General features: G+C 60.7%; 109 protein-coding genes, 3 tRNA genes and 2 pseudogenes (1 of these 114 cut by a window edge). 68 read left to right on the top strand and 46 right to left on the bottom strand.

The window, feature by feature from the left end:
• Positions 1-292 carry the 5' portion of a hypothetical protein gene (locus DFR46_RS05780; RefSeq protein ID WP_245953698.1) on the bottom strand. It extends 542 nt beyond the left edge of the window, so the window shows 292 of its 834 coding nt (coding positions 1-292); the start codon lies at positions 290-292; the stop codon falls past the left edge of the window.
• Positions 293-504: 212 nt separating this feature from the next.
• On the opposite strand from DFR46_RS05780, the gene DFR46_RS05775 reads away from it, so the two are divergent.
• The 4 genes from DFR46_RS05775 to DFR46_RS05760 all read left to right on the top strand — a co-directional run bounded on the left by DFR46_RS05775 (position 505) and on the right by DFR46_RS05760 (position 3015).
• The gene (locus tag DFR46_RS05775) at positions 505-1143 is read left to right on the top strand and encodes an energy transducer TonB (protein ID WP_116235583.1); all 639 of its coding nucleotides are present in this window, start codon (positions 505-507) and stop codon (positions 1141-1143) included.
• Between the two features lie 68 nt (positions 1144-1211).
• Positions 1212-1958 carry a MotA/TolQ/ExbB proton channel family protein gene (locus DFR46_RS05770; protein ID WP_116235582.1) on the top strand — a complete coding sequence of 249 codons (747 nt, stop codon included), beginning with the start codon at positions 1212-1214 and terminating at the stop codon, positions 1956-1958.
• Between the two features lie 103 nt (positions 1959-2061).
• Positions 2062-2553 carry an ExbD/TolR family protein gene (locus DFR46_RS05765; protein WP_116235581.1) on the top strand — a complete coding sequence of 164 codons (492 nt, stop codon included), beginning with the start codon at positions 2062-2064 and terminating at the stop codon, positions 2551-2553.
• A 27-nt stretch (positions 2554-2580) separates the two neighbouring features.
• A complete protein-coding gene (locus tag DFR46_RS05760; protein WP_116235580.1) occupies positions 2581-3015 on the top strand; it encodes an ExbD/TolR family protein in 435 nt (144 codons plus the stop codon).
• A 228-nt stretch (positions 3016-3243) separates the two neighbouring features.
• On the opposite strand, the gene DFR46_RS05755 is transcribed toward DFR46_RS05760, so the two are convergent.
• Positions 3244-5019: an ABC transporter transmembrane domain-containing protein gene (locus tag DFR46_RS05755; protein ID WP_116235579.1), complete on the bottom strand. Its 1776-nt coding sequence runs from the start codon at positions 5017-5019 to the stop codon at positions 3244-3246.
• A gap of 130 nt (positions 5020-5149) precedes the next feature.
• On the opposite strand from DFR46_RS05755, the gene DFR46_RS05750 reads away from it, so the two are divergent.
• Positions 5150-6370 carry a polyhydroxyalkanoate depolymerase gene (locus DFR46_RS05750; protein WP_116235578.1) on the top strand — a complete coding sequence of 407 codons (1221 nt, stop codon included), beginning with the start codon at positions 5150-5152 and terminating at the stop codon, positions 6368-6370.
• Positions 6371-6437: 67 nt separating this feature from the next.
• Here DFR46_RS05750 and DFR46_RS05745 read toward each other — a convergent pair whose 3' ends face one another.
• The 3 genes from DFR46_RS05745 to DFR46_RS05735 are packed head-to-tail and all read right to left on the bottom strand — an operon-like array spanning position 6438 to position 8641.
• Complete coding sequence (locus tag DFR46_RS05745; RefSeq protein ID WP_116235577.1) at positions 6438-7616, bottom strand: acetyl-CoA C-acyltransferase; 1179 nt, start codon at positions 7614-7616, stop codon at positions 6438-6440.
• Positions 7617-7643: 27 nt separating this feature from the next.
• Entirely contained in the window at positions 7644-8186 is a 543-nt protein-coding gene (locus tag DFR46_RS05740; protein ID WP_116235576.1) for a carboxymuconolactone decarboxylase family protein, read from the bottom strand.
• Entirely contained in the window at positions 8183-8641 is a 459-nt protein-coding gene (locus DFR46_RS05735; RefSeq protein ID WP_116235575.1) for a MaoC family dehydratase, read from the bottom strand. Before DFR46_RS05735 ends, DFR46_RS05740 begins: the two co-directional genes overlap by 4 nt.
• Positions 8642-8783: 142 nt before the next feature.
• Here DFR46_RS05735 and DFR46_RS05730 point away from each other — a divergent pair, with 142 nt between their 5' ends.
• Both DFR46_RS05730 and DFR46_RS14935 read left to right on the top strand, forming a co-directional pair.
• A complete protein-coding gene (locus DFR46_RS05730) occupies positions 8784-11771 on the top strand; it encodes an L-glutamate gamma-semialdehyde dehydrogenase (protein ID WP_116237176.1) in 2988 nt (995 codons plus the stop codon).
• Positions 11752-12381: pseudogene (locus tag DFR46_RS14935) on the top strand (chloramphenicol phosphotransferase CPT family protein). The gene DFR46_RS05730 and the pseudogene DFR46_RS14935 overlap by 20 nt, the downstream one beginning before the upstream one ends.
• 9 nt (positions 12382-12390) lie before the next feature.
• Here DFR46_RS14935 and DFR46_RS05715 read toward each other — a convergent pair.
• From DFR46_RS05715 to DFR46_RS05700, 4 genes are read right to left on the bottom strand one after another with little or no spacing between them, the layout of a single operon-like run.
• Positions 12391-13560, bottom strand: coding sequence for a mechanosensitive ion channel family protein (locus DFR46_RS05715; RefSeq protein ID WP_245953696.1), 1170 nt, complete (start codon positions 13558-13560; stop codon positions 12391-12393).
• A 50-nt stretch (positions 13561-13610) separates the two neighbouring features.
• Positions 13611-14702, bottom strand: a complete 1092-nt coding sequence (locus tag DFR46_RS05710) for an acyltransferase family protein (protein ID WP_116235572.1) — start codon at positions 14700-14702, stop codon at positions 13611-13613.
• Positions 14699-16087, bottom strand: coding sequence for a putative O-glycosylation ligase, exosortase A system-associated (locus tag DFR46_RS05705; RefSeq protein ID WP_116235571.1), 1389 nt, complete (start codon positions 16085-16087; stop codon positions 14699-14701). The genes DFR46_RS05710 and DFR46_RS05705 overlap by 4 nt, the downstream gene beginning before the upstream one ends.
• Positions 16080-16265: a hypothetical protein gene (locus DFR46_RS05700; RefSeq protein WP_116235570.1), complete on the bottom strand. Its 186-nt coding sequence runs from the start codon at positions 16263-16265 to the stop codon at positions 16080-16082. Before DFR46_RS05700 ends, DFR46_RS05705 begins: the two co-directional genes overlap by 8 nt.
• A gap of 94 nt (positions 16266-16359) precedes the next feature.
• On the opposite strand from DFR46_RS05700, the gene DFR46_RS05695 reads away from it, so the two are divergent.
• Both DFR46_RS05695 and DFR46_RS05690 read left to right on the top strand, forming a co-directional pair.
• Positions 16360-17562 carry a TIGR04063 family PEP-CTERM/XrtA system glycosyltransferase gene (locus tag DFR46_RS05695; protein WP_116237174.1) on the top strand — a complete coding sequence of 401 codons (1203 nt, stop codon included), beginning with the start codon at positions 16360-16362 and terminating at the stop codon, positions 17560-17562.
• Between the two features lie 3 nt (positions 17563-17565).
• Positions 17566-18537, top strand: coding sequence for a hypothetical protein (locus DFR46_RS05690; RefSeq protein WP_116235569.1), 972 nt, complete (start codon positions 17566-17568; stop codon positions 18535-18537).
• Between the two features lie 5 nt (positions 18538-18542).
• Here DFR46_RS05690 and DFR46_RS05685 read toward each other — a convergent pair whose 3' ends face one another.
• Together DFR46_RS05685 and DFR46_RS05680 are read right to left on the bottom strand one after the other, a co-directional pair.
• Positions 18543-18863 carry a hypothetical protein gene (locus DFR46_RS05685; RefSeq protein WP_116235568.1) on the bottom strand — a complete coding sequence of 107 codons (321 nt, stop codon included), beginning with the start codon at positions 18861-18863 and terminating at the stop codon, positions 18543-18545.
• Positions 18860-19054, bottom strand: a complete 195-nt coding sequence (locus tag DFR46_RS05680; protein ID WP_116235567.1) for a hypothetical protein — start codon at positions 19052-19054, stop codon at positions 18860-18862. Before DFR46_RS05680 ends, DFR46_RS05685 begins: the two co-directional genes overlap by 4 nt.
• Positions 19055-19166: 112 nt before the next feature.
• Here DFR46_RS05680 and DFR46_RS05675 point away from each other — a divergent pair, with 112 nt between their 5' ends.
• Positions 19167-19844, top strand: coding sequence for a S24 family peptidase (locus DFR46_RS05675; protein ID WP_116235566.1), 678 nt, complete (start codon positions 19167-19169; stop codon positions 19842-19844).
• Here DFR46_RS05675 and DFR46_RS14785 read toward each other — a convergent pair.
• Positions 19841-20011, bottom strand: coding sequence for a hypothetical protein (locus DFR46_RS14785; protein ID WP_162843399.1), 171 nt, complete (start codon positions 20009-20011; stop codon positions 19841-19843). The genes DFR46_RS05675 and DFR46_RS14785 overlap by 4 nt on opposite strands.
• A gap of 157 nt (positions 20012-20168) precedes the next feature.
• Here DFR46_RS14785 and DFR46_RS05670 point away from each other — a divergent pair, with 157 nt between their 5' ends.
• From DFR46_RS05670 to DFR46_RS05660, 3 genes are read left to right on the top strand one after another with little or no spacing between them, the layout of a single operon-like run.
• Positions 20169-20381 carry a hypothetical protein gene (locus DFR46_RS05670; RefSeq protein WP_116235565.1) on the top strand — a complete coding sequence of 71 codons (213 nt, stop codon included), beginning with the start codon at positions 20169-20171 and terminating at the stop codon, positions 20379-20381.
• 39 nt (positions 20382-20420) lie between these two features.
• Positions 20421-22487 (top strand): autotransporter assembly complex protein TamA, encoded by a 2067-nt coding sequence (locus DFR46_RS05665; protein ID WP_116235564.1) that lies wholly within the window; start codon positions 20421-20423, stop codon positions 22485-22487.
• Positions 22487-26761: a translocation/assembly module TamB domain-containing protein gene (locus DFR46_RS05660; RefSeq protein ID WP_116235563.1), complete on the top strand. Its 4275-nt coding sequence runs from the start codon at positions 22487-22489 to the stop codon at positions 26759-26761. Before DFR46_RS05665 ends, DFR46_RS05660 begins: the two co-directional genes overlap by 1 nt.
• Before the next feature lie 18 nt (positions 26762-26779).
• Here the strand turns inward: DFR46_RS05660 and DFR46_RS05655 are convergent, their stop codons facing one another.
• The 6 genes from DFR46_RS05655 to map form a co-directional block, all read right to left on the bottom strand.
• A complete protein-coding gene (locus DFR46_RS05655) occupies positions 26780-28228 on the bottom strand; it encodes a serine hydrolase domain-containing protein (protein WP_162843398.1) in 1449 nt (482 codons plus the stop codon).
• Positions 28229-28419: 191 nt separating this feature from the next.
• Positions 28420-29844 carry an aldehyde dehydrogenase family protein gene (locus DFR46_RS05650; protein WP_116235561.1) on the bottom strand — a complete coding sequence of 475 codons (1425 nt, stop codon included), beginning with the start codon at positions 29842-29844 and terminating at the stop codon, positions 28420-28422.
• A 192-nt stretch (positions 29845-30036) separates the two neighbouring features.
• Entirely contained in the window at positions 30037-31449 is a 1413-nt protein-coding gene (gene glnA, locus DFR46_RS05645) for a type I glutamate--ammonia ligase (RefSeq protein WP_116235560.1), read from the bottom strand.
• 95 nt (positions 31450-31544) lie between these two features.
• Entirely contained in the window at positions 31545-31883 is a 339-nt protein-coding gene (locus tag DFR46_RS05640) for a P-II family nitrogen regulator (RefSeq protein WP_116235559.1), read from the bottom strand.
• A gap of 134 nt (positions 31884-32017) precedes the next feature.
• On the bottom strand, positions 32018-34201 hold the full coding sequence (locus DFR46_RS05635; protein ID WP_116235558.1) for a PQQ-dependent dehydrogenase, methanol/ethanol family: 2184 nt from the start codon (positions 34199-34201) through the stop codon (positions 32018-32020).
• A 103-nt stretch (positions 34202-34304) separates the two neighbouring features.
• Positions 34305-35132 carry a type I methionyl aminopeptidase gene (map, locus tag DFR46_RS05630; protein WP_116235557.1) on the bottom strand — a complete coding sequence of 276 codons (828 nt, stop codon included), beginning with the start codon at positions 35130-35132 and terminating at the stop codon, positions 34305-34307.
• Positions 35133-35203: 71 nt separating this feature from the next.
• Here map and DFR46_RS05625 point away from each other — a divergent pair, with 71 nt between their 5' ends.
• On the top strand, positions 35204-38245 hold the full coding sequence (locus tag DFR46_RS05625) for a CHAT domain-containing protein (protein WP_147297626.1): 3042 nt from the start codon (positions 35204-35206) through the stop codon (positions 38243-38245).
• A 108-nt stretch (positions 38246-38353) separates the two neighbouring features.
• Here DFR46_RS05625 and DFR46_RS05620 read toward each other — a convergent pair whose 3' ends face one another.
• Entirely contained in the window at positions 38354-41785 is a 3432-nt protein-coding gene (locus tag DFR46_RS05620; RefSeq protein WP_116235555.1) for a TonB-dependent receptor, read from the bottom strand.
• A 227-nt stretch (positions 41786-42012) separates the two neighbouring features.
• Between DFR46_RS05620 and DFR46_RS05615 the strand changes: the two genes are divergently transcribed.
• Positions 42013-42771: a competence/damage-inducible protein A gene (locus DFR46_RS05615; RefSeq protein WP_116235554.1), complete on the top strand. Its 759-nt coding sequence runs from the start codon at positions 42013-42015 to the stop codon at positions 42769-42771.
• On the opposite strand, the gene DFR46_RS05610 is transcribed toward DFR46_RS05615, so the two are convergent.
• Positions 42768-43997: a TCR/Tet family MFS transporter gene (locus tag DFR46_RS05610; RefSeq protein ID WP_116235553.1), complete on the bottom strand. Its 1230-nt coding sequence runs from the start codon at positions 43995-43997 to the stop codon at positions 42768-42770. The genes DFR46_RS05615 and DFR46_RS05610 overlap by 4 nt on opposite strands.
• A gap of 190 nt (positions 43998-44187) precedes the next feature.
• Positions 44188-44261: transfer RNA gene (locus DFR46_RS05605), tRNA-Gly, on the bottom strand.
• A gap of 113 nt (positions 44262-44374) precedes the next feature.
• On the opposite strand from DFR46_RS05605, the gene DFR46_RS05600 reads away from it, so the two are divergent.
• Positions 44375-45175 carry a DUF1499 domain-containing protein gene (locus DFR46_RS05600; protein ID WP_162843397.1) on the top strand — a complete coding sequence of 267 codons (801 nt, stop codon included), beginning with the start codon at positions 44375-44377 and terminating at the stop codon, positions 45173-45175.
• Positions 45176-45187: 12 nt separating this feature from the next.
• On the opposite strand, the gene DFR46_RS05595 is transcribed toward DFR46_RS05600, so the two are convergent.
• From DFR46_RS05595 to DFR46_RS05565, 7 genes are all read right to left on the bottom strand, one after another.
• On the bottom strand, positions 45188-46834 hold the full coding sequence (locus DFR46_RS05595) for a methyl-accepting chemotaxis protein (protein ID WP_116235551.1): 1647 nt from the start codon (positions 46832-46834) through the stop codon (positions 45188-45190).
• Positions 46835-46905: 71 nt separating this feature from the next.
• Positions 46906-48111, bottom strand: coding sequence for a threonine synthase (locus tag DFR46_RS05590; RefSeq protein WP_116235550.1), 1206 nt, complete (start codon positions 48109-48111; stop codon positions 46906-46908).
• A gap of 155 nt (positions 48112-48266) precedes the next feature.
• Entirely contained in the window at positions 48267-48851 is a 585-nt protein-coding gene (rpsI, locus tag DFR46_RS05585) for a 30S ribosomal protein S9 (protein ID WP_116235549.1), read from the bottom strand.
• Positions 48851-49330 (bottom strand): 50S ribosomal protein L13, encoded by a 480-nt coding sequence (gene rplM, locus DFR46_RS05580; RefSeq protein WP_116237173.1) that lies wholly within the window; start codon positions 49328-49330, stop codon positions 48851-48853. Before rplM ends, rpsI begins: the two co-directional genes overlap by 1 nt.
• A 191-nt stretch (positions 49331-49521) precedes the next feature.
• The gene (locus DFR46_RS05575; protein WP_116235548.1) at positions 49522-50442 is read right to left on the bottom strand and encodes a hypothetical protein; all 921 of its coding nucleotides are present in this window, start codon (positions 50440-50442) and stop codon (positions 49522-49524) included.
• Positions 50439-50765 (bottom strand): divalent-cation tolerance protein CutA, encoded by a 327-nt coding sequence (cutA, locus tag DFR46_RS05570; RefSeq protein WP_116235547.1) that lies wholly within the window; start codon positions 50763-50765, stop codon positions 50439-50441. Before cutA ends, DFR46_RS05575 begins: the two co-directional genes overlap by 4 nt.
• Positions 50762-51805 (bottom strand): COX15/CtaA family protein, encoded by a 1044-nt coding sequence (locus tag DFR46_RS05565; RefSeq protein ID WP_116235546.1) that lies wholly within the window; start codon positions 51803-51805, stop codon positions 50762-50764. Before DFR46_RS05565 ends, cutA begins: the two co-directional genes overlap by 4 nt.
• 143 nt (positions 51806-51948) lie before the next feature.
• Here DFR46_RS05565 and DFR46_RS05560 point away from each other — a divergent pair, with 143 nt between their 5' ends.
• The 3 genes from DFR46_RS05560 (at position 51949) to dxs (ending at position 54870) form a co-directional block, all read left to right on the top strand.
• Positions 51949-52317 carry a MerC domain-containing protein gene (locus tag DFR46_RS05560; RefSeq protein ID WP_116235545.1) on the top strand — a complete coding sequence of 123 codons (369 nt, stop codon included), beginning with the start codon at positions 51949-51951 and terminating at the stop codon, positions 52315-52317.
• A gap of 82 nt (positions 52318-52399) precedes the next feature.
• Positions 52400-52864: a Fur family transcriptional regulator gene (locus DFR46_RS05555; protein WP_116235544.1), complete on the top strand. Its 465-nt coding sequence runs from the start codon at positions 52400-52402 to the stop codon at positions 52862-52864.
• A 74-nt stretch (positions 52865-52938) separates the two neighbouring features.
• On the top strand, positions 52939-54870 hold the full coding sequence (dxs, locus tag DFR46_RS05550) for a 1-deoxy-D-xylulose-5-phosphate synthase (RefSeq protein WP_116235543.1): 1932 nt from the start codon (positions 52939-52941) through the stop codon (positions 54868-54870).
• 76 nt (positions 54871-54946) lie between these two features.
• On the opposite strand, the gene DFR46_RS05545 is transcribed toward dxs, so the two are convergent.
• A complete protein-coding gene (locus DFR46_RS05545; protein WP_147297625.1) occupies positions 54947-55831 on the bottom strand; it encodes a hypothetical protein in 885 nt (294 codons plus the stop codon).
• A 58-nt stretch (positions 55832-55889) separates the two neighbouring features.
• Between DFR46_RS05545 and DFR46_RS05540 the strand changes: the two genes are divergently transcribed.
• The 5 genes from DFR46_RS05540 to proC all read left to right on the top strand — a co-directional run bounded on the left by DFR46_RS05540 (position 55890) and on the right by proC (position 59003).
• A complete protein-coding gene (locus tag DFR46_RS05540; RefSeq protein ID WP_116237172.1) occupies positions 55890-56642 on the top strand; it encodes a TlyA family RNA methyltransferase in 753 nt (250 codons plus the stop codon).
• A 73-nt stretch (positions 56643-56715) separates the two neighbouring features.
• Positions 56716-57228, top strand: a complete 513-nt coding sequence (locus DFR46_RS05535) for a TspO/MBR family protein (protein WP_425453104.1) — start codon at positions 56716-56718, stop codon at positions 57226-57228.
• 35 nt (positions 57229-57263) lie between these two features.
• Positions 57264-57566: an accessory factor UbiK family protein gene (locus DFR46_RS05530; RefSeq protein WP_116235540.1), complete on the top strand. Its 303-nt coding sequence runs from the start codon at positions 57264-57266 to the stop codon at positions 57564-57566.
• Positions 57567-57682: 116 nt separating this feature from the next.
• The gene (locus DFR46_RS05525) at positions 57683-58192 is read left to right on the top strand and encodes a type III secretion system chaperone family protein (RefSeq protein ID WP_116235539.1); all 510 of its coding nucleotides are present in this window, start codon (positions 57683-57685) and stop codon (positions 58190-58192) included.
• A gap of 4 nt (positions 58193-58196) precedes the next feature.
• On the top strand, positions 58197-59003 hold the full coding sequence (gene proC / locus DFR46_RS05520) for a pyrroline-5-carboxylate reductase (RefSeq protein ID WP_116235538.1): 807 nt from the start codon (positions 58197-58199) through the stop codon (positions 59001-59003).
• Positions 59004-59007: 4 nt separating this feature from the next.
• Here proC and DFR46_RS05515 read toward each other — a convergent pair whose 3' ends face one another.
• A complete protein-coding gene (locus DFR46_RS05515) occupies positions 59008-59535 on the bottom strand; it encodes a MarR family winged helix-turn-helix transcriptional regulator (RefSeq protein ID WP_116235537.1) in 528 nt (175 codons plus the stop codon).
• Positions 59536-59652: 117 nt separating this feature from the next.
• Here DFR46_RS05515 and DFR46_RS05510 point away from each other — a divergent pair, with 117 nt between their 5' ends.
• Positions 59653-60564, top strand: coding sequence for a branched-chain amino acid aminotransferase (locus tag DFR46_RS05510; RefSeq protein ID WP_116235536.1), 912 nt, complete (start codon positions 59653-59655; stop codon positions 60562-60564).
• A gap of 10 nt (positions 60565-60574) precedes the next feature.
• Here the strand turns inward: DFR46_RS05510 and DFR46_RS05505 are convergent, their stop codons facing one another.
• Positions 60575-61573, bottom strand: a complete 999-nt coding sequence (locus tag DFR46_RS05505) for a GDP-mannose 4,6-dehydratase (protein WP_116237171.1) — start codon at positions 61571-61573, stop codon at positions 60575-60577.
• A gap of 107 nt (positions 61574-61680) precedes the next feature.
• Here DFR46_RS05505 and DFR46_RS05500 point away from each other — a divergent pair.
• Both DFR46_RS05500 and msrA read left to right on the top strand, forming a co-directional pair.
• Positions 61681-61755: transfer RNA gene (locus tag DFR46_RS05500), tRNA-Gln, on the top strand.
• A 76-nt stretch (positions 61756-61831) separates the two neighbouring features.
• On the top strand, positions 61832-62368 hold the full coding sequence (gene msrA, locus DFR46_RS05495) for a peptide-methionine (S)-S-oxide reductase MsrA (RefSeq protein WP_116235535.1): 537 nt from the start codon (positions 61832-61834) through the stop codon (positions 62366-62368).
• A gap of 57 nt (positions 62369-62425) precedes the next feature.
• On the opposite strand, the gene aqpZ is transcribed toward msrA, so the two are convergent.
• A complete protein-coding gene (gene aqpZ / locus DFR46_RS05490; RefSeq protein WP_116235534.1) occupies positions 62426-63142 on the bottom strand; it encodes an aquaporin Z in 717 nt (238 codons plus the stop codon).
• Positions 63143-63230: 88 nt separating this feature from the next.
• Entirely contained in the window at positions 63231-64190 is a 960-nt protein-coding gene (locus tag DFR46_RS05485) for an L-threonylcarbamoyladenylate synthase (protein ID WP_116235533.1), read from the bottom strand.
• Between the two features lie 50 nt (positions 64191-64240).
• Here DFR46_RS05485 and DFR46_RS05480 point away from each other — a divergent pair, with 50 nt between their 5' ends.
• Positions 64241-65986 carry an acyl-CoA dehydrogenase gene (locus DFR46_RS05480; protein ID WP_211306377.1) on the top strand — a complete coding sequence of 582 codons (1746 nt, stop codon included), beginning with the start codon at positions 64241-64243 and terminating at the stop codon, positions 65984-65986.
• Here DFR46_RS05480 and DFR46_RS05475 read toward each other — a convergent pair.
• Together DFR46_RS05475 and DFR46_RS05470 are read right to left on the bottom strand one after the other, a co-directional pair.
• On the bottom strand, positions 65983-66330 hold the full coding sequence (locus DFR46_RS05475; RefSeq protein WP_116235532.1) for a GntR family transcriptional regulator: 348 nt from the start codon (positions 66328-66330) through the stop codon (positions 65983-65985). The two genes, DFR46_RS05480 and DFR46_RS05475, sit on opposite strands and share 4 nt — an antisense overlap.
• Positions 66331-66396: 66 nt before the next feature.
• Positions 66397-66978: a nitroreductase family protein gene (locus DFR46_RS05470; protein ID WP_116235531.1), complete on the bottom strand. Its 582-nt coding sequence runs from the start codon at positions 66976-66978 to the stop codon at positions 66397-66399.
• Between the two features lie 130 nt (positions 66979-67108).
• On the opposite strand from DFR46_RS05470, the gene DFR46_RS05465 reads away from it, so the two are divergent.
• The 4 genes from DFR46_RS05465 to DFR46_RS05450 are packed head-to-tail and all read left to right on the top strand — an operon-like array spanning position 67109 to position 72120.
• Positions 67109-68710 (top strand): peptide MFS transporter, encoded by a 1602-nt coding sequence (locus DFR46_RS05465; RefSeq protein ID WP_116235530.1) that lies wholly within the window; start codon positions 67109-67111, stop codon positions 68708-68710.
• The gene (locus DFR46_RS05460) at positions 68707-70122 is read left to right on the top strand and encodes an amidohydrolase (protein ID WP_116235529.1); all 1416 of its coding nucleotides are present in this window, start codon (positions 68707-68709) and stop codon (positions 70120-70122) included. Before DFR46_RS05465 ends, DFR46_RS05460 begins: the two co-directional genes overlap by 4 nt.
• Positions 70119-71420, top strand: coding sequence for an amidohydrolase family protein (locus DFR46_RS05455; RefSeq protein WP_116235528.1), 1302 nt, complete (start codon positions 70119-70121; stop codon positions 71418-71420). Before DFR46_RS05460 ends, DFR46_RS05455 begins: the two co-directional genes overlap by 4 nt.
• Positions 71421-71427: 7 nt before the next feature.
• A complete protein-coding gene (locus DFR46_RS05450; protein ID WP_116235527.1) occupies positions 71428-72120 on the top strand; it encodes an NnrU family protein in 693 nt (230 codons plus the stop codon).
• Here the strand turns inward: DFR46_RS05450 and DFR46_RS05445 are convergent.
• Positions 72117-73109, bottom strand: coding sequence for an aldo/keto reductase (locus DFR46_RS05445; RefSeq protein WP_116235526.1), 993 nt, complete (start codon positions 73107-73109; stop codon positions 72117-72119). The two genes, DFR46_RS05450 and DFR46_RS05445, sit on opposite strands and share 4 nt — an antisense overlap.
• Positions 73106-74500, bottom strand: coding sequence for an alanine/glycine:cation symporter family protein (locus tag DFR46_RS05440; protein ID WP_116235525.1), 1395 nt, complete (start codon positions 74498-74500; stop codon positions 73106-73108). The genes DFR46_RS05445 and DFR46_RS05440 overlap by 4 nt, the downstream gene beginning before the upstream one ends.
• Positions 74501-74594: 94 nt before the next feature.
• Between DFR46_RS05440 and glmM the strand changes: the two genes are divergently transcribed.
• From glmM to folP, 6 genes are all read left to right on the top strand, one after another.
• The gene (glmM, locus tag DFR46_RS05435; RefSeq protein WP_116235524.1) at positions 74595-75932 is read left to right on the top strand and encodes a phosphoglucosamine mutase; all 1338 of its coding nucleotides are present in this window, start codon (positions 74595-74597) and stop codon (positions 75930-75932) included.
• Positions 75932-76165, top strand: a complete 234-nt coding sequence (locus DFR46_RS05430; RefSeq protein ID WP_116235523.1) for a DUF1272 domain-containing protein — start codon at positions 75932-75934, stop codon at positions 76163-76165. The genes glmM and DFR46_RS05430 overlap by 1 nt, the downstream gene beginning before the upstream one ends.
• Positions 76162-76962, top strand: a complete 801-nt coding sequence (gene thiD / locus DFR46_RS05425; RefSeq protein WP_116235522.1) for a bifunctional hydroxymethylpyrimidine kinase/phosphomethylpyrimidine kinase — start codon at positions 76162-76164, stop codon at positions 76960-76962. Before DFR46_RS05430 ends, thiD begins: the two co-directional genes overlap by 4 nt.
• Positions 76953-77525: a ribonuclease HII gene (locus DFR46_RS05420; protein ID WP_116235521.1), complete on the top strand. Its 573-nt coding sequence runs from the start codon at positions 76953-76955 to the stop codon at positions 77523-77525. The genes thiD and DFR46_RS05420 overlap by 10 nt, the downstream gene beginning before the upstream one ends.
• A 186-nt stretch (positions 77526-77711) precedes the next feature.
• Positions 77712-78851 (top strand): site-specific DNA-methyltransferase, encoded by a 1140-nt coding sequence (locus DFR46_RS05415; RefSeq protein WP_116235520.1) that lies wholly within the window; start codon positions 77712-77714, stop codon positions 78849-78851.
• Between the two features lie 62 nt (positions 78852-78913).
• The gene (folP, locus tag DFR46_RS05410; RefSeq protein WP_116235519.1) at positions 78914-80029 is read left to right on the top strand and encodes a dihydropteroate synthase; all 1116 of its coding nucleotides are present in this window, start codon (positions 78914-78916) and stop codon (positions 80027-80029) included.
• On the opposite strand, the gene DFR46_RS05405 is transcribed toward folP, so the two are convergent.
• On the bottom strand, positions 80026-81465 hold the full coding sequence (locus DFR46_RS05405; RefSeq protein WP_116235518.1) for a sigma-54-dependent transcriptional regulator: 1440 nt from the start codon (positions 81463-81465) through the stop codon (positions 80026-80028). The genes folP and DFR46_RS05405 overlap by 4 nt on opposite strands.
• A 188-nt stretch (positions 81466-81653) precedes the next feature.
• Between DFR46_RS05405 and DFR46_RS05400 the strand changes: the two genes are divergently transcribed.
• The 7 genes from DFR46_RS05400 (at position 81654) to DFR46_RS05365 (ending at position 86885) form a co-directional block, all read left to right on the top strand.
• Positions 81654-81791: an aa3-type cytochrome c oxidase subunit IV gene (locus tag DFR46_RS05400; RefSeq protein ID WP_116235517.1), complete on the top strand. Its 138-nt coding sequence runs from the start codon at positions 81654-81656 to the stop codon at positions 81789-81791.
• 16 nt (positions 81792-81807) lie between these two features.
• Entirely contained in the window at positions 81808-82938 is a 1131-nt protein-coding gene (locus DFR46_RS05395; RefSeq protein WP_116235516.1) for an NAD(P) transhydrogenase subunit alpha, read from the top strand.
• 9 nt (positions 82939-82947) lie between these two features.
• Positions 82948-83241 (top strand): NAD(P) transhydrogenase subunit alpha part 2, encoded by a 294-nt coding sequence (locus DFR46_RS05390; RefSeq protein WP_116235515.1) that lies wholly within the window; start codon positions 82948-82950, stop codon positions 83239-83241.
• An 86-nt stretch (positions 83242-83327) separates the two neighbouring features.
• Positions 83328-84743 carry an NAD(P)(+) transhydrogenase (Re/Si-specific) subunit beta gene (locus DFR46_RS05385; RefSeq protein ID WP_116237169.1) on the top strand — a complete coding sequence of 472 codons (1416 nt, stop codon included), beginning with the start codon at positions 83328-83330 and terminating at the stop codon, positions 84741-84743.
• 90 nt (positions 84744-84833) lie between these two features.
• Positions 84834-85529 (top strand): aspartate/glutamate racemase family protein, encoded by a 696-nt coding sequence (locus DFR46_RS05380; protein ID WP_116235514.1) that lies wholly within the window; start codon positions 84834-84836, stop codon positions 85527-85529.
• Between the two features lie 224 nt (positions 85530-85753).
• A complete protein-coding gene (locus DFR46_RS05370) occupies positions 85754-86701 on the top strand; it encodes a winged helix DNA-binding protein (protein ID WP_147297624.1) in 948 nt (315 codons plus the stop codon).
• A 108-nt stretch (positions 86702-86809) separates the two neighbouring features.
• Positions 86810-86885 (top strand) — tRNA-Val (locus tag DFR46_RS05365).
• Between the two features lie 222 nt (positions 86886-87107).
• Here the strand turns inward: DFR46_RS05365 and DFR46_RS05360 are convergent.
• On the bottom strand, positions 87108-87671 hold the full coding sequence (locus tag DFR46_RS05360; RefSeq protein ID WP_116235511.1) for a helix-turn-helix domain-containing protein: 564 nt from the start codon (positions 87669-87671) through the stop codon (positions 87108-87110).
• Between the two features lie 230 nt (positions 87672-87901).
• On the opposite strand from DFR46_RS05360, the gene DFR46_RS05355 reads away from it, so the two are divergent.
• From DFR46_RS05355 to DFR46_RS05345, 3 genes are all read left to right on the top strand, one after another.
• Positions 87902-88450, top strand: a complete 549-nt coding sequence (locus DFR46_RS05355) for a DUF6456 domain-containing protein (RefSeq protein WP_116235510.1) — start codon at positions 87902-87904, stop codon at positions 88448-88450.
• A gap of 66 nt (positions 88451-88516) precedes the next feature.
• Positions 88517-88888, top strand: a complete 372-nt coding sequence (locus tag DFR46_RS05350) for a hypothetical protein (RefSeq protein WP_116235509.1) — start codon at positions 88517-88519, stop codon at positions 88886-88888.
• Between the two features lie 106 nt (positions 88889-88994).
• Positions 88995-89642: a glutathione S-transferase family protein gene (locus DFR46_RS05345; protein ID WP_116235508.1), complete on the top strand. Its 648-nt coding sequence runs from the start codon at positions 88995-88997 to the stop codon at positions 89640-89642.
• On the opposite strand, the gene DFR46_RS05340 is transcribed toward DFR46_RS05345, so the two are convergent.
• Both DFR46_RS05340 and DFR46_RS05335 read right to left on the bottom strand, forming a co-directional pair.
• A complete protein-coding gene (locus DFR46_RS05340; protein WP_116235507.1) occupies positions 89639-90220 on the bottom strand; it encodes a YqaA family protein in 582 nt (193 codons plus the stop codon). The genes DFR46_RS05345 and DFR46_RS05340 overlap by 4 nt on opposite strands.
• A 112-nt stretch (positions 90221-90332) precedes the next feature.
• Entirely contained in the window at positions 90333-91895 is a 1563-nt protein-coding gene (locus DFR46_RS05335) for an alanine/glycine:cation symporter family protein (protein ID WP_116235506.1), read from the bottom strand.
• Between the two features lie 298 nt (positions 91896-92193).
• Here DFR46_RS05335 and DFR46_RS05330 point away from each other — a divergent pair, with 298 nt between their 5' ends.
• Entirely contained in the window at positions 92194-93981 is a 1788-nt protein-coding gene (locus DFR46_RS05330; RefSeq protein ID WP_116235505.1) for a cyclic nucleotide-binding and patatin-like phospholipase domain-containing protein, read from the top strand.
• A 15-nt stretch (positions 93982-93996) separates the two neighbouring features.
• Here DFR46_RS05330 and DFR46_RS05325 read toward each other — a convergent pair whose 3' ends face one another.
• The 3 genes from DFR46_RS05325 to DFR46_RS05315 all read right to left on the bottom strand — a co-directional run bounded on the left by DFR46_RS05325 (position 93997) and on the right by DFR46_RS05315 (position 95408).
• The gene (locus DFR46_RS05325; protein ID WP_116235504.1) at positions 93997-94524 is read right to left on the bottom strand and encodes a DUF421 domain-containing protein; all 528 of its coding nucleotides are present in this window, start codon (positions 94522-94524) and stop codon (positions 93997-93999) included.
• Between the two features lie 138 nt (positions 94525-94662).
• Complete coding sequence (locus tag DFR46_RS05320) at positions 94663-94881, bottom strand: helix-turn-helix domain-containing protein (RefSeq protein ID WP_116235503.1); 219 nt, start codon at positions 94879-94881, stop codon at positions 94663-94665.
• Positions 94881-95408, bottom strand: coding sequence for a DUF2975 domain-containing protein (locus tag DFR46_RS05315; protein WP_116235502.1), 528 nt, complete (start codon positions 95406-95408; stop codon positions 94881-94883). The genes DFR46_RS05320 and DFR46_RS05315 overlap by 1 nt, the downstream gene beginning before the upstream one ends.
• A gap of 122 nt (positions 95409-95530) precedes the next feature.
• Here DFR46_RS05315 and DFR46_RS05310 point away from each other — a divergent pair, with 122 nt between their 5' ends.
• The 6 genes and pseudogenes from DFR46_RS05310 (at position 95531) to DFR46_RS05285 (ending at position 99619) form a co-directional block, all read left to right on the top strand.
• Entirely contained in the window at positions 95531-96280 is a 750-nt protein-coding gene (locus DFR46_RS05310) for a CPBP family intramembrane glutamic endopeptidase (protein ID WP_245953693.1), read from the top strand.
• A 149-nt stretch (positions 96281-96429) separates the two neighbouring features.
• Positions 96430-96972, top strand: coding sequence for a hypothetical protein (locus DFR46_RS05305; RefSeq protein ID WP_116235501.1), 543 nt, complete (start codon positions 96430-96432; stop codon positions 96970-96972).
• Positions 96965-97750, top strand: a pseudogene (locus tag DFR46_RS05300) (terminase large subunit domain-containing protein); the annotation flags it as partial. The gene DFR46_RS05305 and the pseudogene DFR46_RS05300, both read left to right, overlap by 8 nt.
• A 41-nt stretch (positions 97751-97791) precedes the next feature.
• Positions 97792-98919, top strand: coding sequence for a phage portal protein (locus DFR46_RS05295; protein WP_116235499.1), 1128 nt, complete (start codon positions 97792-97794; stop codon positions 98917-98919).
• Complete coding sequence (locus DFR46_RS05290) at positions 98916-99230, top strand: DUF6127 family protein (RefSeq protein WP_116235498.1); 315 nt, start codon at positions 98916-98918, stop codon at positions 99228-99230. Before DFR46_RS05295 ends, DFR46_RS05290 begins: the two co-directional genes overlap by 4 nt.
• A complete protein-coding gene (locus tag DFR46_RS05285) occupies positions 99227-99619 on the top strand; it encodes an HK97 family phage prohead protease (RefSeq protein ID WP_116235497.1) in 393 nt (130 codons plus the stop codon). Before DFR46_RS05290 ends, DFR46_RS05285 begins: the two co-directional genes overlap by 4 nt.
• Here the strand turns inward: DFR46_RS05285 and DFR46_RS05280 are convergent.
• Entirely contained in the window at positions 99616-99888 is a 273-nt protein-coding gene (locus DFR46_RS05280) for a DUF3297 family protein (RefSeq protein WP_116235496.1), read from the bottom strand. The genes DFR46_RS05285 and DFR46_RS05280 overlap by 4 nt on opposite strands.
• 199 nt (positions 99889-100087) lie before the next feature.
• On the opposite strand from DFR46_RS05280, the gene DFR46_RS05275 reads away from it, so the two are divergent.
• From DFR46_RS05275 to DFR46_RS05235, 9 genes are all read left to right on the top strand, one after another.
• Positions 100088-101281 carry a phage major capsid protein gene (locus tag DFR46_RS05275; RefSeq protein ID WP_116235495.1) on the top strand — a complete coding sequence of 398 codons (1194 nt, stop codon included), beginning with the start codon at positions 100088-100090 and terminating at the stop codon, positions 101279-101281.
• Positions 101282-101551: 270 nt separating this feature from the next.
• On the top strand, positions 101552-101833 hold the full coding sequence (locus DFR46_RS05270; RefSeq protein ID WP_147297623.1) for a phage fiber-tail adaptor protein: 282 nt from the start codon (positions 101552-101554) through the stop codon (positions 101831-101833).
• Positions 101833-102375, top strand: a complete 543-nt coding sequence (locus DFR46_RS05265; protein ID WP_116235493.1) for a head-tail connector protein — start codon at positions 101833-101835, stop codon at positions 102373-102375. Before DFR46_RS05270 ends, DFR46_RS05265 begins: the two co-directional genes overlap by 1 nt.
• The gene (gp17, locus tag DFR46_RS05260; protein WP_116235492.1) at positions 102372-102764 is read left to right on the top strand and encodes a tail completion protein gp17; all 393 of its coding nucleotides are present in this window, start codon (positions 102372-102374) and stop codon (positions 102762-102764) included. The genes DFR46_RS05265 and gp17 overlap by 4 nt, the downstream gene beginning before the upstream one ends.
• Positions 102765-102783: 19 nt before the next feature.
• Entirely contained in the window at positions 102784-103191 is a 408-nt protein-coding gene (locus DFR46_RS05255) for a phage tail tube protein (protein WP_116235491.1), read from the top strand.
• 253 nt (positions 103192-103444) lie between these two features.
• Positions 103445-103753, top strand: a complete 309-nt coding sequence (locus DFR46_RS05250; protein ID WP_116235490.1) for a gene transfer agent family protein — start codon at positions 103445-103447, stop codon at positions 103751-103753.
• Complete coding sequence (locus DFR46_RS05245) at positions 103750-103950, top strand: phage tail assembly chaperone (protein ID WP_116235489.1); 201 nt, start codon at positions 103750-103752, stop codon at positions 103948-103950. Before DFR46_RS05250 ends, DFR46_RS05245 begins: the two co-directional genes overlap by 4 nt.
• Positions 103943-104524, top strand: coding sequence for a tail tape measure protein (locus DFR46_RS05240; RefSeq protein ID WP_116235488.1), 582 nt, complete (start codon positions 103943-103945; stop codon positions 104522-104524). Before DFR46_RS05245 ends, DFR46_RS05240 begins: the two co-directional genes overlap by 8 nt.
• Before the next feature lie 12 nt (positions 104525-104536).
• Positions 104537-106861 (top strand): DUF2460 domain-containing protein, encoded by a 2325-nt coding sequence (locus tag DFR46_RS05235; RefSeq protein WP_116235487.1) that lies wholly within the window; start codon positions 104537-104539, stop codon positions 106859-106861.
• Positions 106862-106868: 7 nt separating this feature from the next.
• Here DFR46_RS05235 and DFR46_RS05230 read toward each other — a convergent pair whose 3' ends face one another.
• Complete coding sequence (locus tag DFR46_RS05230) at positions 106869-107381, bottom strand: class I SAM-dependent methyltransferase (protein WP_116235486.1); 513 nt, start codon at positions 107379-107381, stop codon at positions 106869-106871.
• Positions 107382-107450: 69 nt separating this feature from the next.
• Between DFR46_RS05230 and DFR46_RS05225 the strand changes: the two genes are divergently transcribed.
• From DFR46_RS05225 to DFR46_RS05210, 4 genes are read left to right on the top strand one after another with little or no spacing between them, the layout of a single operon-like run.
• On the top strand, positions 107451-108272 hold the full coding sequence (locus DFR46_RS05225; RefSeq protein ID WP_116235485.1) for a DUF2163 domain-containing protein: 822 nt from the start codon (positions 107451-107453) through the stop codon (positions 108270-108272).
• The gene (locus DFR46_RS05220) at positions 108272-108709 is read left to right on the top strand and encodes a C40 family peptidase (protein ID WP_116235484.1); all 438 of its coding nucleotides are present in this window, start codon (positions 108272-108274) and stop codon (positions 108707-108709) included. Before DFR46_RS05225 ends, DFR46_RS05220 begins: the two co-directional genes overlap by 1 nt.
• A 3-nt stretch (positions 108710-108712) precedes the next feature.
• Positions 108713-110911, top strand: coding sequence for a phage tail protein (locus tag DFR46_RS05215; RefSeq protein WP_116235483.1), 2199 nt, complete (start codon positions 108713-108715; stop codon positions 110909-110911).
• A 15-nt stretch (positions 110912-110926) separates the two neighbouring features.
• Positions 110927-111427: a DUF2793 domain-containing protein gene (locus DFR46_RS05210; RefSeq protein ID WP_116235482.1), complete on the top strand. Its 501-nt coding sequence runs from the start codon at positions 110927-110929 to the stop codon at positions 111425-111427.
• The last annotated feature ends 394 nt before the right edge of the window (positions 111428-111821 follow it).

Raw genomic sequence — 111821 nt, 5'->3', positions numbered from 1 at the left:
CGACGAGATAACTGACACGGGCAGGGACTCCCTCGGCGCTGCGAATCAGGGTTGCCAATTCGGCCTCGACATAAAAACGGACATGGTTGGGAGCCACGCCTATGGCTCTTTCTTCGTCGAGCCGCCGCGCTCTGTCGATCCGCGCAATCGCTACCACGGGCGCACTCAACGCAAGGTCGGCAATATCGGCATAGGTGAGGTCCGTCTCTGCCGTAAACTCTTGAGATTCAGCGCTATCGACCGACAAAGCGAGCAGGCCAAAACTCATCAGAATATAGGCGAATCGGATCATGAATCTTCTCCATCGGGCCAGTGAACCAAGGCAATCACCTTGTATCGTATCTGGTCAAGCGGGTAACTGTTGCGTAACGTGATTGTCGACGGTAGGGAATCGACGACCAGACGGGTTGCCTTGCCTACGCGTTGGTTGACTGTCCTTTTTTATGAAGCCAGATGAACTGGCGCTTTATGGACGTTGGGCTTTGGAGGGAGTTTCTTTGTTTAATGGCTTATGCTGACCAGAAGATGAGCTCGCGTAAACTGTCGGCGATTGTCGCTGTTGCGATCCTTCATGTGCTTCTTGCTTATGCGCTAGTTTCGGGTTTGGCCGTCAGGGTTGCGCAAGCGGTGCAAGAAGATCTTACCGTGTTTGACGTTGAGGATGAACCGCCACCCCCCGAGGAAGAATTGCCGCCGCCGCCGCCGGATGTTCCGATTCCGCCGCCGCCGGTTGTTGTAACGCCGCCGCCTCCGGTTGTGATCGCGCGACCAACAGTTGCGCCGCGGCCACCGGCACCGCCTCCTCCTGCACCACCGCCACCGGCACCGCCACCTCCGCCGCCAAGCCAGGCTCAGGCTGCGCAGCCGCGCGGAAATCCGGGCCGCTGGGTGACGACGAACGATTATCCTTCTTCGTCCTTGCGTAACGAGGAGCAGGGTTCGGCGAGTTTCCGCCTGACTATCGGTACCAATGGTCGCGTAACGAATTGCACGATCACGTCTTCGACTGGCTATTCCCGGTTGGATAATGAAACCTGCCGTCAGCTGACACGCCGCGCACGCTTCCGGGCTGCTCTGGACGATGCCGGCAACCCGACGACGGGTACGTATTCGAGCACTATTCGTTGGGAAATTCCCAACTAACAATCTCACCTTTTACGAACTCCGGTTCGGTTTGATCGTAGCAAGTTTATTTGAGAGGAATATTAATCATGTCTACTGAAGCAGCTGAAGTCGTTGCGGAAAACCCATATGGCCTCCGTGCAGCCCTAGAGGAGGGCGGCATTGTGGCTCAGTCCACATTCGCCATTCTGGTGATCATGTCCGCCGCCTCCTGGTACATCCTGTTCACCAAATGGTTTGAGCAGCAGAAAGTTCTGAAACAGGGCAAACGCGCCCGTGAAAATTTCTGGCGGTCGAACAGCCTTCGCGAAGGCGCGGCCAAGCTCGAAAAGAACAGCGCCTATCGCCAGATCGTCGAAGACAGCCTGGTCGCTCGCGACAACCACTCCCAGCTTACCGACCCGATCGAAGCGCATGAGTGGACGGTTAACGCACTTCAGCGTTCTGTTGGTTCGATCAACTCGAAACTCACCGAAGGCCTCGCCGTTCTCGCAACGGTCGGTTCGACGGCTCCGTTCATCGGCCTGTTCGGTACGGTGGTCGGCATCTATCGGGCCCTGGTGAAGATCGGCGCTGCTGGTCAGGCATCGATTGACGCTGTCGCCGGCCCGGTTGGTGAGGCCCTGATTATGACGGCGCTCGGCCTTATCGTGGCTGTGCCTGCCGTTATGGCCTATAACTGGATGGTTCGTCGCAACAAGAAGGTGAGCGAAGAGCTCCAAGCCTTCTCGAACGAAATCCATGGCTACATCATGTCGGATGGCAAGGTTAAGCCGGCCGCTCCCGCTGCAGCGGCCAAAGCTGCTCCGGCAGCCCGGCCTGCTGCTAAGTCGTAAACGGGTAAGGGACGGGGACGGATTGCCGTTCCCGTCTCCGCCTGGAGAAAGGCACGACGTGGAAACGTCGGCTTTGGTTAGAGTTTAGGATAGGATTGATCCCATGGGAATGAGTGTTGGACCTTCGGAAGGTGAAGACGAATCCGCGATCTCCGAGATCAACGTCGTCCCGCTGACTGACGTTATGTTGGTGTTGCTCATCATCTTCCTGATTGCTGTCCCGGTTGTTATTCAGACGGTTGACGTTAATCTTCCCTCTGTTCGCTTGTTGCCGACGACGACCAAGCCGGAAAATGTCGCTCTGTCGATCAGGGCCGGAGATGATGGCTCATGCGAAGTGTTCTGGGGAATGACCCCAGTCAATTCGAATGAAATGCTCACACAAGCCATTCAGCATATCGAAGACACGGTTGAAGAATTTGGCGGTGCTGAAAACATGACCGAAGACGATCTGCCCGAAGTGCATATTCGCGGTGACGTGAATACGCCGTGGCGGTGCATCGGTGGTCCGATTTTCGTGATGCAACAGGCTGGTTTCACCCGCGTAGGCTTTATTTCGGAGCCTGAGCCGGGCCAGGGCATCACGCGCCTCTAGTTCAGATTGTTTTAGGAGTAGTATAGCATGGGTGGAAAAGTAGGGCCTGCCGCCGCCGAAGACGATCCGATGATCGACATCAATACGACGCCGTTGATCGACGTCCTGCTGGTGCTGCTGATCATGTTCATTATCACGATCCCGATCCAGACTCACGCGGTCAAGATCGACTTGCCAGTCGCCAATGATGATCCGCCACCCGACAATCCGATCGATCCGATCAAGAACGAGGTCTATATCTCACCGACCGATCAGATTCTGTGGAACGGTGAACCGGTTACGACACAGACGCTGCGTCAGTATCTGGATATCACGGTTACCATGACGCCAGTTCCGGAACTGCACATGTTTCCGGATGCTCAGGCACGGTACAACACTGTCGATAATGTGCTTGCCGTTACACGGCGCGCGCAGGTCACCAATATGGGCTTTATCGGCAACGACCAATATCGTCAGTTCTAAGCTGGCGCCTCTCAGATAAGGAAAGGGCGGTCCGCATGCGGGCTGCCCTTTTCTTATGGGAGTAGCTAACAAGCGAACCCGGTTGCGTAGAGACGGGCATGAATGGCAGTGAAAAGAGAGACGTCTCCGGCTTCAATCCGCTGGCATTAAGCGCGCCTCAGGGCCTCTTCAGATGCCTTCACCCCGCAGATATGAGCGCACTGCTATAGCAGCTGGCGCCGCGAGCCTTTACGCGGCGTTGCTCTCAAACTGCAACTGCGCGAGCCGGGCATAGAGGCCGTCCTGGCCCATTAGGGCCGCGTGATTGCCTTCCTCGACGATCCGTCCACCGTCCATAACGATGATGCGGTCTGCCGACCTTACGGTCGCTAACCGGTGGGCGATGACGATCGTTGTGCGGTCTTTCATGAGCCGCTCCAGAGCCTGCTGGACGAGCTGTTCGGACTCGGCATCGAGCGCTGAGGTCGCTTCATCCAGGAGCAGGAGAGGGGCGTCGCGCAACAGGGCGCGTGCAATCGCCACACGTTGCCGCTGGCCGCCTGAGAGGCGAGCTCCGCCTTCGCCCAGATAGGTGTCGAGGCCGTCAGGGAGCTCGCGCAGGAACTCGGCGGCATTGGCTGCTTCGGCAGCGTTCCACAGGGCGTCGTCGCTGGCCTCCCAGTTGCTGTAGCGAAGATTGTCGCGCGCGGAGGCGGCGAAGATTACTGTATCCTGCGGCACCATGGCGACCCGCCGGCGAATGGCGGCCGGATCGGCGTCGTGCAAATCCACTCCGTCCAGCAGCACTTGCCCCTGCTGGGGATCGTAAAAGCGCTGGATGAGCTGGAACAGCGTCGATTTGCCGGCGCCGGACGGTCCGACAACCGCAACCAGTTCACCCGGCTCGACCGCGAGCGAGAAATCCGCGAGCGCCGCGGTTTCCAGCCGGGTCGGATAGCGGAATGTGACATCGTCGAAACGGAGATGGCCACGTGCCGGTTCAGGGAGAGGTTTGGGATTAGCCGGTGCCCGGATCTCCGGCACCTCGCGAAGCAGTTCGTTCAAACGCCCGGCGGCGCCTGCGCTGCGCATCAGTTCTCCATATACTTCCGTCAGGGCGCCGAACGCCCCGGCGACTATCATTCCTGTAAGTACGAAGGCCGCTACCGCGCCGCCGGTGATCTGGCCATTGATGACATCCGATGCGGCCTGCCACATCACCATGGTGATCGCGCCGAAGATCAGGGTGATGACGATTGCGGTCATGACGGAGCGGATAATGATCCGCCTCCGGGCTGTAGCGAAAGCGCTCTGTACGGCAGCATCGAACCGGTCGGCTTCGCGGTTCTCCTGCCCGAAGGCTTGAACGATCTTCATGGCTCCCAGCGTTTCGGAAACCATGGCGCCGACATCGGCGATCCGGTCCTGGCTGAACCGCGAGACATTGCGCAACTTCCGGCCGAGTATCACGATCGGGCCGATCGCGAGCGGGATGCCGAGTAAGATCATCAGCGCGAGTTTGGGGGAGAGGGTGAACAGATAGATCGTTCCGCCTATCCCCATCACCAGATTGCGCAGCGCAATCGAGATCGTCGTGCCCACCACCATTTCGATTACCGATGTGTCAGACGTCATGCGCGACGCGATTTCCGATGGCCGGTTTTCTTCAAAATATTTGGGATCCAGGGCAAGCAAGTTGCGTTGCACCGCAACACGCAAATCGGCGACGACGCGTTCGCCAAGCCAGGATACGAAATAGAATCGCAGCGCCGTCGCCAGAGCGAGCACGACGACGATGAAAAAAAGATAATAGAAATATTGCGCGATATCGGTGTCGAGGCCGCTGAAACCGCGATCGATGACACGTCTGAAACCGTCCGGAATGGCCAATGTCGCCCCGGCTGCGACGAGCAGCGCAAGGCCGGCGCCGAGTATCCGGAACGGATAGCGGATCGCAAAGCGCCAGATTATCGCAAGGTTGCCGAGGTTCCGGGCTTTCCCCGTGTCGCTGTCATTATCTGCCATGGCGTTCGCCTAGCAGTGGGGCGCATCCTGCTCAACACAGGCTTTTTCAGATGCTGCATTGCAACATCGGTGTAAAGAGGCCTAGAGTAGGACCGACTGCGGCTGCACTGTCGCCCATTCGGGAACTTTTATGCTCTATAACATGTATGAAATGCAGCGTTCCATGCTTGCCAGCGCCAGCGCGATGGCCGAGTGGAGCGCCGAAATCCTGCAGAATCCCGCTAATCCCTTTTCCTATAGCGGCATGGGGCCGGTCGTCGCTTCCGCGCTCGATGTTTTCGCCCATGCCGCCGCGCCGCGCGGCAAACCGATTTTCGGTATCGAGTCGGTGAAGGTCGAAGGCGAAGCCGTTCCAGTTTCCGTGAAAATCGAAGCCCGCAAGCCGTTCGGGCAGCTCAAGCATTTTCAGAAAGAGGGCGTGTCCGGTCAGCCCAAATTGCTGATCGTTGCGCCGATGTCAGGCCATTTCGCCACGCTGCTGCGTGATACGGTAGACCGGATGCTTCCCGGCCATGATGTCTGGATCACCGACTGGCGCGACGCAAAAACGGTTCCTTTGTCGGACGGTGTTTTCGATCTCGATACCTATATCGATTATCTGGTCGAATTTCTTGAGCATATCGGGCCGGGCGCGCATATGCTGGCGGTGTGCCAGCCATCCGTGCCCTGCTATGCGGCGGCTGCGCTGATGTCGGCGGACAAGCATCCCGACCGGCCCCGCACCCTGACCATGATGGGCGGGCCGATCGATACACGCGAAGCCCCGACCACGGTCAACACGCTGGCCACCCAGCGACCGCATGCCTGGTTCGAACAGAATGTGATCGCAACCGTCCCGCTCTATTATCCGGGCGCCGGGCGCAAGGTGTATCCCGGCTTTCTCCAGCTCGCCGGCTTCATGTCGATGAATCTCGGCAATCACATGATCAGCCATTGGGAAATGTTCAAACATCTGGTCGAGGGCGATGGCGACAGCGCCGATGCGACGAAGGATTTCTACGACGAATATCGCTCAACCTGCGATATGACGGCGGAATTCTACCTGCAAACTGTCGATGTGGTGTTCCAGACCCATGCGCTTCCCCGCGGCGAATATCGCCATAAGGGCGAGCTTATCGATCCGGCCGCGATTACCGATATCGGCATGCTGGCGATCGAAGGCGAGCGCGACGATATTTCCGGGCTGGGGCAGACGAAGGCCGCACTGACGCTTTCGTCCGGTCTTCCGGCCAAGAAGAAGAAATATTATATGGCGGAGGAAGTCGGCCATTACGGCATCTTCCACGGCCGCAAATGGCGCGAGCGCATTGCGCCGGTGGTGGAAAACTGGATCGCTACGCACGACGATTAGAAGCCCAATGAAAAAAAAGGGGCGTCGGTCAATTCCGGCGCCCCTTTTTCTTCATTCTGGGATCGACTTAGAGGACCTCGAAAAGTCCCGCTGCGCCCATGCCGCCGCCGACGCACATGGTGACGACGACATATTTGGCGCCGCGGCGCTTGCCTTCGATCAGCGCGTGGCCGGTGCAGCGCGCGCCCGTCATGCCATAGGGATGGCCGATCGAGATCGAGCCGCCATTGACGTTGAGCAGCTCGTTCGGAATGCCGAGCGTGTCGCGGCAATAGAGAACCTGCACGGCGAACGCCTCATTCAGTTCCCAAAGCCCGATATCGTCCACCGAGAGGTCGAACCGTTCGAGAAGCTTCGGAATCGCGAAGACCGGGCCAATGCCCATCTCGTCGGGCTCGGTGCCCGCAACCGCCATGCCGACATAGCGGCCGAGCGGCGTCAGGCCCTTTTTTTCCGCAATCGAGGCTTCCATCACGACACTGGCCGATGAGCCGTCGGACAGCTGGGACGCGTTACCGGCGGTGATCGTCATATCGGGACCCATGACAGGCTGGAGGCTTTGTAGGCCTTCGAGCGTCGTCGAGGGGCGGTTGCCTTCGTCCTTGGTAAGCGTGACTTCTTCCTCGCTGGTGTCGCCGGTGGCTTTGTCGACCACGATTTTGGTTGTCGTGGTCGGGACGATTTCGTCGTCGAACTTGCCGGCTTCCTGCGCTGCGGCCGTCCGCTTCTGCGATTCCAGCGAATATTCGTCCATGGCTTCGCGGCTGATATTGTACCGCTTGGCGACGGTTTCTGCGGTGCCCAGCATCGGCATATAGACATCTTTGTGCATCGCGATCAGCGCGGGATCGGGTTGGACGCGCATTTCCTTGGTCTGCACCAGCGAGATCGATTCAAGGCCGCCGGCGACAACGCAGTCCATCCGGTCAACGATAACCTGCTTGGCAGCGGTTGCGATCGACATCAGGCCGGACGAGCACTGGCGGTCCATCGTCATGCCAGACACGGTGAATGGCAGCCCCGAGCGCAGCGCGATCTGGCGTCCGACATTCGAGCCGGTAGAGCCCTGCTGAAGGGCGGCACCCATGATGCAGTCGTCGACTTCGCCGCCTTCGATGCCAGCCCGCTCGACAGCGGCCTTGACGGCAAAGCTGCCCAGGGTCGGGCCCAGTGTGTTGTTGAAAGCGCCGCGATAGGCTTTGCCGATCGGTGTACGGGCGGTGGAAACGATGACTGCGTCACGCATGGTGAAACTCCTTAATATTTCAGATAACTAGGCCGGAATTGGCGAAGTGCCGGGTTCCTGGGGAATATCGAATGTACCGATGATAAGGGCGACGCCCTGGTAAAAGGCAACAAGCTGAACAATTTCGAATATCTGATCCGATGAAAAATGCTCGGAAATCCGGGCAAATTCTGCATCGTCAAGATGGCGGCGGTCGATGAGGATATCAACCGTGGCGATCAATGCCGCATCGCTCTCAGACCAGCCACCGGACTCGGCGTCCTTGTTGGCCAGCGCCTCAAGCTGATCGCGATCAATGGCGCAGCGCTCGGCAAAGAGCGTGGCATGCATGCCCCATTCATAGTCCGCGCCGATCCGGGCCGCCGTACGGAAGATCGCCAGTTCGCGCTCGCGCATGGGGAGGGGGCCCTTGTCGAGCAGCGATCCGCCGGTAAATTTTTCCCACGCGCGCTGGGACGTGCCGATGATGCGGAACAGCATCGGCGCATCGCCGCCTTCCGGCGTCAGCGCGTTAAGGGCCGGGGCGAGAGCCTCGGGATAGGGCCGGGTCAGAGGCGCGATACGGGTCATGTAAAGAACTGGCTAATCCATTCCGCTATCAGCGCCGGCTTGTCTTCACCTTCGATCTCGACGGAAAATTCGAGCGTTTGCTGATACTGGTTCGGGCGTTTTTCAATCAGTTCGAGCAGCTTGAAATGGCCGCGCACCCGCTTGCCGGATTTTACCGGAGCAAGGAAACGAACTTTGTTGCCGCCATAATTGACGCCCATTTTCACGCCTTCGGGGCGCGGACAATCAGATTCAGCCATCAATCGGGGGAAAAGGGAAAGCGTAAGAAAACCATGGGCAATCGTCGTGCCGAACGGCGTCATCTTCGCGGCTTCCTCGTTCACATGAATGAACTGGTGATCGCCCGTGGCATCGGCAAATTTGTTGATCATTTCCTGATCGACCAGAACCCATTCGGATGAGCCGAGAGGCTGTCCAACCATGTTCATCATTTCGTCAATGCTGACGGTGCTCATATGCGTTTCCTCTTTGCAAAAATCTGCTAAATAGCGCTCGCTTCCCGACCATAGTGGAAGCCAATTCCTCGAACCGCAAGGCCCGTTCATGCCCAGCCAGATGCACGATCCCGATTCCGCTACGTCAGCCGCATGGCTCCATATGGAAGAGGTACACAGAGCGCCCGAACCCGAAGTGCTGGCACCGCTTCTCGAGCGTGCGCGACTCGGAGCCGCCGAACGTGATCGTATCGTCGCGACTTCCCTCGAACTTCTGGCCGATCTGCGCGAGGGTCAGCGGACGGGCTGGGTGAACCAGTTTCTGCAGGAATACCGGCTCAATAGTTCCGAAGGGGTGGCGTTGCTCAGCCTCGCCGAAGCCTTTTTGCGCGTGCCCGATCCCGATACGGCGGACCGGTTGATCGCCGACAAGCTGGGTGACGGCGATTGGCGCAGCCATGCCGGTCATTCGCATTCGCAACTGGTCAATTCGGCCACCTGGGGACTGGTAATCGGCAGGGCACTGGTCGGCCAGAATCAACAGGCCAATGCCCTGAAACGGCTCATCGCGCGATCCGGCGAACCCTTTGTTCGCCAGGCTGTCGGCGCGGCGATGCGCATGATGGGCGAGATTTTCGTGATGGGCCGGACGATCGAGGAAGCGATCAAACGAATGAAAAAACCTGAGCATAGGGGCTTTACCGCAAGCTTCGATATGCTGGGCGAGGCGGCGCGCACTTTCCCGGACGCCGAGCGCTATTTCACGTCCTATCTCGGTGCCATTGAGGCCGTTGGCAAGGCCCGCAGCGGAGGTTCTACCGAAGCCAATCATTCGATTTCCGTCAAACTGTCCGCCCTGCATCCGCGATACGAGGTGGCTCAATGGGGCAGGTGCGTCCCCTATCTGACCGAAAGGCTGGAGACACTGGCTGAAGCGGCCGCCAAGGCGGGTATCGGGCTGACGGTGGACGCGGAGGAATCGGAGCGGCTCGAAATGAGCTTCGATATCATAGAGGCGGTTGCCGAGCTTCCCGCGCTCAAAGGATGGAACGGCTTCGGCATGGCAATCCAGGCTTATGGTAAGCGCGCGCAGCGCACGATCGGTTGGGCCGAGGCTCTGGCCAGCCGGACGGGGCGGATGATGCCGGTGCGGCTTGTCAAAGGTGCCTATTGGGACAGCGAGATCAAGCACAGCCAGGAGATGGGCCTGCCCGATTACCCGCTGTTCACCCGCAAGGCCGCAACCGATGTCTGCTATCTCGCCTGTGCGAAGGACATGCTCGAAGCCAAGGCGATCCGACCCGCCTTCGCGACGCATAACGCGCTGACGGCGGCCACGATCATCGAATGGGCGGGCCCGCGCGGTAAAGACGGTTCCGCCAGTTTCGAGTTTCAGCGGCTTCACGGCATGGGCGAGGGGCTGTTCGAGCGGCTGGTGCGCGAAAAAGGGCATCGTTGCCGGATTTACGCCCCGGTCGGCGGGCATCGCGATTTGCTGGCCTATCTCGTGCGCAGGCTGCTTGAGAATGGCGCGAATTCGAGCTTCGTCCATCAACTTGCCGATGAACATCTGACCGATGAACAGCTGCTGGCGGATCCGGTGGACAGGATCGTTGCGGTGGGCGGAACGCGCCATCCCAGCATTCCGCTGCCCGGCGATCTGTTCATGCCGCAGCGACCCAACAGCCAGGGTCTGGATCTGGAAGACTGGCGGGTGCTGAAACGGGTGAAGGAAGGCATTGCCGGGCGCTCCGGCATCGGCCCCGAACCGGAGCCCGTGACAGATGTCGCACCGCTCGTCGACCGCGCGGCCAGGGCCTTTCCTGGCTGGTCGGGATTGCCGATCGAGGACCGCGCAGCATGCATGATCCGCCTTGCCGACCTGTTAGAAGAGCGCCGCGGCGAGCTGATGGCGCTGGCGGTCCATGAAGCCAACAAGACCATCCCCGATGCGCTGGCGGAGGTGCGAGAGGCCATCGATTTCTGCCGCTATTACGCGGGCGAAGCTGTCGAAAAGCTGCAGCCGGTGGAACTTCCGGGGCCGACGGGCGAGAGCAATATCCTGCGGATGGAGGGGCGCGGCGTGTGGACCTGTATCGCGCCCTGGAATTTTCCGCTGGCTATATTTACGGGGCAGGTCGCCGCGGCGCTGGTCACCGGCAATACGGTAATTGCCAAGCCGGCACCGCAAACGCCGCGTATCGCCGCCGAGGCCGTGCGGCTCGCGCATCTGGCCGGAGTGCCGGAAGACGCACTGATCCTGGTACCGGGCGGCCCGACTGTGGGCGCGGCATTGACCGGCGACCCTCGCATCGCTGGCGTCGCCTTTACGGGCTCCACCCCGACAGCGAAGAAAATCGCGCAAAGCCTGCTGGAAGGGGACGACCGCCCGATTGTACCGCTGATCGCCGAAACTGGCGGCGTCAACGCAATGATCGTCGATTCAACCGCGCTGGCGGAGCAGGTGGTTGCCGATGTACTTCTTTCTGCATTCGGTTCGGCTGGCCAACGCTGTTCGGCGCTTCGGTTGCTGCTCGTGCAGGAAGAAGTCGCCGAGCATATGATCCAAATGCTGACCGGGGCCATGGATGCGCTGATCGTCGGCGACCCGGCAGATCCGGCAACGGATGTCGGCCCCGTGATAGACGATGCCGCTTATGACAAGCTGATGACGCATCGGGCGGCGATGAAGGATCGCTGGGTCAAGACGCTTGAAGTGCCCGAAAAAGGGCGCTTTGTGCCCCCGACATTGATCCGTCTGGATAGTATGGACGATCTCAAAACCGAGTGGTTCGGCCCGTTGCTGCATGTTGCTACCTGGAAATCGGGCAAGCTCGAAGAGACTGTCCAACGCGTCAACGCCAAGGGCTTCGGCCTGACAATGGGGCTGCACAGCCGCATTGCGCGGGGTAGCGAGCTGGTCGAGGCGCGGGCCCGTGTGGGCAATCTCTATGTCAACCGATCGATGATTGGCGCGATTGTGGGGTCGCAGCCCTTTGGCGGCGAAGGCCTGTCGGGAACCGGACCAAAGGCCGGCGGCCCGCATTATCTGCCGCGCTTCTGCGCCGAGCGTGTGACAAGCATCGATACGACGAGCGCGGGCGGAAACGCCTCGCTTCTCTCGCTCGACGATGTGGGGCTGGGGCTTTAGGCGGCGGTGCCGCCGGACGCTGATGATGATCCTAATCCTCAACGGATGCACGTCTGCGGGCAAATCGAGCATCGCGCGGGCACTGCAAGATGCGTTTGACGAACCGTATCTGACGACTGGCATCGACGATGCGTTGCGGATGATCCCAGCCGGGTTGCACAATGATCCGGACGGGGTGTCGTTCGTGAAGGAAGAGGGCGACGGAGGTGTTCGCCTTGCGCTTGGCAGTTTTGGCCGCGCGGTGCTCAACGCGCATCATCGCGCCATCGCGGCCATGGCCCGCGCCGGCGTGAATCTGATTCTCGACGAGGTCATTCTGGATGCCGATTTGCGCAAAGACTGACTGGTTGCGCTCGATGGCCTCGATGCGCTGTTCGTTGGCGTGCATTGCGGGTTGCGAGAACTGGAGCGTCGCGAGGTCGCGCGCGGTGACCGTATTGCAGGGCAGGCCCGCGGCCAGTTCGGCATCGTTCATCGGGACATGGTTTACGACATTGAAGTAGACACGACAGAGATCGGCGCGGCGGCCGCCGCGGCTGTTATCGTCGAGCGTATTCGTGACGGCACCGCGGGTGCAGCGCTGGAGCGGATGCGCGCCGGTCTGACCTGACCCAGGGAATCAGCTGTCGCCCGATGCCCCCCAGCCGCCTTCGGGATAGGGCATGATCATCTCGCCGTCGGGGGCCGCGGTAAAGGTCGTTTGCGTCGGATAGGCGAATTCCAGACCTTCTTCGGCAAAGCGCTGAAAGATCGCGATGCCGATGGCATGGCGGGCGTTGTAGACGACCTCGTAATTCGCGCTCTGCACGTCGAACTGCAGTTCATAGTCGAGGCTCGACGCGCCGAAGCCGGTGAAGCCGGAGCGGATGAAAGTGTGGCCTTCGGCGTTGATGATATCCCGCAATATGTCCGGCACGCGGCGGGCCTTTTCCGGCGGCGTCTGGTAGATTACGCCCACATTGAAGGTTACCCGGCGGCGATTGAGCCGGGTCAGGTTCATGATCTCCTTGTCGAGCAGGTTGGTATTGGAGATGATGACCTCTTCGCCGGTAACCGCGCGCAACCGGGTTGATTTCAATCCAATCTGCTCGACCGTTGCGAATGTGCCGTCATAATGGACGGCATCGCCAACCTTGAAAGGCTTGTCGAAAATGATCGAGAGCGCGGCGAACAGGTCTGAGAAGATGCCCTGCGCCGCAAGACCGATTGCGATCCCGCCGATCCCGAGGCCAGCAACGAGGCCGGTCACGTCGACGTTCAGATTGTCCAGCACCACGATACCGGCGATCGCCACGACGCCGAATGTAACCAGCACGCGGATCAGTTTCATCGCGCTGCCCAGCGCTTCGCTCGAGCTTTCGTCGGTTCTCGTCCGGTGTTCGACAAAGCCGAGAATGATGGAGCGGGCCCATATCGCGGATTGAACCACCATCGCGATCGAAAACAGGAAGCCGATTGATCGGGCGATAAGGCCAGGGGCGTCTGAGAAGACGGCGACGACTTCCAGCGCAAGCGCTATCATGAACCATGTGCGCGTCTTGGCCATCGTCCGGCCGACCACCGATTGCCATGTTTCCAGACTGGTATTGCGTTCGTACCAGCGGCGTCCGTAGCGCCGCAGCCCGACCATCACGAGCACGATAATCGCCGCGAAACCGAGGCCGATGAGAATCTCTGCCGTATGGGTATCAAGCCATGTGATGGCGTCCTGCCCGACTTTGTGAAGTCGTTCGGCGACATTCATTTCGGTGATGTCGGGGATAATTTCGATGGAGGTCGGTTCGGTCATGGTTGAGACGGCTCTTAATATGGTATCGGCCGCCTTGTCGAGCAAAGCCGTCAGCCAGCGGGCGCTTTCCTTGCGAACAACAGGTCGAATCGCGCATTGAGGAAGCGTTGAGCCGGGCGTTCTACGGCATGATACAGCCCGATCGAGACGATGAGCGTGAGCGCGAGGAAGCCGGTAAGCCCAGCCCAGCCCATCTGCCCGTTTTCGCCTACGAAGAGGATTTTGAAGAGCACGAACAACAGGAAATGGGAGAGATAGGTCGCATAGCTGACTTCGCCCAGATAGTGCAGCGGAGCTGCGGTGAGCGGGTTGCGCGGCATGGTGGCGGTCAAGGCCGCCGTCAACAACAGACCTGAAAAGGCGAGCGGTACGACAAGCGTTTCTGCGACCATGCCCGTCAATCCCAGCACACCGGCGAGAATGGTGCTCGCCATGGCAAGCAGCGCGGGTTTGGCCGGATGGTCTCGCCAGCGGAGCCAGAGCGCGCAAAGGATCGTCCCCATGGTAAATTGGAGCAGGCATCGGACCAATCCGGTTTGGGGGATATTGCTGTCGAGCAGCGGCGCGTCCATCGCGACGAAGAAATTGTGCAGGAGGAGTGTGAGCAGACCGATCAGCATGAGCAGCGTCAAAGTCGGCACCTGGCGCCAGTCGACTGCCAGGACGATGAGGGGGAATATCAGATAGGCGGCGGTTTCCGTGCTGATCGACCAGGCCGGGTCGTTCCAGTTCAAATCAGTCGTGAAGCCCCAGTTCTGGATCAGAAGCAGGTGCAGCGGCAACTCCCGTATCGGAAACTCCTGCGGGCTGGCTCTCCCCGTTGCGGCAAGCATGAGCGCAAAAACGATCGCGCCGCACAGGATCGCGAAATGGAGTGGATAGATGCGGGCGAATCTGCGGGCCAGAAAGGAAGGTATCGCCGCGATCCCGTTCTCGGATATCCGGTCGCGATAGCTAAGCCAGATCACGAACCCGGAGAGCAAGAAGAAAAAATCGACTGCGAGATATCCCTTGGAGAATATCGCCAGCGCTTCCGGCGAGAGGATGTCGGTAGTCGACATGCGGATATGGTAGAGAACCACATACCATGCAGCGATGCCGCGCAATGAGGTGAGCGCGGTGAGATCGGGCTTGCCGTTCATGATCGCGCGCGCATCGCGGTCGAAAACCCGGACGAGGCCTCCGACGTTTCCCTTAGCGGCTGAAAGCCGTCGCGCTTGCGAATGCGGGCTAGATAAGTGTCGAGTCCGATCTGGACGGACAGCAGCATGAGCACGAATGGCTGGAACGCAATGCCGACAAACAGGGCGCCGACCAGATAGATCAGCTGTGCATGTTGCAATGCTGTAGCCAGCGGAGACACCCATTTATAACCCGGTGGTGCCCGTTCGCCGCGATAGCGCCGGCGCAGCCACTCCATGCGCAGAATGCCGATGCCCTGAATGGCCAACCAGAGCCCAAGGCCGATCCAGCCCTGCTCGCCGAGCATTTCGAAATAGGCGGAGTGATAGGCCCGGCCGCGATCGTTGACGAAGCTGCGGCTGATCGTTGTGGTGCCGCCGGACTCCGCAGCCTCGCTGGTGAAATAGGAGAAGCTGTTGCCGCGATAGGCTTCAAACCCGCCGCCCAGAGGATGTTCCTGCACATAATCGAACGTCCAGCGCCACACGGCAATTCTGGTGCTGGCGGATTCGTCCGCCTGATAGGTTCGGATGGTGCCCATACGTTCGGCGAACGAGCTGGGGAGGAGGGGGATCGCAAGGAGCCCGCCTACTGCCGCTCCGGCAATCAGCAACCCTCGCCGTTTTGAATCGCGCAGCAAAAGGATCGCCAGCACGGCAATACAGATCAGGCCGGTGCGGGCCTGCGTTCCGATCGGTGTTAGCAGACAGGCGAAAATAAGCGCATAGCAAAAAGCGGAAACCCGCCAGTCCGGTGGGAAAACGGTGCCGTTTTTTACGAAATAGAGGATGATGGGGATGACCATGACGGCGACCATGGCCAGCGTCGAATCCTCATAAAGGCCGCTGTTGCTGTCCACCATCATGGCGAAACTGCCATAGCCGCTACCGCCCAGTGCGGTTTTCAATCCGGCGCCGATCACGATTGCCGCCAGCGACAGGATCATGAAGAGCAGGGCGGTTTCGATCCGTAATTTGGTGCGCAAGGCCAGCGGCAGGAAGATCGCGAAGACCATCGATTTCCAGACCCAATCCCATTTTTCGAAAGCCTCGGCCTGGAAGTCGGCGACATAATAGGTTGTGAGCCCGCAATAGATAAGGAGCAGCGCCATCAGGATCTGCCGGGGCGCGATCCGCACATCGTCTTTCTTGTCCGTAATCACCCAACCGACAATCGCGAGTGCGAACATCACCAGCGAAACCGGCAGGCTGCTGAGCAGGAAATAGGAGATATGCTGCGGCGAGACGATATCGATGTAGATATAGCCGAGAATGAACAGGAACGGCCGGCGGATGCCCAGCACAAGCAAGGCACCCAGAAAACCGGCCAGGCCGAGATCACGCATTGGAGACCGGCTCCGGGTCCCCGGCAGCACCGGATTTCTTTATCGGTCGGCCGATCAGGTCGGTTTTCCGCGGGCCGCCGTCGGCGCCGTCATCGTCGAGATCGGGCCGGGACATCAGGCGCCAAGCGACAAGGAGCAACAGCCCATGGCTCAGCGCTAACGAAAATATATCAATCATTGCGGTTTTCCGGTTCCCAGACACGATGCCTCACTGTCCCATCTACAGTGCAGCGGTTAGCGGGGCGTTAAGCAGTTTGTGCGAAGGCATGGGCATGCGTATTTTGCACATCCTTGATCATTCCATGCCGATGCACAGCGGTTACACCTTTCGGACGCGTGCGATCCTCAAGGCGCAGATAGCGCGCGGCTGGGAGGTTGCCGGGGTAACCGGCTCGCGGCACACGGCCGACGGCGACGATGTCGAAACTATCGATGGTCTGACCTTCTATCGCACACCGCCGCCCGAAACGATGACGCCGCCGCTGCGCGAATGGCGCGAGATTGCCCTGCTTGCCGAACGGATCGAGGCGGTAGCCGAAGAGTGGAAGCCCGATCAGCTGCATGTCCATTCGCCGGTTCTCAACGCCATGGCGGCCCTGCGTGTGGCGCGGCGCCGGAACCTGCCGCTGATATATGAGATTCGCGCCTTCTGGGAAGATGCGGCCGTTGGCAACGGCACGGGCAGCGTCAATTCGCCGAAATACTGGCTGACCCGCATGCTCGAAACGCATGCGGCGAACCAGGCCGATGCAGTTGCCGTGATTTGCGAAGGACTGCGTCTCGACCTTATTCGCCGCGGCGTCGATGGCGACAAGATCATGGTGTCCCCGAACGGCGTCGATATGGCGCTGTTTGGCGATCCTTCGCCGGCAGATGCGAAGCTTGCCCGGTCATTGGGGCTTTCCGGCAAGGATGTCGTCGGCTTTGTCGGAAGTTTTTACGATTATGAAGGCCTTGACGACCTGATCGCCGCGATGCCGCGGCTTGTGATGGCGCGGCCCGATGCACATCTGTTGCTGGTCGGTGGCGGGCCGATGGACGATGCGCTGCGGGCGCAGGCGGAGCAATCCGATGTTGCAGACCATATCCATTTCACCGGGCGGGTTCCGCATGAAGAGGTCGAGCGGTTTTACAGCCTGATCGATATTCTCACCTATCCGCGCAAGAAGATGCGCCTCACCGAGCTGGTGACGCCGCTCAAGCCCCTTGAGGCAATGGCGCAAAAAAGGCTGGTTGCCGCATCGGACGTCGGCGGCCATCGGGAACTGATTGAAGATGGCGTTACGGGAACGCTTTTTGCGCCGGATAACCCCGAAGCTCTGGCGGCAGCGCTGGCAGATATGTTCGCCCACCGCGAAAATTGGGATGAGCGCCGCAATGCCGCGCGCGCATTTGTTGAGCGCGATCGTAACTGGTCGTCAAACATTTCCCGTTATGCCCCTGTTTACCAAAAACTCACCGGCAAGGCTGTTTAGGTTATGAATATGAATTTGGATGCGATCAGAAATGGCGTTTCGCTGCCGAATGTGATTGCGAAACTTCCGAAAGTTCCAGTCGCTTCGGCGGTTGCCGGGCTCATCGTTGCAGCGCTGATCCTGATGACCCCGAATCCCTGGTTCGAGGCGTTTGTCGTCGAAACCGGCCTGCCGGGCATTCTTACTGCTGCTGAGCCGCCTTTGGGCGCACGGGCGCGGATCGTTTTCGCCCTGATCGCCGCCCTGGTCGTTACACTCGGGGCATGGGCTGTGCTGACGGCCATACTGGGCCGTAAATCGCAGAAACGAGCGGATGGCCGATTTGATTATGCGCAATCCGAAGCAGACGAGGAAAGTCCGCGAATCCGCCGTGCGGACAGCCATCCCGATGCGCCGTATCGCCGTCCGATCATGGCTGGTGACGAAATGGGCATCCCACTTGAGCTCGTTACAGCTGCGCCCGGCGAGACGGATGAAACTGCCGACGCGCCGGATATTCTCGAGCTTGAAGGATTTGCCGAAGATGAGACGGATTTCGTGGAATCTGCCAAAGCCGAAGAGGAGCCTCTTGAAGAGGAGGCAGCCGCAATTCCGCCGGTGGCAGAAGCAGTGGATGACACGCCCGATATTCCCGAACCGATATTCGAAATACCCCTGCCGCAACGCGAGGCCACAGCCGAAGACGGTGCCCCGGAAACGCACGAACAGGAAGATGCGAGTGCGCCATCGGATGCGGTAAATGCACCTTCCGAGATAAAGGCCGAACTGGCGGATCTGGTTGCGCGGCTGGAGGCCGGACTCAAACGGAAACAGGCCCGCAAACATGGCGCGCCCAAGGGTTTTGCCGATGCCGTTCATGAGAATGTGACACCGCATCCCCAGGCTGAACCGCAAAGCCAGTCCGGAAGCAATCATGATGCGGCGCTTCGCGAAGCGCTCAATGCCCTGCAAAAGGTTTCCGGCAAGGCAAGCTAGCCGGTTCAGTCATTGGCGATCGTCAGCGCTTCGACGGTGAGCGTACAGCCGGTGGCACTCACGCGGTTGTCGAGGATCGCGATATCGACCAGCAGATGGGCGCCCAGTTCGAATTCCGCATAGTTGAGACCATCGCACATCGCGTGCGCATGGCGGGCCGCCCGATCACTCTCAAATCGCAATGAAAATCGGTGGCGTGCACCGGTAAATGTAATGCTCGACCATGGCGTCGACCGCGCGTTCTCCAAAATGGGCTGCGCGCGGCTGCGTTTTGCCAGCGCACGGACCAGCGGCGCGAGGCCGGCGGCTGCGGTCGTATCGCTCATCCGCACTGGCCAGGTTTGCCTTCGGCCTTGGCCATGAAGGCGTAAACACGCGCGCTGACCTTGCCGCCGCACTCGCGCCCTTTGCGAATATCGAAGACGAAACGGGGGTCGTTTACAGCCTCGCGGCCGAAACGGGTAGGCGATATGCCGGAGCGACGCAGAAAACGGTCGATGTCGATCAGTAGGCTCATCCTTTTTCTCCAGGTTGCTGGCGATCCGGCGACTCGGAGCCAGTAGGGAAATTCCTATCTCAAACGTAATTTCCTACTTGTCTAGGAATATTCCTATCGGTATGATGCCGATATGGATGAACATGGGCCCCGGAAAGTTTTGGAGCGTCTGGCGCGCGAGCGCGGTGACGACTATTCAGCCCTGTCGCGGATGATCGGGCGAAATGCGGCCTATATTCAACAGTTTATAAAGAGAGGAACGCCCCGGCGTCTGGCTGAGCAGGACCGCCGGATACTTGCCGAATATTTTGCCGTCGATGAACGGATGCTGGGGGCACCCGCCGAGAACGTGTCTAGGAAAAACCCTGCAGATGGCTGGCGTCCGGGCCGTGACATGGTCGCGATCCGCCAGTTCGCCGTAAACGCCTCGGCAGGACCGGGAGCATTGGCGGACGACGAACAGGAACTGTCGCAGATTGTTTTTCCTGCCCGCTGGCTGCGCAAGCTGGCGGGGGGCGACCCCGCTGAACTATCGATCATCACCGTCTTCGGGGATTCGATGGAGCCAACCCTGTCGGACGGAGATGAAATTCTCGTGAGCCGGGGGGATGGAGCTGAGCGTCTTCGCGACGGTATTTACGTACTGCGTGACGACAATGCCTTGATCGTCAAGCGGATCGCGATGAACCCGGCCAATCGCCGGTTCACCATAAAAAGCGACAATGCCGGTTATCCGGACTGGCCTGACTGCGATCTGGATTCGGTGGAAGTTATCGGCCGGGTTGTCTGGGCCGGGCGCCGGCTGGCTTAGCGCGCGAACCGCCAGAAGGCGAGCGCGAGGACTGTGCCGATGGCGATTCCAGCTAGCAAGCCGATCGTCGGCTGGCCGACAGCCGTGCCGACAGCCAGGCCGGCAAACGGGCCGATAGCCAGGAATATACCGCCGCCAAACTGTCCCTGTCTTGGTTTTTCCGTCATGCCGCCCGCTATGACAGCGGCGTTTGCGACTGTCACCCGGGAGAATGGCTAACGGCTTCTTCACCAGTTTCGCCGCGAGATGTGAAACGCTTTCCGGGTAGAGGGTTTCCGCCAGACCGGATCGGTGACGCCTGGCAGAAAACAGGATCTTCATTCCATGCACGAGCAATTCTACATTTCGGATCGTGAAGCCGTGTCCGACGCGGCGAACCTTATCGAAGAATATGGATCGCTTGCCGGAAAAGAAGCGGCCGCCCGTGCGGGCAAAAGCCGGGAAAAGGGGAATGTCGTCCATTTCTGCCGCTGGCGCCAGATCAAGCGGCTCGTCGAGTGGATGGACAGTGGCGGTGTCGCGTCCTCGCTGCATTAACAGGCACGACTTTTTTCCCAACGACTTTGGCGTATTTGTTTGGCGATCAAGCACTATTCGCGCTACCAGCCGGGCATGACCGGGTTGATCAAACCGGGCCGGGCGTATTTCGGTTCGTTCATGCTGTTTTGCGCGCTGGGCACTCCGCTGCCGCTTGTCGCGCAAACCCCGGCCGATACCCTTGCAGAGGATGTCGCGAACGAGGTCGAGTCGCTGACGACGCGCGAGCTGCAGCCGCTCGATGCCAATGCGGGTTTTGCCGAGTCCGAACCGCTTACGGAGTTTGACGATTTCGGCGTTGCCTGGCCGGACATGTCGGTCGTTGCGGATTCGGAAACCGCAGCAAGTCGAAACGCCATCGCTATAAATACGGAACAGCGCTATTCCGTAGTGCTTCGCGGGCTCGATAATCTCGACGAGGCCGGCGAAATCCGGTCCCAGTTCCGGGCCTTGTCCGTCCTGCGGGAGCGGGACGGCGACCCGGCGGTCGTCGCCCAGATCGACCGGCGCGCCGATGTCGACCGTGAGTTGCTGCGCGAACTGTTACGGTCGCACGGTTACTATGACTCCCAGGTTGTAACCGAACTGAGCGGCGAAACCGGTCAGGAAAGAATCGAGGTCATATTCGATATCGAGGCTGGTCCGCTGTACCGCTTTGCGAGCGTGGACCTGCCCGGCCTTGCCGCTGCGGGAGATCGAACCGACGAGCTGAGAGAGCAATTCCCGGTTCGCGAGGACGATCCGGTTGACGCCGCGGCGGTAACGTCAGCGCAGGCCAATCTTGCCGTTGAACTGGGCAATCGCGGATATCCTTTTGCCGAGATGGGCGAAGAAGAGGTGATCGTCGATCACGCCAGCCGCATCGCCAGATTGACCCTGCCCGTCGAAACCGGTGGAGAGCGTTCATTCGGCGGGATCCGGGTCGAACAGGGGGCGGACGAGCTCTTCGGATCGGACCATGTGGCGACGATTGCCCGGTTCGAACCCGGTGAGCTGTATTCGACCGGGATGGTTGACGATTTGCGCCGGGCCCTCATCCAGACGGGTCTCGTATCGCGCGTCGACCTGACGCCGGTCGAGACCGACGATCCGGGCCTTGTCGACATTGCCGTCGCCATGGAGCCAGCGCCGCCGCGAACGATTTCCGGCGAGATCGGATATAGCACGGGAGAGGGCGCGCGCGTCGAAGTGGGTTGGGAGCATCGCAACCTGATCCGGCCGGAAGGCGCGCTTGCGCTCCGGGGCATCCTCGGCACGGACGAACAATTTGCAAGCGTTAGTCTGCGGCGCAGCAATTTCCTCGAGCGCGACCAGATTCTGACAGCGCAGCTTTTCGCCAGCAACGCCAATCGCGATGCTTTCGATGCTCGCACGGCCGGCTTCACCGCCAGCTTCGAGCGCATTTCCAACCAGCTGTGGCAGAAGCAGTGGTTCTGGTCGCTCGGGCTTGAGCTCCTGGCATCCGACGAACGCGATGTCGTGGGTGCCGCTGGGATGCGGCAGCGCGAGACGTTTCTTATCGGCGCCATCCCGATGAGCCTGAATTACGATGGAACCCGGGATCTGCTGAATCCGGAGAGCGGCGTCCGCCTGTCCGCGTTCGTATCGCCAGAGCTATCCTTCCATGACGGCACCTTTGGCTATGCGCGGGTGCAGCTCGATGGAAGTGCCTATTTCCCGTTGATGGATGCCCTGACTTTTGCCGGACGGATCAGGCTTGGAGGCATACCCGGCGCGTCGACAAACAATATCGCACCCTCCCGGCGTTTCTATGCGGGTGGCGGCGGGTCCGTGCGCGGATACAGCTATCAGTCGATCGGTCCGCGCGATGCGAACAACGATCCGATTGGCGGGCGCAGCCTTGTCGAGATGGCGATCGAAGCCCGTTATCGCTTCGGCAATTTCGGGATTGTTCCGTTTATCGATGCCGGTGCGATCTATACCGACCTCTATCCCGATTTCAGCAATTTGCGGTTCGGGACTGGCCTCGGCTTTCGCTATTACAGCAATTTCGGCCCGATCCGCCTCGATGTCGGTACGCCGCTCAATCCGCAGCCCGGCGATCCCGTGATCGCTATCTATGTTTCGCTCGGACAGGCTTTCTGATGGCGGGCGCGACTGCAGATGCGGTTCCGGAGGATGTCGATTATATTTCGGCGACACCCCGCCGGCGGCGGATAACGCGATGGGCGCTGTACGGTATTGCCGGTGTGCTGGCCTTTATCTTTGTCACCCTGTTTGCGCTCGATACGCCGCCGGGCAGGCGTTTCCTGATCGACCGTATAGAAGCGCTGGAGCCAGCCAACGGCCTGAGGGTCAGGATCGGACGGATCGACGGATCGATCTATGGCCGGATGACGATATCCGATCTCAGGCTTTATGATCCCGAAGGCCTGTTTTTCGAAGCTCCGGAACTCGATCTGGACTGGCAGCCCGGGCTGTTTCTGCTCGACAACCGGCTGCATATCGACAGCCTGTCTTCGGATCTTGCGATCCTGCACCGCACGCCCGCGCTTGTTCCGTCGGAAGAGGAGGGACAGCCGATCCTGCCGGGCTTCGATATCCATGTCGGTTCGCTGGATATTGTGCGGCTACGGTTCGAGGAAGCAGTGGCCGGGCAGAGGGAGCATGTGTCGCTGGCGGGCAATGCCGATATCCGGTCGGGCCGCGCGCTCGTTCAACTGCGTAGCCAGTCGCTCGACAGCGGTGAGCGGCTGACTTTCGCTCTTGATGCCGAACCGGACGGCGATGTTTTCGATGTCGACCTGCAGCTCTACGCGCCGGAAGACGGAATTCTTGCAGGGCTCACCGGAATCGAGCGTTCGCTGGCCATGGACATTGCCGGCAGCGGCACGTGGGAAAGCTGGAACGGACGGGCACAAATTGATAGCGGCGAAGCGCGGGTTGTCGATCTCGATCTTGAAGCGAATGACGGAGCCTTTGTTCTGGGCGGCGTAGTGCGCTCCACAGAGTTGCTGGACCCGGGGGTTCTGCGCCGACTCACCGCACCTGAAATGAATTTGAGCGCCCGGGCCACGTTGGAAAACCGCAGCTTGGCAGGCGATTTCGATATCCGCTCGCCATCTGCGGTCATTGAGGGCCGGGGCGTTCTCGATCTGGCCGAAAGCGCCTTTGACGGATTTGCTGCGCGCTTCCGGCTCCTCGACCCTTCGGCCCTTGTCGCCAATATGAGTGGGTCCGATGTCCGCATGTCTGTGGGCCTTGATGGTCCGTTCGACCGCGCGGAATTCCGGTATGAGCTGACCGCCCCGCGCGCCGCATTTGGCGGTACGGGCTTCGATAATCTGCGTATCGGTGGGGAGGGCCGGCTCGGCCAGACGCCATTCACTTTGCCGGTAGCCGCAACAGCCAGCCGGATCACTGGTCTTGGCGAAACCTTTGATGATGTTGTGCGCAACGTATCGGTGGATGGCAATCTGCTGATCACGGACGAGCAGATTGTTGGCGACGATCTGCTCTTGCGGTCCGATCGTTTGCGCGGCGATATTTCTACGATTTACGATCTGGCTTCGGGCAATTATGCGGCGGCCTTCAACGGCGACATCGATAGATTCCGCCTTCCGGGCCTAGGCATTTTCGACATTCGTACGCGGGTTGATGTGCGGCCGGCCTCCGGTGGAAATTTTGTTATTGCCGGGGAGGCGAGGGCTGTCACACGCCAGCTGGAGAACAGCTTTTTCCAGACATTGTCGGGCGGCCCGCCTGTCGTCGACGCTTCCATCGCCTATGGGCCGGATGGTCGCTTCGCCTTCACCGACATGCAACTCCGTTCGCCTTCGCTGCGGTTCAATGGCAGCGGCTATCTGGATGGCGGAGGCGAACTCTATATCTCGGGATCGGGCCAACAGGCGCAATATGGGCCGTTGACGGTGACAGCGCAGGGCGCGCCATCCCGGCCCCGTGTTGAACTTACACTGGCCAACCCGGTGCCTTCGGCAAGAGTCGCCGATGTGAATGCCGTTCTTGAGCCAAATGAGCGCGGCTATCTCTACACGGCGACAGGCCAGTCAATGGGCGGGCCATTTGCATCGTCGGGCGTCGTCGCCCTGCCGACAGGCGCGCCGGTGTCCATCACCGTATCCGAACTGCTTGTGGCCGACACGCGGACGTCTGGCGGCTTTGCATTCAGGGATGGTGGCATGGTTGGCTTGCTGGAGCTGACGGGGATTGGCGTGACCGGCGATATCCAACTCCTGACGGAGGGCGGTGAGCAGTTGGTTGTGGTCGATATCGATGCGGAAAATGCGCGGCTCGGCGGCGAGATCGATGCGACGGTTCGCCGGGCGATGCTCGATCTCCGCTGGCGGCCATTGGAAGACTTGCCGCGCCTGGAAGGCAGTGTCGAACTTTATGGCCTGCGTCGACGCAATCTTTCGCTTGCCCGTTTCGACGGATCGGTAGAGCTCGAGGGAGGCCATGGTACGGCCGACTTCAATCTGGGCGGCGCGCGCGGGCGCAATTTTGATTTCTCGGCCCAGGCGGTCATTGCGCCCGGCGATATAGGGATAGAGGGCGGCGGCTCATTCCGCGGTGAGCCCATCGAACTGACGCCTCTGACCATTCGGCAGGACGAAAATGGCTGGGTGATTCCGGAAAGTACGATCAGTTATGCGGGCGGCGGCGCCACGCTCTCGGGCCGCTTTGGCGGTTCGGTCACGCAGGTCGACGCGAACGTCGATAGTGTCCCGCTGTCGCTTATCGACATTGCCTATCCCGACACCGGCTTTGGAGGCCTTGCGACTGGCATGGTCCATTATCGTCAAAGCGACGACAGCAATATCCCGACTGGACATGTCGAGCTGCGCATTCGCAGCCTGACACGGGAAGGCTTCGCGCTGCGACCGCGCCCGGTTAACCTCGGGATCAATGCCCGGCTCGAAAATCGCCGCCTCGCCACCCGGGCGATAATGGAAAGCGATGGCGAGGAAATCATGCGCTTCCAGGCGCGGCTCGATCCGATTGCGGGCGAGGGGAATTTTGGTGACCTGCTCGCAGTGGCGCCACTCTTCGCCGAACTGCGCTACAATGGCTCCGCGGAAACATTGTGGCAGCTCACCGGTAACGAGGTTCTCAGCCTGTCAGGCCCGCTTTTTGCGGATCTCAATATCGAGGGGACGCTCGATACGCCGGATGTCTCGGGTGAACTGAAGGTGCGAAACGGGAGGCTGGAAAGCGCCCTGACCGGCACGGTGGTAGAGGGCGTGTCGAGCGATGGGACATTCGCCATTACCCAGACGCTGACCGATGACGGCATCGTCCGTCAATCCCGCCTCGAATTTCCCAGCCTGTCTGGCACGACCCCGGGGGGCGGTTCCATATCCGGCAGCGCCTCTTTCGATCTGGGATTGGCCAGCGGGTTCGGCATGAATGTCGAGCTGGAGGCGGACCGGGCCTGGTTGCTGCGCCGCGACGATATTTCGGCGCAGGTGAGCGGCCCACTAACGATTACGCTACGTGCGCCGCCAGGCACGGCGATAGGCACGGCCAATGCGCGACCCGTTGGCGAAATCAGGGGCGATTTCGATATGGTGCGGGGTGAGTTCGCATTGGGACAGGCGGCGCCGTCGATCATTGTACCGACACTCAATGTGACGGAGATCAATCGCCCCCTTGATGAACCGGAAGACCGGCCGGTTCCCGTCAACTGGACGTTGAATGTCGATGTGAATGCCCGCAATCGCTTCATGGTGCGCGGCCTGGGGCTCGATAGCGAGTGGAGCGCCGATATCGATGTGCGGGGCCCACTCGAGAACTTCCAGATTCTGGGTGCGATGAACCTGCGGCGGGGCAGTTATGAATTTGCCGGCCGGAGTTTCGAGCTGGAGCGCGGCCGGATAGAATTTTACGGCAACCAGCCTGTCGATCCGGTTCTCGACATCGTCGCTGTGGGCGACGCGGAAGGCCTGGACGCGATGATAAATATCGGCGGTACGGGCAACAGTCCGGAAATCCGTTTTACCAGCACGCCGGCACTCCCGACGAGCGAGCTTCTCAGCCGCTTGCTGTTCGGCACGTCGATCACCAACCTCTCTGCGCCTGAGGCCTTGCAGCTGGGTGCCGCCGTTGCTTCGCTCCAGACCGGCGGGGGCGGCGGCCTGAATCCGATCAACGCGGTGCGCGATGCGATCGGGCTTGACCGTTTGCGCGTGCTTCCCGCGGATCCCGCTGAAGGCCGGGGAACGGCCGTTGCCGCGGGCGTGTACGTAACGCGCCGCTTGTTCGTGGAAGTGATCAGCGACGGGCAGGGCTATTCTGCGACGGAAACCGAGTTCCGCATCACGCGCTGGCTCTCGCTGCTCTCCAGCATCAGCACGCTCGGGCGGGTCGAGACCAACCTCCAGATCAGCCGGGATTATTAGTTTGGCCGCGGAACAGCGCTAGTCCGCCGCCGCTTCTCCGAACAGCAATTCCGATATTTCGTCGGTGATGTCCCGGGAGATGATGCTGCCCAGCCGATTTGAGAGGACGGCAATCCCGACACCGGAACCTGGCGCGTAGCGGATATCGGCGAGCCCGCCGCCGCCGCTGTGACCGATCAACCGTTCTCCGGCGAATGTCTTGACGATCGTGGCCAGGCTATAATTGCTGTCTGCGTCTATCCGTTCGTCGGCAAATATCTGCGACTCCAGAAACGCTTCGGATACGATGCTGCCCTGGGCAATTGCGGCAAAAAGCCGTGCCATATCCGAGGCTGTAGTGAGATAGCCTCCGCCCATCCTCAGCAGGCCGGGATACGGATTGTGCGCCTCGGACAAGGCTCCCCGATCGAGCTGATAGACAGGGAGCGCCCCGGTCGCCTGCGCTGCGAAACGGGTGTCGGTCATGCCGGCGGGGCCGAAAACATGCTCCTGCAGCAGTTCGTCCCAATTCAGCCCGGTGCGCTCGGAAATCGCCATCGCCAGAATTGCATAGCCGCTTTGCTGGTACCGCATCGCGCTGCCGGGTTCGAAATCCAGTGGCATGGCCTCCAGCATCGCGAACATCTCCCGCTGCGTCAGCCCAAGCTGCTCGTCTTCCGGCAAGGCTTGAAAGCGTTCGTCGGCGAGAATACGCGGTATGCCCGATGTGTGATTGAGGATGCGCCACAGAGGAACGTTCCGCCATGTTTCGGGGGCATCCGCCAAATAGTCCCCGAGAGGGGCGGCCAGATCGATGACGCCGTCTTCCGCCAGCGACAGCATGAGCAGGCCGGTGAAAAATTTTGTTGCGGAGGCGAGCTGGACTGGAGTGGCGGACGTAAAGGGCGCGTTGCTTTCAAGGTCGCCCACGCCGAACGCCCGTTGGAACAGCGTTTGGGATCCCTGGGTCACGACGACGGCGAGACCGGGAATGCGCCTCTGCTCGACCATCTGTTCAATATGAGCGGCGAGGGTGCCTGAGTTGAGGTCGCGGGAGAAATCGCGATTTTCAGCAGGAGAAACGGCATAATCACCCGGGAATCGAAGCCGCGGCGGGATGCATTCGATTTCGGTCAGCGCAGTCTGCCCGTCCGGATTGACGATATTGAACTGGAGAAAATCGGTGCCGGAAACTGTGAATTCACGGGATTCGAGGTCCGAAGTGAACGATACCCTTGTGGTTGCATCGGCGGTGCAGCCCACGCGCAATTTGTCCGGCGAAATTTCGGGAACAACGGTCCATGCGAATTCCGGCTCATTCCCGATCTGGACCTGAACGACCATCTCGGAGGTTCTGAGCTGCGGCAGGGACGATTGATCCGCCGCCCTTTCCCCGTCTGTTCCGTGCGTTTGAGCCGGTGCCGGCCCGGGTAACGCAATGCCGGTTGCCATGAGGAGGACCAGGCCCGCCGTGGTTCCCGCAGACATTCTGTTCGGCATCCTCATCAATTATTCTCCCGGCAACAAAAAACTGCCCTTGCCGTAATTACGACGAATGTCGGAGTCAATCGAATAAGGCGGATTGCAAATCAGGCCATGCCCGGTGGGCGGCGGCGGCGGCAAAAAAGGGCGGCAGGAACGCTCCCGCCGCCCTCTCTTTGCTCGGGTCGGTGTCGAACCTAGGCAGGCTCGCCGATAACCGATTTCACTTCCATGAACTCGCGCAGGCCATATTTGCCCATCTCGCGGCCATTGCCGGACTGTTTATAGCCACCGAACGGCGCGTCCGGGACCGGGCCCCAATTGTTCACGCCGATGAGGCCGGCGCGGAGCTTGCCGGTAAATTTCCCGGCTTCCTCGGCCGGGCCGTAAACACAGGCCGACAGGCCATATTCCGTGTCGTTAGCGATCCGTAGCGCTTCCTCATCATCCTTATATTTGATGACCGTGACGACCGGGCCGAAAATCTCTTCGCGGGCAATCGTCATGTCGGGGGTGATGTTCGAGAACACCGTCGGCTTGACATAGAAGCCCTGGTTGACGCCGTCGGGGCGCCCGGTGCCGCCGGTTTCAACCGTGCCGCCCTCATCGATACCCTTCTGGATAAGGCCCTGGATCTTCTCATATTGGGCAGCGTTGACGACCGGGCCGATATGCGCGCCCATTTCCGTGGGATTACCGACCTGGACGCTTTCCATCACGCCCTTGGCGGTTGCGACGGCTTCATCATATTGTGATTCATGCACGAGCATGCGGGTCGGCGCGATGCAGCTCTGGCCGGAATTGATGATCACGCCCTGCAGTCCATTGGGTACGGCTTCGGCGATATTCGCGCCTTCGAGAATGATATTGGGCGTCTTGCCGCCCAGTTCCTGATGAACGCGTTTCACCGTATCGGCGGCGTTCTTGGCGATCATGATGCCGGCGCGCGTCGAGCCGGTGAAGCTGACCATGTCGACGTCTTTGTGTTTGGTCAGCGCCGTGCCGACGCCAAGACCGTCGCCCTGGACAAGGTTGAACACACCGGCTGGAACGCCCGCGGCGTCCATGATCTCGGCGATGATCGCGCCCGTGCCCGGCGTCTCTTCGGACGGTTTGAGAACCATCGTATCACCGGCGGCCAGAGCAGGAGCCACTTTGGCGGTAATCTGGTTCATCGGCCAGTTCCACGGCGTGATCATCGCGACGACGCCGATCGGCTCATGCACGACGCGCGCCGGGCCGAGCTTTTCTTCCCATTCGAATTCTTTCAGCGCTTCGGCGGCTTTCAGGATATGGCCGAGGCCGGCGGGGCCTTGCGCGGCATTGCCGATGGCGATCGGGCAACCCATTTCATCCGCCATCACGGCGGCCATGTCGGGAATGCGTTTCTTATATTCTTCGGCGATCCGTTCCAGCAGCGCGATGCGCTCTTCGACGCTGGTCTGCGAGAAGCTTTCGAAAGCCGCTTTGGCCGCAGCGACTGCCTTGTCGGTATCGGCCTGGCTGCCGAGCATGATTTCCGTGCACGGCTCTTCGGTTGCCGGGTTGATCACTTCATGGCGGGTGCCGCCTTCACTCTCGACCCATTCGCCGTTGATATACTGCTTCAGATAGCTGTGCATGGCATTCCGCTCCTGTGATTCGGGGATAATCGGTTCGTATTTGCAACCAAGATAGGACAGAGAGCGCGTCTGTTCAACGCGCCAGGCGGCTCACGGGCAATTTTGCGAAGGCCGAGGACGCAAGGAAGGCGGGGCAAAGAAAAAGGGCCCGGTGTCGCCACCAGGCCCTGCTCCATGATTCCGTAGCGGTAATCAGGACGAATAGTACATGTCATACTCGACCGGGCTGGGCGTCGTTTCCAGCCGGGCATTTTCTTCCCATTTGAGTGCGGCATAGGCTTCGATCTGTTCGCGATAGAAGACATCGCCCTTGAGCAGGAACTCATAATCCTCTTCGAGGGACTCAAGCGCTTCGCGCAGCGATCCGCAAACGGTCGGCACATTCGCCAGCTCTTCGGGCGGAAGGTCGTACAGATTCTTGTCCATGGCATCGCCCGGATGGAGCCGGTTTTCGATACCGTCGATACCGGCCATGAGAAGTGCCGAGAAGGACAGATACGGGTTGGCCAGCGGGTCGGGGAATCGAAATTCGACGCGTTTCGCTTTGTCGCCGGAGCCATAGGGAATCCGGCAGGACGCAGAACGGTTGCGGCTGGAATAGGCAAGCAGAACCGGTGCTTCGAAGCCCGGAACGAGACGCTTGTAGCTGTTCGTCGTCGGGTTGGTGAATGCGTTCAGTGCCTTGGCATGCTTGATGACACCGCCGATGAAATAGAGGCAGTTGTCGCTGAGACCAGCATATCCGTTGCCGGCAAAGGTTGGCTTGCCATTGTCCCAGATCGACATATGGGTGTGCATGCCGGAGCCGTTATCATCCTTGATCGGCTTGGGCATGAAGGTGGCCGTTTTGCCATAGGCCTGGGCAACCATCTGCACGACATATTTATAGACCTGAACACGGTCAGCCGTCTGGGTCAGGGTGCCGAAAGTGACGCCCAGCTCATGCTGCGCTGCTGCAACTTCGTGATGATGTTTGTCCATGGGAAGGCCCATTTCGAGCAGCGTCGACACCATTTCGGCGCGCACATCCATGGTGCTGTCTACCGGAGGCACCGGGAAATAGCCGCCCTTGGCGCGCGGACGATGGCCCAGATTGCCCATTTCATATTCGCGGCCGGTGTTGGTCGGCAGTTCGATATCGTCGATCTTGAAATAGCTGCGGTCATACCCGTCTTCGAACCGGACATCGTCGAACATGAAGAATTCGGGTTCCGGGCCGACATACACGGTGTCGCCAAGGCCCGTCGTCTTCAGAAACGCCTCGGCGCGTTTTGCTGTGGACCGCGGATCGCGCGCGTAGAGCGAGCCATCGCCCGGTTCCACGATGTCACAAAAAACGGCCAGCATCGGGGTCGCGGAGAAAGGATCGGAATATACCGCATCGAGATCCGGCCGCAGGATCATGTCGCTTTCGTTGATCACCTTCCAGCCCTCGATCGAGGAGCCGTCGAACATCAGGCCGTCTTCGAACTCGTCTTCGCCCATCGCTCCGGAGCACATCTGCAAATGCTGCCACTTGCCGCGCGGATCGGTGAAGCGCAGGTCTACCCACTCAATCTCTTCGTCCTTGATGCGTTTGATAATGTCTTTGGCAGTGGTTGTCATGAAACTTTGCCTTCTTCTCGATGGGGTTCGGAGAAAGAATCCTATACTATTCTTCGCAGTTGCACAAAAATATTTTTTCGCAGAATTATAAGCGTTTAGACTGCGTCACTATCCTGTTCGCCTGTGCGGATGCGAATAGCGCGGTCGATTGTCGAGACGAATATCTTTCCGTCGCCGATTCGTCCCGTCTGGGCAGCATTCTGGATTGCTTCGACAACGCGGTCGGCCAGGCCATCGTCGACAACCGCTTCGAGTTTTACCTTGGGCAGGAAATCGACGACATATTCCGCGCCGCGATACAATTCGGTATGGCCCTTCTGCCGGCCAAAGCCCTTGGCTTCGGTTACTGTCATCCCGTTTACGCCAATGTCGTGGAGCGCTTCCTTCACTTCATCGAGCTTGAAAGGTTTGATGATCGCTTCGATCTTTTTCATGTGCGTCTTTCCTCAGGGTGCGGCCAGCGCCGCTTTCGCACTGTCATAAGCGGGCAGGGGGCAGAGTCGCAAGCCGGATGATCAATGGGAACCGGTGCACATGGCCAGATGCTTGCCGCCGCGTCTCCTCCGGTTCAGGACTGGTCGTCGGTCGTGCCTTCCTCTTCCCGCCGAGCCTGCATCTCTTCTAGATCGCCATTAGCCTTGTCGATAACGTAGAGCCGGATCATCTCGGCGAGTTCGGGTGAAAGGACACTGGAGAAACTCGGCATTCCGTTGTCGGCGAGATCCCCGCCGATGACCACATCACGCCAGCCGGTGTCCACCGTAAGGTAGCCGGAGAAGCGGAGATCGGGATTGATGCCGCCGCCAACCGCGCCTTCGCCATGGCAGACCATACAATTGCGATAATAGAGCTGCTGGCCGCGGGCGATCTCTGCTTCGGTTCCAGTCGATGCCGGTGGGTCGAGCGGAATCTGTTCGGTATCGGGTGCGTCGGGCAATACGCCGGTTCCATCGAGACGCAGCACGATAAGGCGCGGTACGTTCGGCACCTCTCCGGCGGTAATGTCCGCCGCGCCCGCCGTGATCTGGAAAGCGCCGCCGCGACCGGTCGTGAAGGCGATGTGCTGAACGCCGTCGATCAGGAAGGTCGATGCCCCGGCAAGAACGCCGGACTGCACATCCATCGACCACAGTTCCTCTCCGGTATCGGCAGCATAAGCCTTGAATTGTCCGGTCGCGGTGCCCTGGAATACAAGGTTGCCGGCCGTTGTCAGAATGCCGCCATTCCAGGGTGTGTCATAGTCGACGGTCCAGCGCGCTTCCTGCGCCACCGGATCCCAGGCGACAAGGCCGCCCCGCACTGTCGAGATGACAGCGCGAAGCGTCGCGCGATCGCGCGGTAAAGCGCCATCCTCGAAGTTCAGGCCTGTATTGAAACCGATTGGGTTCAGCTGGGAATGTTCGTCGGTGGTCGGGGGCATATAGGCCGAAGGCACGATATTGGCCGGAATGTAGGCAAGCCCGGTAAGCGGGCTGAAAGCCATTGGCTGCCAGTTATGGGCGCCAATCGGGCCCGGGTTGGCGATGAACATTTCTCCGGTCCGGTAGAAACGGGCCGCTTCGTTCTCGATCGGCCGGCCGGTTTGCAGATCATATCCCGTGGCCCAGTTCACGCCTTCGACAAAGGCGTCGGCTGAAATCAGGGATCCCGTTTCGCGATCGATCACGAAAAAGAAGCCGTTTTTCGGCGCGTGCATGATCACTTTTCTCGGCTGCCCGTCGATTTCCAACTCGGCCAGGATGATCGATTGCGTAGCCGTATAGTCCCAGCTTTCCCCGGGCGTTTCCTGGAAATGCCAGAGATATTCGCCGGTATCGGGATTGAGTGCGACAACGGATGAGAGGAAGAGATTGTCTCCCTGCCCATCGGAGCGCACGCCATGGTTCCATGGGCTGCCATTGCCGACGCCGATATAGAGCTGGTTCAGTTCATGATCGTAGACAATGGAATCCCAAACCGTTCCGCCGCCGCCGGATTCGCGCCATTGGCCGCCTTCCGACCATGTGCGCGATGCCGTCTGCAATACCTCGTCGGACGCGGCATTGTCGGGTTCGCCATCTGGATTGGGCACAGTGTAGAAGCGCCAGTCCAGCGCGCCGGTATTGGCATCATAGGCAGATACATAACCGCGCACGCCGAATTCGGCGCCGCCATTTCCAATGATGACGCGATTGTTGACCACCCGCGGAACGCCCGTGATCGAGTAGGGGAGGTCGGGGTCCGTGGTTTGCTCTGACCATAGTTGCGCGCCGGTGCGGGCGTCGATCGCAATCAGGCGGCCATCGAGCGTTCCGAGGTAAAGCTTGCCACGCCAAACGGCCACGCCGCGATTGACCGCGTCGCAACATGTGTTTTGCAGCACGGAGCGCGGAACTTCAGGATCGAAGGTCCAGAGAGGTTCGCCATTGCTGGCGTCGAAAGCGAATACTTTGGACCAGGGGCCGGTGAGATACATGACGCCGTCGACAACGATCGGCGTTGCTTCCTGCGCGCGGGCATCGGGAAGTTCGGCCGACCATGCAATACCGAGATTGCCGACATTTTCCGCCGTAATCTGGTCGAGCGGACTGAAGCGCTGCTCGTCATAGCTGTAGCTTGCCGCAGCCCAGTCGCTGCCGTCGCCGCCAGTTGCCAGAAAATCGCCGTCGACCTTGGCCGTACCCTGCTCTGTACTGATGCCTGAGCCATCTTCACCGCCTGATGAACAGGCCGCAAGGCCCAGTGCCAATGCCAGTCCGAACCAAAAACGCATGTACCACTCTCCCAAATGCCAATCCTTATTGGCCTAGGAGGCGACATGTTGCAATTGTAGGGTTAGCCGAGCGACTGACCAGATAACCCTGTAGATCGGGATTCTAGTTATAGGGAGGGTTGTCCAGTCCGGTCGGGCTCTTGGTGAAAATCTCGACGCCATCTTCGGTAACACCGATCGAATGCTCGAACTGCGCGGAAAGCGAACGATCGCGAGTTACGGCCGTCCAGCCATCGTCGAGAACCTTAACGCTTGCCTTACCAATGTTGATCATCGGTTCGATTGTGAAAAACATGCCCGGCCTCAGTTCGGGGCCGGTTCCCGGCTTCCCGGCATGCACAACTTCGGGTGCGTCATGGAAAAGGCGGCCCAGTCCGTGACCGCAAAAATCGCGGACCACGCCATAGCGGTGCGCTTCGGCGTGCTGCTGGATGGCGTGTGAAATATCGCCAAGGCGGGCACCGGGTTTAACCTGCTCTATGCCAAGCATCATGGCCTCATAGGTCACGTCGATCAGCTTTTGGGCCTTGATAGGTACCTTGCCGACCGTGAACATCCGACTGGTGTCGCCGTGCCAGCCATCGAGTATCGGGGTCACGTCGATATTGACGATGTCTCCCTTTTTCAGGGTTTTGTTGCCCGGAATGCCATGACACACGACATGGTTGATCGAGGTGCAGCAGCTTTTTGTGTATCCCCGATAGCCGAGCGTTGCGGGAATGCCGCCGCCGGCTTTCATCCGGTCCAGTACAATATCGTCAATTTCCTGTGTCGTTACGCCGGGTACGACATGGGGAACGAGCGCATCCAGAACTTCGGCGGCCAGCCTGCCAGCGGCGCGCATCCCTTCAAAACCGGCCTCGTCGTGGAGTTTGATCGAGCCGTCCCGGGCGACCGGATCGGCCGCGGTTATCGTCTGATATTGGTTCATGGAACGCGATATAGCGAACCGAACGGCATTTCGCTATGCCATAAGCGGGTCGCGGCACGAGGAGAGCTGAGGTGGCGCGTAATAGTGGTGGAAAGAGTGTACCGGCACGGGGCGCCGCAAAAATGCTGATCGCCAGCGGTTTGCTCTTATGGCCGTCGGCCCAGGCTGTTTCCGTCATGGAAAAACCAGCTGCCGCCCGCGCACCGCAGACCGAACAGGCGCCTCCGGGCATGACGCGCGTTGAAATCCGCGACGATCGCCGGTCGGTCCGGGCCTTGCTGAGCGCCGCCGCACAGGCCGCCGATGAGGGGCGGTTCGAACAGGCAGAATCCCATTATGCGCGCGCGCTCGACATTGCCGAGCGAGTGCTGGGCCTGGATGACGACGATACGCTGCGCACAATCAACAATCTCGGCGTATTCTATACCCGGCAAGGCAGATATGACGAGGCCGAGCTGTTTCTCAATCGCGCCATAGAGGGCAGGCAGCGGGTCTTCGGGCCCGAACATCCGCAAACGCTGACAGCATTGAACAACCTGGCCACATTTTACGGCATGATCGGCCGTATGGCGGAGGCCGAGCCGCTGCTGTTGCAGGTGCTCGAAATCCGTGAACGCGTGTCCGGGCCCGATCATCCCAATACGCTGGGCGTCATCAACAATCTCGCCTACAGCTATAGCCGGCAGGGGCGCTATGCGGAGGCGGAACCGCTCTATCTGCGGGTGTTGGAAATCAGCGAGCGAACGCTTGGCTGGGACAATCAGAACACAATCGTGTCGGCCGACAATCTGGCGATCCTCTACAACCGGCAACAGCGCTATGCAGAGGCTGAGCCCCTGTTCCTGCGGGTGCAGGAGGCGGCGACGCGTACTCTGGGCGCAAACCATCAGACAACGCTGACTTCGGTGAACAATCTCGCCGCCATGTATGACAGCCAACAGCGCTACGACGAAGCCGAACCGCTCTATGTACGAGCGATGGAGGGCAGCATCGTCGCATTGGGGCAGGACCATCCGGCGACGCTTGTGGCAATGGATAATCTGGCGAGCCTGTATAATAACCAGCGTCGCTACGCTGAGTCCGAACGCCTGCGCCTGCAGGTTCTGGAAGTCAGCGAGCGGGTGCTCGGGCCGGAGCATTTCGATACGCTGATCACCGTCAATAACCTGGCTGTTCAATATCATCGCCAGGGCCGCAACGAGGACGCCGAACCCCTATATTCGCGGACATTGGCGGGGGAGCGCGCGCTGCTGGGGGAAACGCATCCCAGCACTATCCAGACCGCATATGATCTGACTGCTTTGCGCCTTGAGCTTGGCGATGCGGTCAGGGCACTCGAACCGGCGAGCCTGTTGCTGACCGGTTTGCGTCGCCGTCGCAGCGAGACGGTTTCCGGCAGTTTCGGCGAGGCGCAGCTCGAACGGGAAGAGGCCGATCAGAGCCAAACCTTTGCCCTGTATGCCGATACGGTCTGGGCAGCGGGTGAGGCGACCGACCGCGAACTGGCGGGAGAGGCATTCGAGGCGCTGCAGGATGCCATGGCCGGCACCGCCAATCGGGCCATTATCCGCATGGCGATCCGCCGCTTTGCCGATGAGGCCGGGGAAGGGCTCGGTGCTCTGGTTCGGCAGCGCGAAGAGCTGAGCAATCGCTGGGCCGAGAACAATGAAAGCTACGGCCTTTCCATGTCCGATGCGCGTTCCGCGGGCGAGCAAGATCGCGCGGCGGCGCGGACTGAGCGCGCCGAAATCGAAGACGCGATGGAGCAGATTGATGCGCGGCTGCGTGAAGAATTCCCGGACTATTTCGCGCTGATCCGTCCTGAAAGCCTGAGCGTTGAAGAGGCACAGGCCATGCTGGGTCCGGACGAGGCGATCTTGCTGACGGTGCCTACCGGCCGCGGTACTCATATCATGGCAGTCAGTCGGGAGAGTTTCGGCTGGGCACAGTCGGACTGGACGGCGCGGCAGATAGAAGCGGCGGTGCGGCGTCTTCGCTGGGAAGTCGGCGCGAATGTGGAGGTCTCGCCTGAAGAAGAGGCTGCCTGGCTGGCGCTGGAGGCACCCGGATCGCCTTTTCCTTTTGACCGGTCCACGGCTTTTGCACTTTACAATGCGGTTATCGCCCCCGTCGCGGAGGCCATTGAGGGCAGGAATCATGTCTTCATCGCGGCGGGCGGGGCGCTGTCTGGACTGCCTTTCTCCATCCTGGTTACCCAGGAACCGGAAGGGGACGATAATGATCCGGAGGCCCTGCGCGCCACACACTGGTTCGCCGACGCGCATGCCCTTACCCATATTCCCTCGATCCAGTCGCTTCACCTGTTGCGTCGTTTCGAACCATCCGGGGGCGGAGCGACGGGATTTGCCGGCTTCGGCGATCCGGTGCTCGATGGTCAGGCGCAATCGCGGGGTATGAACCGGGGAGCAAGGGCGCTGGATGCTTCTGCGGTTCTTGCGCGGTCGGGCGGAGGCGTGGCCAATGTCCGGGCGCTCCGATCTATGGCGCGGCTTCCGGGAACTGCGATCGAGCTTGAAAATATGCGCAATGCGCTGGACGCGCCGGAAAACTCGGTCTGGTTGGCGGAGCGGGCGACGGAAGCCGCCGTCAAGGAAGCGGACTTGTCCGGCGCCGCGATTCTCGCCTTTGCGACCCATGGCCTGATGGCGGGCGAGATCAGCGATTTTGCCGAACCGGGCCTTGTGTTCACACCGCCGGATACGGCGAGTGCGCTCGACGACGGCTATCTCGCCGCTTCCGAAGTATCGGCGCTAAGGCTGGACGCTGACTGGGTTATTCTATCGGCCTGCAACACGGCGACAGGGGATGGAGGCAGCTCGCAGGGCTTGTCCGGGCTTGCCCGCGCTTTCTTCTATGCGGGCGCGCGCAATCTTCTCGCATCTTATTGGCCGGTGAATGACGAGGTGGCGGCGCGCCTTACCGTGCGGACCATTGCGTTGCGCCAGGCCGACAGCGAGCTCAGCCGGGCCAGCGCCTTTCAGCAGGCGATGCAGGAAGTGCGCGACGATCTCGGCCACGATACGGGGCAAACGAGTTGGGCGCATCCGGCCTTCTGGGCCCCGTTTACATTGATTGGCGACGGCGCGCGATAAATTCCGCGCGAACCGGCGTGTCCCGGGCGCGTGCAGGAGTGCACAAGAAAAAGGCCGGCGGCAATTGCTTGCCGCCGGCCTCAATTCCAATCCTGGAAAGTCGGAACCCTAGAAGGTGTAGCGGGCGCCGATCTGGATCCGCCATGCCGAAGCCGAGGTCGAAACCTGCTGTTCAAAATCCGGGTTGAAGCCGGAAATGATGTAGCGGCCCTGATCGTCGATACCGTCTAGGTCGACAATGTCCACGACCTGCCCGTCGCCAAACCGGCCACGCGTCTTGAACGTATTCCAACTGCTGTTGAGCAGGTTCAGGAAATTGTCGATATCCGCGAACAGCTCGAACCGGTCGTCGGCAATGCCGAACCAGCTGCCCGGCCCCGGAAGTTCCTGGCTGATCCGCATGTCCAGATCATAGGTCCAGTCTTCGCGGCAGGTATTGCGCCGGATCGTCGTGCCAATGGCTTCACGCGAACAATCGAAATTGTTGGCGAAATTGATGAGTTCCAACACTTCGGACTGTACCGAGAGCGGCGAGATGTTCGGATCGTTCGGTCCGCTCGGGATATAGAGCAGGGCATTGTCGTTGCCCGAGGACCGGTCGTTGAATACACCGCCGCCATCGAACGTCATGCTGTAGGGCCGGCCGGAGCGGGCGCTGAAGAACATGCCCCATTGCGTGTCATATCCGTCGAGGAATTCTTCAGTGAAGTTCACCGCAAAGGTGAAGGCGTGCCGCGTCTCATAGTTCGACGTGGAGTTTGCCGGGTTCTGCCGGTCGAAGGCTGCCGATTCATCGAAGCTGGACGTTGCCGTCGAGCTGTTGTTGTTCCGGAAGTTGTTCGAATCTGTCCAGGCATAACCGAAGTTGACGAACACGCTGCCATTTTCGGTGAAGACGCCGCGATCGAACATCTTGGACAGGCTGAACGAGAAGACGTGGCTGTCATAAGAACGCCCATTGGTCAGCTGGATTTCGTCGTCGCGTCCGGTCCGGCATGCATTGGAGAAAGTCCCGGAATAGGTCGGAGGCGTTCCACCAGTGCCGTTCAAGGTCAGCGCACAACCCGCATTGGTCGGGTCGATGGCCACATAGATCGGTCGGCCATCGGCCGTGAAGCCGTTCAGCCCCTGGGTCGGATCGACAACCTGGGACAGGTCGACAAAGTTCAGTGGGTCCCGGAAGTGGCTGTAGATATAATCGACCTGCATCTGCCAGTTGTCGAAAAAGCCCTGGCCGAAACCGATTTCGGAAGAGAAGCCGATATTGGCCCGAACAACAGTTGGAACTTCGAAATTGGGATCCGTCGACTGAGTGTCGGCAAGGCCGGCTGCGGCCCGGTTTGATGCCGCTTGAGTGGCGCAGGCCGGGAAGCCCGTGAAGGTTCCACCCTGCACGACATTGATCGTGCCGTCCGGATTGCGGATGCCGGCGCACAGGGCATTGAATGTATCGCCGGTCGCGCTCGAGAAGCCGTTGTTCGAGAAGGCGTTGGAGAAATAAACGATGGGATCGCCGCCCGAGAAGATGCCCACACCGCCGGTCAGCTGGCTGTTACGCAGGAAGCCTTCATAGTCCTCGAAATTATAGGTGAATGCGACACGCGGCAGGAGAACAGGATCAAGCTGACTGAAGCCGAAATTGTTGCCGAACCCGTAGCGCTGCTGGAAATTGGGATTAACCCGCGGTGCACTGCCGTCATACCATTCAAGCCGGATGCCGGCGAGAATGCTGAGTTGATCGGTAACCTGCCAGTCATCCTGCGCATAGACCGAATAGATGGTCCGGTCGAAGGTTGCGCTTGCCTCGTTGATGTCGCCGCTCGGTGTCGCGTTGATCGTGCCGCCGCCGACAAGGCCCGCTGCGATATTGTCGGCGGTGTCGCCGAACACGCTCGAAAACGCGCCATCGGCAACAATGCCGTTCCGGAAATCGTCAAGATTGCGGAAGAAGAGCGTACCGGTCGCATTGATCGCAAACAGGTTGAACACATCGAGCTGGTTGATCTCGGCGCCGAACTTGATGTCGTGATCGCCATTTTGCCAGTTGGCGGTGATACGGGCCAGGTCTGTCCGGGTTTCAAGCGCATTGGCCGAACGGAAGATGCCGGGGCCGGCACTGAGGATGCCATTTTGCGTCGGGCCGACTACGCCAACCGAAAGGCGCGTGATCGGATTGCCGTCCTGCGCTTCGCCGCCGCCGACGGGGCCCTGAACGTCCGTCAGGTCTGATCGTGACACGCGCAGTTCGGTTGAGAAATCTTCACTCCAGTTCGAATAGACGCGCAGCGAATAATAGTCGGAGACCGTGCCTTCATCTTCGAAGCTGTTCAGGCCTGTCAGTTCCTGGTCGCCCGTATCGGATTCGACATTGGTTTCCTCGAGCCGCTGATAAGTGGCTTCGACGCGATGGTCGTCATTCACATACCAGTCGAGTCGGCCGAAATAGCGGACACTCGATTCAGGCAGTGAACGCGGATAGCCGCCGACATCGACGCCGTAGACGCTCTGTGCGATCTGCGCGAATTCGTCGAACTGCGCCTGGGTGGCGAAATTGGTTTCGTTCGGGAAACCGCCGCCTGTGGGGCCGGTATCGTTTGCGTCGCCAAGATCGGTTTCCTCATAGGCACCGAAGAAGAAGAGGCGGTCGGGAATGATCGGCCCGCCCAGCGTAACGCCCCAGCGCTTCTCTTCGAACGGTGCGGGGGTAAAGTCGTTGCCGTCGATCGTGTCGCCGCGAAGGTCTTCGTTCCGGAATGTGTAAAAGGCCGAACCATGGAACTGATTGGAGCCGGACTGGGTTACGACGTTGACGGCGCAGCCGGTAAAGCCGGAATATTCGACGTCGAACGGTGCAAACTCGATCGAAGTTTCGCGGATTGCATCAAAAGGCAGCGGCAGTGCGTTGCGTGCAGCAAACGGCGTACCGTTCAGTCCGAAAACATCGGCCTGCACGATACCGTCGACCGTAAAGGTGTTGGACCGGTCATTGCCGCCGAGGCAGGAAATCCGGTCGACCTCATTGGCACGATCGAGGCTGACGCGCGGATCGATGCGGATCAGGTCGCGAACGTCGCGGGAAATCGAGGGGAAGCTCTCAAGCACTTCCTGGTTGAACGAATTGCCCGGTCCAACCGCGAGCTGAACCAGATTGGCGCGCGCTGCGGTGACAACGATTGTCGCTTCGCTGGTGCTGGCCGAGAGATCGAAAGTCAATGATGTCGCGCCGGAAAGGTTGATGCGGACATTTTCGACCGTCTGACCCTCGAAACCCGGGGCCGTCGCCGTAATTGTGTAAGGCCCGCCTGTGACAAGGTTGCTGGCGCGGAAGGCGCCGTCGGAGCTGGATGTAATCCGGCTGGTAGCGCCCGTGCGGGTGTCGGTTATGGCGACGGTCGCATTTGGGATGCCGTTGCCCGAATCATCCTGCACCTGACCCTGTATGCCCGATGTGATTTGTTGCGCTGCAGCAGGAGTCGCGATGACGCCAGCCATGGAAATCGAAGCCGTGCTCGCGGCCAGAAAGACTTTGAAAAATCGCATGATTGTCCCCGATGGGTTTGTTGATTGAGTCGGTGATCGATGCCTTGATCTATTCCGGCTGCCGATCGTTCGAAACGCCCACTACATGTTTGGAATGTCACTAATGTTACATTTTCGGCGGTTTGCGGAGTCAGTTAGTCCCCAGTCAAAACCTTTTTCGGAACCTGTGTTATTCTTGAGACACTTGATGCTTTGCGCGCTGCTGGTCGGCGCGCTAAGGCGAGGGCATGGACAATAAGAAAATCTGGAAAGCCGGCCTTATCGTTATCGGCGACGAAATTCTGTCGGGCAGGACGCAGGACAAGAATGTTGCTGCACTTGCGAAGTGGCTTAACGTTCAGGGCATCCAGCTCGCCGAAGTGCGGATAGTGCCCGATATTATCGAGCATATTGCGGAAGCGGTGAATGAAGTGCGCGCCACCACCGACTATCTGTTCACGACCGGCGGTATCGGGCCGACTCATGACGATATCACCGTTGACGCAGTAGCGGCGGCCATCGGGGCGGATGTGATCGTGCATCCCCGGGCGCGGGCGATGCTCGAAGGCTATTATGGCGACAAAGGCGGCCTGACCGAGGCACGACTTCGCATGGCCCGGGTGCCGGATGGGGGCGAGCTTATCGAGAACAGGATGTCGGGCGCACCGGGTATCAGGCACGGCAATATTTTCATCATGGCCGGTATTCCTGCAATCGCGGCGCAGATGATGGATGCGCTTACCGGGCAGCTTGAAGGCGGCGATCCGGTGATATCCGAAACAATCGGATGCTGGACCGCCGAAAGCGAAGTGGCGGACATATTGGGAGCCGTCGAGAACGCGCATCCGGAATGCCAGATTGGCAGCTATCCCTTTTTCCGGGAAGGCAGGGTAGGAGCCAATTTCGTTGTCCGCTCAACCGATGCTGCGCAGCTTGCGACATGCGTTGCCGCGCTGACGGCCGCTTTGGCAGACCAGGGCCAGCAGGTGACGGCTGGCGGTATCTAGTTCGCTTCGGCGTGCGATCCGGCCCGGCGCGTGAATAGCAATATGACCAATGCGGTGGCTGCAAAGGCTGCGGCAATCGCGAATGCCGCGCCCGGGAAATAAACGGGAGCGTACGGGCTTGAAAAATAGGCAAGAGAAGGATTGAACAGCAACGGTGCGGTAATCGCCGAAAGCGCGGTTAGGCTGGCAACGAAGCCCTGCAGTTCACCTTGCATGCTTGCTGGAACACGTTGGCTCATCATCGCGCTCAGTGCGGGGCCTCCCAGGGCGGCCAACGCGGTGGCTGTCATGATCACAAAAATGGCCCAACCCCAGGGATTCACCGCATATAAGGCATAAGCGACTGCGCTGAGCGCGATCCCGATGATTGCGTTCCGGCGTTCGCCAAGGCGCTTCACCATGGGGCCAACTGCCAGAGCCTGGACCAGGGCCATCAACATGCCCGTCCATGCGAGTGACACGCCGATCATACCCGGGGACCATGCGAAACGGATCTGGGTGAAATAGGCCCAGGTCGTCGGATAGATATTCTGCGCTGTCATCCAGAAGAGGTAGATGAGCGCAATGGGAAGGACGCCGGGCATATTGCGGAGCTTGAGCAGAGCGCCAAGCGGATTGGCGCGCATAAGCTTGAAAGGGCGCCGGTTTTCCCGGGCCAAAGTCTCTGGAAAGGCGAAAAAGCCATATAGCAGGTTCGCCGCGCCGAGCCCCGAGGCCACGAAGAAAGGCAACCTCGTCCCGAACTCGCCGATGATGCCGCCAATTGCCGGCCCGACGATAAACCCCGTTCCAAAGGCGGCACCGATCAAACCGAAGCCGCGGGCGCGGTCTTTCTCGTCATAGATGTCCGCCATCGCGGCATAGGCGGTGGAGAAGGCCGCGCCGAAAGTACCGGCGATGGCCCGGCCGAGGAATAGCCATGCCAGGGTCGGTGCAAAACCCATCACGGCATAGTCGATACTGAATCCGGCAAGCGAAACCAGCAAGACGGGGCGCCGGCCGAACCGATCGCTGAGATTGCCGATAAACGGCCCGCAGACGAACTGGAACAGCGCATAGGTGAGGATAAGCCAGCCGCCGATCCGCGCAGCATCCGAAAGCGTCACATCGCCCAGCTCAACCACAAGTTGCGGCAATACCGGCATGATTATGCCGAAGCCGACAGCATAGATGAAAATCGTGCCAAGCACGAAACGCGTGGCGGGTTTGGCTTTCGCGGCGTCCATCGCGATCCACTAGTCAGCTGTCGCCGGCATGTCGCGGAAAAAAACATGTTTGCCCCGCCCAATGAGTCAACCGCGGGTGCATCGATTGGCGCTACCGCATTCAGTGCTGCGGGTAAGCGGAAACGAACCACCGAGCCCAGGTCTTGGCCAAGGCGTCCGAAAAGATCGAGGGTTTGAGAGCTGACGCTCGTGGAGCGGGTGAAGGGAATCGAACCCTCGTCGTCAGCTTGGGAAGCTGCTGCTCTACCATTGAGCTACACCCGCGTCGGGGCGGCGATCTTTCGCAAAAGCGGGCCTGCTTGTCTATGGGGCTTCACCAAGCTTTGCGGGTTGGACAGCCGCTGCTAGACTGGCGGAAGGAAAAGGGGAGGGCAATTATGGCGGACGAACAGGGGCGGACACCGCATCCAGTCATCAAATGGATTTCGCGCATTGGCGTGGCGCTGGGTATCGGCGCGCCTGTTGTTGCCGTTGCAATGGCGCTGGGGACGGGCGCCGGGATGATCGATTGGCAGACGAGCCTCGGTTCGCTGCGGAATCTGACCTATGCTGCGATGGCGGGTGGCGGGCTATCGTTGCTGGCGGTGGTCGCTTTGCTGGTGAGCCGGCATGGGAAGCGTTTGCGCTGGCCGCTGGTGGCAATTGTGCTGGCGAGTGCTTTTGTCGGTTACGCGTCATACAGTTTCGGCAAGGCTGCAACGGTGCCGCCGATCCACGATATCACCACCGATCTCTCTAACCCGCCGGAGTTCACTACGCTCGCCCTGCGGGCTGACAATCGCGAGGTCGTGCCCGATGGCGGCCGCGCTGACCTTGCGGTTCTCGACAATGCGGCGCGTTGGCGGCGGTGGCATGAAGAAGCCTATGCCGATATTCAGCCGATCCTGGTGCCGGTATCGGTCCCCGACGCCGTGGCAGCGGCGGAACAACTGGTGGAAGATCGCGGATGGGAACTGGCGGTCGCCGACCCGGCAGCCGGCCGTATCGAGGCGACGGACACCGTTTCCATCTATCGCTTCAGGGACGATGTCGTGCTGCGGATAACGCCCAATCCTGATGGCGAGGGGAGCGTCGTCAACATGCGGTCCGTGAGCCGTGTCGGGGTGAGCGACCTGGGCGTGAATGGAGATCGCATCCGCGCGTTTCTCACCGACCTGGCGGCGGCAACCGGCGAATGATGGGAGCGCGCGTCAGGCGGCGCTAAGCTCGTCGAGAAACGCGGTCGTTGCGTTGCGCAGAGCATCTGCCTGTTCGGCCAGGCTTTCGGCGGTTTTACTGACATCGGCGCTTAGCGTTCCGCTGTTCTGGGCGGCGCCGGCGACGCGCTGGATATTCTGCTGGACATCGTCTGTATCGCGCGCGGCCTGAATGCTGTTGTCGCCGATATTGCGCGTGGCTTCGCGCTGCTGGATGACAGCCGACGCGATCGAATGTGAGACTTCGGTTATGCCGCCGATCTCCTGAGTTGCCTTGGCCATCGCATTGACGGCCTGTTTGACCGCGTCGTCGATTTCGCTGAGCTGACGGCCGACCTTGTTGGTGGCCTCTGTCGTCTGCTGGGCCAGCGATTTGACCTCCTGTGCGACCACGCTGAAGCCGCGGCCAGCATCTCCGGCGCGTGCAGCCTCAATCGTGGCGTTGAGCGCGAGAAGATTGGTCTGGCCCGCGATTTCAGAAATCAGGGTCACGATCTTGCCGATGCCCTCGGTCCGTTCGGTCAGTATCTTCATGGCGGTATCGCTCTCGCTCGCCGCATCGGACGCCGCCATATTGAGGGTCAGGGCATTACCGATCTGGTCCGAAATTTCGCTGATCGAGGAATCGAGTTGCTGCACGGCGCTGGCTACGAGCTGCACGGCGTTGTTCGCGCCCGAAGCATGTTCCGAAACCATCGACGCATCGGTGCTCGTTTCGCCGGATATCCTCGCCAGTTCGGAGGATGAGAGGTCCAGTTTGGCGATTGCCTCGCCAAGGCCGCTCGCCACTTTAACAACGGACTGTTTGAAACGTTCGCCGAGTTCCAGCAGCTCCTTATGGCGTTGTTTGGCCATTTCTTCCCGCTCCGCGAGGCGGGACTGGGCATCTTCAATCTCACGCTTGCCTTCAATTTTTACCCGCTCCTGTTCGGCCACCAACAAGGCTCTGCGCTCGGCCTCCGATTCGGTTAGTTTTTCCATGGCCATGCTGTTTGCGACGAGCTGGCTCGACTGGTCGACGACCGTGCGGCTGAGCACGAAGAGCAGGATCAGGAGCAGCGGAAGCAGGAACCACTGCCCGGCGATGTCGCGCATCACGACGCTGAAAATGAAATCGAGGGCGATCGGCAGCGAGAAACAGGCAAAGGCCGAGGGCAGGGTGATGAACATCAGCGCACCCATGCAGATCAGCCCGACCTGCAATGTGACAACAAATATCCGCATCTGTTCGCTTCCGCCGGCATAGAAGGCATCCAGCATAATGCTCCAGCCGATTGCGGCGACGGCTGCGTTGATGCAGATCGTCACGGCCAGTGATCGGGGGTCCCCGATTTTGTCCTCGACGGCCGTGGACGAGAAACGCAAAAGCCCGAATATCGAGCATGCCGCGACAAGCATCGCGCCGACGATCAAGCGGTGCAGGGTGGTGGAGTCGGAATAGAGCAGGACCAGCAGCGGAGCCAGAATGAGCGCCGTTGGCAGCAGGCTGTAATAGGAGTGACTTGCGGAACGTATCTGGTTTTGCAGAGCGCGGTAACGGAAGGTGCCGGTGCGCGCGCTGATGCGAAGGAGCTCGCGGACATAAAAGCGCGGTTTCCCCTGCCAACTTCTCTCGGTCCTATTGTCGCTGGCGTCAGGCAATGCTCTACCCCGGGTAAACAGAGCATGAGTTTATGGGGTAGGTGTAAAAAAGCTGTTAACCAACCGGTTCGTCAGTCGAACATCGCCCAGTCAATCGGCGCATCGAGATCTAGGCGAGGCACATCGTCCGGCATCGGATATTTAAGGCCGTTGCCGCAGTTGAAGAGTATGGCGCGGTCATCAGGGCCGACCTGTCCGGATTCCAGTGCTTTGCTGTAACCGGCGACCGTCGCAGCGCCTTCGGGGCAGAGAAGGAGTCCTTCGTCGCGGGCCGTGTGCGCGCGCGCATCGAAAATTTCCTCTTCCTCGACGGCGATGGCAAAGCCGTCCGATTCCCGCAGGGCGCGCAATATCAGGAAATCGCCGATGGCGGCAGGCACACGGATACCGGCCGCGGCCGTGGATGCATCGTCCCAGCGCTCGGCGCATTGCGCTCCCTTGTTCCAGGCGCGAACGATCGGCGCGCACCCGGACGCCTGCACGGCGATCATGCGCGGGCGTTTCGAGCCGATGAGGCCGACGGCCTCGAGTTCGGCGAAAGCCTTCCACATGCCGATCAGCCCGGTGCCTCCGCCGGTCGGATAGAAGATGACGTCGGGCACCTGCCAGCCAAGTTGCTCGGCCAGCTCGATTCCCATCGTTTTCTTGCCTTCGACGCGATAGGGTTCGCGCAGCGTGGCAATGTTGAACCAGCCCGCTTCCTTTTCGCCGGCATGCACAATCCTGCCGCATTGATCGATAAGGCCGTTGCAGCGCCAGACCTTGCCTCCCTGCAATGCGGTCTCGCGGACATTGATGTCGGGCGTGTCGTCCGGACAGAAAACGAAGCTCTCGATCCCGGCGCGGCTGGCATAAGCGGCGGTGGCTGCGCCGGCATTGCCATTGGTGGGGATGGCGACCCGCGTGACGCCCAGTTCCTTTGCCATGGCGATCGAAAGCGCCAAGCCCCGCGCCTTGAACGATCCGGTGGGCAGCCTCCCTTCATCCTTTATCGATGCGTTGCCGCCGGCAAGGCGCTCCAGGGGAATAAGGGGCGTGAACGTCTCGCCAAGACTGGAGATGTTTGCTCGGTCCCGAACCGGAAGCAGTTCGCTGTATCGCCAGAAATTGGCCGGTCGGCCTGCAAAACTATCTTTGGTCAGAACCCCGCGAAGCGCGTCGAGATCGTAGCGGGCAAAGAGCGGCGCGCCCGCCGCAGACAGATTGTGCAACCGGCCGGCTTTGGCCGTTTCACCCGTACGGGTACATTCAAGATGCGTAATATGGCTGGTTGTCACGCTTGCGTCCCGATTTCTGTTTGGAAGCCTTTAGCCGCTGTTGTGCGAATAAAAAAGAACGGCGCGACATCGCACGGGGACGGGGCGACGCGGCAGGCAAAAAAATGGCCCCGCCGACAGCAGTGTCGACGAGGCCAGATTCCGATATGCGGCTTTTAGCGTTTCGAGAACTGGAAGCTCTTGCGCGCTTTGGCCCGGCCATATTTCTTACGTTCGACGACGCGGCTGTCGCGGGTAAGAAACCCGGCTGCCTTCATCGTACCGCGCAGCTTCGGCTCGTAGCGCGAAAGCGCCTGGCTGATGCCATGTTTCACGGCGCCGGCCTGGCCGGAAAGCCCGCCGCCCTTAACGGTTGCGACGATGTCATACTGGCCTTTGCGATCCGAAATATCGAACGGCTGGTTGATGACGAGGCGCAGCGTGGGGCGAGCGAAATAGGTCGACTGATCGCGGCCATTCACCGTGATCTTGCCTTTGCCGGGTTTCAGCCAGACGCGGGCAACCGCATCCTTGCGGCGGCCGGTTGCATAAGCGCGGCCCAGATCGTCGATTTCCTGCTCGCGGAGCGGGGTTTCTTCAACCGGCGGGGCTGCTTCTTCAACGGTTTCGGCCGGAGCTTCGTCAGCGGCTTCCGCCGGTGCTTCTGCTTCAGCAGCCGGCTTTGCTTCCGCTGCCGGTTCGGCAGCGGCGGCTTCGGTGATCTCTTTGAGATCGGAAAGCGATTGGCGTTTGTCAGACATTATGCGCCCACCTTGTTCTTGCGATTACGGGAAGCGAGATCGATGACCTCTGGCTTGAGGGCCTCGTGCGGATGTTCGGTGCCTCCGAAGATGCGCAGGTTGCGCATCTGCTGGCGACCAAGCGGGCCGCGCGGGATCATCCGTTCGACGGCTTTCTCAAGAACGCGTTCGGGGAACTTGCCCTCGAAAATGCGTTCCGGCGTGGTTTCCTTCAGGCCGCCCGGATAACCGGTATGCTTGTAATACACCTTGTCGCTCGTCTTGTTGCCGGTGAAATGCACTTTGGCGGCATTGATGACGATAACATTGTCGCCGCAATCGATATGCGGTGTGTAATTCGGCTTGTGCTTGCCGCGCAGGATCTTCGCGATCTCGGCAGCGGCGCGACCAACGATCAGACCTTCCGCGTCGATCAGCACCCATTTCTTTTCCACTTCGAACTTATTGGCCGAGCGGGTGGTTTTCGTGAGCCCTTTCATGGCCTCAACCTCCATAAGGGGCTTGGTGCCCCGGCTTGTGTAAAAAACAGATACGCTGCCCCATGGGAGCAGCATTTCGACGGGCCTATTGGCGACAAATCGCCGCTGGGTCAAGCATAGTGCGGCCTTCAAGAAGGGTATTATAATACCACTAGATGGCAGCTGTTTCGTTGGGCGGCGCCGATGCCGACCTAATTGGAACCCGTGCTGGTCCGGTCGCCTGCCGGGATTTCTTCGATCAGGCGGATGGTAACGGTCTCGCGATAGGGCTGCGTTTCTGCGCCCCCGCGTGCTTCGAATGCGCGGGAGCGCTCCATGCGGTGAACGAGTCCACTGGATGGAGCGGCCCGATATTGCACCTGCTCGCGGATCGCGAACTGCCCAGCAGTATTGGCGATTCCGGCGATTTCGATCTCGGCCATGTCTTCGGCAACCAGCCCGGCGGAGATCGTGCCGGTGAACGGAACCGTTCCGCCGAGCGGAGATGCGATATCGTCTTCATGCGGATTTTCGCCGATCGCGATGGTGCGTCCGGCAAGCGAGATCAGGTCGTCGATCACGATCAACATGCCGTTCCGGCGGAGTGCGCCATCCTGTTCCCGGATCGCCGCCAATATCCCCAGCATCTGGGCGCGTTCTTCCTCGCCGATACCGGTCCGGGACCGCATTTCGGACTCGATGAGTGCAAAGCCATCCAGCGTGGCCGCCCAGACGGCCTCTTCGCTCCGAATAGCGAGGGGGCCGCCATCGGGCGAGAGTTCGATAGCATAGCGGATATTCAGCATCGGCGCCGCGACTGTTTCGGCGAGCCGCGCGCGCTGTTCGTTGCCCAGCCCCTCGATGCCGGTGAGTTCCACCCAGACCAGATATCCGCCCTCGCGTCGTTCGAAGGAATAGTCGTAGAAGAGCCTCGCTCCTGAAGGACGCCCGTCCACAAGGCCCGCGCGAACCTGCTCATATCGCAATATCGTTCCGATTGGCGGCGCAAAGGCGAATTCGATCACCTGCATTTCCGCTTCGGCGCTTGAGGCGCCCTGCGGAGGCTGTGCAGGCGTCGGGGCGGTGAACAGCACGATGCCGGCAGCCAGCGCAAGCGAGCGGGGTGCAGTCACTCGGCGGCTCCCGTTTCGGCCAAAACCCAATCCAGATATCCTGGTGCGGCGCGCTCTATCGGCCATTGGCAGACCGCCGGCACATCGTAGCTGTGCATTGCGGCAATTTCGGCGATCAGCCGTTCGGCAAGGCCGGCGGATGTCTTGAACAGAGCCGGAACCTCTTTCGCCTGTTCGACAGCGCCTTGCCAGCGATAAAGGGATTGGGCCGGACCGAGAATGTTGACGCAGGCGGCCAGCCGTGTGTCGATCATGGCCCGGCCGATGCGTTCGGCCTCGTCGTGCGAGCCGAATACCGCATAGACCGTCGCGATCGCGCTCATCCTGGCGGGCGGCCGATCAGATGAACACCCCATACTGTCGTTACAACGACCAGCGCGCCGACGCCCTGGTGTGCGGTGGCGACGGCGATATTCACCCCGGTCAGCAGGGTTGCGATACCAAGCAGGAACTGCGTGCCGAAGGCGCTGTGGATAGCCACAGAGGCCACGCGGTTGTCCGCGCGCACCTTGCGCGCCAGCCAGACAAGCGCGATCACGGTAACAACCGCCCACCAGCGATGGCTGAACTGGACGACGATGGGATTGTCGACAAAGTTCCGCCAGAAGCCGCCGAGCATCGGTGTGTTGGCCGGGAACCATTCGCTGCCCATCATCGGCCAGGTCGAAAACGCGTAGCCCGCCTCCAGCCCTGCGGTGAACGCGCCGAGCATGATCTGGACGGCGAGAATGAGGATCACCACCAAGCCAAAGCCTGTCATTCGCGCGGGCCTGGCATCCGCATTCCTGTGCAGCGCAAAAAGGTCGAGCGCGGTCCAGACCAGTCCGCCCAGAATGAGCAATGCTGTCATCAGATGCACGGCGAGCCGGATATGGCTGACGTCCGGCCTGTCGACGAGGCCACTTGCCACCATCCACCAGCCGATCGCTCCCTGCAGCCCGCCAAGCGCGAGCAGTGCAACCAGCCGCAGATGATAGCCGGACGGAATGGCCTTTTTCATCCAGAACCAGGCAAGGGGCAGGGCGAAAGCGAGGCCGATTAGCCGCCCCAGCACGCGGTGGAGATACTCCCAGAAGAAAATCGCCTGAAATTCCGCCATGGACATGCCGTGATTGACCTGGATGTATTCGGGCGTCGCGCGATAGGCGTCGAGCTCCGCCTGCCACTGTTCCGCGTTGAGCGGGGGGATTATCCCGGAGATCGGTTCCCAGCGCACCATGGAAAGCCCGGATTCAGTCAATCGCGTGATACCGCCGACAACGACCATAACGAAAACAAGCGCGCCGACACCGAGCAGCCACCAGGCGACGGCCTTGGGCCAGTATGGCGCGGATGTGGACGGGGAGGGAGCGGAGCCGGTCATGCTGCCGATGGAGATATGCCTCCTGCGACCGATTGCCAACACCCGGATTTTCTTGTTGTGTGATATTGTATCTTCCGTGTAATATCATATCTGGTCGATGACCGGGCGACATGAGTCGTGCTGGCGAGAAGGAATTTGCCTCAATGCCGCGATTGGCGACAGAAAATGGTGTGCTGGACCGATGGGCCATTGGGCTGTCGGGCCTGTGTCTCGTCCATTGCCTGTCGGTTTCCGTCATTTTGGCGCTGGCCTCGTCGGCCGGCGGTGTCCTGCTCGATCCGATTGTCCATGAGGTTGGCCTGGTGCTCGCAATCCTTTTCGGAATTGTCGCAATCGGGCGCGGCGCGCTTAAACATGGCTATCTTCTGCCGGTAGCGATCAGCTCGCTTGGGATCGGTGCGATGGCGGGCGCCCTGTCTCTGCCGCATGGCGATATGGAACTGCTCTATACGATCCTCGGTGTTGGGCTTCTCGCGCTCGGCCATGATCTCAACCGCCGGGCCTTTTCCTGACGCCGCCCTCCCGGCACTGGTTGTGGGTAGCCGGGCCGTACGGGGATTGCGAAGCGGCGGCATCGCGCTTACCTTTTGATCCATGGCTATTCACAATCACAACCATGTCCTGCACGAGGGTGCTGCCTTGTCGTCCGCCGCGCAAATAGCGCTCGAACGGTCCGGCGAGCAATGGACAAAGATGCGCGCAGCCGTGTTCGATGCGCTCGCTACGTTCGAGCGCCCGGCATCCGCCTATGACATCGCTGAAGCGGTATCGAACGCGCAGGAGCGCCGGGTGGCGGCTAACAGCGTCTATCGTATCCTCGATCTGTTCACGACGGCGAATGTTGCGCGGCGGATCGAAAGCGCCAATGCCTATCTCGTCAACCGCCACCCCGATTGCGTGCATGATTGCATCTTCCTGGTATGCGATGGCTGTGGCGAAACGACCCATCTCGATGACGACAAGCTTGCCGACGGTGTGCGCGCGGCGGCTCGGCAACAGGGATTCAATCCTGAACGGCCGGTGATCGAAGTGCGGGGCCTGTGTTCCGAATGCGGCTGACGCCGGTGTCCAGCCGGTTCGACTCCGGCTTTCCCCGCCCCTAAAAGAGCGAATCGAGAAAGGTTGCGTTACTCATGTCCGATCGCCCCATTACCCCGCTGCTCGACCAGGTCGAGTATCCGGCGGATCTGCGAAAGCTCAATCCCGAACAATTGACCCAATTTGCCGACGAACTGCGGGAGGAGGTTATCTCCGCGGTTTCGGTTACCGGCGGGCATCTGGGGGCAGGGCTCGGCGTGGTCGAGCTCACGGCCGCCATCCATTATGTCTTCAACACGCCCGAAGACCGGCTGGTCTGGGATGTCGGGCATCAATGCTACCCACACAAGATCGTCACCGGAAGGCGCGATCGCATCCGCACACTGCGCCAGGCCGAAGGGCTTTCGGGTTTCACCAAGCGGTCCGAAAGCGAATATGATCCTTTCGGCGCTGCGCACAGCTCGACATCGATCTCCGCAGCGCTGGGTTTCGCCACCGCGAACATGCTGGCCGACAAGCCAGGCAAGGCGATCGCGGTCATCGGCGACGGCGCGATGAGCGCGGGCATGGCCTATGAAGCGATGAACAATGCCGAAGCCGCGGGCAATCGGCTCGTCGTCATCCTCAACGACAATGACATGTCGATCGCGCCGCCTGTTGGCGGTCTGTCCGGCTATCTGGCGCGCCTGATCTCGTCGCGCGAGTTTCTGGGCCTGCGCGATATTGCAAAGAAAGTCGCAAAAAGGCTTCCCAAGCGCTTGCAAACAACGGCCAAAAAAGCAGACGAATATACACGCGGCATGGTGACCGGCGGTACGCTGTTCGAGGAGCTGGGCTTCTACTATGTCGGCCCGATCGACGGTCATGACATGAATCAGTTGATCCCCGTGCTCGAAAATGTGCGCGATGCGGCCGAGGGGCCGTGTCTGATCCATGTTGTGACGCAAAAAGGCAAAGGCTATTCCCACGCCGAGCAATCCGCAGACAAATATCACGGCGTCGCCAAGTTCGATGTCGTGACCGGGAAACAGGACAAGGGCCCGGGCGGCGGACCGCCAAGCTATACCAATGTTTTCGCCAGCGCCCTGATTGCCGAAGCCGAGAAAGACGATGGCATTTGCGCAATCACCGCGGCGATGCCCGGCGGCACGGGTGTCGACAAATTCGGCGCTGCTTTTCCCGACCGCTCCTTCGATGTTGGTATTGCCGAGCAGCATGCGGTGACTTTCGGTGCCGGGCTTGCTGCGCAGGGGATGAAGCCGTTCGTGGTCATCTATTCCACTTTCCTGCAGCGCGCCTATGACCAGGTCGTCCATGATGTGGCGATCCAGAACCTGCCCGTCCGTTTTGCTATGGACCGGGCCGGTTTCGTCGGGGCCGACGGTTCGACCCATGCCGGAAGTTTCGATATCGCCTATCTCGCGACTTTGCCGAACTTCGTGGTCATGGCCGCCGCCGACGAGGCGGAGCTGACCAACATGGTCCATACTATGGCCGATTATGACGACGGCCCCATCGCGGTTCGCTATCCGCGCGGCGCTGGCACGGGCGCAGCCATTCCCGATACGCCTGAAAAGCTGGAAATCGGCAAGGGCCGGATTGTGCGCCATGGCAGCAAAGTTGCGATCCTGTCGCTGGGTGCACGGCTCGAAGAGGCCAAGAAAGCGGCGGATCGTCTCGATGCGATGGGACTAAGCACCACGGTGGCCGATCTGCGCTTCGCCAAACCGCTCGACAATGACCTGATCCGGCAATTGCTGACCAGCCATGAAGTCGCGATCACGATCGAAGAGGCAAGTGTCGGCGGTTTCGGCGCGCATGTGCTGACCATGGCGAGCGATGACGGCTTGACCGATGCCGGGCTCACCGTCCGCACCATGCGGATGCCCGATGAATTTATCGATCAGGACAAGCCGGAGAAACAATATGCCATGGCGGGGCTCGATGCCGATGGTATCGTCGACACGGCCCTCAAAGCGTTGCGTCACAACAGTGTGAATGTGGAGGAATTGGGGGAGCGGGCTTAAGTTCTTTCCCAATTCAGGAAAGGGCCTCCTCCAGTATCGCGCTCCCGGCAAGCACCGAGATCTTGCTTGGTATCTGTTAGCGAAACCGCGCCCAGAAGCCTTTCGGTTTCCCCAGCATCCTTTCGACCTCTTCGCCGACAATCTGTTGCTGAATCTCCGATGGCGGCGGAATATGGCCTTTGCCCCAGTCGCCCAAGATCAGCTTGAACCGCCCATCATCGCCGGGCTCAGTTGATACGCCCAGCGTTTCGGCAAGAGGCTTCAACTGCAGTTCGACATGGTCGTCATGCTCATTCTGGCAATAGACGATACGCCCCTTGGGCGGCGTGTTGCGCAGGTCGCCGATTTTCTCGGCAAAGAACCAGCTATTGTCGTGGTCGGGAATGCCCCAGCCATGCTGCGTCCATGGGCGCACACGGCCGAAGGTGAAATTGGTGAGGATGATCTGCGGGTTCATCACCACGCTGACATCCTGTTCTCGAGCATAGCGCAGCGCCGCCGTTCCGCCTGCGCTGTTGCCCCATAAAAGCCGCCGCTCGGCACCCATCAACGCATCAATCTTGTCCATGATGGGGGGCAGTTCGGTCTGGAGATCGCAGTGCTTGTTGCCGAGGAACCAGCCGACGCGGACATCGTCATGCAGATAGAGCGAGGGATCGGATATCAGGATCTGGTTCAGCCGTTTCGGTGCGACTTTTCGCCCCTGGAAATAGGGGACCGGCTGGCGGGTAAGCGGGCTTTGCGCCGCATGAAAGCCGTAGAAACTTGTGCTTGCACCCCGATTTCTGATGAGCATCGCCAGTTCCACCGCTCCATAGTCGAGCATGAAGAGACCGGACGGCAGCCGTTCCAGTGCCATGAATTCATCGGGCGTGTAGCGATACTGTTTCTGTCGCCAGCGGCGATAGTCGGTTTCGACCGGAAAGCTCATGGCAATCCATTGCCCGGATTTGGGCTGCACAGGCAATGCTTTATGCTATGTGCCTGTGAATGGCTGCCAGCGAACAGGGACTCCGGAAATGGCGATAAAGATGCGGGCGGATCAGGCGCTTGTCGCACGCGGGCTGGTCGACACCCGTTCGAAAGCGCAGGCGCTGGTTCTCGCCGGCAAGGTTTTCTCGGGTGAAGTCCGGGTGGAGAAGGCGGGCCAGCCTATCAAGGAAGATGCGCCGCTGGATGTGCGCGGCCGCGATCATCCCTGGGTGTCGCGCGGCGGCATAAAGCTTGCGCATGGCCTTGCCCATTTCGGCTGGAATGGCGACGGCGTTGTCGCGATCGACGTCGGGTCTTCGACCGGCGGTTTTACCGATGTGCTGCTGAGCCAAGGCGCTACCCGCGTCTATGCGGTTGATTCGGGGACCAATCAGCTGGCCTGGAAATTGCGCGACGATGACCGGGTGATCGTGCTTGAGCAGACCAATGCCCGGCATTTGACCGCCGAGCAGATTCCGGAGGCCGCCGACATGATTGTTTGCGACGCAAGCTTCATTTCGCTTGCGAAAGTGCTGGAGCGCCCGCTCGAGTTCGCCCGGCCCGGTGCGCGCCTGATCGCCCTGATAAAACCGCAGTTCGAAGCCGGGCGCGGCGAAGTCGGCAAGGGCGGCGTCGTCCGCGATCCGGCAATTCACGAGCGGGTTTGCCAGGAGGTTCGCGACTGGCTTGCGGGCAATGGATGGCGCGTCATTGGCATCACACAAAGTCCCATTACGGGACCGCGGGGCAATGTAGAATTTCTCATCGGAGCAGAACGGTTGGAAAGCGCAGCCGGTTGACGCTATCGAGTAACGGAAAGCCTTAATCGGGAGTCGCAATATGGTCGGTATCGCTACCAAAGGGCAGCTGCGCATGTCATTTTTGCGCTGGGCGCTGGTGCTGGTACCGTTGATAGTGCTGATCGGTTCCCTGGTGGGGGCATTGTCCGGTTCCGGCGAAACCGCATGGTATGCGGCCCTCGAGAAACCGTCCTTCCAGCCACCCGGCTATCTTTTCGGTATTGTGTGGCCGATTCTCTATGCGCTTATGGCCTTCGCCCTTGTCGGTGTGATTCAGGCGCGTGGATCGCGGTGGCGCGGTCTGGCGGTCGGGCTGTTCATTGCCCAGCTGGTCGTGAATCTCCTCTGGTCTCCGATTTTTTTCGGCATGCATCAGGTGAGTTTCGCGCTGCTCTGGATTGTAGTGATGCTTGGCTTGGCAACGGCCACCACCATTGTTTTCGGCCGTGTGCGGCGCATCTCGGCATGGCTGATGGTGCCGTATCTCGCATGGATTTGTTTTGCGACATTGCTCAATTATGAGGTCGACCGACTCAATCCTGATGCAGAGACCCTTGTCGTGGGTGCAATGAGTACCCAGATATAGCTGTGTTAGTTCAATAGTGCACTCGGGAGGGTGATATGCAGACTCAGAACAAGTTGATCGATGATTTCGTAAAAATGGTGAACAGCGCAGCAGGTACGCTGGCCGGCGTCGGCCGGGAAGCGGAAAGCTCGTTGCGGGACAAGGCGAAGGATTTTGTCGGCGGAATGGATTTCGTGAGCCGGGAAGAATTTGAAGCCGTCAAGGAAATGGCCGCAGCGGCGCGTGACGACGCCGATGCGCTCAAGGCCCGGCTTGACGCTCTCGAAGCTGGCAAGTCGACATCGAAGTCCAAGGCATCCGCCTCAAAAACAACGAAAAAGTCCAGCGATTCTAACTAGAAAGCATCGGCGGCCCAACACCCGCTCGTCCACAGATTTCTGGCTCGCTTGGTTGCGCGACGGACGGCGTTTCTTCACGTCCGACGCATGAGATCAGGCGGCGGGACGCAGGCGATATGAACCTCGAAGATTATGGCGAAGGAACGCTGGCAAGCGCGCCGCTCGACGTACTCGAGGACTATTTTGCCGCCCATGGCTGGCAGTCGGAACGCAATGGCGATGAAGAGATTGTTGCCGCCGTCAAAGGCAGCTGGACCCAGTATGAATTGCGGGCCGTGTGGCGGGCCGAGGACCGGGTCCTCCAGTTTCTGGCTCTGCCCGATGTGCGCGTTCCCGAAGACAAACGACAGCTAGTGTATGAGACGTTCGGTCTGATTAACGAGCAGCTCTGGCTCGGTCATTTCGAAATGTGGGCGGCGTCCAGCATGATCCTGTTCCGCCATGCGGCGCTGCTGGATTCGGCAAGCCCGGCTGGCTTGACCTTGCAGCAGGCCGAAACGCTTATTGAGGCGGCGCTTGACGAGTGCGAGCGTTTCTACCCAGTGTTTCAGTTCGTTCTGTGGGGCGACAAGACGCCGCAGGAGGCGATCGCAGCCGCCCTTGTCGATACGGCAGGCGAGGCCTGACACGATGTCGGAACTTCCGATCTGGCTGATCGGTTGCGGCAATATGGCCGGCGCCATGCTCGCCGGCTGGCTGGTCGCTGATGAACCTACCGACCGGTTTCGGATCGTGCGCCCCAGCGGCGTGCCATTCGGGTCCGGAATTTCCGTGCAATCGCATCTTCCGCAATCCGGTTTCGGTGAGGCGATTGTCCAGATCGGCTTCAAGCCTCACATGCTCGCCGATATTGCGCCCGACATGCGCAGCCTGGTCGGGCCTGAAACATGCATTGTCTCGATCCTGGCCGGTGTCGAACTGGCGACACTGCGGGAAGCTTTTCCCGATGCCGGGCAGATCGTCCGCGCGATGCCCAATACGCCTGTTGCCCTGGGTAAGGGCGTTGTGGGCCTGATTGCCGAAGATGAACAGGGTGAGCACGCGGCCGATGTTGCCACCTTGATGGCCAAGCTCGGCCTTGCGGAATGGATTGCCGATGAGCGGCTGTTCGATGTCGTCACGGCCTTGTCGGGCAGCGGCCCTGCGTTTGTCTTTCGGTTTATGGACGCCCTTGCCAGGGGAGGAGAAGCGCTGGGGCTCGATCCGGCCCAGGCGTTGCGAATGGCCGTCGAAACTGTTCGCGGCGCGGCGGAGCTTGCAGGCCAGTCCGATGAAAGACCGGCGACGCTCGCGGACCGCGTTGCCAGCCCGGGCGGCTCGACCCGCAAAGGACTTGATATCCTTGATGACGATGAGGCGCTGGCCAAGCTTGTCCATGCGACACTCGAAGCGGCAACGAGCCGGAACCGGGAAATGGCAGAGGAGGCCAGGCGCTAGCCGTCTAGTGGCTCCTGTTTGCGAGATCGGCAGCCCGCCCGCGCATCGCATTCGTCAGCAATTCTTCCAGAACCGTCCAGAATCCGGTCACCGCGGCGGGGCCGGCATGGCTGTAGGATGCGACCATTTTCTCCCGGAATACGGCGAAGAGTTCGGCTTCCAGGGCCGCTCCGCCTTTGCTCGGCCGGACAAGTATCTGCCGCCGGTCGCGTTGGCCCTGTTCCCGCGTGATCAGGCCGCGCTCTTCCAACTCGCCGAGAACCCTGCCCAGCGACTGTTTCGTGATTCCCAGAAGGTTGATCAATTCGCCGACCGCGAGGCCCGGCTTGCGGGCGATGAAATAGAGCGCCCGATGGTGGGCGCGGCCGAGCCCTTGGGCGGCCAGAATGGCGTCGCCACTCCGCATCAGTTCGCCATAGGCGAAAAAGAGCAGCTCTATCCCGCGCCGGATTTCGGGTTCCCGCAGGAACAGGGGGGAGGCGGGCGAAGACAGGCCCGTGGCGGGCGGTATTGGAGAAGGTGGGTCAGCCATTATGTCCTATTTACGCCATGTATTTTTGCCGACAAGGCCATATAAGGCGCGCGATCACAAAAACGCGGACCTGAATCGCGAAAGCGGCGCAGACTGCAGCAGAACCAAGAGGATAAAATGGTCGACCAGGAACAGACGGATACGCCTTTGCCGGAACCCGGATATGATGATCGCGACGGATGGATTTGGTATGATGGCGCGCTTGTTCCGTGGCGCGAGGCCAATGTCCATATTCTGAGCCACGCCATGCATTATGCCTCGAGCGTATTCGAGGGGCAGCGCGCCTATAATGGCGAGATTTTCGAGCTGACGCGGCACAGCGAACGCCTGCACAGTTCGGCGAAGATTCTCGGGATGAAAATGCCCTACAGCGTCGAAGAGATCGATGCGGCGTGCCGCGAAGTCCTGAAAGCCAATGACCTTGTCGACGCCTATGTCCGCCCGGTCGCCTGGCGCGGTCCGGAGCAGATGGGCGTCGCTGCGCAAGCGACCAAAACCCATGTCGCCATCGCGGCTTGGGAGTGGGGCGACTATTTCGCCGACAAGGCGAAGGGCATCCGTCTCGATATTTCGCCCTGGCGGCGTCCTGCGCCCTATACGGCGCCGGTTCATGCCAAGGCGGCAGGCCTTTACATGATCTGCACCATGTCGAAGCATCACGCCTCCGATCGCGGCTATGACGACGCCCTGATGATGGACTGGCGCGGCCAGGTGGCCGAAGCGACCGGCGCCAATGCCTTTTTCATCCAGGACGGCGTTATCCACACGCCGACGCCAGACTGTTTCCTCAATGGCATCACCCGGCAGACGGTGATGGGCCTTGCGAAAAAGCGCGGCATCAAGGTTATCGAGCGCGATATCTGGCCCGAGGAACTGGAGGGGTTCGAGCAGTTTTTCCTGACCGGTAGCGCGGCGGAAGTCACGGCCGTTCGCGAAGCGGGCCCGTGGAATTTCGAAGTCGGTGAACTGACCCTCGGCCTGATGGACGATTACGCGAAACTGGTGCGCGGGCAGCTGGGGAATCGCTAACCTGTCCGGCTTAGCCGGAGCGATTACCGTGATAGCCGCGATACCAGTCCACGAACTTCGGGATGCCGATATCGATCGGCGTTGAGGGTTCGAAGCCGAGTTCGTTCTGGATGGCGCTGATATCGGCGGCGGTAGCGGGTACGTCGCCGGGCTGCATGGGCTGGAGATCGCGCTCGGCCTTCTTGCCGATCGCATCTTCCAGAACGTCGATCATATGGCTGAGCTCTTCGGACCTGTTGTTGCCGATATTGTAGAGCGCATGCGGTTTGGTGCTGCCGCCGGCCTTGATTTCCCCGTCGTCGGCGGGCGGGCTGTCGAGCACGGCGACAACCCCGGAAACGATATCGTCGACATAGGTGAAGTCGCGCTGCATTTTACCGTGGTTGAACACCGGAATCGGTTTGCCCGCGAGGATCGCCTTGGTGAAGATCCACATCGCCATGTCGGGGCGGCCCCATGGGCCATAGACGGTGAAGAAGCGCAGGCCCGTCATCGGCAGACGATAGAGGTGGGCGTATGTCTCGCTCATCAGCTCGTCCGATTTCTTGGTCGCGGCATAGAGCGATACGGGCTGGTCGACCCGGTCTTCCACCCGAAAGGGAAAGCTTTCATTCCCGCCATAAACGGACGAGGAAGACGCATAGACCATATGGGCCGTCTGCCTGTCCCGTGCTACCTCCATCAGGTTGAGATGGCCCATGACATTGGCCTCTATATAAGCCCGGGGATGGGTCAGGCTGTAGCGGACGCCGGCTTGCGCACCGAGATGAACAATCCGGTCGAAATCCTTGTCGGAAAGCGCTTTTTCCAACGCGAGATGATCGGAGAAATCGACCTTCTCGAAGGAGAAAAGATCGTTTTCGAGAGTCGCCAGCCGATCCTTTTTCAGCTGGACGGAATAATAGTCGTTGAGATTGTCGATCCCGATCACGGCCTCGCCGCGCGCCATCAAACGCTGGCACAAATGCATGCCGATAAAGCCTGCGGCACCGGTAACGAGGACAGCCATCATATTCTCCCAATTGCGCGAGACGCCTTAGCTTCGCGCTTTGCACATGGCCAGTACCATGAGGGGTTTCGCTCGGCGTATTGGCCGCTATATAGGCGCCCGGCTGCTGGGGCGTGGCCAAGTGGTAAGGCAGCGGCTTTTGGTGTCGCCATTCGCAGGTTCGATCCCTGCCGCCCCAGCCAGCCGAACCATCTGTAACCTTGATTGCGCCGCACCCGTAATTATCTTCTGAGCAGATAACGCGTTGGAGATTTTACGGTGGGAACTGAACAAGCGACACTGGCGGGCGGCTGTTTCTGGTGCACCGAAGCCGTCTACAGCGACGTGATCGGCATCTCCCATGTCGAAAGCGGCTATACCGGTGGAGAGGTTACCGATCCCGATTATCGTTCGGTCTGCGCGGGCAACACCGGCCATGCCGAGGCGGTTCGGCTGACCTTTGACAGCGATGTGATCGCGTTTGACGACCTGCTCGACATCTTTTTCAACATTCATGACCCGACCCAGCTCAATCGCCAGGGCAATGATGTCGGCACCCAGTACCGCTCGGCCATATTCCCGCATTCTGAGGAACAAAAGGCTGCGGCTGAGGCCGCAATCGAGCGGGCATCGGCTGACTGGGATGACCCCGTTGTTACGACGATTGAGCCGCTCGAACAGTGGTACAAGGCTGAGGATTACCATCAGGACTATTTTGAACGCGAAGGCAGCCGCAATCCCTATTGCATGGCGGTCGTAGCGCCCAAGCTCCAGAAGTTCCGGAGAAGCTATCAGGGCCGGTTGAAAAAGGCGTAGGGCAGAGAGACCTCCCCACGCCTTTTTATCGGCTTCGAACGAGTATTCGCAGTCGCGTCAGCTTGCTGCTTCGCCTTCGATCGGTGGTTTTTCGCTGCCGAGCATCTTGTAAATGACACCCCCGATTACGCCGCCCACGATCGGTGCGACCCAGAACAGCCAGAGCTGATTCAGGGCAACGCCGCCCTCGATCAGGGCCGGGCCCGTGCTCCGAGCGGGATTTACGGATGTGTTGGTCACCGGGATGCTGATCAGATGAATCAGCGCCAGGCCGAGGCCGATAGCCAGCGGCGCGAAGCCGACCGGCGCGCGTCCGTCGGTCGCGCCCATAATGATGAACAGGAAGAATGCTGTCAGCAGAACCTCGATCAACAATGCCGCCATCATCGTATACTGGCCCGGCGAATGTTCCGCAAAGCCGTTCGATGCGAGGCCGCCTGAATAATCGGGGCCGCCACTCGCTATAGTGTAGAGCATGGCCGCCGCCGCCACGGCGCCCAATACCTGGGCGATCACATAAGCGGGGATATCCGATGCCGAAAACCTGCCGCCCGCCCAAAGACCGATCGTCACTGCGGGGTTGAGATGGCAACCCGATACATGGCCGATAGCATAAGCCATCGTCAGCACAGTAAGACCGAAGGCTAAAGATACGCCGAGTAACCCTATGCCTACTTCGGGAAAGGCTGCAGCCAGCACGGCACTTCCGCACCCTCCGAAAACCAGCCAGAATGTACCGAGAAATTCCGCGCCTGAGCGCTGCAATACTGTCATAATCGCCCCCCTCTTCATCTCGCATTCTAACGATGCGAACAGGGCGAGCCTAATCTCGCACCGGTTCCAGGACAAGGATGGTGGCGATTCAGTCGCTATGCGCGGCGCGCGCCAGCCGGTCGGCAATGGCTGCACCTATCCCGGTCGCCGGTAGAGGGGCGACGGCAATGTGAGGCTTGTCGCTCGCCTCGGCCTCATGCAGGCGGGCGAAAAGCTGCGCCGCCGCTTCGACAAGATCTCCCGATGGGCTGAGCGACGAATCGCCGACAATCGCTCCAAATCCGATAAGCCATTCGTCGGCCTTCGCTTCGACGGCGTCGAGGCGCAGCGGTTTCGACGGGGCATAATGGCTTGCCAGCTGGCCCGGAGCGTCGATTTTTGCCGCCTCCCGGATCGAAACCGGAATTCCCGCCGCCGCCGCGACCCGATCGGCGCTGATGGGGCCGGGGCGGAGGATATGAACAGCCGAATCCGTCGGCGCGACGATCGTTGATTCCAGCCCATGCTGTGTCGGCCCCGCGTCGATGATCAGGCCGATCCTGCCGCCAAGGCTTTTCTGTACATGGTCTGCGCAGCTTGGGCTGATCCTGCCACTTGCATTGGCGGAGGGCGCGGCGAGCGGTTTGCCGGACGCCTTGAGCAGAGCCTGCATTGCCGGGTGCGCGGGTATTCTGATCGCTATGGTGTCGAGGCCGGCGGTTACCAGCGATGCGACCGGGCTGTCTTTTCTCGCTGGCAGAACCATGGTGAGGGGGCCGGGCCAGAATGCGGCTGCCAGTTCCTCTGCTGGATCGTTGAAGCGTGCGATCTTCTTGGCTTCGTTGAGGGTCGGTACATGGACGATCAGCGGATTGAAGGATGGGCGGCCCTTGGCGGCATAGATGCGCGCGACTGCCTCTCCTTGCGTTGCATCCGCCGCGAGGCCGTATACTGTTTCGGTAGGCACAGCCACGCATTCGCCGGCGATGATCCGGCTTGCCGCATCGGCAATCGTTGCATCGTTGAACGGTTTGACAGCGGTTTGAAAAGGAGGATTTGGCGTGGCCATTGACCCGCGCTATAGGCCGCGCAGATTCTCCGCAAGACCAGGATAGTGCAATGAGCTTCATGCCGCCCGTGACAGAACAGCGTTTCGTGCTGGAACATATCGCGGGCATTGCCCGGCTTGCGGAAAGCGAACGCTTTGCGGACGCATCCGGCGATATGGTCGATGCCATCCTCGAAGGGGCTGCCCAGCTTGCGGCCGGAGAGTGGGCACCGCTCAACCGGCTGGGCGATACCGAAGGGGCGAAACTGACCGACAAGGGTGTTGTGATGCCCGACGGCTATGTCGAGGCCTATCGCGCCTATGTCGAAGGCGGTTGGGGTACGATTGCGGCGCCCGTGGAATTTGGCGGGCAGGGGATGCCGTTCACCATGGCGATTGCGATCATGGAATCCCTGGGTTCGGCCAATATGGCTTTTGCGCTTTGCCCGATCCTGAGCGTGGGTTCGATTGAATCGCTTACCCACCATGGCAGCGAAGAGCTGCAGGTGGCCTATTTGCCCAAGCTTTCCAGTGGCGAATGGACGGGCACGATGAACCTCACCGAACCGCAGGCCGGTTCCGATGTCGGTGCGCTGAAGACAAAGGCCGAACCTGCCGAAGACGGCAGCTGGCGGATCAAGGGCCAGAAAATTTTCATCACTTTCGGCGAACATGATCTGGCGAGCAATATCGTTCATCTCGTGCTCGCCCGCACGCCCGGCGCGCCCGAAGGCACCAAGGGGATCTCGCTGTTCCTCGTGCCGCGCTACCGGCTCGATGAAAATGGCGAGCCGGGCGAAGAAAATGATGCGCGCTGTGTGTCGCTCGAGCACAAATTGGGGATCAACGCTTCGCCAACTTGCGTGATGTCCTATGGTGACAATGACGATTGCCACGGTTGGCTGATCGGACCGGAAAATGGCGGGATGCGCGCCATGTTCACGATGATGAACAATGCGCGCCTCAATGTCGGCCTGCAGGGTGTCCAGATTGGCGAACGGGCGACGCAGCAGGCGGTGAGTTTCGCGCGCGAACGTGTTCAGTCCGCCCGGGCGGGGGGCAATTCGCGCGAACCTGTGGCGATTATCGAACATCCCGATGTGCGGCGCATGTTGCTGCGGATGAAAGCCGCGACGATGGCGACGCGGGCGCTTGTCTATTATGCGGCGGGGCAGGTGGACGCGGCGACGCTTGGCGACGATGAGGCGAAAGCCCGATCCGAAGTGTTGACGCCGCTCGCCAAAGCCTATGGCACGGATATGGGCTGCGAGGTCGCGAGCCTTGGCGTGCAGGTGCATGGCGGTATGGGCTTTATCGAGGAAACTGGTGCAGCCCAGCATTATCGGGATGCGCGCATTGCGCCGATATATGAGGGGACCAATGGTATCCAGGCGGCCGATCTGGTCGGCCGCAAATTGCGGCTCGGCGGCGGGGCGGCTCTTGCCAGCCTGCTTTCTGATATCGCCGCCGGTGCCACGGAAGAACCGGCCCTCGCGGCTTTGGCTGGCGATTGCGAAGCGGTGGTCGGCTGGTTGTCTTCAGGCGATGCAGACACTGACGACCAGCTGGCGGCGAGCTACCCGTTCCTGACGATGGTGTCGGTTGCGACATGCGGCTGGCTCATGGCGCGGCAGCTTCGCGTGGCCGAGGCACAGCTCGGTACGGGTGAGGGCGATAGCGAATTTCTCAAAATGAAAATTGCCGCATCTCGATTCTATCTCGACCAGATGGTGCCGGAGGCTCGCGGCCTGAAAGCCGCTGCAACGGCCCGGGCCGATATTCTCTACTCGGTTTCGGACGAAAGTTTCGCTGCCTAGGCGGTTTCGCGGTCCAGCAGTTCGGCGGTATCCAGGCCGAGCCGTTCGATGTGCCGGACGATCTTCGGCCAATCCTCTTTCAGGAAGCTGTTGCGTTCGCGCGTCTTCAGCTTTTCCGAGGCCCCATTGGCGACGAACATGCCGACGCCGCGGCGGACCACGACGATCCCGTCGTCCTGGAAGGTCTGATAGGCCTTCGCGACGGTCAATGGATTGGCGCCTTCATCGGCTGCGAAAGCGCGCACCGACGGAAGCGGATCCCCATCGCCATATTGACCATCGAGAATGGCTGCGGCGATTTTCTCGCGCAGCTTGAGGTAGACGGGCTGTTCTGATTTAGACATTGCGCTATAGTGTACTAAAACACTGTGTCGCGTCAAGTGGAGGGCCGAAATTTATTCGATCAACCGCTATTCAGCGTTCCACTTGCTTATGACCGTTTCATAGTCCGGTCGGGGCCGTTCCTTGAGCTCGCCGCCCGACGTTCCGATGAAAATGAAACCGGCGATCTTTTCCGGGGCCTCGCCAAAACTGTCGCGCACGGTATCGGAGCAGGCCGCCCATCCGGTCAGCCATCCCCCGACATAACCATGGGCATGGGCTGCCGCGAGAAGATTGAAGCAAGCCGCTCCCGTCGATAATTCCTGTTCCCAGCGCGGGATTTTGCTGCTTTCCTTGGGGCTGTGCAACGCGACTATCAGGGTGGGCGCCTGATGGGCGAATTGCTCGATCGCGTCGATTTCTAGTCTGCCGGGCTGATCTTTGTCGATCCGATATGCCGCGTGCAGAATTTCCGCAAAGGCACCACGCTGCTCTTTGCCGACAATCACGAAACGCCAGGGCGCGAGCTTGCCATGATCGGGCGTGCGTGTCGCAATCTCCAGAATGCGCTGTAATTCCGCCGTTGTGGGGCCCGGCTCAACCATATCGCGCGGCCTGCCGGAGCGCCTGCTGGCAAGGAATTCGAGGGGTGTGGAGAGATCGTTGAACATAGATGCTGCTCCTAGCATCCGCGGCTAATTGTGCCAGCCCCTTCACAGCACGGATTTCGGCGCTAGTCTGCGCCGTCATTACAGCCGGTGGGGGCCGGCAGATAAAAACTTTCGGGGAGAGTATCACCCAATGGCTACGCAATTTGAAACCACAGGCAAGGAAGGCAGCGAGTTTCTCGGCCATCCGACTGGCCTGTTCGTCCTGTTCTTCGCGGAAATGTGGGAGCGTTTTTCATACTATGGTATGCGCGCACTGCTCATTTTCTATCTCGTCCAGCACTGGATGTTTTCGGACGGCGAGGCATCTGTCATCTACGGGGCCTATACTGCGCTGGTATATATCACGCCGGTGGTCGGCGGCTATCTGGCCGACCGATATCTTGGACAGCGAAAAGCAGTTCTCTTTGGTGCGGTTCTCCTGACGTTCGGCCATTTCCTGATGGCATTCGAAGGCGATGGAGGACAGAGCGGTGCAGCCATCAACATCTTCTGGCTTGCGCTAGCTTTCATCATTGTCGGCTCGGGCTTCCTCAAGGCCAATATCTCGGTGATTGTCGGCCAGCTTTATTCGCGCACGGATATCCGCCGCGATCCAGCTTACACTATCTTCTATATGGGTATTAACCTTGGCGCGGCGCTCGGTGCTATTATCGCCGGCTATCTCGGTCAGACCTATGGCTGGTCATACGGCTTTGGCGCGGCGGGTTTCGGTATGCTGCTCGGGCTGATCGTGTTCATGTGGGGTAAGCCCTATCTGCTCGGTCGCGGCGAGGCGCCCGATCCTGCAAGGCTCGCCCGGCCGGTCGCCGGTATCAAGTTTGAGTGGTTGCTTTACATTCTCAGCTTTGCCGCCGTTGGCCTTGTCTGGTTCCTTATCCAGTATCAGAGCCTTGTGGGCTATTTGCTCGGCGGCGCCGGTCTCATCCTGGTTGCCTATGTGCTCTATACTGCGGTGGTGAAGCTTCCCAGCGAGGATCGCGACCGGATATTCGGCGCAATCTATCTGATTTTCGGATCGATTCTGTTCTGGGCTCTGTTCGAACAGGCGGGTTCTTCGCTCAATCTGTTCACAGACCGGCATGTCGACCGCACGATCTTTGGTGCAGAAGTTCCGGCTTCGGTGTTCCAGTCGATCAATGCAATTTACATCGTATTGCTCGGGCCAGTTTTTGCCATGTTGTGGATGTGGCTGGCGCGCAGGAACCTTGAACCTTCCGCTCCGGCGAAGTTCGGTCTGGGTGTGATCCAGCTTGGCCTCGGCTTCCTGGTGCTGGTTGCCGGTGCATCGATGGGCGGCGGACTGACTCCGGTGATCTTCATCTTCCTGATCTACCTGCTGCACACGACCGGCGAACTGTGCCTGTCGCCAGTCGGTTTGTCGGCGATGAACAGGCTGGCACCGGCGCATATGGCGTCGCTCATCATGGGTACCTGGTTTTTCGCATCCGCGACCGGTAATTTCGCTGCCGGGCTCATCGCTTCCGCGACTGGCGCGGAGGGTGCTGCCGACGGCGAAGCCGCCCGGGATGTCGTGTTGGGTGTCTATTCGACGGTCGGCTGGACGGCGGTATTTGTAGGCGTCGGGATGGTTGTCATTTCGCCGCTGATCAAGCGCCTCATGCATCTGGATACGCTTGCAGACGATAATGTCGGCGACGACATGCTCGGCCAGAGCGAGCTGGGCGGACCCGATGCTGCCGGCATCAATACATCCGGAGAAGTGCGTACATGAAGAAGCCTGCATTTCTGCTGGCGGCTACGCTGGCGCTGTTCGGTTGTGCTACGACCACATCGGGTCAAAGCACTGACAGTGCCAGCGCCGCCCGGGCGCGCACTGCCGCCACAGCTTTCGATCCCGATCCGTTTCCGTCCACTTACCGGCGGTATCCGGGCAGTCCCACAGTCATTCAGGGTGCGACCATCTACGATGGCGAAGGCGGCCAGATCGACAATGGCATGGTCTATTTTGCCGATGGCGAGATTCAGGCGATTGGTGAGACGCTGGACGTGCCCGATGGGGCAACGATTGTCGACGGCACGGGCCTGTGGGTGACGCCTGGGATTATCGATATCCACAGCCATCTCGGCAATTATCCCAGCCCGAGCGTGGCGGCGCATCAAGACGGCAATGAGGCTACCGGTCCCAATACCGCCAATGTGTGGACGGAACACAGCGTCTGGCCGCAAGACCCGGGTTTCAGTCGCGCACTTGCCAATGGTGGAGTGACCACTCTCAATATCCTGCCGGGTTCGGCCAATCTGTTCGGCGGGCGTTCGGTAACACTTCGCAATGTCCCATCGCGCACGATGCAGGGCATGAAATTTCCGGGGGCACCCTATGGCCTGAAGATGGCCTGCGGCGAAAATCCGAAGCGTGTATATGGTTCGCGCAATCAAACGCCGCGCAGCCGGATGGCAAATATTGCCGTCGCGCGCCAGGCCTGGATCGATGCTCAACGCTACCAGCATCAGTGGGAAAACTATCGTGAGAATGGCGGTACGCGTCCAGCCCGCAACTTGCGCAACGAAACGCTGGCTGGCGTGATGAACGGCGATATTCTCGTCCACAATCATTGTTATCGCGCGGACGAAATGGCGAACATGATCGATATGGCCGAGGAGTTCGGCTACAGCATTGCCAGTTTCCAGCATGCCATCGAAGCTTATAAGATTCCCGATCTGCTTCGCGAGAACGGGATTTGTGCAGCGATGTGGGCGGACTGGTGGGGCTTCAAGATGGAAGCCTATGACACGGTCTTTGAAAATGTTCCGATGGTCCACAATGCCGGCGCCTGCGCCATCGTCCATTCGGACGACGACAACCAGATTCAGCGATTGAACCAAGAGGCGGCCAAGGCCTTGGCCGATGGCCGACGGGCAGGAATCGAAATCAGCGATGCCGAAGCCTGGCAGTGGCTCAGCCTCAACCCGGCACGGGCTTTGGGAATTGCCGACCAGACCGGTAGCCTGAGCGCTGGCAAGCGTGCCGATGTGGTTCTGTGGAACGGCGATCCATTCAGCGTCTATTCGCGGCCGCAGATGGTCTGGATCGATGGGGCTCTGCTCTACGATATGAACAATCCGGCGCTTCGGCCGATTTCCGATTTCGAACTTGGTCAGCCAGGTGAGGGGAGTGTCCGATGAAAGCGCTCCTCGCATTGCTCGCAACATTGTATTTTGCCACTCCAGCAGCGGCGCAAACGGTAGCGATAACTGGCGGCACGGTGGTTATCGGCGATGGCGCTGATCCAGTGCCCGGCGGCACTGTTGTCGTGCGCGATGGCCGGATCGTCGCTGCGGGCGCCAATGTTGCTGTGCCAGCCGGCGCCCAGATCGTAGATGCAACTGGCCAGTGGGTTACGCCCGGTATTGTCGGCGGCTTCACGCGCCTCGGCCTCGTCGAAGTTGGAGCGGTTAGCTCGACAAATGACAGCTCTGCAGCGGATTCGGATTTCAGCGCAGGTCTGGATGTTGCTCCAGCGATAAATCCCCTGTCCGCAGCGATTGCGACCAATCGCACAGGCGGTGTGACGCGTGCGGTGGTGGCACCGGAAACCGCCAATACCATATTTGGCGGGCAGGGAGCGGTCATCGATCTGGGCGCGGATATGGATGCGGTCATGCGTCCACGAGCATTCCAGTTTGTTGAGCTGGGCGAGCGCGGAGCTGCCCGGGCAGGTGGCAGCCGCTCGGCAAGCCATGCAAGTTTTCGCAACGCACTCGATCAGGCGTTGATCTATGCGCGCAATCCCGCCGCCTATGGCGGGCAGTCCAGCGATTCACTATTGAACCGGGTCGACGCCGCTGCGCTGGTTCCGGTTGTCCAGGGCCGGATTCCGCTCGTCGTGCATGTCGAACAGGCGCGCGACATCCTGAGTGTAATTGCTCTGCGAACCGATTATCCACGGCTGAACATCATTCTGGTCGGGGTAAGCGAGGGCTGGACGGTCGCACCGCAAATCGCGGCTGCGGGCATTCCGGTAATCGCTTCGGCGCTCAACGATCTTCCCGCCCAGTTCGAGCAACTTGCGGCAACCCAGTCCAATATCGGCCGGATGCGCGATGCCGGCGTGCAGGTGGCGATTGGCATGATCGATGACAATGACGCCCATCAGATTCGCTATTCAACGCAATATGCGGGCAATCTGGTTGCGCTTAACAATGTGCCGGGTGCGACGGGGCTGAGCTGGGGCGAAGCCTTTGCCGCTATCAGCTCATGGCCGGCAGAGATTATGGGCCTTGGAAATGAGATCGGTTCCCTGCGTCCCGGGCGCCGCGCCGACATTGTTATCTGGGACGGAGACCCGCTGGAACTGAGCTCCAATGTGGATGTGATGCTTATAGACGGTGTGCAGCAGCCGCTGACATCGCGTCAGACGCGACTGCGGGACCGCTATCTCTCGATTGATGAGCAGCAATTGCCCCAGGCCTTTGAATGGTAGCGAGGCGATGACTCCGCTGAGCCAGTTGATGCTCGCAACGGCGGCTTTTGTCGGCACGCATTTTCTTTTGTCGCACCCGTTCCGCGCCGCGCTTGTCAGACGCGTTGGTGAAACCGGGTTTCTCGGGCTTTACTCGCTGGTGGCGGCAATCACGCTTGGCTGGATGGTCTGGATTGCCTGGACGATGCCGCCGCTCACTCCGCATTGGATGGCGCCGCAATGGTTTTTTGACTGGGCCGCGCCAATCCTGATGTTGCTGGCGAGCATCCTGCTGGTGGGTGCGAATATCGGCAATCCAGCCATGCCGAACCCTAATGGGGTGACATCAATTGTCCGGCCGGCAACCGGCGTTTTTGCCATTACTCGTCATCCGATGAATTGGGCGTTCACTATCTGGGCGCTGACGCATATCGCGCTGAGCGGCTCCCCGCCCAATCTGGTGATTGCGGGCGGTATCCTGATCCTGACTTTTTTCGGGTCGCTGCTGCAAGACCGGAAGAAGCAGGCGCTGCTTGGCGACGCATGGCGGGGTTGGGAGGCGCGAACCTCCTTCATCCCCTTTGCGGCCATTGCCGATGGGCGCATTCCGGCAAAGGCCGCATGGCCTGGCACCATTCCGGTTCTGGGCGGACTCATTCTATGGCTGGCGGCGAGCTATTTTCACACCATGCTGGTCGGCATCTGGGCCTGGATCGCTTAAATCCTTACCATCTTCATCATCGGCTCATGATAGCGCGGTCCGGCAGTTTCACCCGCCGGGGCGGCTGCATCGAGCTTGGCAAGATCGTCGTCGCTTAGCGCGACATCGGCCGCTGCCATGGAATCTTCCAGCGTGACGCGGCGTTTCGAACCGGGGATGGGTACGATGTCGTCCCCCTGATGCAGCAGCCAGGCGAGCGCAATCTGCGCTGGGGAAACGCCATGGGCGTCTCCGATACTTTTTACGACAGCCACAATTTCCATGTTCTTGGCAAAATTCTCTTCGCTGTAACGTGGGTCGTTGAGGCGATAATCGCCCTCGGGAAGATCGTCGCGCGATGTGACCTGGCCCGTCAGGAAACCCCTGCCCAGGGGCGAATAGGGGACGAAACCGATATCGAGTTCACGGCACAGTGGCAGGATTTCGGCTTCTATGTCGCGCTCCCAGAGAGAATATTCCGACTGTAGTGCCGCAATCGGATGGGTGGCGACGGCCTTCCTGATGGTGTCGGGGCCGGCTTCGGACAGACCGAGATACCGCACTTTTCCCTCTTCCACGAGACGGGACATCGCCCCGACCGTTTCTTCGATCGGAACGTCCGGATCGACTCGATGCTGGTAGAACAGATCGATCACATCGATGCCCAGCCGCTGCAGCGACCCTTCGCAGGCCTTGCGAACATTGTCGGGCCTACTGTCGACGCCGCGGAATCCATTTTCATCGAAGGCAAAACCGAACTTGGTCGCGATCACCAGCCCTTCGCGCTTGCCCTTTATCGCCTGTCCGAGCAGCTCTTCGTTGCGGTGAGGGCCGTAAACTTCCGCCGTATCGAAAAAGGTGACGCCGAGATCTATCGCCCGGTGGATGGTTGCGATCGATTCCTCGTCATTGGCTTGCCCATACATACCCTTGCCGATACCGGCCATCGGCATGCATCCGACGCCAAGAGCCGAAACGGTTAGTTCTTTTCCGAGTTTGCGGGTTTTCATGGGGCGGTTTCCTCTTCTGTCTGGCGATGGCGTTGTAAATAACCGGTCAGCTCCCGTTTCAGCTCGGGGCCAAAGATGTAGATGGCGATTACATTGGGAATTGCCATAAGAAAAAAGGCGGAATCGACAAGATCGAACACCGCCTGGACCGGCAGGATCGAGCCGACCGGCAGCATGAGCACATAGAGTATCTTGTAGATGGTGTTGCGCAGCGGCCCTTCGCCCACAAGATATCCCCAGGCTTGCAAACCGTAGAATCCCCAGGCGCACAGCGTGGAATAGGCAAAAAGGAACACGGCAATGGCGAGCAAAACAGGAAACCAGCTCGATATCTGGGCGAACGCTTCGGACGTGATCGCAATATCGTCGAAACCGCTCTGGTAAGTGCCGGCAAGGACGATTGCTATCGCGCCGAGCGAACAGACGATTACCGTATCGATGAACGGCTCGAGCAGGGCCACCAGGCCTTCCGATGCGGGCTCATGGGTCCGGGCCTGGGCATGGGCGATGACGGCAGAGCCAACGCCGGCTTCGCTCGAATAGACGGCACGCTGCATGCCGACGACAAAGGCGCCCAGCATGCCGCCGGCCGCCGCTTCCCCGCTAAATGCGTCGCTTACGATAATGGCGATCGCGTTCGGCAATTCGCCAAAATTCATGAATATGATGGCAAACACGCCGGACAGATAGATGACCGCCATGCCCGGAACGAGATAGGATGTGACCCGGGCGAGCCAGCGCACCCCGCCGAGCACGACCAGGCCAACAAGCAGTGCCAGGATGATGCCATAGCCCGCGCCGCTACTGAAGCCTGTGACATTCTGGACCTGCGCGAAACTCTGGTTGACCTGCACCAGTGGAATGGCGCCGCCCAACGCAAAAATGGCATAGATGCCGCCCAGCATGAGCCCGAGTTTCGGCCAGCCGCGGGCGGTCAGCCCGTTCTTCAGAGAGTACATAGGCCCGCCGCGTATCGTGCCATTGCTATTCACCACGCGATATTTGTGTCCGAGCGTGACTTCCGCGCATTTCACGGTCATCGCGAAAAAGCCGATTACAAACATCCAGAAGGCCGCCCCGGGGCCCCCGGTTGCAATCGCCACAGCCACGCCGGCGATATTGCCGAGGCCGACCGTACCGGACAGCGCCGTCGTGAGCGCGCCGAACTGGCTGATCTGCCCCGGCGCGTCGATGTCGTGCCCGGGCTTCGTCAATATGCGTAACGAATAGGGGAGGCCGCGAATATTGATGAAGCCGAACCAGATCGTAAAAATGAGCATCGGCAGAGCCAGCCAGATGACGATAAGGGTTATCTCGACCCCGAAGAACGGAACACGTGTAAAAACCAGGGCGTTCAAATTGGCGAGCGCGCCCTCCAGCCATGCGATCATGCCAATTTTTCTCCCGCTTGCTATCGTCCTTCACACGATCATGGGCGGCGGCTAGGAGAGGCACAAGCGGAATCAAATTTAGAAGTGGGTATTCATGACGCGCAGCTATTTCGGGACGGACGGCATCAGGGGGCGGACCAACCAGTCGCCAATGACGGCGGATATCGCGATGAGAGTGGGGCAGGCGGCGGGGGCTCATTTCCTGCGCGGCGATCATCGGCACCGGGTTGTGATCGGCAAGGACACCCGCCTTTCGGGCTATATGATGGAGTCGGCTCTCGTTGCCGGCTTCACCAGCGTCGGCATGGATGTGATCATGGTCGGACCCATGCCGACACCCGGCGTTGCAATGCTCGCGCAATCGATGCGTGCCGATCTCGGCGTAATGATTTCGGCAAGCCACAATCCATATGTCGACAACGGTATAAAATTGTTCGGGCCGGACGGTTACAAGCTGTCGGATGCGGACGAAGCAGCGATCGAAAAATTGTTGCAAGATCCGCCTGCGCTCGTTTCATCCGAGCATATTGGCCGTGCCCGCCGTGTGGACGATGCCCAGGGCCGGTATATCAATGATGCTAAATCGACATTTCCGCCCTCGCTTCGGCTCGATGAACTCAAGGTTGTTATCGATTGTGCGAATGGCGCAGCGTATCAGGTCGCGCCATCTGCCCTGTGGGAACTCGGCGCGGAGGTCATCACCCTAGGCGTCTCACCCAATGGCACGAATATCAATGACAATTGCGGATCCACCTATCCTCAGGCGCTCTGCGAGCGGGTGGTGGAGGAAGGCGCTGATATTGGTCTTGCGCTCGATGGCGATGCGGACCGGTTGATCGTTGTCGATGAGAAAGGTCAGGTTGTTGACGGCGATCAGCTGATGGCGCTCATCGCGAGTGACTGGAAGCATAGAGGCAAGCTTGAAGGCGATGCAATTGTCGCAACCGTCATGTCCAATCTCGGTCTGGAGAAATTTCTCGAAAGCGAAGGCATCGCGCTTGAACGGTCGAAAGTGGGAGACCGCTATGTGCTGGAGCTGATGCGCGCCAAGGGCTGCAATGTCGGCGGCGAGCAATCGGGCCATCTCATCCTTACGGACTATGCAACGACCGGCGACGGTTTGGTCGCGGGGTTGCAGATTCTGGCGGCACTGGTGACCAGCAAGAAGCCGGCAAGCGAGTTGCTTCATCTGTTCGAACCATATCCGCAACTCCTGAAGAATGTGCGCTACGACGGAAGCGATCCGTTGGCGGCAGACTCGGTGCAGGCCGCAATCGTCGAAGGAGAGGCGAAGCTTGGCGCGGGTGGCCGCCTACTCATCCGCAAATCCGGTACCGAACCTCTCATCCGCGTCATGGCCGAAGGCGAGGATGAGAGACTGATCGAAACCGTGGTCGACGATATCTGCAATGCGGTAGCGGAGGCCGCCTGATGCTGGAAATGCGGCCCGATTGCGAACGGTGCGGCACAAACCTTCCGGCCGACAGGCCGGGCGCGCATATCTGCACGTTCGAATGCACGTTCTGCGAAGCATGCGCGACTGGACCGCTCGCCGGAAGCTGCCCGAATTGCAGCGGCGAGCTGCGGCAGCGGCCTGTCCGCGCGACCGCATTGCTCGCCCGCTTTCCGGCTTCGACGGAACGGAAATACAAGGCGAACGCATGACCATGCCGGCCCGTATTCTCGCCATTGCGGGGTCGGACAGTGGCGGCGGCGCGGGAATTCAGGCCGATATCAAGACGATTACGTTGCTGGGCGGCCACGCCATGACGGCGGTTACAGTCATCACTGCGCAAAACACCCTGGGTGTCCAGGCGTCCCAGTGCGTGAGCGTCGATACGGTAATTGCCCAGATCGATTCGGTGGAATCCGACATAGGCATCGACGCGATCAAGATCGGCATGCTCGGCGCGAGTGATCTGGTCGAAGCGCTGGTGCAGCGTCTGGCGGCAGTCGACGTGCCCATCATATTCGATCCGGTCATGGTGGCGACAAGCGGATCGACCCTGGCAGACGAAAAGACGATCGCCGGATTTCATGCACTTATGCGCGTCGCGACAGTCACAACTCCCAATCTTCCTGAACTGGCCCGTTTGACGTCATCGCGGCTTGCATCGACATATGAAATGGAACGAGAGGCGCGTCGGCTTGCGCGCGATGCCGATTGCATGGTGCTGGCCAAGGGCGGACATCTCGAAGGCGACCTGGTCACGGATATTCTTGTCCAGCCCGACGGCAAGGTCGACCGCTGGAAAAGCAGCCGCATCGATACGGCGCATAGTCACGGCACGGGCTGCACATTGTCGAGCGGGTTGGCAACAGGGATGGGTCAGGGGCTGCGTCCCGCGGAAGCAACGAGCCGCGCGCGGGGTTTCGTGCGCGCTGCGCTCAGGGCCGCGCCCGGCCTCGGTCAGGGGAACGGGCCGCTCGGGTTTGCGGACATTGGAGAATTTTGGCCGTGAACCAGATTGTGGCGGGTGTCGACGAAGCCGGTAGGGGCCCTTTGGCCGGACCGGTTGTCGCTGCAGCGGTTATCCTGTGCGAAGGTGGGATTGCGGGCGTCGATGACAGCAAAAAGTTGAGCGCGGAGCGGCGCGCTGAACTGGAAACGAAGATTCGGGCAGGCTGCGTGGTGGGCGTCGGCATGGCGGAATCCGAGGAAATCGACCGGATCAACATCTTGCAGGCGACGCTGGTGGCAATGCGCCGAGCGGTTGAGGCACTTGGGAGCGAGCCGGGTCATATCCTCGTCGATGGGAACAAGCTGCCTGAATGGCGCTATTCTGCCGAGGCGGTGATCGGCGGGGATGCTATCCATCCCTGTATCTCGGCCGCGTCGATAGTCGCCAAGGAAACGCGCGACCGGATGATGCGTGCTGCCGCTCTCGAACACCCGCATTACGGTTGGGAGAGCAACAAGGGCTATCCAACCCGCGCCCATATTGAAGCCTTGCGCGAACATGGACCGTGCGCGCTGCATCGGCGGAGCTTTGCACCGGTCGCCCAGTCATTGCTCGACTTTTGAGTCTTTCCCGCCACACCCCAGCATCTTGAGTCCCGCGCGGGCCAGGATAGACCATATCTGGTGGGGGACTCTTTTCGTTCCCGCTTCGTTAACCATATCCTCATTCTGTTCCCCGACTATGTTCGGCTTGACCCGGGAGTCCGGCTGACTCAGGCTCCCGTCTCTAGTTGCGGAGGGGCATGACGAATGACGGTTGCAGAGAAACTCGATACGGAAAAATCGGCGAAATCGAAGCGGTCAAAACCGCCGGTTGCGTTGGAGACCGATCGTATTCTCGAAGACGATTGCGTCACCGCGATGGCATCCTTGCCCGACGCGTGTATCGACATGATTTTTGCCGACCCGCCCTACAATCTTCAGCTGGGCGGCGATCTGTTTCGCCCCGAAGGCAGCATGGTCGACGCCGTCGATGACGATTGGGACAAGTTCGATACCTTTGCCGCCTATGACAAATTCACCCGCGCCTGGTTGAAAGAGGCGCGCCGTATTCTCAAGCCCAATGGCACGCTCTGGGTAATCGGCAGCTATCACAATATATTCCGGGTCGGGGCTGCCTTGCAGGATGAGGGCTATTGGATCCTCAACGATATCGTCTGGCGCAAGGCCAATCCGATGCCCAACTTCCGGGGGACGCGCTTCACCAACGCCCATGAAACGATGATCTGGGCGTCGAAGAGCGAGAAAGCGAAATACACGTTCAACTATAAGACGATGAAGTCTCTCAACGACGAACTGCAGATGCGGTCCGATTGGCTGATTCCGATCTGCGCGGGCCAGGAGCGGTTGAAGGAAGACGGCAAGAAGGCGCATCCGACGCAAAAGCCCGAAGCCTTGCTGTACCGCGTGATGCTGGCTAGCACCAAGCCGGGCGATGTTGTTCTTGACCCGTTTTTCGGTACCGGCACGACGGGGGCCGTGGCCCGGCGACTGGGCCGCCACTGGATCGGTGTCGAGCGAGAAAAGCGCTATTGCCGCGTTGCGCGCGAGCGGATTGAGGCAGCCTTGCCGCTCGACGAATCTTCGCTCACCATCATGAAATCCAATGCGGCACAGCCCAAGGTGCCGTTCGGTGCGCTTATCGAAACCGATATGCTCAAGCCCGGCGCGATCCTGATGGATTCGAAGCGTCGCTGGAAAGCGGAAGTTCGTATCGACGGATCGCTCACGACCAAGAACGGCAAGGAAGGCTCGATCCACAAGCTTGGCGCTCTGCTCCAGGGTGCGCCCTCCTGCAATGGCTGGACCTTTTGGCATTTCGAAACTGCCGACGGGCTGAAATCTATCGATGATTTGCGTGCCGAATATCGGCTGGCCCATTTCCCATAAGGCATTGCAGCAAGGGGAGCCGTCCCCGTGGCTTTCCACCCGGTCTGCGGTAAAGGAACGGCATGACTGATATTCCGCCAGGCGCCAGCCTCTATTTTCGCCCCACCGCATTTGTCGACGCCCCCTTTGGCCTTGATGGCAAGGTCATGCGCCTCGCCGGAGGGCTTCTCTGGTTCAGCGCTTTCGAGGTCATCGTTGTTGACGGCGGCGAACGCAGGGCGATGCGCCTTGTAACGGTTGAGGCTCTCGACGGCTTCCTCCACTCACTGTCCGATGAACAGGCGGCGGCGGCGCGCGGAACGATCGCGCGGATCTCCGAAGCACGGGACCCCCTTCAACTGGGTGAGCGGGTCTTGCGGTTCGATGAGCCGCGCATTGCCGGCATTCTCAACATAACGCCGGACAGTTTTTCGGATGGCGGGAAGCATTGCGACGACCCGCAGGCGGCGGCGGATGCCGGATTTGCGATGAGCGCAAATGGGGCGGCGCTTATCGATATCGGCGGAGAATCGACCAGGCCCGGCGCGGCGGATGTTTGGGAAGGCGATGAGATCGAACGCGTGGTTCCCGTGATAGAGCGGCTGGCGGCGTCGGGCATCGCGATTTCCGTCGATACCCGCAAGGCGGCGGTGATGGACGCGACGCTGGTGGCAGGAGCCAGCATCGTCAACGATGTCAGCGCATTGCGATTTGATGATCGCGCGCTGGAGCTGATGGCCAGGGCCGAGTGCCCGGTCATCATCATGCACCATGCCGGCAAGGCGCATGAGCTTCATGCCGACCCCAATTATCGCGATCCTCTTGTCGAGGTTTATGACTGGCTGGACAGGCGGATCGAAGAATTGGTTGCAGGCGGCGTGACGCGCGGCCGGATCATCGTCGATCCCGGGATCGGCTTCGGCAAGGCGCTGCAACACAACTTGGCCCTGATAAACGGCCTTAGCCTGTTCCACGGGCTTGGCTGCCCGATCATGCTGGGGGCCAGTCGCAAGCGGCTGATCGGCGCGCTTTCCAATGAAGCGCCAGCGGAAGACAGGCTTGGCGGTTCGCTATCCCTTGTTACGCTTGCCGCAGCCCAGGGTATCCAGCTGATCCGCGTCCATGACGTGTCGGAGAGCGTCCAGGCGCTGCATGTCTGGCGTGGTTTGAGGGATGCAGCGCTCATGCCCGCGCACTAGGCTGCGTTGTCGATCCCGAGTTCGGCGAGCTTCCGGTAGAGCGTTGAACGGCCAATGCCGAGGCGGCGGGCGACTTCGGTCATGCGTCCGCGATAATGGCCAATGGCGAGACGAATGACGTCCGCCTCGATATCCGAGAGTGGCCTGAGATTTCCGTCAGGTTCGTAAAGTGCCACCCCCGGACCATCGGCAAAAGCATGAACAGTGGACGGATGTTCCGCGCCACGGGCTTCGGACAGGCGCACGAGGTCGGCGATTTCCGGAAAATCGACCGATGTCAGGGCCGCTCCTTGGCAATCGATGGCGGCGCGAAACAGGGTGTCCTGCAACTGGCGTACATTGCCGGGCCAATCATAGCGCATGAGCACGGTGAGCGCGTCATCGGTGATGCCGAGTGCATGCATGCCCGGCTGGCTTGATATCCGGGTCAACAGGTGCCGCGCCAGCGGCGGGATATCGCCCGCTCGTTTGCGCAGAGGCGGAATCGTCAGGCCGACGATGTTGAGCTTATAGTAGAGGTCTTCGCGGAAATTCCCTGCCGTAACCTGTTCGAGGAGATCACTGTTCGCGCCGGTAATCAGGCGGACATCGACCTCGAAACCGCGGGATGCTCCGATCGGCCGGACGAGCCCGCTTTCTATCGTGCCGGCAAGTTTGGCCTGGACGTCCGCTGGAATTGCGGCGATCTCGTCAATGAACAAGGTCGCTCCGTCGGCTTCGGCGAGCTTGCCGCGATGCTTTTCGAAAGCGCCGGCGAAGGATCCTTTTTCATGTCCGAACAGTTCGGACTCTATCAGGTTCGACGGCGTAGCCGCACAATTCAGGGTGTAGAGTGGCCGTTTTGCCCGCGGACTGGCCGCGTGAATGGCTCGCGCGAAAACCTCTTTGCCCACGCCGCGCTCGCCGTCGATCAGTACCGGAACGCGGGAACGGGCGGCCTTCGCCGCGATTGCCAGCGCCGCCCTGAATTCGGGCGCTGATCCGACGACTTCGTCGAAGGGCAGGGTCTGCGACACCTTTTCGCTGAGCGGCCTCAGTTCGCCGCGGTGCGGATGGACTTGCGTCGCCGCATCCAGGGCGGCGACAAGGCGTTCAGGTGCGATTGGTTTCGCCAGGAAATCGGTGGCGCCCGCGCGCATAGCCTCGACCGCGATCGATACTTTCGATTGTGCGGTGATTACCAGGATCGGCAATTCGGGTCGCAGCTGCGTGAGCTTTTGCAGGAGCTCGGCGGTACCGGAATTGGGCGCCCAAAGATCGATTAGTACGGCATCGACAGCCTCCCCATCCTGTGATCCGAGCAGGAGCAGCGCGTCATTGCCGGACTCTGCGCGGAGGCTCTTCCAGCCGGCACGCGTGGCGATAGCGGCGATGAGCCTGCCCTGGGCTGGCTCATCGTCGATAAGCAGCAATGTTTTCGCCTCGTCTGGCAACATTCACGACCTCACATCGGGTTGGGCGGGAACGCCATAGACCAAGGGGAGTAAAAGCCACCTTAAGGACCGCGCGCAGCTCAGCTTGGGCGGTGAGGAGAAAAATCATGGGTGAAATCGCTTGAGGCAGGCAGCAGCGGTGGTTAGACACGAGCCTAACTCGGTTTACGGTAAATGCAGGGATAGCACTGATGACGAATGAAAACGGCCATCCGGATATGGATTACAAAGCCCATGGGAACACCTATTCGGGCTTTCTGAATCTTCTGAAATGGGGAACGGTCCTTACGATTATCGCTGCAGTAGCGGCGATTATTGCGATTACGTGACCGGGAGCCAAACCTTTTGAAAATAGCTGTCCTTAAAGAGAGCGACCCGCTCGAAACCCGTGTGTCTGCGACTCCCGAAACGGTGAAAAAGTTCATCTCTCGGGGTGCCGATATGGCGGTCGAGGCGGGTGCAGGCGAAACTGCCGGAATTACAGATTCCGAATATGCGGAAGCAGGGGCAACGGTCGCCGACCGGGCGGCTGTGATCGGCAATGCCGATGCGGTCTTCTGTGTGCGCGGACCCGAAGCCGGTGATCTTGCGTCGGCAAATTCCGGTGTCTGGCTGGTGGGAGCGCTTGATCCTTTTGGCGGGCGCGAACGGGTCGATGCCTATGCAAAGGCAGGAATCGATGCGCTGGCTATGGAATTCATGCCCCGGATAACCCGGGCGCAGTCGATGGATATTCTGTCCAGCCAGTCTAACCTGGCAGGCTATAAAGCCGTGCTCGACGCCGCTGCTGAATATGGCCGCGCCTTTCCGATGATGATGACGGCCGCAGGCACGGTTTCGGCTGCCCGCTGTTTTGTGATGGGGGTCGGCGTTGCCGGCCTGCAGGCTATTGCGACGGCCCGGCGATTGGGTGCGCAGGTATCGGCAACTGATGTCAGGGCCGCCACCAAGGAGCAAATCCAAAGCCTTGGTGCCAAGCCGATCTTTGTTGAAGAAGTCAAAGGGATCGAAGGCGAGGGCACGGGTGGCTATGCGACAGAAATGTCCGAAGAATACCAGAAAGCCCAGGCCGAGCTGGTTTCGTCCCATATCGCCAAACAGGATATCGTGATCACGACTGCGCTTATCCCGGGGCGCCCCGCACCAAGGCTTATTTCGGATGCGCAGCTTGCGACGATGAGGCCCGGCAGTGTGGTCGTCGATCTTGCGGTTGAGCAAGGCGGTAATGTCGAAGGCGCAGTCGCCGGAGAAATAGTCGAACGGCACGGCGTCAGGATTGTCGGTCATCGCAATGTGGCGGGACGGCTCCCGGCTGATGCTTCAGCTCTTTTTGCCCGGAATTTGTATAATTTTCTCAGCGCCTTTTGGGATGAAGAAACCAAGGTGCCAGTGTTGCCGGATGACGACGAAATCGTTCTGGGCGTCCGCCTGACCAAAGACGGCCAGGTCGTCAACGAACGGCTCACGGCGAATTAGGGGTTATTCATGGACTTCATTTCAATACTCTCGATTTTCGTGATGGCCTGTTTTGTGGGCTATTATGTGGTCTGGTCGGTTACACCGGCCCTGCATACGCCGCTTATGGCGGTCACAAACGCGATTTCCTCGGTCATCATCGTCGGCGCGTTGATCGCAGCGGCTGCGGGCGGCGTAGTTGGAGGCGAGACGGCTAAATGGCTTGGCTTGATCGGGATCGTGCTCGCCTCGGTAAATATATTTGGCGGCTTTGCCGTCACAGAGCGCATGCTCGCCATGTACAAGAAGAAGGAGCGCAAATAATGAGCGCTCTTCCCACAAGCGTCAGATTTGCTTTTGCGGCCCTGACTACCCTCATTGCCGCTCCTGCTTTTGCGGCTTCCGGTGAAATGGCTGTAAACCCGCTGGCTGCTTTGGCCTATCTTGCCGCGGGGGTCCTGTTCATCCTTGCCTTGCGCGGGCTTTCCAGCCCCGAAAGCAGCCGGGCTGGTAACCGGTTCGGCATGATCGGCATGGCCATCGCGGTTGTTACGACATTGCTGACTCACGAGATAGCGAGCATTTGGGAAATCCTGATCGCTATCGCGATAGGCGGATCGATCGGATTCGTTATCGCGCGCCGTATCGCGATGACGGATATGCCCCAGCTGGTTGCCGGTTTTCACTCGCTTGTGGGTATGGCGGCCGTGCTCGTTGCCGCAGCCGCCTATGTGAACCCGGGCGCCTTTGGCATCACGGATGCCGCCGGCATTCTCCTGCCCGTAAGCCGGGTTGAAATGGGCCTCGGCGCAGCAATTGGCGCGATAACATTTTCCGGCTCGGTGATCGCCTTTCTGAAGCTCAACGGAAACATGTCGGGCGCACCGATCCTGCTGCCGGCCCGGCATGTGTTGAACCTTGGTACATTGGCCGCGATCCTGGGCCTGATCGGCTATTTCTATTTCGTGCCGTCACCTGTCACGGATACACCATGGCTGTTCTGGACGATTACCGGCCTAGCCTTTGCAATCGGTTTCCTGCTGATTATTCCGATTGGCGGGGCGGACATGCCGGTCGTCGTTTCGATGCTCAATAGCTATTCGGGCTGGGCAGCCGCGGCGATGGGATTCACGCTCGGTAACACCGCGATGATCATCACGGGCGCGCTTGTAGGCTCGTCAGGTGCGATCCTTTCCTACATCATGTGCCGGGCAATGAATCGCAGCTTTATCAGCGTGATTGCTGGCGGCTTTGGTACGGCGAGCGGCAGCGGCGAAAAAGGCGAGAAGATCGACAGGCCATGGAAAGCCGGATCGGCCGAAGATGCCGCGTTTCTGATGAAGCAGGCCGAAACGATTATCATCATTCCGGGCTATGGCATGGCGGTTGCCCAGGCTCAGCATGTGCTTCGGGAGATGGGGGATTTACTGAAGGAAGAGGGCGTCTCCGTCAAATATGCAATCCATCCTGTCGCCGGCCGGATGCCCGGGCATATGAACGTTTTGCTGGCCGAAGCGAATGTGCCCTATGACGAGGTTTTCGAACTTGAGGATATCAACAGCGAATTCTCCCAAGCCGATGTTGCCTTCATCATTGGCGCAAATGACGTTGTGAATCCTGCTGCGAAAACCGATCAGAGTTCGCCGATATACGGCATGCCGGTTTTTGATGTCGACAAAGCGAAGACCGTTTTCTTCATCAAGCGCTCAATGGGCGGCGTGGGTTATGCCGGTGTCGATAACGAGGTCTTCTACAATGACAACACGATGATGCTGTTGTCCGATGCGAAGAAGATGGTCGAGGAAATCAACAAAAACCTTGGCTAATACCAATCCGCGAACAATCCCGATCGGGGAACGTTCTGCGCTGTCCATCGTTGGTTCGCTACAGGCGAATCGGCGAACAGGGGTGTCGTAATGCGTAAACTGGGTTTGATCGGCGGGATGAGCTGGGCCTCTTCCGCCATCTACTACGAGAAAATCAACCGGGGTGTCCGCAAACGGCTGGGCGGCCGGCATAGCGCGCCGCTGCTTATCGAAAGTCTGGACTTTGAACCAATAGCCGAAGCACAGGCGCGCGGCGATTGGGAGAGCCTCGGCGAACAGCTGGCGGCAAGCGCCCGCCGGCTTGAGAAAGCCGGTGCCGAAGGCCTCGTGCTGTGCTCGAATACGATGCACAAGCTGTACGACTATCTCACCGATGCGGTGTCCATCCCGGTCCTGCATATCGGCGATGTCACGGCGCGCGCGATGCAGGCAGAAAATATCCATCGTGCGGCTTTGCTGGGCACACGGTTCACGATGAGCGAGGGATTTCTGCGAGACCGGCTGAAAGGCCATGGTATCGAGATCGCCATTCCCGATCCGGAACGGATGGCCGAGATTGACCGGATCATCTTCGACGAGCTGGTGCTGGGTGAAACGCTTGTCGAGTCAAAGCGGACCATGAAAACGTTCATTACCAACCTGGACAAGGCCAAGAACGAGGCCGTCGTGCTGGGCTGCACAGAGCTGGTCATGCTGGTCAATCCGAACAGCAACGTCCTGCCGATTTTCGACACGACCACCCTGCATGCAGAGGCTGCGACCGACTGGATTCTTGGGGAGAACTGACATCGGTGGCGATATTACCGCCATTTTGACTCCATTCTGGATGTAACCGCTGTTTTGGCTGGAAACAGAGACGAGAATCCGCATTCGGAGCCTGGCTACCTCTTCCCTATCTCGCCTGAAATACGGCATGATGCACGCTTTCGCCCGTTTTGGAGCAAGTCCGGGCTTCTCTGTCCGCAATGGTATCAATATAGGGAACATAGGCGGAACGGGGAGCGGCGACGATGCATTCGGATGGGCAGGACACGGACAGAGACGGGCCGGCATCGATATTGATCGTTGCGGACTCGCCAGGAGGAGAACGGCGCTGCAGGGCTGCCGTCGCGGCGATAGGCGCGCGGATTGTCGGCATGGCGAACCCGGAAGAGGCAGTTGCCCGGATTGGCGAACAGATCGCACCGGACGCCGCCCTGCTGGATCTGGCCGAGGATCATGGTTCCGCGCTGGACGATCTTCTCGGGGAGATTGACCGCGGTGCCCGGGCGGGGCGCTATCGCAGCGTTGTCTGCGTGCCCATGGAACTGCTCGATAGAGTGGATGCGCAGATCGGTCATGGCGATGTCGCGCTGCTCTGCGGTGCGCAGGACGTCGAGTTGGCCGCGGCGCTGGGCCTTGCCGTCGCAAATCGTTCGCTGGCGCTGCAGGATATCAGGGGGGAGCGAGACGAGGCGCGGCTTCTGCGGCTGAGCGAGGAGGTTGGCCGCATCGCCAAGGCGCTGGCCGAACTGTCGCATGATGACCGGAGCCGGCCGAACGGCGATGATTGCCGGCTTGCCGAAGCTCCGCTTGCCTTCCGCGCCGAGCCCGCTCCGGCTGCGGCCGCCCTGTTGCCGGAACATATCCGCCCGATGATCCGCATGCGCCGCCTGCGGGACCGCTTCTTCGATGCCGACCTGTTCGCCGATCCCGCATGGGACATGCTGCTCGATCTGATGGCGGCGCGGCTGGAGGGTAGGCAGGTTGCCGTTTCCAGCCTGTGCATTGCCGCCGCCGTTCCGCCGACCACCGCCCTGAGATGGATCCGCACGATGACGGACCGGGGGCTGTTCGTCCGCCATTCCGACCCGCGCGATGGCCGCCGCGTTTTCATCGACCTGGCCGACGATGCCGCCACCGCACTGGAGCGCTGGTTCGGCGCAACCCTGCAGGACCGCGAGCGGTTTCCCGGATAAGGGGAGGGAGGACCGGTACGGCGAGGTTGCATAGGCAACGGCCTGACAAACAACCCCCTTGCACCCCGCGCGCGGATTTGGCAGGGGGCACTTCGCACGTCATCGTGCGGGCGCTTAGCTCAGTTGGTAGAGCATCTCGTTTACACCGAGAGGGTCGGCGGTTCGAGCCCGTCAGCGCCCACCAGTCTTCGGCAGAATGAAGTCATCCGGCGGATGATTTCGCCGAAGGCTCCCAAGTGACAGCGCCGGGCCGGAGAAAAGAGAATATCCGGGGGGATATTTTCCCGAAAAACTCCCGAAGCGCAGGCGAGGGGTGAGGTAAGACAGCCTCCCGACACCTCCCCAAACGACTGCTCCCCGTATCCTGCGGAAGTTGGCGTTGGTTGACATAGAGCCGGCGATTTCTTCACACCTCCCGCACCATCTTCACCGCCATCCCGATCCATACTGGGTCGCTGACCACCTGCTGGCGTCCGCCTGCGCCGAGCGGCAGGAGCTGGAGGCGGTCGCCTTCGCGGCCGATCAGGCGTCCAAAGAGAAAGCGCCCGGCGGGGCGGGGGATGAGGACGTCTCGGTTGAGGGCGCTCGCATAGGCGTCCGGCGTCAGGCGCTCGCACCAGATTTCGTCGCCCGCGCGATAGTCGCCGATCCCGGCCGTCACCTGGATGGCCACCATGCCGGGCGCAGGGCGCGGGGCGGGCAGGCGGGCTTCATGGGCCGGAGCCTCTGCGCCATTGCCATCGAGGATCGCGGCAACGGGGAGGTCGGCCTGGTCGGGCAGGCGCACCAGATCGCCCGCCTCGACACCCAGCGCCTTTGCGATGCGGTTGAGCCAGGCGACGGATACGGTGCGCATTCCGGTTTCGAGCCGGCCGATCGTCTGGGCCGTGGTCGGCGGATCGCAGCGTTCGGCAACCTCCTGCAAGGTAAGCCCCCTGGCTTTGCGAATGTCTCGGATGGCTGTGATCATGATACTACTCCCGGTCTTTCATCCAGCCTGTTTACTCTGAGCCTGTCGAAAGTGTTGCCCTTGGTTCGGCCCCGAAAAGAAGGGCAGGGTTTCGACAGGCTCAGCCCCAACGGGCCGGGATAGTCCCGACTTCCAAAACTAACCAAATTGGTTTTTCTCTTTCCTACAGAATGTCCCAAATGGCAAGAGTGATTCGTCGATCCACTGCCATTCAGAAGGGAAATTCGTTCATGCCGACAAACCGCCGCCGCCAATCCGCCTCCCATCCCGATCCGCGTCTGCTCGCGGAACGGCCTTTGCCGCAGGATGGCGCGCCCCGCATCGAGCAGACACGGCCCGGCGTGCCGGTGCGCAGGGGGCGGCTGGCGCGCTCGGTGACGGTCAATCTGGCGGAATCGCCTTTGTCCTGGCTGTGCGCGCGAGGCCATGTTTCCGCCCGTCAATATGATGCGGGCGAAGCGCTGCGCCGCGACTATGAGCTCTCGCAGCTGCCGCCCCGTGTGACGATGCAATGGGACGCGCCGCCTGCTTGCGAGACGGCGCGCGGCGCGCCGGAGGGTCTTAGTGCCGGCGAGGCGCAGATCGCGGCGAAACAGCGCTTCACGGCGGCGGTTGCGGCGCTCGGGCCTGGGCTGGAGGATATTGCCTGGCGGGTGCTGTGCGCGGGCGAGGGACTGAAAACCGCCGAGAGCGGGTTGGGCTGGCCGGCGCGCTCCGGCAAGCTGGTGCTCGGCCTTGCGCTGAACCGGCTGGCCGATCATTACCGGCTGCCCGGGTGAGGCACCCTGTTGCCATCTGGCGGTGCGGCGGTTTAGAAACCCGGGAGAGAAAAAGGGGCTCAGAACATGGAAAATCCACAACCGGGGCAACCGCCGCGTCCACAGGTTCAGCCGGTGCAATCCGGCGAAAGCAACGGGATGGCGCTGGCGGCGATGATTATCGGCCTGATTGCCGTGCTGCTCGCGCTGATACCGATCATCGGATTTATCTCCTGGATTCTGGCGCCGCTTGCCATCGTCTTCGGCCTGATCGGCAAGAACAGTCCCACGGGCGGTGGCTTTGCCTGGACGGGCATTATCAGCGGCGGCGTGGCCCTGCTGATCTGCGTTGCCTGGCTTATGCTCTGGTGGGGCGTCGTGAATTTCGGCGAGGAAGTGGCGCGTGACTATGAGTCCCAAGTTCGCGCGGCGCAGAGTGCGAACGAAGCCAGCAAGTAGCGATATTGGCCCGGCCTTGCGCGCCGACCGGTCAATTTGAGTTGCAATAAAAAACTTATGTGCTAGCAACAGGGCTTCCCGGTTTCACCTGCAGGAGCTTGTTGCCATGATCATCTATGGATCTTCCCTTTCCCCGTTCGTTCGCAAGACCGGCGCTTTCGCCGCGGAAATGGGTCTCGACTATGAGCACAAGCCGGTCATGCCGGGGGCTGACGACCCCGAATTCCGGGCCTGTTCGCCCTTTGGAAAGATTCCCGGATTTCGCGATGGCGACTACTGCCTCGGCGATTCCAGCGCCATCATCCATTATCTCGACACCAAACACCCGGGGTCCGGCCTGATTCCGGCCGATCCCGAATCGCGCGGCCGGGCGCTGTGGTTCGAAGAAGTCGCCGATACCGTTCTCGTTCCGCCGATGGGGGCGATCTTCTGGGCGCGTGTGGTTTCCAAGCTCATGGGCACGGAAGGCGACGAGGCCGCCGCCGTTACAGCCGAGACGGAAACCCTGCCGCCGGTGCTTGCCTATCTGGAAAGCCAGCTGGCCGATGGCCGGGAATGGCTGGTTGGCGCCAGCATCACGCTGGCTGACATCGCCATAGCCTCGCCGTTCAAGAATCTGGAATATTCCCGGGCCAATATCGACTGGGCGAACTACCCACGTCTCAAGGCCTTTGTAGATCGCGTGCTGGCGCGTGATAGCTTTGCGCCCCTGTTGGAAGCCGACGCCGCGATGGTGGGGGCCGTAACCGGCTAGAACAGATATCGGACGACCACAAAGCCGCCGATGCCGATTATCCCGACTACGGTTGTAAGCAGGCCGAAATGCCTGTCGATGATGCGCTTCATCGGTTCGCCGAACTTCCAGAGCAGAGCGGCGACGAGGAAGAAACGCGCCGAGCGGGCAATAACGGCCGCGCCGATCAGGATGTAGAGCGGCATCGCGGTTGCGCCGGCGGCAATGGTGATGACCTTGAAGGGTAGCGGGGTGAATCCGGCGAGCAGGACGATGATCCAGCCCTGCTCGTTGAACTGGGCGGCGAAACTCTCGAACCTGTCGCCCAGCCCGTAGAAGTTGAGGATTGCCTGGCCGACCGTCTCGAACAGGAAATAGCCGATCGCATAGCCGAGCATCGCGCCGAGCACCGAGGCGATGGTGCAGATAAAGGCATAGCGGAAGGCGCGCTCCGGCTTTGCCAGGCACATCGGGATCAGCATGATATCGGGCGGGATCGGGAAGAAACTCGATTCCATGAATGAAATCGCACCCAGCCAGCGTTCCGCGTGGCGATGCCCGGCTTTTTCGAGCGTCCATTCATAAAGGCGTTTCAACATGGAAGCGCCTTATAGGGGCCAAAGCCAAAAGGGAATCGCCTTTCTACCTCCATTCGGCGTCGATCCTGCCGATTGCGCAAGTGGCCTCCATGCAGGTAGAGGCCCCGCATATTTACCTTCCGTCACCCGGTTCGATCGTCGCTTCCTGCACAAACTCGCCCGGTGTGTCGCGCCCATGATCCTTGCCTGCAGCGCGATTGCCCTTTGCGATGGCAAAGACGACACCCGACAGCGCGACAATCGCCACGATATTGGGGAGCGCCATGGCGGCGTTCGAGATATCGCCGAGACGCCAGACCAGTTCCAGCGGAGCAAAGGCACCGATGAAGATCACGACGCACCAGAGTATACGCCAGATAGTGTGGAGAACCTTTTCACCCGCCAGGCTTGCTCCGGGTACCTGATCATAGAGATAGGTGATCGCCCGCTCCCCGTAATAGCTCCAGGCGAGCAGGGTCGTGAAGACGAAGAGCAGCAGCGCGACCGATGCCACGAGCGTTCCGATCGGAATGCCGAACAGCTGATAGGGGAAGGCAGCCGCAAACGCGCCGGACGTCATTGCAAAGCCGTTGAGATCGGATTGCCAGGCATGTTCGACGGCGACAGAGGCGCCGTCCACCGTGGCCGTGAAATCGCCGGTCACGGTCAGCATGACGAGCGCGGTCATCGTGCAGATCACCACAGTGTCGATAAAGGTGCCGATCATCGCGAAACGGCCCTGCAATGCAGGATCGTTGGTCTGCGCTACGGCATGGGCGATCGCGGTCGAGCCCTGGCCGGCTTCGTTCGAGAAGAGCCCCCTGGCGACACCGGCTCTGATGGCCAGCATGATCGATGCGCCCAGAAAGCCGCCCGCGGCGGATTGGGTATTGAAGGCGCCCGCGAAGATCCTGCCGAAGGTCTCGCCGAGATAGGGCGCGTTGATGATCAGTGCGATGACGGCCATCAGCAGATAGGCGCCGGCCATCCAGGGCACTACCGTTTCGGCGACCTTGCCGATCGATTTGATTCCGCCGATGATGACGACGAAGACGGCGACGGCAGCGATCATGCCGCCGATCCATTCATCCAGTCCGGTGAGTTCATTGACGCTATCGCCAAAGCTGTTCGCCTGGATGGAGTTGCCTGTGACAAGCGCCGAGAAAAGTGTGCCGAGACAAAAGAGGACGGCCAGCCATTTCCATTTGGGGCCCAGGCCGTACGTGATGTAGCTCATCGGGCCGCCGCGATAGGTGCCTTCAGCAGTCCGTTCGCGGTAGCGCACGGCGAGCGAACCTTCGGCGAAAGCAAGCGCCATGCCGAACAGGGCCGTGACCCACATCCAGAAGATTGCACCGGGGCCGCCCAGGGTGATGGCTGTGGCGACGCCGGCAAGGTTACCCGTACCAACCTGTCCCGAAAGTGCCGTTGAAAGCGCGGCGAAGGGTGAAATCTCGCCTTCGCCTTTCTCGTCGGTTTTCTTGAATATGCCTATGAAGGAACTGAACAGCTTGAGGATTGGAAAGCCACGCAGGCCGATCATCATATAAAGCCCTGCGCCGAGCAGAACCACGACCATCGGCGGGATAGGAATGACTTCGGCGCCATTCCATGTGCCGCCCCAGACAAAATCGCTGATATTGGTTATCGGCGCGATCCACGCCTCCATGCCGGAAACCGGTGTCCCAGACGCCATATCCTTACTCCCCCATACTGGTTCAGTGTCGCCGCAGTGCAAATTGCTCCGCCCCGCTGCGCCTGTTTGATATGGCGCAGTGGTTTAGCGCAACTGAGCCACATGTAAATGTGGAGCGCGCACAGGGCAGGGGTATACGGTCGCGGCCCGCCACGGATCCGGCAATCTTCTTCGTTCGGCAAGCGATCGGCGTGTTGGGTCTCCCGGACTGAGGCCCCTTTCCAAAGCCCTGCGAAATCCGCTAGATAGCCGTCAAAGATTATGGGATCGCATTCGTTAACGCGAAGGGGGCGTGGGAATGGCGAACGACTTTTCACAAATTGAGGCATTTGCCGGGCTGGATACAGCCGGACTTCATGCCTTGCAGAATGCGGCCAAGCCCATTGCGGTGAAGGGCGGCGACTATCTTGTCCGGTACGGGGAAGAGGCCGATGCGCTGTATCTTGTGTCCACTGGGCGCTTTTATGTGCAGCTTCCCAATGGTCGTGTGGTTGCCGAGATAGGTGCCGGCGAACCGGTTGGCGAGCTTGCCTTTTTCTCTGGAGGCACCCGGACGGCGGACGTCCGCGCCAGTCGTGACAGCACCGTCTACCTGCTGACGCGCGAGGCCTATGATGCGGTGGTCGCATCCTATCCGGAAATTGCCGATGGAATTCTCTCGACCGTGTCGTCGCGACTGGCAGTTGCAACCCGGTCGGCAAGCGCCATGGAGGCCAAGCCCGGCAAAGTGATCATGCTGATGCCGGCCGCCGGTTCGCAGCTGCCGCAGGGCTTCGCCGAACGCTTTTGCGCGGCGCTGGCGCGTCATGACGAACCGCGGATGATCACCTTTGCGGACAAGCCGGATGGCGTGACGGCGGAGAGTGAAGGGTTCGGCCGCTGGCTTGGCGAGCTGGAACGCAGTGCGAAGCGGGTCATTCTGGTCGCTGGGGGCAGCGCCGAATGGGACAAGGCGATTGCGCGCAATGCGGATGATCTGGTCATTGTTGCGCCGCTGTTCGAAGAACAGTGCGATCGCTCGGAACTGGAAGACTATGCGATCCCTCTTTTCCTGCGGGGCAACCGGACATTACTGCTGTGGCGCGATCATGAACGGCAGGAGATCACCGGGAGCGGGCGCTGGCTCGACAGCCGCAACGTCAAGCTCCATCATCAGGTTCCGCTGGATTGCGACGCTGCCTTTGCGCGAGTCGGCCGATTCATGGCCGGATGCGCGAATGGTGTCGTGCTGGCCGGCGGGGGGGCGCTGGGCTGCGCGCATATCGGCGTGATGCAGGCACTGATCGAAAACGATATTCCGATCGACTTTTATGGCGGAACCAGCGCCGGGGCGGCTATGGGCGGCGCATTGGCGCAGGGCCTCACGCCCGAGCAGACCATTGTCCAGATGCAGGACATGTTTATCGCCAAGAAAGCGATGCGGCGAATGACGGTGCCGGTGCACTCGATCCTCGATCCTCGGGTTTTCGACGAGCAGCTCGAGCTCAGATACACCAACAAGGACATTGCCGACCTGCCCTATAATTTCTTCGGCGTGTCGACCAATCTCTCGACGAACAGCGTCTATGTTCATCGCCGCGGACCGCTCTGGCATGCGGTGCGGGCGTCCGGATCGTTGCCGACCATCCTGCCGCCCTTCATCACGAACGAGGGCGATATCCTGGTCGATGGCGGGGTGCTGGACAATATTCCGGTGACAATCATGCGCGAGGCGAAGGCCGGGCCCAACGTGGTCGTGTCGCTGAGGAGCGATGCGGGCGAAGAATGGCGGCTGGACACCAAATACAGCGCGCTCCGGTCGCGCGGTAAACTGCTGCGCGACGTGATTTTCCGCCGCAAACCGAAATACGAATTCCCGAGCATCGTCGATATCATGTCCCGCTCGATGGTCGTTTCGAGCGCCAGCGCAGTGCGCGAAAGCCTGAGCCAGGCCGATGTGCTGCTGCTGCCGCCAATCCCGGAAACGATGAAGATCCTCGACTGGCATCTCGGCAGCGATCTGAGCGAGTCGGCGCGCGCCTATACCGCCCAGCGGATTATCGAGCATGAACCACTGGCGGACATGAAGGATTCGCTGACCGGCTGAACAGGGGCGGGTTTTCTACCCCGAAGATGGATCGCTGACGCCCGTGAGAATCCTGTCTTCCAGACCATCGCCATGCAGCACCGAAATGTCGCCGGTGGTTTCCAGCACGACCGCCTGGACCTTGGAGAGCTGCAGCACATTGGCCTCGCGCATCTTGGCCCAGATATCGGTTTCGTCGACCCGCACCCGGGCCATCGCCTCGCGTTCGAACCGGCCGTTGCGGAACAGGATAACGGGATCGTTGGACAGCAAATCGCGCATTGCCCGGTTCTTGCGCCGGAACCAGGCGAGCAGCGCCTGAAACGCCAACAGGGCGCCCATCGCCAGAAGATTCTGGAGAAAGACCGGCCACTGGTCGGTAGAGGCGGCATTGGCCAGCAGCGAGCCGGTGGCGATGGTGACGATGAAATCGAAGGCGGTCATCTTCGAGAAACTGCGCAGGCCGACCAGCTGGACGATCAAGACGATCCACAGCACGGCGATCGGGCCGAGGATCAGCGCCCGTGTCAAAAGGTCGAGGGTGGCGGCGTTATCGAAAATCATCCCGTTTCCTGCTTTGTCCGGGGCTCCGACAGGGAGCCGCTCCTATGCGTTGAACGGTTGGCGGACGGGCATGGTTCCGGATCGCTTCTATCTTTTTGGCGAGCGCAAATCTCCGCGCCGAAAAGGCCGGGGAGCGATTTACCGGCTCCCGCCAAACTCCTCAAACGCCAGCAGATCGCCGGGCTGGCAGTTCAGCTCCCGGCAGATCGCTTCCAGGGTGGAAAAACGGATCGCCCTGGCCTTTCCCGTCTTGAGGATGGAGAGATTGGCGAGCGTGATGCCGACGCGCTCGGCAAGCTCGGTCAGGGTCATCCGGTTGTCGTGGAGCAAATCGTCCAGCTTGACGGAAATACCCATCAGACCGTGCCCTCCAGATCGTCCCGCATCGCCGCACCCCGGGCGAACACCCGGGCCAACACGAACAGGGTGAGGGCAAGCACGAAGCCGCCCAGATCGAGATCGAGGCCGCTGGGCTGGCCGGTAATGGCATCGAGGCGGGTCTGGACGAGGTTGACCGGAATGGCGATCAGCTGGAAGCCCAGCGCCAGCCAGCCCATGTCGCGCAGCCGCCGCGCGTTGATCGGCAAAAAGGGATCTCCCTCCCGGACAGACCGGACGATGCGCGTGAGCAGACGGAAAAAGACTATGCCGAACCCGATGCCGATCAGGGCCGTCGGTAGCAGCAACCAGAAATGGGCTTTGAACGCAGCAAGATCGACACCTGGATACTCGCTGCGCAGGGCCTGCGAACCCTGGGTCATGTCGAAGGCGACAAGCGATGCGCCAATCACGATCGCGACCGCGAAAAATATCAGCAGTGCGGTGATACCGCGCGTGACGAAGAGGGTGAAGGTGAGCAGCGAATCCTTGTGCGGCGAAGCCATGGCATGTCCTTATCCGGGTTATCGCAATTCGATAGATGAGTTATCGATAAAAAGCAATATACATATTGTTAAACGATAAAAAATGTGGAATAGGCTCGCCCTCGAACAGAGGAAAACGAATCATGAATTCACTCCGAACAGCGGCGCCGGCCGCCGCTACGCCCGCTCAATCCCCGGCCATGGGCCGCTGGCTCATTCTCGCGGAGGTGCTCGGTTTCGTCGCGCTGGCGCTCGGTTCGCGCTATCTGGTGAGCCTCGTCACCTGGCGCTTCGCCGGGCCGATCTCGCTGATCTTCACGCTCGTCATCCTGACTGCCTATCTGCGGGGGCGGGGGATCGGCTGGCGGGATATGGGCGTCCGGGCCCTGCCGGGGCTTAAGGCCAAACTGCTCCTGATCCCGCAAACGGCGCTGACCGGCATGGTGTTTTTCGGGGCGGTCGCCGCGGTGCTTATCGGCGGGCCGGCGATCGGCCTCGATTTCATCGGGCAGGTGCCCGATACGGTGGAGGATCGCTGGGGAGATCTCGAGGGCAACCTCCCGCTGTTCCTGCTCTGGCTCGCCATCGTCTGGACGGTGGCGGCCTTTGGCGAGGAGATGTTCTTTCGCGGCTATCTGATCACCCGGCTGGAAACCGCCTTTGCCGATATCCGCTGGGGCGTTGTGCTGGCCGTGCTGCTCCCCGCCCTGCTGTTCGGCTATGGCCATTATTATTATCAGGGACTGAGCGGGGTGGTTGTGACGGGGACGATCGGCCTTGTGCTGGGGATCATGTTCGTCCTGTTCCGGCGCAATCTCTGGCCGGTTATCCTGTGGCACGGCATCATTGACACTCTGGCCTTTACCGCCACCTTCATGAACTGGGATATCTAGGGCGACTCTCGGTCGCTATCGTAAATGTACCAAATAAGTAAAAAAGGCTTGACACCGTAACGCTATTTGGTTAGAGATACGGAAGATCGAAAAATGTATCCAGCCGGGGCGCGAAAGCGTTTCCCGGCTTTTTTATTGGCGGTCCCTTCATGGCGAAAAACGAAACACAGAGGCGTGCGGGGCGGAGCTATGCCGGAGGCAATTCGGGCAAAGCGCAAATCCGCGCCGTGCGCCACGACGGATGGACGGAGGAGCGACGGGAGATCTTTCTCGAAACGCTGGCGGAGACTTGCAACGTTACCGCCGCTTTTACAGCGGCGGGAATGACATCGAGTTCAGCATGGGCCCTGCGCAAGCGCGATGCCGGGTTTGCCCAGGCCTGGGACGAAGCGATCGCGATCGCCTATGAGCAGCTGGAGCTGGTGATGCTGGAACGGGCTATCAACGGAACGGAAAAGCCTATTGTGCGCGGTGGCAAGGAAGTCGCCACCATGAAGCAGTATAGCGACGGGGTCGGCATCCGGCTGCTCCAGGCGCACAGGGAAACGGCAATGCGGGTGCGCGAGCGGGAGGGCGGGCGTTTTGATCCCATCGAAGCGTTCGAGGAAGTGAAGCGTCGCCTCGCCGTGATCCACGAAAGAAAGAAAGCGAACGAGGGATCGGGCGATATGGTGGGCGGTACGGATGGATGAGCCGTCCTACGCCGAGCAGTTGGGGTTGCTCGACGAGAATGAGCGGAGCTGGGTGCTGGAAGGGCTCGACCCCGAACAGGGCGGGCATCTGCTTCGATACTGGGATTTCTGGGCGCGCGGCAACCAGCGATTGCCGAAAGGTATGTGGCGCGTCTGGCTGATCATGGCCGGGCGCGGCTATGGCAAGACGCGCGCCGGGGCAGAATGGGTGCGCGATTTCGCATATAAGCACGGGCTGTGCCGGATCGCGCTGGTCGGTGCCACGCAGACGGAAGCGCGGGCGATCATGGTCGAAGGGGAAAGCGGAATATTGGCGGTAAGCGAGGGGGCGGAACGGCCGCGATTCGAACCTTCGCTGGACCGGCTGGTCTGGCCCAACGGAACCATCGCCACGCTCTATTCGGCGGCAGAGCCGGACGGGCTGCGCGGAGCATCGCATCATCTGGCCTGGGCCGACGAGATTGCGAAATGGAAACGGGGCGAGGCGGCATGGGACAATCTTATGCTCGGGCTGCGGCTCGGCGATTATCCGCGTGTCGTTGCCACGACGACGCCCCGTCCGGTACCGCTGCTGCGGCGGCTGCTCGCGGATAGGAGAGTTGCCGTGTCGCGGGGGCGGACGCGCGATAACAGCCTGCATCTGCCCGGAGGATTTCTCGCCGCGACCGAAGCTGCCTATGGCGGCACAAGGCTGGGGCGGCAGGAGCTGGATGGCGAACTGATCGAGGATATCGAGGGCAGTTTATGGCCGCGCGCGCTTATCGAGGCGTGCCGGGTGACCCTCTGCTGCCGAGTGATGGACTAACCTAGGAAATTTGCATGAAACTCTTCGGACGAAAATCCGGGGGCGCTGCGGCGCGTCCGGCATTGCTGCGTGCGCCCTGGGGTGCGCTGACGATAGGCGACTGGCCGCGCGGATATGAGGCGCAGATACGCGCGGGATATATCGACAATCCGGTTGGCCAGCGTGCCGTGCGGCTGATGTCGGAAAGCGCGGACGCGGCGCCGCTGGCGGGCGACAGGCGCGGGTTGGCGCTGTGCAACGCAAGTTCTGCCGGCCAGTCGCTGATCGAGACGGCGGCTGCGCATCTGCTGCTCCACGGAAATGCCTTTATCCAGATTCTCTGCGATGCGGAGGGCGCTCCTGCCGAGTTGTTCGCGCTGCGCCCCGAGCGGGTAACCATCGAGCCGGACGCGCAGGGCTGGCCCGCCGCCTATCGGTACCGGGTTGGCGAGAAGACGATGCGGCTGGAGGCAAAGGACGGCTTAGGCAAACCGAGTCTCGTCCATATCCGTGCCATGCATCCGCTCGACGATCATTACGGGCTCGGCGCACTCGGCGCGGCGGCGGGGGCGATTGCGATCCACAATGCCGCGACCCGATGGAACAAGGCGCTGCTCGACAATGCGGCCCGGCCCTCCGGTGCGCTGGTTTACGATCCCGGCGATCCGGGCGCAGCGCTGTCCGGCGAACAGTTCGACCGGCTGAAAGAGGAGATGGAGGCCGGTTTTGCGGGCGCAGCCAATGCGGGTCGGCCGATGCTCCTGGAAGGCGGGCTCAAATGGCAGGCGATGAGCCTGACGCCCGCCGACATGGATTTTGTCGGGCTGAAAGCGGCGGCGGCGCGGGAGATCGCGCTCGCCTTTGGCGTACCGCCGATGCTGCTCGGTCTGCCCGGCGACAACAGCTACGCCAATTATCGCGAAGCCAACCGGGCGCTGTGGCGGCTTGGCGTGCTGCCGCTGGCGGGCAAGATATTGGGCAGCATTGCGCAGGGGCTGGCGAACTGGTGGCCCGATACGGCGCTGACCGTCGATCTCGACAAGGTGCCGGCGCTTTCCGAGGACCGGGAGAAATTATGGGCGCAGGTCAGCACTGCCGATTTCCTCTCGCCGGAAGAAAAACGCGCGATACTGGGGATTGAGGAGCCGAGGGTCGGAACATGAGCGAGAATGAAGAGATGCTCGCCCGGCTGGTCGCCCAGCTGGCCGATCAGGGCAGCGATCTGGTGACGGTGCGGGCGATTATCGAGGAAGCGAGCGAGCTGGGCGCGACCCATGCGCTCCACAAGCTCGGCCTGTCAGACACCCATGCGCGCCGGGATCTGGATGAGCTGCGCGAACTTCTCGGCGCCTGGCGGATCGCCCGGCGCGGGGCGATCCGCTCGGCTTTCGGCTGGATCGGGAAGGGGCTGCTGGCGCTCATATTATTGGGTCTCGCCGTCCGCTTCGGCGTTGTCGACTGGCTCGGGCGATGAGCGTGCGCTTCGCCGGCTATGCCGCGATTTTCGACCAGCCGGACCGAGGCGGCGATGTGATCCGCAAGGGCGCGTTCAGCCGGGCGTTGGGGGAGGGGAGCGATGTGCCTCTGCTCTGGCAGCATGAGCGGGGGCAGGTGATCGGATGTATCGAAAGCCTGGCGGAAGATGCACGCGGCCTGCGTGTGATTGCAAAGCTGGAGGACGCCAAGCTTGCGGCGGGGCTTGGAAATGGAACACTTGGCGGGCTGAGCTTTGGTTACCGGGTCCGCACGGGGCGGCAGGGAGCCGCTAGCCTGCGCGAACTGATCGATCTCGATCTCGTGGAAGTCAGCCTTGTGACGATTCCGATGCAGCCGCTGGCGCGGGTGCACGCGGTTGGCGATTAACCCTCGCCGACATCCTCGAACCAGGCCTCGACTTCGCCATTGAGCTTGATGGTCAGCGGGTTGCCGTGGCGGTCGCGGGTTTTGCCGGCCTGGACGCGGATCCAGCCTTCGGAGATGCAATATTCTTCGACGTCGTTCCGCTCGCGACCCTTAAAGCGGATGCCGATGCCGCGTTCCAGATGGACGGGCTCGTAATAGCCGCTCGAGGGAATCGTCGAGAGGCGATCCGGAACCGAATTGGCGGGCGGGGTGTCTTTGCTGTCTGTCATGCGCTGCGATTTAGTCGGTCGGTGGAGAGAAGAAAAGGCCCGATACACAAACCTCCGTCATTCCCGCGAAGGCGGGAATCCATGCGAACCGTTGGACTGGATTCCCGCCTGCGCGGGAATGACGAAAGACTGAAATCCACCGCCTCCGCGCCGCCCGGCCCGGGGGTTTTTTGTGTCCTCAACCCAGGAGAAATGACCCATGAATATCGAAACCAAGATGGACCCGCTCGCCGCGAGTTTTGCGGCGATGGAGCAGCCGCCGCATGAGGAGGCGGCCTTGCCTGAAAACGAAACGGCAGAGCAGGCCGAAGAACAATCGTCCGTGGACAGGGTCGCCGAGCATATCGCCGCGGTGAAGCGCTGGATGGACGCGCATACGGTCGCCGCGGCACGCCCAGCGCTGGAAGGCACGAAATCCATGTCGCGCGGGCAGAGCGATTTTACTGCGCATTATCTCAGGCGCGGCCTCGAAGCCGGGCTGGAGCGCAAGAGCTTTGACGGCACATCGGGCGCGGCGGGCGGCTATGCCATCCCGCAGGAAATCGATGCGGTGATCGACCGGACGCTGAACGATATCTCGCCGATCCGCGCCATCGCCAATGTCGTGAAGGTCGGCAGCGCGGGTTACCGCAAGCTGGTGACGACCGGTGGCACTCCCTCGGGCTGGGTCGCCGAAAACGCCGCCCGCCCCGAAACCGATACGCCGGACTTTGCCGAGATCGCCCCGCCCATGGGCGAGCTTTATGCAAACCCGGCGGCATCTCAGGCGATGCTTGACGATGCCGCCTTCGATGTCGAAGCCTGGCTGGCGAGCGAGATCGCGTCCGAGTTTGCGCAGGCGGAAGGCGCGGCTTTTGTTTCCGGTTCGGGCGTCAACCGCCCCAAAGGCTTCTTGTCGGCGACAATCACCAATGAAGCGGACGATGCCCGTGCCTTCGGGTCGCTCCAATATATCGCGACTGGAACGGATGGCGGTTTCGATGCGAGCGACCCCGAATATGCGCTGGTCGATCTCGTCCAGTCGCTGCGCTCACCTTATCGCCAGGGCGCGCATTTCGTGATGAACTCGTCGACGCTCTCCGCCATCCGCAAGTTCAAAACCGCAGACGGCGCGTTCCTCTGGCAACCGAGCCTGATGGCGGGCCAGCCCGACACCCTGCTCGGCTATCCCATCGTCGAGGCGGACGACATGCCCGATATCGCGAGCGACGCCGACGCCATCGCTTTCGGTAATTTCAAGGCGGGCTATCTGATCGCCGAACGCGCCGAAACGGCTATCCTGCGCGATCCATTCAGCAACAAACCGTTCGTCCATTTCTACGCGACGAAGCGTGTTGGAGGGCAGGTGTCGAACAGCGAGGCGATCAAATTGCTGCGGTTCAGCGTGAGCTGATCCGTATTGCCTTCTCCCCCTGTCGGAGAAGGATACGCCGCCTTGCAGGCTCGTCTCGCTAGGCGAAGTTGGATGAGGGGTGCGAGCTGCAGGCGAGCATGTCGCACAGCGGCAGAGCGGTCCTGCATCGACCTTTTCGATCGCAGACGCGACCGGCCCCTCACCCTGACCCTCTCCCACTAGGGGAGAGGGAACCGGGCGCCGCGCCCCTGATTGCCTCCCCTCGTTCGGGGGCGCGGCGTTTTCCCCTATTTGATGGAAGTCTGTTCCATGACCCTTATTCTGAAAGATCCGGATGCGGCGCTGAATTACGCGATCCGCTGGCCCGATGCTGTGCTTGATGGTGCGGGCATTTCGGCGGCCAGCTGGTCGATTGAACCAGACGAGCCGCAGGGCATCGCTGTCTCTGCCGACTTTATCGATGGCAGTGAAACCGGTGCGCGTTTTTCCGGCGGCCTTGCGGGCCGGGTTTATCGCGCGGCCTGCCATATCACGCTTACCGACGGGCGATCTGCCGATCGTTCGCTTGTTGTCCGCCTGGAGCAAAGCTGATGCCGGTGGAGCAGGATATCGCCGCAACTACGCCGATCGCGCTGGACGAGGTGAAGGCCTATTTGCGGATTGGCATTGCAGACGATGATGCGCTGCTTATGGGGCTTATCCGCACGGCGACGGGTGTCTGCGAACATTTTGTCGGCCAGGCTCTTTTGCTGCGCGATGCCGAGGAAACCGTTCCGGTCTCGAGCGAGTGGAGGCGGCTGACGCTGACGCCCGTTTCGGCCATCATCGGGCTGGTCGGACAGCCGGAAAGCGGCGAGGCTTTTGACCTGCCGATCGATAGTTATGCTGTCGATATAGACGGCAATGGCGATGGCTGGGTCCGCGTGCCGGCGGGCGGGCAGGCGCGCCGCGTCATAGTTCGGTATCGCGCCGGTATGGGCGCGGACTGGAACGCAGTGTCCGAGCCTTTGAGGCAGGGCATCGTGCGGCTCGTTGCGCATCTCTATCTGGAGCGCGATGCCGACGACGCGCTGAGCCCGCCGGCGGCTGTTGCCGCCCTGTGGCGACCCTGGCGGCGGATGCGATTGTCATGAGCGCGGAATTAGCCCTTGGCGATGCGCTGTTTGCGGCCCTCAAAGACCATGGCCCACTCGCAGGAGCGGTGAACGCCATATCCGCCGTTCCGGCAATCCGGGCGGTGGTTCCCTATGTGGAGCTCGGCGCGATCCTGTCGCGCGACTGGAGCACCAAGACAGAATCGGGGCGCGAACTGCGCTTTTCGGTTTCGGTTTTCGATCAGGACGAGCGCGCTGAGCGGCTGGCTGCACTGATGGCGGAAGCCGAGACTGCGATCGCCGCAATCCCGCGCGATCTGCCGGGCTGGCGGGTGGCGAGCTGCGCCTTCCTGCGCGGCCAGGTCGACCGGAGCGGCAATCCCTGGGCGGGCATTCTCGACTTTCGCGCGCGGCTTCTCGCCGCCTGAATTCAAACGGAGAATAATCATGGCAGCAGAAAAAGGATCGGCTTTCCTGTTGAAGGTCGGCGATGGCGGCGATCCGCCGGTTTACAGCACGGTCGCGGGAATGCGCACGACTCAGCTCTCGATCAATGGCGAACCTGTCGTCATCACCAATAAGGACAGCGGCGGCTGGCGCGAATTGCTGACCGGAGCAGGCGTGCGTTCGGTATCCGTGTCGGGTGCGGGAATATTCACCGGATCGGTGGCCGAAACGCGGCTCAAGAATAATGCGCTGGCCGGATCGCTCGACGATTATGAGCTGAGCTTCGAAAGCGGGGAACGAATGCAGGGCGAGTTCCTGATAGCGCGGCTCGACTATTCCGGGGATTTCAACGGCGAGCGGAACTATACGCTGGCGCTGGAGAGTTCCGGGCAGGTGGTGAGCCTGTGATTATTGGCGGTTAAGGCTTTCTGAATAACTTTAAGTCCAGCCCAACCAATGCGGTGAAAGCTGTCACGCCTGTGAAAACTAGGATCGCTGTGTCGTACATTATTACCTCGCGGTTTTTCTTTCGATCCGTCTAAATCAATCAGGATCGCTTTCAGTTGAATCGCGAGGTGAAATTTATTCGCTTCCAAACGGACGGTTTACCGCCGTCAATTTTCTCCGCGTGAGAAACTTCAACGCAGAAGATGAGGTCGCAATGAAAGCCAATCCAAACCGAGGCGAGGCGGAGATCGTCGTTGCCGGCGAAACGCTGCGGTTACGGCCGAGCTTCACGGCGCTGGTCGCGGCTGAGGAGGAATTGGGCCCGCTGTTCGCGCTGGTTGAGCGGGCGGCCGGGGGCGAGCTCAGGCTCGGCGAACTGGTCGCGCTGTTCTGGCATTGCCTCGACCCGAAACCGGCAAAGCTGACGCGTGAACGCTTTGGCGAGAGCATTGCGGGGCAGGGGCTTGCGGCGGCGACGCCCGTGCTCCGGGCGCTGCTCGGTCAAATCCTGCAAGGGCGGTGAGTGAGTTTGCGGCGGCTGCGACCCGACTTGCGGGCCTTGCGGGCATGACGCTCGGCTGGCGGCCCGAGGAATTCTGGGCGGCGACGCCGGCCGAATTGGCCACGGTCCTGATGGCCTTTTCCGATGACGATGCCGGCGGGGTTCCTGCAGCCCGGTCCGACCTCTCCCGATTGATGGAGCAATTTCCCGATGAATGACGATTTCGAAGACGAGCTGATCCGCGTACGTGCCGATACGCAAGCCTTTCGCCACGACGTTGCGGATATGCGGCGCGCGCTGTCGGATGGCCTTGGCGGCGCGGCGGATATGGTCGGCAGTCGGATCGAGAGAGCGTTGCTGCGCGCGGTGCGCACCGGCAAACTCGGGTTCGACGATCTGAAACGGACGGCGCTGGCCGTGATGAGTGATATCGCGCGGGCTGCTGTCAGTACCGGATTGAATTCCCTGTTTTCGGGAAGCGGCAAAGGCCAATCCGACGGACTGCTTGCGCTCGGGACACAGCTTGCCAGCGCTTTCCTTGGCGCGCCGGGGCGGGCAACCGGTGGACCTGTGGCGCCGGGCCGGGCCTATCGCATCGGCGAACAGGGGCCCGAGTTGTTTGTGCCGTCTTCCAGTGGCCGGGTCGAGCCGGTGTCCGCAGGCAGATCGGCGCGCGAAGTCCGCGTCACGATCAATCTCAACGCGCCGCAGGGCACGGAACCCGAAGCACTGACCCGTTCCAGTCGTCAGATCGCGCAGCAGGTCCGGCGCGCGCTCCAGCGGTCTGAATAAGGGAGCCCTGCCATGCCCCACTGGCTCGCCAGCCCTGGCGACACAAAGCAGTTCACCCATATCAAGCGCTTCGATCCGCGTTTCTGGACCGTCAACTTCCCGCGTCCGATGATGGCATCCGTGGTGACGAGCGGCCCGCAATCCCTGCGGGTCAATGCCGTGTTCTACATGGCGGACGATCTGGCCGGCCTGATCTGGGAGAGCGAGGATCTGTGGGACCACCCGCTCGTCGCTTATGAAACCGCGCGCGATTACCGGGGCTGCACGCTCGGCTTTCGCTGGCGATCGGACGGGATCATGCCGCTCGATGCGCTGCATGGTCCGACGCTGACGATCGAAGGACGGGACGAGGCGGGCGAGCCGCGCAGCTGGTATGTGCGGCTCTGGAACTACGCGAACGGTACACCGGAAGACGCCGAAATCGCGCTGGATTTCGATGCGCTGGAGGGTGGGTTCCTGCTCCCGGGGGAGGCGGACCCAGTATGGGCCGGGGATATCGACCGGCTGTTCCTCTCACTCGTGCCACCTGGCTATACGGCCGCCACTGTGCCGTTGGCCGCACCCGCAGATGCATGGGCGGAGCTGACAGACATATCCTGCACCGGTGCCGGATCCACGATCCGTATCGGCGATACGCTGCTTCCTGAACATGGCATGCGCATCGCGACCGGCTATGACGACGCCTATAACCAGACGCCGGCCCGGCTGGTCCGCAATGCGCTGCATCTCGGCTATCGGGATGTCATCAATCACTATGTCGGGATGAGCCATTATTACCGGCTTGAATATTATGGCTGGGCCGGGGGCCTGTATATCAGCCTGTCGGGCGGCGTGCTCAACGCGCCCTGTGCTGCCTGGCACGCCGATTTCGCCGCCCGGGCCAATGCGTTTGGCTATGCGCTGATCTGCTCGCTCTCCTATGAGCTGTTCGATGCGATCTGCTTTGGCGACTGGAAGCAGCGTGACGAGCTTGGCAATCCGGCGCTGACCGGATGGGAGCCGCCGTCGACCCTGTTGTCGCCCGCGAGCAGCGGTGCGATGAATTTTCTGAAAGTGGTGGCCCAGGCGTTCGTCGCGATCCTGCAGGGCGCAGGCCAGCCGGTGCATTTCCAGATCGGCGAACCCTGGTGGTGGATCACGCAGGACGGCAACGCGCGGATCTGCCTTTACGACAGTGCCGCGCAGGCGGCGTTCGGGTCCAATCTCGTGTCCATCCCGACGATCAAGGGGACAAAGACGGCGGCTGAAATCACCATGCTGAACCAGGCCGGCCAGATGCTTGCCGATTCCACGGCGGATGTCGTTGCGGCGGTAAAGGCGCAGGCAGCCGACGCGGTGACCTATCTGCTCGTCTATCTGCCGACCGTGCTCGACGAGGACGCTCCCGAAGCCAAGCGAGCCAATGTGCCGCTTGGCTGGGCGGACCCCGCTTTCGATATCCTCCAGCTTGAGGATTATGACTGGGTGACCGGCGGCAATCGCGGCGCCACGGCAAGAGCGGTCGCAGCGATGCAGGCAAGGCTCGGCTATCCCGCCGAACGCCAGCATTACTTCGCCGGCTTCGTCCTGAATGCCGAAGATGCGGCCCAGTGGACTCTGATCGACGCTGCCGCCGAGGCTGGGCGGGAACGCGGCGTCGCCGAAACATTCTTCTGGGCGCTGCCCCAGGTTACTCGCGACGGTTTCACCCATTTCGACAGCAAGGAGGGCGATGTGCAGGCCTTTGACGATGTGCAATTCCCTCTCGCGCTTGGCCGCGAAGCGGTGGCGACACCGGGTTTCTCGACGGCAATCGTGACGACGGCATCGGGCGCGGAGCATCGCAACAGCGACTGGACCGATGCGCGGATGCGCTATGACGCAGGGCCGGGGGTGCGATCGGAAGCCGATGTCGGCACGCTGATCGCTTTCTTCCGGGCGCGGCGAGGCGCGGCGCGCGGTTTCCGCTTTCACGATCCTTTCGACCATAGTTCCAGCACGATGACGGGAACCCCCGAACCCGATGATCAGCGGCTCGGAACGGGCGATGGGGAGACGACTCTTTTCCCGCTCGTCAAACGCTATGGCGACACTCCGGATCAACAGGTCCGGCGGATCAGGCATCCGGTGCCGGGAACTGTTCGCGTATCGGTTGACGATGTCGAACAGGCGAGCGGCTGGATTGTCGAGAACGGAGCGATCCAGTTCGACATTCCGCCCGCCGCCGATGCGGATATCTGCGCAGGCTATCTATTCGATGTCCCGGTGCGTTTCGCCGAAGACCGGCTGGAAGTCAGCCGCACAACCTTCCTGGCAGGCGAAGCGGTGAGCGTGCCGCTGATCGAGATCCGGGATTAGAACAGGGTTATTGACACTGGAGGAACAGCGTCCCGCTCTTTTCGACGATCACAGCCCATCCGCGCTCATCTGCTTCGAACACGATCTTGAAGGCCGGCATGTTCCTGTTTTCGTCAGCGATGAGGATACAGCCGTTGTCGCCAATATGGCGCAGCAGCGTTTGAAGCACGGCAATCCGATCTTCGGCGCGGAGCATGTGCAGCGTTCGGTCGATAACGATAACGTCATAGGTCCCCGCTGGTCGATAGACGCGCACATCGGCGACCTCGCCTTCGATATCGAGATTCTCGGCGGCGGCATCGCCTAGCATGTCGGCGATGCCCGAAGGCGATTGATCGATACCCGTCACATGATGACCGAGCCGGGCAATGAAAAGGGCATCCCGACCCTGTCCGCATCCGATGTCCAGCACCAGCGCGCGCGGCTTTGGATAGTGATCGAAGAAGTCCTCAAACGCCCTTGTGGGTTCTCCAAGAGCCTTTCTGGATTCGCGATAGAGCTGTTCGTAATCGGTTGGCATTTGCCGGTATTGCCAAGGTGGAGACGCCTTGACCAAGTGTTTCTGTTCCGCCTTTGAAAGGAGAAGCTTATGGCCGCGTTCCTCGATGCGCCGATCACCACTATCGCCTTTTGCTGGCGGCTCGCCCGCCGCGATGGCGTGGCGCTCGGCTTCACGACGCACGACCGCGATCTCGTGATCGGCGGTCTTACCTATCAGGCGACCCCCGGGATGCTGCCATCGGCGGTCAGGCTTGGCGATGGGCTCGATGCGAGTTCGATGGATGTGTCGGGCGCGCTGACCAGCGATGCGATCACGGAGCGGGATTTGCTGGCGGGGCGTTGGGACGGCGCTGCCGTTAGCCTCTTCACCGTCGATTGGGAAGCGCCCGACGGCGAGACAGTACCGCTCGCGCGCGGCGAACTTGGGGCCGTCTCCATAGAGGGAGACGGTTTTACAGCGGAGCTGAAAGGGCCCGCTGCGGTGTTTGAGCGGCCGGTGAGCGAGCTGACATCGCCGGAATGCCGCGCGCAATTTGGCGACACGCGCTGCCGTGTCGATCTTGCGCCGCATATCCGGATCACGTTGATAACCGCGCGTGTCGATGAAGTAACCGTTGATGTGGCGAGCGCCGCCGCCACACCCAACGCTTATGGTTACGGTCGGCTGCGCTGGATGAGCGGCGACAATAGCGGACTGACCAGTGCGATTTTGCGTTCGGCGGGTAATCGCCTGACCCTGAGAGAAACGCCGCCCTTTGCGATCGTGCCGGGAGCGATGGTCGAGATCACCGCGGGGTGCGACCGGATATTTGCAACCTGCCGTGACCGATTTTCCAATGCCGGCAATTTTCGCGGCGAACCGCATCTTCCGGGCAACGACCTGCTGACCCGTTATCCGGGGGCAAGTTGATGACCGGGGAAGCGGTTCTTGTTGAGCGCATCCTTGCCGCAGCGCGAGCCTGTATCGGCACCCGCTTTCGTTTGCAGGGCCGCGATCCCAGCATTGGGCTCGATTGTGTGGGGCTTGCCGACTTCACTTATAGGGCGGTCGGCGCAGAGCCGGTGCTTCCGGATGGCTATGCCCTGCGGGGCGGCGATATTCGCGATGCAGAGGGCCGACTCTCCGCCAGCGGCTTCATATCAGTCGATGGCGGCGCGGCGCGGGCGGGAGATCTGCTGGTGCTGCGTCCGGGCGGACGTCAACTTCATCTGGCCGTCCATAGCGGCACAGCGTTCATCCATGCCGACCTTGGCCTGCGCCGCGTGGTAGAAACGCCCGGGCGTCTGCCCTGGCCGTTGCTTGGAAACTGGCGGTGGCGGCCCGGATCTGGCGAACGGAAAAACTGAACCATGGCGACACTTGTCCTGAGTACGGCCGGAACCGCCCTGTTCGGCCCGATTGGCGGTGCCATTGGCGCGTTTATCGGCCAGCAGGTCGACAATGAGGTTTTCAGGCCCGGGGGCAGGGAAGGGCCGCGGCTCAACGATCTCAGGCTTCAGACATCGTCATACGGTACGCCGCTGCCCAGGATTTTCGGCACGATGCGCGTTGCCGGGACAGTCGTCTGGGCTACCGATCTCCAGGAGGACCGCAATAAGGAAGGTGGCGGCAAGGGAAGGCCGAGCGCCACGACCTATAGTTATAGCGCGTCTTTCGCGGTGGCGCTGTCGGCTCGCCCGATCCGCGCCGTTCATCGTATCTGGGCCGATGGCAAATTGCTGCGCGGAGTGGCGGGGGACTTCAAAAGCGAAACCGCTTTTCGCCTTCATCTGGGCGGAGAAGATCAAGCGATCGATCCACTGATCGCTTCGGCCGAGGGCGGCTCAGGCACGCCGACTTATTGCGGGCTGGCACTGGCGGTCTTTGAAAATCTCCAGCTTGCCGATTTCGGTAATCGCATTCCCTCGCTGACGTTCGAGGTGGAGGCGGATGAGGGCGCAGTCAGCTTCGTCGATATCGTCGATGAACTGAGCGCCGGGCAGGTGACAGCGGACAGCAGCGCAACCCTGAGCGGCTATGCCGGGCATGGCAGCAATCTTCGCGGTGCGATCGAAACGCTGGTTGCCGCATTGCCGCATCATCTGGTTTGCGATGCCGATACGATTCGCTTTACCGACACTCTCTCACCGCCCGTTTCGCTTACAGAGGATGCGCTGGGTGCCAAAGTGGGGGAACAGGGGCGCGCGCGGTATCAGATGGAACGGCAGGGCGCAGACAAGGCACCCGCCGAAATCGCGCTGCGCTACTATGAACCGGCCCGCGATTATCAGGCAGGCCTGCAACGCGCCCGGATGGAAGGTGCAGGTCAGACAGGCGAACGCACCGACCTTCCGGCCACGCTCTCGGCTCCCAGGGCAAAGGCGATTGCCGAGGCGCGGCTCGAACGGCTGTGGACCGAAAAGACGCGCGCATCGATAACTCTGCCATGGGCGGCGATGACGATCCGGCCCGGCGATGCGATTCAGATTCCCGGCGAATCAGGATCATGGAGGGTCTCCGCGTTCAATCTGGAACGGATGGCGGTATCCCTTGAATGTGTGAGGGCGACAGGAGCCAGCGCCGTGATGGCAGATGCCGCGGCTCCGGGCCGCGTTGTTTCCGATCCGGATCTTGAACACGGCCCTACTCGGCTCGAGCTGCTCGATCTTCCTGCTCTGGATGACACTCTTTATGCCGCCCCGCATCTGCTGGTTGCTGCCGCCGGGATATCTCCGGGGTGGCGGTCGGCCAATCTCGAAGTCAGTTTCGATGGCGGGGCGAGCTTCGGGTCGCTGGGCCGCACTTCGCCCCCCGCCGTTATCGGCGCTGCGCTTGGCGTTCTTGGTATCGGCCAGTCTGCATTGCTCGATACCGTGTCGGCGATAGACGTCGCGTTGTTGCATGGCGATATGTGGCTGACATCCGCGACGGATGCCGCGTTGGTGTCTGGCGCTAATCTGGCCGTGCTTGGTGAAGAGCTGATCCAATTCGGAGGCGCCGAGGCGCTTGGCGGAAACCGGTTTCGCCTTTCGCGCCTGCTGCGGGGGCGGCGGGGTACCGAATGGGCGATGACCGGGCATGTCTTCGGCGAGCGCTTCGTCTTGCTCGATCCCGGCACAGTGAAACCTCTCGAAACATCGGCATCGGCCCTTGGCGGCAGCGTGGAACTGCTCGCGACGGGTTTGGGCGATGCCGGCGTTCCGGTGTCGGTCAGCGATATTGTCCATGGTCGGTCGGTTCGGCCGCCGACGCCCGTGCATTTGTCCGCGCAGCGCGAAGCCGATGGCGCGATCCGATTCTCGTGGGTCAGGCGGAGCCGGATCGGCTGGGCCTGGATATCGGGCGCGGATGCGCCGCTTGGCGAGGAGGAAGAAAGGTGGCGCGTCAGTATAGAGCCGCTGGCGGGCCAGTCGCGAACGCAGGAGACCGACGGGGCGACACTGACCTATTCCATTGCCGACCAGCTGGCCGACGGCACCGACGCAGTCGGCATATTCCTGCTGTCCGTTGTCCAGCTCGGCGCACTTGCCGAATCCGACCCGGCGGCGCGCCGGACATTCCATCTGTAACCGAGGAACATCATTATGACCGATGCAACCGACCGATTTGGCCTGCCATTAATCCAGCCGGGCCAGGCCCAGAAGGAGCTGTTTCACAATGAGGCGCTCGCGCTGCTAGATGGCGCCGTACACCCGGCGGCCGAAACACGCGGCGACGATGTGCCGCCGGTAAGCCCGGCCTACGGGCAGGGCTGGATCGTCGGCACAGCGCCCACCGGCGACTGGGCTGGCCATGCCGACAAGTTTGCGATCTGGACTGGCGGCGGGTGGCGTTTCGTCGAATCGGTTGAGGGCATGCAGATATGGTTGCGCGATTCCGGCGTCTTTTCCTTCTGGACGGGGTCGGAGTGGCGTGATGGGGAGCAGGTTTGCGATGCACTTGTAATTGCGGGGCAAACTGTTGTCAGGCAGCAACAGCCTGCGGTGCCGGATGCGTCGGGCGGCGCGATAATCGACGGAGAAGCGCGCTCCGCGATCGCGGCGATCCTCCTAGCTTTACGCACTCACGGTCTTATCGCGACATGATCTTACGAAAAATCACAACTAAATAACCAACTTTCCTTGCCACTATGCAACCTTATCGGCATAGACGCGTTGGTTGTTCTGTTGCTGCATGCCGTTGAAGGCGTCCTTAGCCATTTGGCTTAGCCATTTGGTTTCTCGAATGCGGCATTTTGGCAACAGATACTCCAATTGTCCGCTTGCGTGGACAGTATGGTTTCGATAATAGTTTTCGTATTCCTACGCTAGGAATTTGTAAGAAAGGGGAAAGTTATGCGCAAGTTCGCCATCCAAGCGGCGCTCGCTACCACCGCGCTCACATTGGCGGCTACGCCAGCGCTGGCTCGCGACGATTCTTGGTATATCGGTGCAGAGGCCGGTGGGACGATCATCAGCAATGCTGATATCGATGTCACCA

Origin of the sequence: Parasphingopyxis lamellibrachiae, assembly GCF_003385775.1 — a bacterium.
GTDB lineage: Bacteria > Pseudomonadota > Alphaproteobacteria > Sphingomonadales > Sphingomonadaceae > Parasphingopyxis > Parasphingopyxis lamellibrachiae.
Note: the sequence above shows the minus strand (reverse complement) of the source record. Positions and strands in the feature narration are given on the sequence as shown.

Coding starts and splice junctions, on each gene's coding strand:
- DFR46_RS14785 (WP_162843399.1), bottom strand. CDS start 20,011: ATGACGGAAAAACCAAGACAGGGACAGTTTGGCGGCGGTATATTCCTG.
- DFR46_RS05685 (WP_116235568.1), bottom strand. CDS start 18,863: ATGAGCGATACGACCGCAGCCGCCGGCCTCGCGCCGCTGGTCCGTGCG.
- glmM (WP_116235524.1), top strand. CDS start 74,595: ATGACGCGCAGCTATTTCGGGACGGACGGCATCAGGGGGCGGACCAAC.
- rplM (WP_116237173.1), bottom strand. CDS start 49,330: ATGAAAGGGCTCACGAAAACCACCCGCTCGGCCAATAAGTTCGAAGTG.
- DFR46_RS05400 (WP_116235517.1), top strand. CDS start 81,654: ATGACGAATGAAAACGGCCATCCGGATATGGATTACAAAGCCCATGGG.
- DFR46_RS05755 (WP_116235579.1), bottom strand. CDS start 5,019: ATGGCAGATAATGACAGCGACACGGGGAAAGCCCGGAACCTCGGCAAC.
- DFR46_RS05530 (WP_116235540.1), top strand. CDS start 57,264: ATGCAGACTCAGAACAAGTTGATCGATGATTTCGTAAAAATGGTGAAC.
- DFR46_RS05760 (WP_116235580.1), top strand. CDS start 2,581: ATGGGTGGAAAAGTAGGGCCTGCCGCCGCCGAAGACGATCCGATGATC.
- DFR46_RS05285 (WP_116235497.1), top strand. CDS start 99,227: ATGAGCGTGCGCTTCGCCGGCTATGCCGCGATTTTCGACCAGCCGGAC.
- DFR46_RS05310 (WP_245953693.1), top strand. CDS start 95,531: ATGAATTCACTCCGAACAGCGGCGCCGGCCGCCGCTACGCCCGCTCAA.
- DFR46_RS05250 (WP_116235490.1), top strand. CDS start 103,445: ATGAAAGCCAATCCAAACCGAGGCGAGGCGGAGATCGTCGTTGCCGGC.
- DFR46_RS05340 (WP_116235507.1), bottom strand. CDS start 90,220: ATGTTGAAACGCCTTTATGAATGGACGCTCGAAAAAGCCGGGCATCGC.
- DFR46_RS05445 (WP_116235526.1), bottom strand. CDS start 73,109: ATGAAAACCCGCAAACTCGGAAAAGAACTAACCGTTTCGGCTCTTGGC.
- folP (WP_116235519.1), top strand. CDS start 78,914: ATGACTGATATTCCGCCAGGCGCCAGCCTCTATTTTCGCCCCACCGCA.
- DFR46_RS05430 (WP_116235523.1), top strand. CDS start 75,932: ATGCTGGAAATGCGGCCCGATTGCGAACGGTGCGGCACAAACCTTCCG.
- map (WP_116235557.1), bottom strand. CDS start 35,132: ATGAACCAATATCAGACGATAACCGCGGCCGATCCGGTCGCCCGGGAC.
- DFR46_RS05770 (WP_116235582.1), top strand. CDS start 1,212: ATGTCTACTGAAGCAGCTGAAGTCGTTGCGGAAAACCCATATGGCCTC.
- DFR46_RS05320 (WP_116235503.1), bottom strand. CDS start 94,881: ATGGGTATTTCCGTCAAGCTGGACGATTTGCTCCACGACAACCGGATG.
- DFR46_RS05315 (WP_116235502.1), bottom strand. CDS start 95,408: ATGGCTTCGCCGCACAAGGATTCGCTGCTCACCTTCACCCTCTTCGTC.
- DFR46_RS05670 (WP_116235565.1), top strand. CDS start 20,169: ATGCACGAGCAATTCTACATTTCGGATCGTGAAGCCGTGTCCGACGCG.
- DFR46_RS05345 (WP_116235508.1), top strand. CDS start 88,995: ATGATCATCTATGGATCTTCCCTTTCCCCGTTCGTTCGCAAGACCGGC.
- DFR46_RS05510 (WP_116235536.1), top strand. CDS start 59,653: ATGGTCGACCAGGAACAGACGGATACGCCTTTGCCGGAACCCGGATAT.
- DFR46_RS05390 (WP_116235515.1), top strand. CDS start 82,948: ATGGACTTCATTTCAATACTCTCGATTTTCGTGATGGCCTGTTTTGTG.
- DFR46_RS05615 (WP_116235554.1), top strand. CDS start 42,013: ATGGACAATAAGAAAATCTGGAAAGCCGGCCTTATCGTTATCGGCGAC.
- DFR46_RS05690 (WP_116235569.1), top strand. CDS start 17,566: ATGAATATGAATTTGGATGCGATCAGAAATGGCGTTTCGCTGCCGAAT.
- DFR46_RS05705 (WP_116235571.1), bottom strand. CDS start 16,087: ATGCGTGATCTCGGCCTGGCCGGTTTTCTGGGTGCCTTGCTTGTGCTG.
- DFR46_RS05305 (WP_116235501.1), top strand. CDS start 96,430: ATGGCGAAAAACGAAACACAGAGGCGTGCGGGGCGGAGCTATGCCGGA.
- DFR46_RS05370 (WP_147297624.1), top strand. CDS start 85,754: ATGCATTCGGATGGGCAGGACACGGACAGAGACGGGCCGGCATCGATA.
- DFR46_RS05475 (WP_116235532.1), bottom strand. CDS start 66,330: ATGTCTAAATCAGAACAGCCCGTCTACCTCAAGCTGCGCGAGAAAATC.
- DFR46_RS05440 (WP_116235525.1), bottom strand. CDS start 74,500: ATGATCGCATGGCTGGAGGGCGCGCTCGCCAATTTGAACGCCCTGGTT.
- DFR46_RS05765 (WP_116235581.1), top strand. CDS start 2,062: ATGGGAATGAGTGTTGGACCTTCGGAAGGTGAAGACGAATCCGCGATC.
- DFR46_RS05610 (WP_116235553.1), bottom strand. CDS start 43,997: ATGGACGCCGCGAAAGCCAAACCCGCCACGCGTTTCGTGCTTGGCACG.
- DFR46_RS05535 (WP_425453104.1), top strand. CDS start 56,716: ATGTCATTTTTGCGCTGGGCGCTGGTGCTGGTACCGTTGATAGTGCTG.
- DFR46_RS05470 (WP_116235531.1), bottom strand. CDS start 66,978: ATGTTCAACGATCTCTCCACACCCCTCGAATTCCTTGCCAGCAGGCGC.
- DFR46_RS05680 (WP_116235567.1), bottom strand. CDS start 19,054: ATGAGCCTACTGATCGACATCGACCGTTTTCTGCGTCGCTCCGGCATA.
- DFR46_RS05290 (WP_116235498.1), top strand. CDS start 98,916: ATGAGCGAGAATGAAGAGATGCTCGCCCGGCTGGTCGCCCAGCTGGCC.
- DFR46_RS05640 (WP_116235559.1), bottom strand. CDS start 31,883: ATGAAAAAGATCGAAGCGATCATCAAACCTTTCAAGCTCGATGAAGTG.
- DFR46_RS05350 (WP_116235509.1), top strand. CDS start 88,517: ATGGAAAATCCACAACCGGGGCAACCGCCGCGTCCACAGGTTCAGCCG.
- DFR46_RS05295 (WP_116235499.1), top strand. CDS start 97,792: ATGAAACTCTTCGGACGAAAATCCGGGGGCGCTGCGGCGCGTCCGGCA.
- DFR46_RS05465 (WP_116235530.1), top strand. CDS start 67,109: ATGGCTACGCAATTTGAAACCACAGGCAAGGAAGGCAGCGAGTTTCTC.
- DFR46_RS05360 (WP_116235511.1), bottom strand. CDS start 87,671: ATGATCACAGCCATCCGAGACATTCGCAAAGCCAGGGGGCTTACCTTG.
- DFR46_RS05225 (WP_116235485.1), top strand. CDS start 107,451: ATGGCCGCGTTCCTCGATGCGCCGATCACCACTATCGCCTTTTGCTGG.
- DFR46_RS05255 (WP_116235491.1), top strand. CDS start 102,784: ATGGCAGCAGAAAAAGGATCGGCTTTCCTGTTGAAGGTCGGCGATGGC.
- DFR46_RS05525 (WP_116235539.1), top strand. CDS start 57,683: ATGAACCTCGAAGATTATGGCGAAGGAACGCTGGCAAGCGCGCCGCTC.
- glnA (WP_116235560.1), bottom strand. CDS start 31,449: ATGACAACCACTGCCAAAGACATTATCAAACGCATCAAGGACGAAGAG.
- DFR46_RS05600 (WP_162843397.1), top strand. CDS start 44,375: ATGGCGGACGAACAGGGGCGGACACCGCATCCAGTCATCAAATGGATT.
- DFR46_RS05330 (WP_116235505.1), top strand. CDS start 92,194: ATGGCGAACGACTTTTCACAAATTGAGGCATTTGCCGGGCTGGATACA.
- DFR46_RS05230 (WP_116235486.1), bottom strand. CDS start 107,381: ATGCCAACCGATTACGAACAGCTCTATCGCGAATCCAGAAAGGCTCTT.
- DFR46_RS05700 (WP_116235570.1), bottom strand. CDS start 16,265: ATGATTGATATATTTTCGTTAGCGCTGAGCCATGGGCTGTTGCTCCTT.
- DFR46_RS05560 (WP_116235545.1), top strand. CDS start 51,949: ATGCCGCGATTGGCGACAGAAAATGGTGTGCTGGACCGATGGGCCATT.
- DFR46_RS05675 (WP_116235566.1), top strand. CDS start 19,167: ATGGATGAACATGGGCCCCGGAAAGTTTTGGAGCGTCTGGCGCGCGAG.
- DFR46_RS05660 (WP_116235563.1), top strand. CDS start 22,487: ATGGCGGGCGCGACTGCAGATGCGGTTCCGGAGGATGTCGATTATATT.
- DFR46_RS05325 (WP_116235504.1), bottom strand. CDS start 94,524: ATGATTTTCGATAACGCCGCCACCCTCGACCTTTTGACACGGGCGCTG.
- DFR46_RS05275 (WP_116235495.1), top strand. CDS start 100,088: ATGAATATCGAAACCAAGATGGACCCGCTCGCCGCGAGTTTTGCGGCG.
- DFR46_RS05735 (WP_116235575.1), bottom strand. CDS start 8,641: ATGAGCACCGTCAGCATTGACGAAATGATGAACATGGTTGGACAGCCT.
- DFR46_RS05460 (WP_116235529.1), top strand. CDS start 68,707: ATGAAGAAGCCTGCATTTCTGCTGGCGGCTACGCTGGCGCTGTTCGGT.
- DFR46_RS05480 (WP_211306377.1), top strand. CDS start 64,241: ATGAGCTTCATGCCGCCCGTGACAGAACAGCGTTTCGTGCTGGAACAT.
- DFR46_RS05335 (WP_116235506.1), bottom strand. CDS start 91,895: ATGGCGTCTGGGACACCGGTTTCCGGCATGGAGGCGTGGATCGCGCCG.
- DFR46_RS05505 (WP_116237171.1), bottom strand. CDS start 61,573: ATGGCTGTCCTCGTTACCGGTGCCGCAGGCTTTATCGGCATGCATTTG.
- DFR46_RS05730 (WP_116237176.1), top strand. CDS start 8,784: ATGGAAGAGGTACACAGAGCGCCCGAACCCGAAGTGCTGGCACCGCTT.
- proC (WP_116235538.1), top strand. CDS start 58,197: ATGTCGGAACTTCCGATCTGGCTGATCGGTTGCGGCAATATGGCCGGC.
- DFR46_RS05220 (WP_116235484.1), top strand. CDS start 108,272: ATGACCGGGGAAGCGGTTCTTGTTGAGCGCATCCTTGCCGCAGCGCGA.
- DFR46_RS05555 (WP_116235544.1), top strand. CDS start 52,400: ATGGCTATTCACAATCACAACCATGTCCTGCACGAGGGTGCTGCCTTG.
- DFR46_RS05620 (WP_116235555.1), bottom strand. CDS start 41,785: ATGCGATTTTTCAAAGTCTTTCTGGCCGCGAGCACGGCTTCGATTTCC.
- DFR46_RS05215 (WP_116235483.1), top strand. CDS start 108,713: ATGGCGACACTTGTCCTGAGTACGGCCGGAACCGCCCTGTTCGGCCCG.
- DFR46_RS05740 (WP_116235576.1), bottom strand. CDS start 8,186: ATGACCCGTATCGCGCCTCTGACCCGGCCCTATCCCGAGGCTCTCGCC.
- DFR46_RS05750 (WP_116235578.1), top strand. CDS start 5,150: ATGCTCTATAACATGTATGAAATGCAGCGTTCCATGCTTGCCAGCGCC.
- DFR46_RS05415 (WP_116235520.1), top strand. CDS start 77,712: ATGACGGTTGCAGAGAAACTCGATACGGAAAAATCGGCGAAATCGAAG.
- DFR46_RS05715 (WP_245953696.1), bottom strand. CDS start 13,560: ATGACCGAACCGACCTCCATCGAAATTATCCCCGACATCACCGAAATG.
- DFR46_RS05450 (WP_116235527.1), top strand. CDS start 71,428: ATGACTCCGCTGAGCCAGTTGATGCTCGCAACGGCGGCTTTTGTCGGC.
- rpsI (WP_116235549.1), bottom strand. CDS start 48,851: ATGTCTGACAAACGCCAATCGCTTTCCGATCTCAAAGAGATCACCGAA.
- DFR46_RS05485 (WP_116235533.1), bottom strand. CDS start 64,190: ATGGCCACGCCAAATCCTCCTTTTCAAACCGCTGTCAAACCGTTCAAC.
- DFR46_RS05745 (WP_116235577.1), bottom strand. CDS start 7,616: ATGCGTGACGCAGTCATCGTTTCCACCGCCCGTACACCGATCGGCAAA.
- DFR46_RS05635 (WP_116235558.1), bottom strand. CDS start 34,201: ATGCGTTTTTGGTTCGGACTGGCATTGGCACTGGGCCTTGCGGCCTGT.
- DFR46_RS05565 (WP_116235546.1), bottom strand. CDS start 51,805: ATGACCGGCTCCGCTCCCTCCCCGTCCACATCCGCGCCATACTGGCCC.
- thiD (WP_116235522.1), top strand. CDS start 76,162: ATGACCATGCCGGCCCGTATTCTCGCCATTGCGGGGTCGGACAGTGGC.
- DFR46_RS05265 (WP_116235493.1), top strand. CDS start 101,833: ATGCCGGTGGAGCAGGATATCGCCGCAACTACGCCGATCGCGCTGGAC.
- gp17 (WP_116235492.1), top strand. CDS start 102,372: ATGAGCGCGGAATTAGCCCTTGGCGATGCGCTGTTTGCGGCCCTCAAA.
- DFR46_RS05235 (WP_116235487.1), top strand. CDS start 104,537: ATGCCCCACTGGCTCGCCAGCCCTGGCGACACAAAGCAGTTCACCCAT.
- DFR46_RS05650 (WP_116235561.1), bottom strand. CDS start 29,844: ATGCACAGCTATCTGAAGCAGTATATCAACGGCGAATGGGTCGAGAGT.
- DFR46_RS05405 (WP_116235518.1), bottom strand. CDS start 81,465: ATGTTGCCAGACGAGGCGAAAACATTGCTGCTTATCGACGATGAGCCA.
- DFR46_RS05380 (WP_116235514.1), top strand. CDS start 84,834: ATGCGTAAACTGGGTTTGATCGGCGGGATGAGCTGGGCCTCTTCCGCC.
- DFR46_RS05540 (WP_116237172.1), top strand. CDS start 55,890: ATGGCGATAAAGATGCGGGCGGATCAGGCGCTTGTCGCACGCGGGCTG.
- DFR46_RS05710 (WP_116235572.1), bottom strand. CDS start 14,702: ATGAACGGCAAGCCCGATCTCACCGCGCTCACCTCATTGCGCGGCATC.
- DFR46_RS05270 (WP_147297623.1), top strand. CDS start 101,552: ATGACCCTTATTCTGAAAGATCCGGATGCGGCGCTGAATTACGCGATC.
- DFR46_RS05515 (WP_116235537.1), bottom strand. CDS start 59,535: ATGGCTGACCCACCTTCTCCAATACCGCCCGCCACGGGCCTGTCTTCG.
- DFR46_RS05655 (WP_162843398.1), bottom strand. CDS start 28,228: ATGTCTGCGGGAACCACGGCGGGCCTGGTCCTCCTCATGGCAACCGGC.
- DFR46_RS05280 (WP_116235496.1), bottom strand. CDS start 99,888: ATGACAGACAGCAAAGACACCCCGCCCGCCAATTCGGTTCCGGATCGC.
- DFR46_RS05240 (WP_116235488.1), top strand. CDS start 103,943: ATGAATGACGATTTCGAAGACGAGCTGATCCGCGTACGTGCCGATACG.
- aqpZ (WP_116235534.1), bottom strand. CDS start 63,142: ATGACAGTATTGCAGCGCTCAGGCGCGGAATTTCTCGGTACATTCTGG.
- DFR46_RS05695 (WP_116237174.1), top strand. CDS start 16,360: ATGCGTATTTTGCACATCCTTGATCATTCCATGCCGATGCACAGCGGT.
- DFR46_RS05775 (WP_116235583.1), top strand. CDS start 505: ATGGCTTATGCTGACCAGAAGATGAGCTCGCGTAAACTGTCGGCGATT.
- DFR46_RS05210 (WP_116235482.1), top strand. CDS start 110,927: ATGACCGATGCAACCGACCGATTTGGCCTGCCATTAATCCAGCCGGGC.
- cutA (WP_116235547.1), bottom strand. CDS start 50,765: ATGAGCGCGATCGCGACGGTCTATGCGGTATTCGGCTCGCACGACGAG.
- DFR46_RS05385 (WP_116237169.1), top strand. CDS start 83,328: ATGGCTGTAAACCCGCTGGCTGCTTTGGCCTATCTTGCCGCGGGGGTC.
- DFR46_RS05455 (WP_116235528.1), top strand. CDS start 70,119: ATGAAAGCGCTCCTCGCATTGCTCGCAACATTGTATTTTGCCACTCCA.
- dxs (WP_116235543.1), top strand. CDS start 52,939: ATGTCCGATCGCCCCATTACCCCGCTGCTCGACCAGGTCGAGTATCCG.
- DFR46_RS05355 (WP_116235510.1), top strand. CDS start 87,902: ATGCCGACAAACCGCCGCCGCCAATCCGCCTCCCATCCCGATCCGCGT.